The organism is Candidatus Babeliales bacterium (assembly GCA_016929235.1).
GTDB lineage: Bacteria > Babelota > Babeliae > Babelales > JABCYS01 > JAFGJD01.
Window position 1 is genome coordinate 115,344 of sequence record JAFGJD010000005.1, and the last position, 101,509, is coordinate 216,852.

The following is a 101,509-nucleotide window of genomic DNA, read 5'->3' on the forward strand; positions in this document are numbered from 1 at the left end:
TTACATCGAGTGTGTTATTCTCGAATCTATATGCGTATCTTCTCAAAAAGTATTCTGCAACATTACTTTCATTTGCAGGATTTACCGCACCATTATTTGCAGCATTACTTGGCGGGATATTTCTTGGTGAGACTGTGTCTTGGGATTTCTTTGTTACTACAGGGTTTGTAGTTTTTGGTATCTACTTATTTTATCAGGAAGAACTTAAACAAGGGTATGTTCTCGATTAGAGTTATAGATCTTCTGTATATTTTCCTGATCGTCCCCTCCATTTTTTTACAGGATACTTTTCACAGATCTCTTGCAGTTTTCGTTCGAAATTAGAGCTTACATCAATATTATAGTGTACCGCAAAGGTGAGTAGAGCGATAAGGACGTCAGATAACTCATCGCGAATGCATTTTCCCTTGATTGGATCATCTAATAAATCTTCAGATTCTTTTTCAGTTGTCCATCGAAAGATATCTAAAAGCTCCGCGGCTTCTGAAGCAATAGCCATACTAAGATTTTTTGGCGAATGATATTGGCGCCAGTTGCGATCACTGACAAATGTTTGAATTTGATCTTTTAATGCTTGTACTGTTCTATCTTGGTCATTCATATAAGCCTCCTCATCCTAGATAAACTAGGAACCAAGTATACGGCTCTGGCAGCTATTGGCAATGCATTTTATATAGTGATTTAAGCTTTTCGGCCGCAGTTTCTAATTTTTTTTGTTCTTCGTTGTTGAGAGGTGTTTTAATGATCTGCTGTATGCCTCTACGGCCCAAGACTGCCGGCATGTTAAGAGCAACATCTAGATCTTCTAGGTAACAGGAAACCGGAAGCACGCGCTTTTGATCAAATAGAATAGTTTCACATAATACGGCAACACAAGTGCCAACACCAAAAAAGGTTGCACCTTTACATTCAATGATACGATACACTTCTTGCCGTACTGTATCTTCAAGTTTTGCACATTGTGTTCTAGATAATCCTGCAAATTTAACCAGTGGAACTCCAGCAACGCTTGCTGATGACCAAGCAACAAATTGTGCATCTCCATGCTCTCCAAGAATATTTACGTGTAATGATTGTTCTGCAATATGAAGTTGCTTGGTTAGCAGACTACGAAGCCTTTGTGTATCAAGCAATGTTCCAGATCCGAACACTTGTGTTATGGGAAGACCAGACGATGCCTGAACAACGCGTGTCATAATATCAACCGGATTAGTTACCACAATAATAATAGTATCCGTCTTAAGTGGTTTAAGGTCCTGCATAATAGAGCATACAATGGTGCGATTTGTTTTTACTAAGTCAGCACGGTCTTGTCCTGGCTCCTGACGAGCTCCTGCTGCGATGATAATAATATCAGCCTCCCTGGCCTCCTTAATTGTTACGGCATGGATACGGGATGCAACGCTGAAGGGAAGGGCATCAGTAAGATCGAGAACCTCTCCAATACATTTTTTATTGTTCTTATCGACTAGCATAATATGCGGAACTAAGTTACGCATTATTAAAGCGTATGCTGTCGTAGTTCCTACAGAACCTGCCCCGATGATAGCTACTGCGGAATGCCTCATAGTATGTTTCCTTTTTCTTATGAAACGACACTAAGACTGTAGTCTACCTACCACAAGACCGAAAAAGAAAGTATCTTTTTGTTGTGCATATTTAATTATAGTTACTAGGTGAGAGATAAACCCTGGCAATCTAAAGGCTTAATCCTTTTTCTAGGAATTTCTATAAGAATTTTTGTGCTGTGATCAAATAGCGCCTCTCGTGTAAGGTTTGGCCAATAGAAGATAATTGTTATTTTTTTATAACTTTTCATACTGTCCTCTTTTTAAGGGTGCTTGATCTTTTTCTTTTTATTATGGTCTATTTATGGTAATTCTATTGACATAAGTAGCTATTTCTTGAAAGTCGGCATGATGAAAAAATTACCTGATCTTGTGACATCGTTTCCAGAATGGTACCAAGAGGTTATCTACCAGGCTGAACTGGCTGATCAATCTCCTGTCAGAGGTTCTATGGTTATTCGGCCCTATGGAACGGCGTTATGGGAAAATATCAAAAATATCCTAGATAAGAAAATCAAGGATACCGGACATCAAAATGCGATTTTCCCACTTTTGATTCCAATGTCATTTCTCAAAAAAGAAGCAGAACATGTAGAAGGATTTGCTCCCGAACTTGCTGTGGTAACACATGCTGGGGGCAAGGAGCTTGATGAGCCATATGTTATTCGCCCAACATCAGAAACGATAATTCACTATATGTTTGCCCAATGGATCAAATCATGGCGCGATCTTCCCATGAAAATTAATCAATGGGCTAACGTAATGCGTTGGGAACTCCGTCCACGAGCCTTTTTAAGGACCAGTGAATTTTTCTGGCAAGAGGGGCATACTGCCCATGAAACAGCAGAAGAGGCTCATGAGGAAGCACTACTTATGTTAAATCAGTATATTGACTTGTGTGAAAAGGAATTAGCTATTCCAATAATTGCGGGAGCAAAATCAGAGAGTGAAAAATTTGCTGGAGCCGATAAGACCTATACTCTCGAAGGGATTATGCAAGATGGTAAGGCTCTCCAAATGTGTACCTCACATCTAATTTCACAAAGTTTTGCCAAGGCATTTGGCATGCAATTTCAAGACAAGACCGGTGCACTTGCCTACCCTTATTTGACTAGCTGGGGTGCAACAACACGTTTGATTGGGGCAATGGTTATGACGCATGGCGATAATAAGGGACTTATTATGCCGCCACGAGTTGCACCAATACAGGTTGTGATCATTCCAATTATGAAGAAGGGAGCCGATGAGCAGACGCTTCTAAAAGCTGCTGGTTATCTTAAGGAAGGCCTTGAGAAGGAAGGTATTCGTGTCAGGGTAGATGCAGATACGCATGAAACACCCGGATCAAAATTCTACAAATGGGAAATGAAGGGCGTTCCTATTCGTATAGAAATAGGCCCTCGTGATCTTTTAGCCGGTACCGTTTTGTGCAAAGATCGACTTGGTATGAGTAAAGAATCTATTGCGCTGAATGAATGCGTTGTACATGTTACTAGGCTTCTTGATACAATCCAAAATGAACTATTCAAACGAGCGTGTGCACGCCGTGATGCATTACTGAAGCATGGGGAGCTTTTGGAAGAGTTTGGAAATATCTTAGCAAAAGAACCTGGTGCGTATATTACTGGATGGTGTCAAGATCCTCTCTGTGAAGAGAAATTTAAGCCTTATAAGGCAACCATTCGGTGTCTATTAAAATCAAAAGATCATAAAGTGTGCTGCGTATGTCATGAGCAAAGCTTAGGCGATATTATTCTTGCACGGGCATATTAAAGCATGAAAAGGAGAGAGGTATGAATGGTCTGATTACAAAGTTCGAAGCATATCTACTTACTGAAAAGCGCGTCTCGCATAATACATTTGATGCCTATAAGCGTGATATGGCACAGTTTCAAAGGTTTTTGGATGAAAAGAAGCTTATTCTACAAACAGTGCACCTTGATGAATTGAAAAAATTTCTTGAATGGTTACATGTACGAAAAATTGGAGCACGAAGCTTGTCTCGTAAGATTTCATGTTTAAAAGCATTTTATAGATGGGCGGCCGAATATCACGGGCTTCATAATCCTGCTGCTGAACTTGCATTTCCCCGTATAGAAAAACGACTTCCTCAATACCTATCTGAAAAAGATATTGAAGCTTTACTCGAGGCAGCAAATAGCAACATAACACCGCTTGGAGTTCGCAACAAGGTGATTGTGTATTTGCTCTATGTGTCCGGAATGAGAATTAGTGAGCTTGTATCGCTCAAAAAATCGCATATGCATTTTGATACAGGCCTAATCGTTGTCCAAGGTAAGGGCGGTAAAGAGCGTCAGATTCCATTGCCAGCGGAAGTTCTTGAACTTATGCGTCATTACTTTAGTACTACGCATCGAAAGCTTACGCAGCAGGGCAACTTGTATGTTGAAACCGACTATGCATTTCCTGTGCTGTATGGCAAACGCGTCAAGCCAATATCACGACAAGCGTTCTGGCTGATTCTCAAAAAACTGGCTCGTTCGGTTGGTATAAAAGATATGGTTTCACCACATAAATTACGACACTCGCTTGCAACACATTTACTACACAAGGGAGCAGATCTCCGTTCATTGCAGCTTCTACTCGGCCACGAAAATCTATCAACAGTGCAGATCTATACGCATCTAGAGACAGGTCATTTGAGATCTATTTATGATAAGAAGCATCCTCGATCATAAGAATTTTTTATTTTTTATATGATCTGAGTATACTGCTACCAACCTTGCTGATATCTGTACACTTTTGTTGAGGACGATGCGTTATGGAAAACAAGTTTGTGATTGAACAGAAGTCGATTTTGTCTGTTTTATCATCCATGCAACCTATATGCACAAAGCGAACAACACTGGATACGACAAACTATATTTTGTTTCATGTTGGTCATCGTGAACTTGTTCTCAAGAGCACAGATCTTGAAATTAGTTTGCAAGCAAATTGCACCCTCAAAGAAAGTGATGTAACGGAAACACGTTCATTTCTTGTGTCAGGACGTCGGCTTTTTGATTTAGTAAAAGAGCTTGCTGATGATATTACCGTAACGATTGATGATACAAGTCTCGGCCTTACCTCAGGGACAGCGCAGCTTACGCTTAATATTAAGGATGCACAGGAATTTCCACCATTCCCAGAACGCATTGAAAATTTGATGCATTTGGATGCAAAATTTGTACTTGAGCTACTCAATAAAGTTGCATTTCTAATTCCACAAAATAACGCAAATCCTGCACTTAACGGTTTATTTTTGGAACTTTCGTCGGCAGGCCTCAAGATGACTACAACAGATGGGCACTGTCTTGCACAGATTGCTACGAATAAATATAAGCTTGATGGCGAAAAGAAATGGCTTTTGCCGCGACGAGCAATTTTTGAAATTAAAAAAATTCTTGAAAGTTCAGACGATGCAACACTGTTCCTAGGAACTTGCGGCAACCAGCTGGTATTTTCAGGAACATCATTCAACTTCTTTACCAAATTACTTGTAGATCCATTTCCTAATTATTCGACCATTCTTGATCGCAATGGATTTATACCTGCACGTCTGGATAGAACCAACTTTGTAAAAACTTTGCGCAGGTCGTCCGTCCTTCTATCAGGTCAGTTTATTGCTACAAAGTTTGCCTTTGAAAAGGAACGGCTCAGTGTTTCTCTGCATAATAAAGAGGTTGGAAAGCTAGACGAAGCACTTGCGTTGGAAGATTTTGACTCTGATAAAATGGAAATCAGATTTTACTCACCATATCTTTTGAGTGGGCTTCAAGCATTCCAAGACGAAAAAAGTACATTCTATCTAAAGAATCCCGCTCGCCCAATCATTTTCGAGTCAAACGAAAAAGAAAAAGGATACATGTTAACGTATCTTGTCATGCCAGTATCCCCATCAACGCAATAACTTTTTCAAAGACGTGCAGATAACAAGCCTTCACATAAAAAATTTTCGCTGCTTTTCGTCGCTTTCGGTGAATCTTGATGATCGTATCATTGTAATAGAAGGCGATAATGGTTCGGGTAAAACATCCTTGCTCGAGGCAATCCACTATCTTTGTTATATGCGTTCATTCAGGACGCATATTCCACGAGACTTGGTAAATTTTGAAAAGGATTCATTTTTTGTTAAGGCACAGCTCTCTGTTGATGATGCTCCCGCTGAAATTCAAGTTGGTTTTTCCGGAGCACGGAGACTTGTAAAATTTAATCAACGGCCGATACAATCATTTAAGGATCTTGTTCCACATTATCGAGTCGTTACTCTGATCGAAGATGATCTTATGTTGATCAAAGGTGGCCCTGAGATTCGACGTGCATTTATTGATCAGGCATTGATACTTTCTAATCCAGATTACCTGCTATCACTCAAATCATACCGCGCGGCAGTTGATCATCGAAATACCGTTTTAACTCAAAGTCATGTTGCGGATGATACGTACCGTTTTTGGACAAAGCATCTGTGGGAGCAGGGTATCACCTTGCAAAAACAACGTAGGGACCTACTTGCCAACTTAGAACAGCGAGTGAATATTTTATTTAAAGAGCATTTTTCCGAGCAATCACCATTAGATATTACACTTGAATATCGTTCACGTAAGCACGCCGATGATGAGTCATTTGATACATTCTTGCAAGTGTACGGTGATTTGCTTAAGCAGGAAGAATTGCGGCTTGGTCGCTCCATGTTCGGCGCGCATCTGGATGATTTTGCCATTCATTTTCGTTCTAAAAAATCCAAGCTTTATGCTTCCCGTGGGCAACAAAAGCTTATTATGCTTCTACTCAAAATTGCACACGTACAGGAGATCATTGAGCAACATGGTCCCATCATTTTTTTACTCGATGATCTTATGGCTGACTTTGATACTGCAACGCTTGAGCGGCTTGTCGCTATGTTGATCAATCTTAACTGTCAGCTCATTTTTACAATCCCCACGCAACCGTCTCAATTAAAGGACCTCCTGACCATCCAGGGCGCTGTCATTATGAAATTGACAGATGGAAACATTTGCTCCGCTGCTGGCGATTTCTGATTTTATTTCATTTGACAGACTTATAAAAACATCGTATTGTTTTTCGACAAATTTAAACCTATGAAGGGGCTACTGATCGCAGTTTTCGCGCCCTTTGACATTATTAAATTTTTGCCCATACTAGGTTTCTGTGATGACGCGTTCCTACTGTTGTTTTGGAACGCTTTAACTTTAGGCTTCATTACTACTCTCCTTTTTTCCACCGTATTGATCTACGATCAGTGCGGTGGTTTTTTTGGATCAAATCTATTTCTTTTACTCCTCTAAATTTCCTATCCTAAACCTATAATTAGATAATGTAGGGGAAGGAATAATATGAGGTATCTATGGCTCATTACCTGTATCTCCATAATGTATGGAGCTATGGGCATAGAATTAGTTGATATAGGTCTAGAGGGGACGGTACTCACGGCTCAAGAGCTAGAACAGGCCAAGCGCGGCAACACCACCATAAGGCGCGATGTGCGGGATGCTGTCCTATGGCATCAAGCTATCCCTACTACGGGACTTCTGGAGACAACACCTTACTTTCCCCCGCACTATCCCTATCTGCCGCATCAGTTTACCCTGTGGGAGCTTGCTCCTAATAAGGGTAGGGGGGTTTCTATCGGGATTATCGATACAGCAATAGGACCTAATCCTGATCTCATGTTTGCCTACCAGACGATTAATCTCGTTCCTAAAATAGAGGGCTCTGTAACAACTGCTGGAGAACCAAAGCTCAGCCATGGGAGCCATACCATGGGCATTATTTCAGGAATAGATGATGGAGGGGAGAACCGTTCGCCTTCTCAGGATACAGGAATTAGCGGCCTTGCCCCTAATGCTACTATTACGTTGCTTAATGCGTTTGAGAATGGTAAAAGCTCCAAGAATATGCTTACCAGGGCCCTTGAGGAAGCCCATCGGCAGAATATTGATATTGTTAATATGGGCCTTAAAATTGCTGAATCCATTAATCTAGACGATCAATCTACCAAGGAGCTTGAACGCGCGATTGGTCATATTCCTTATACTGTAACGGCTGCGGGAAACTCAGGAACATCCCATCTTTCTTATCCCGCAAAATTTCCATGTGTAACCTTCGATGTTGGAGCCTTTAAGTATAAAGATAACGCGTATCCTATATTTGAGGTATCGCAACATGAAGAGGGGATAGGGCCACTTTTTGTAGCACCTGGCTACAATATTTTGAGCTCAGGCTATCCGGATAATGATCAAGCGACCTATGTCTTTATGGGTGGGACATCCACAGCAGCGCCAATAATGACAGGTTTTGTTGCACTTATGCTAGGTGAGTTCAAAGACACCTTTACGAAACCCCAGCTGCTTGCGGTTGTGTATACATCGGGGTTCTTTATGCATGACACACAAAGCTGGAAATCGCACTCATTGCTAGGAACTCTTGATATGAGAACAGCTTTATTTGTATTACATTGCTTGAATTATATACGAGATCACTATCCAGATGTGGATTTTGCCGATAAGGCACAATTTGAGACAGCTGTAGCGATACTACACGATATGCTGCTACAGCCAATTGGCGGGCAAGCAGCAAAGCAAAATTTTGCAGTATTTTTAAACCAGAATGCTCACCAATCTCCACATCCAACTAATCTTAATCTTTCTCAGGTAGTTGCTTCTGTTGCTCATAAGGCATACCAAAAGTTGGGTGGTGTAAAAAATCAAAAAAACAGTACACTATTCTCACACTTACCACAGTACACACAGCAACGAATTGAAAAAAAGCTGAAATGTAGTTCTGAATCTTAGGTTTGGGGATCTGGTCATATGAATAAAATCATTATAGCGCTGGTATTCTTGGGGAATGCGTTGTGTGCGCAGGAGTATCTCTATCCTGTGGGAAAGATACAAGATGAAGGGCGCACCATGGTGTATCTTATACATCAGCGCTCGCCATCTCATATAAATCTTCTTATATGGAATCCTGTTACCTATGAAACATCGCCTGGTCTACTCTCTACATATACCCCGGCAAGCTTTACGTTACTTCCAGATCAAAGTGGATTTAGTTTCATTGATCATGGGAGAGTTCGCATAAAAAATTTTAATAAACGATCTCCAAAAGCAATTAGTTTTAGATATCCCATAGATGACATTACTAAGATTTGTTGGCTTTCCAATGAAACGTTTTATTTCTCGGGAAGGCCTGGACATCGCTTTGGTATTTTTGCAGCAAATCTCCAGGGCGATGTTATACCGCTGATTCATGACACGATTAATGATTATCTTTATCCGCAAAGGATTGGATCTGAACTATTCTGTATTAAGAGAACACCTCAGGGAACCTATTCGATTATAACCACCCATGTTTCTGATATTAATCTGACAAATAGAAGCTCTTCATTAAATGAAGAAGAATTTCATGCTGCAGTACTCCAAATGATGTATGAAGACGCGGAACCGGTATTTGCAGCCCCAGACTTAGAAGATGTTTTTTCTGATGACACAACGGCATTAATTTTTCTTACAATGGTCTCTGAGGCCGAGGGTTTTGTTATTCAACATCCTCGGACAATCGAATCAGATACACATATGATTAAATTTTCGTATTGCCACATCATCAAAAATAATAACACCTGGAAGAATGAACAGTTGTTTGCGTTTACTCTTCCAGCAAAATTCATTCGTCGTGGCTCAGACGATCTTTTGTATGAAAACATTCTACCATTGCTTCCTCGCGTTTTTGGTAATGATATTTTTTATGCTCATTGTGATGATTCAGATCATTGTAAAACCAACTTATTCAGTTTTGATATGACCAATCATCATTCGGAACGGCGTTCGCTGCCTATATCACACGAGCTTTTAGATTCTGCAAGTTTTTCACCTCTCACCGTAGATCCATTTGTCTTTTATGGCGGGAAAATTTCATATGCCTATGATCAACCAAGCGGCTATGGAACAACACCAACATTGTGGATCAATGAGCGAGGCATTTTATGTGCTGCTTTGCCTATGATAAATAATGCGTTACTCTAAACGGTGATTACAAGCGCATTCGCATCACGTTCGTGAAGGAATATCCATGATTTTTTCGTTAAAAAAATTAACATTGCTTATTATATTTATCATAGGAAGTATGGTGACAAAAACAATGCCAGACCCCACAAAATCATCGGATGCTTATCGACGGGCCGTGGAAGGCTTGGTTATGCAATGGAGAATTTCAGGAAAAAATATGCATGGTGATTGGGGCTTGCGGAACTTTCACGAGAGATCATTTGTATATGCAATGCAAGCACCTGGCTTCCCAGAAGGTTCCGATTATGGGGTTGTTGCAGCTTATTTATCACAACGCTATCCAGATGCAAGGCCAAGCTGATTTTACATAAGATCCATTATCAGGAGGTAAAAGTTTTGGTCTCTATGGATATGTCACCAACATGATCGGCATAGATTCATGGAACTTGAGATCCTTGAGTTGTTTTCTAAAAACCTTATACCAAGGCATGGTAACAAGATCATTCGTAACCTCAATCCAGAGAAAATCACTATAAAAATGGTCACAGAGAAATTCAGAGAGATCATTATATGGATAACTCAACCATCCCCCAGCCTCTAACTCTTTTAGGACAGAGACAATGGAATTGCCAAGTGGAATTGAACTGACTGAGAGACATGCAACTTCATTATAATAATTAAATGACCCAAGGAAGGTTTTCATGAGCTCTCGGCCATGAAAAACATCCCTAACCATGATTGAATGGAATCCGTTGGTTAAAAATTTATCGCTTAATGTTAGGATTTCTTGTTCTGCGGCTGAAAGATCTATCGTTGTTGTTGGTACCGCTGCGCCGAATCTAAGTATCGCGTTAGTATTCATTGTTGCGTCTCGTTTCATGGCTTACCCCTCCCGGTTTATCCCCCCATTGAGTAATCCCCTGCATTCCTATCATGAGTTGCGCCATTTGTGTCATAGTTTGTTGTAAACTTTTAATGCTTCTAAAACATACAAAAAAAATGATATAAAAATCAAGTTTTTATATCAATATGAAAAGTAACAACAAAAAAATGAATCAAAAATAAAGATACATAAGGAATAAAATCAATAAGATACGAACTGTAACAAAAAAATGAATTTGATTGTTAAATAGTGCAACAGTCACTTTTGGGCGCTGATAATCTTTTTTGTGTTCCATAAACCACAAACTGAAACTGCAAGCGCGTCTGTGACATCGAATTTTTTTGGCATCAGTAATCCGGGAAATAGCCGTAGGAGCATGCGAGCAACCTGTTCTTTACTAGCGCCACCATATCCTGTTAACGACTGCTTAACCTCACGTGGCGAAAACTCGTGGAGTGTAATTGAGTTGCTATATGCAAGATGATAAATGATGCCTCGCAAATATCCAAGTTTCAAAAAGTTTTGAGCATTTTTGCCAAGAAATGGAGTTTCGATTGCAATATCGGTTACGTGCCATGTTTGAATAAGATGCAGCATATTGTCATGAAATTTTGAGACACGCTCTGGTAATCCCTTTGTTCCTAAGCGCAAGAATCCATAATCAAGTAAGACCGAACGTTGCTTGTCTTTTTTTAACACTCCATAGCCACTGATGATGGTTCCGGGATCGACGCCGAGAATGATCATTCTCTCTCCTTTTCATACGAACATCTTTACTGTTCGTATTCCGCATCCTCAAACTTCGTAAGTTCTTTAAGGAAGTTCAAATAGGCAGTACCAGTTGGTCCATTCCGCTGCTTACCTATAATCAGCTCGGCAAGCGCAGGGTTATCGGTCTCAGGATGATACACGACATCACGATATAAAAACATTATCAAATCGGCATCCTGTTCGATTGCTCCGGATTCACGCAAATCAGAGAGCATCGGTCGCTTATCCATGCGACTATCAACTGCACGTGATAACTGTGACAATGCAATAACTGGAATAGCAAGCTCTTTGGCAAGAGCCTTAAGCGCGCGCGATATTTCTGAAACCTCCTGATGTCGGTTTTCATGGCGACCAGGTGCACGTAGCAATTGGAGATAATCAACAATTAATAATTGAAGCCCATGCTCAGCTTTGAGCTTGCGAGCCTTGGCACGCAGTTCCATTACATTGAGCATTGCAGTATCATCAATAAAAATTTTTCGTGAAGCTAATGAACTAGCAACATTAGTAAGTGTTAGCCATTCATCAGAGGTTATAGTTGCATTGCGAATATTGTGATGTGGTATGCCAGACTCTGATGATAGCAAGCGTAACGTGAGTTGTTCTGCTGACATTTCGAGCGAAAAGAAGCCAACGGTAAAATCATGGCGCGCCGCATTGATCGCAGCGTTGAGTGCAATACCAGTCTTACCCATCGAGGGGCGCCCTGCTACAACGATTAAGTCGCTTTTTTGAAAACCCGACGTAAGATGATCTAGTTTTGCAAAACCACTCGGCACTCCGGTAATACCATGCGCGTGTGTCTTGATTTCGTTAATGTGTTGGAATGTTCGCTTCAACCAAATATTCAGTTGTGTAAAACTTTGGTTTGCACGTTTGTGCGATATATTGAAAATCGTTTTTTCAGCGTTATCAAGAACCGCTTCTATTGCTTTATCCTGTTGATCATAGCATGTCGTGATAATGTCAACGGCAGAACCAATGAGATCACGAAGCACTGATTTTTCTTTGATAATACGTGCATGGGATTCAATCATACCTGCTGACGGAATCTCATCTTGCAACGATAGGAGGTACGATGATCCACCGATTGCTTCCAATTGATCTTTCTTTTTCAGCTCATCTTGTAAGGTAACTAAATCAACGCGATTAAATTTCTCGGCCAGTTCCAAAATGGTTTCATATACAATGCGATGTGGTGCACTGTAAAAATCTTGTGCTAATAAAAAATCAGACACTGATGAAAGTGTCTGATCATCTAATAAGATTGCACCAAGAACAGCTTTTTCTGCTTCCGTATTAAACGGCAGTTCTTTTCCAAGAATGGTTTCAGGTGCTATAGAAAGATTCCGTTGTTCTTGTTTTCGCTTTTGCATGCGTTAGCTGCTTAATCTTGTTCTGGAACAATTTTCAAGAGGACTGTCGGTTGAAGTCGTGATGATAATTTAATGGTGATGTGGTGTACACCTTTTTCTTTAATGTTTTTATCAAAGATGACTTGATTTTTCGCAACCTTTACACCTTCATCCGCCAGTAACTCCATAACTTCCATAGGGCTGACTGAACCATAAAGTTTACCGTCGTCGTGAACCTTACGTTTGAGGATTAGTTTTAGTGACCGAATTTTTTCTGCAAGCATTGAGGTTTCAGTTGCGATCGCAGTTTTACGGTCTTGTATTACTTTTACACGCTTTGCAAAGCTTGATTCGTTGTGGGGTGTTACCTGTTCGGCCAATTTTTTAGGGAATAGATAGTTCGCTGCAAATCCATCTGAGACTTTGACCATTTCCCCGGCAATGCCTACTTTGGCCACGTCTTTCAGTAAAAACACCTTCATAATTATCCTTGTATGCTAGCAATAGAATTGACGTTGTTCGATAGTGCACTCGGCACAAGACAGAGTTGAGTATAGAAAAAAACAAAGCGGTTGAGAACTAGAGATATCTATCAATCATACGTTGATGTGATCCGTCTGGCTTCAGTACCCATCCACCAGTATGGGACACATAAACCACTCCCCTCCCCCAGGTCATGGCCTGCATCCTTGCATATAACCACAATACTCTCTGAAAGTACGGGGTATGCATAAACCAACTATCATTAACTAGAACCACAATCGGCTCGTTCCCACAAGGCGCAGCAGACGCGAAGAAGAAATCAGAGCAGATCATGGGAATAAAGGGAAGTGATCCAAACATCATTATAGGCCGCTCGGAGCAAGGCGCGGAGAAAGGTCTACACTTGCTGAGGAAAAGTCCTTTGAAAAATGGAATTTGGTTCCATATGGTCGGTAGGTATTCAACGAAGGGAAACCTATGTTGTTTTTCATAAGCTTGTATTATCGGACCATTTTTAAAATAATAAAACTTATTGTATAAATTACCGTTTGTTTCGCCATGTGCGCCAATGATACAAGGTACTCGTGTCATTGCCAATGTTTGCATGCATCGCTCATAGTTGTTGATTGGAAATCGCAGTGTCGACTCTGGTGCTATACAACAGACTACATCTTGATGAAGATCATGAACCGCCTCGATTGAAGATACAATCTCCTGTACGCCATCCCAGAGCGACAGATGTTTATCTGGTGGAGCTACATAACCCAACTTCGGAATCTCACACCCACTATGAGTAAAGAAAGAACCAAAAACAATCAGAATAAGCGCCCCGCTCGCTAGCAAGAGCGAGTGTCGTGTATGCTTTCCGCATACAGCATTAACAAACAACAAAGGAACAACCAAAAAGAGAAGTAATGCAGCATGGTGCCCATATGCAAGAAGGCCCCTACTCATCCATGGCCACTCACACAATGGAAGATATGGACATACCATAGAAATACCTTCGTTGTGACCAATAATAAAAAAGATGCGTGAGGTAACGAGATACCAATAGATATACGTTGTTGCCAGCCATGACCAGATTGTATTACTAAGTCGTGTCGCTGCCCAGAACCACAGACCTGAATATATCGCACAATAACAAATAAGGAGTACGTATCCAAGCTCACGCCCAACGCCATCCGCCTGTGTATGAAGCAAGACTGCGCTGAACCAGAACGTACCACCAAACGAAACCAATCCCCATACATATCCGTGCTTGAAAGAATACACTCGTCTGTTCAAAACTGAATACCACAAGGGAACGAAGGCTGCCCACGAAAGACATCCTAGCCATGGCGAACAAAGAAACGCCAGCACATACAACAGCGCAGAGTAAAGAACCATTATCATGATGCACTCCATGATGTTATGACCCACTTATCATCATTGCGGGCCAACACGCACGAAACTCGACCACAGTGTACACCCTGCTCGAGCAATTGTGCACAAACCGTAACCTGATCGCCATGATAGTCACACATAATCTTCCCCGAATAGTGTGCATCGCCGGGAGGCCATGAACGAAACACCACCGGTTCGTCAATATTTTTATGGGCGCGTATCATCGCACAGCCCGCCCTCGCTAATCCTTCAGAAAGAAGGATCCGTTGTTCATGCTGCAGACGGTATCGCCATTGCTGTGCAAGCGCACCGTATGATCGCCACATGGCAAGAGTCAACGTTGTACACACACCGATAAATAACACCACCAGGAGCATTGCCGATCCTCGTCCTACCATACCGCCCCCACTCTTCGTACAACATCCCACGAAAGCTCATATCGTTGTCCTCGTCGCTCAAGAACAAGTACCACATGAAGTAGATCATCCTGTCGCTTGAAACAACACTTTGCAACGTCATGGGCCATCGCAATCGAACGCTTCGTTAACCACTGATATGCATGCACATCATACGTACCAACAATGCGACACAGTGTTCCACTATGCAGCTCCCACCCATAGGCACCATTATCGTTACTACAGATCATGCAGTCATCAAAGCAATATACTTCTCGTGCACGATGATAGTCCGCACAGATAACATCGTGAAGACGCAGGCAAACAGACTGCAGCTGAGAACGTGTGCATAAATCTTGGTATGCAGGCACCATCTGCACAATACGCGTCAGGACCAGAACACAGACCATGCTGACCAATGCAAGATACACAATAACTTCAACAAGCGTTATACCAATACGATTGTTGTTAATATCATGTCCTGCTCGCCATGTTTTAGAACGACCCATCGACATCCTGGAATAACCTCTCCGGCATCGGTTACTACTGTTCTTTCATCCCACACATACCTCGAAGCCACCCCTCGAGAAAGAATCGTTTTCCCTTGCAGGCGCTGCTCCAATAATGAACGCATCTGAATAAGAGAAAGCACGAGCCTCTCGTGTTCGTATTGGCGCATCATCAGACTCGCATACTGCTGTTGAATCAAAAGCCCGATCATGGTGAAAACACCAATAGCAATCATAACCTCTATAAGGAGAAAACCCTGAGTTTTACATTGACTTTGTAGCCTGCCACAGGTACGTTTACGTATGATCATAATGTCCCCTCATAAAGCACTGGGGACATACTACTATGAGAGGAACTCCATTATGAATATCTCATCAAAGATCAAACAGATTTTCTTTGTCGCACTCAGCCTTCTATACCTCAATTCAACAATCGAGGCACAACAAGGACCAAATCCAAACCTACAACAGTTTGCGGCCAATATGCCAATGCCTACCGAAGAGGAAATACAGGCAGCATCAGCCTTTCTTGAAGACTTCTTCAATAATATGAGTGATGAAGAGATGGCTGATTTTATGCAGTTTTATGAAGGATTTGTGCAGGATATCGAAAGCGGCAAAATCAAAGTAGAAGATATCTTTGGCCCATTACCCGAACAACCACCGGTTACGCCACAAGAGCCGAAAAAGCCCGAACCTCAAAACCTTCCTGAACAAAAACCGGCTCCGGTTACCCAGGATAATCTAAGAGATAAAAAAGCAACTGCAGAAATAATCAAAAAACTAATCGCATCTATCACGTCACTCAAGACAAAAGCGGCAAGTTCTCACAAAGTGCTTACCACGATTGAGCCGTTATCAAAAGAAATTGATACTCTCGTGTACTATCTATATGCACTGGAAAAGCCAGAACATATCCAGCAACTTGTTACAGATAAAGAACTCATACCATTACACGACCAGCTCAAGTCATTGCAACAAGTAATGGAACAATACGAACCACGACTTGCTATTCCTGAGTTTGGCATCGGCCCTCAAAATCCTCAAGAAAAAGAAGCCTCTAAAAAGGCTCTCAGCGAAATAATCAATGCATTCAAGAAAGCATTCTCTGCCGAAAATATATTGGAGAAGTTGGAGAAATTATTTGAAAAATATGAGCCAGAAATTTTAAAACAAAAAAAAGCAGCTGAAGATGCAGAGGAACGGGCAAAACAAGAACTTGCTGCTATGAAAGGATGGCGCCAAGACCCTTCTCGCGTTGCACCAGAACCTAGAGAACGTAACTATCCAACGCGCTACTCAGATCGCGGGTCATACGGAGGAGGATACCAGGACTACAGTGTACCTTCTGTAGGTAGCGGTTCTATACAACCGCCACGCCAGTTCAGTGGTGCTCCATCATCGCTGCCACCGGCACCAAAAACATCTACTCCAACGGTCGTAGGTTCACAAACGCATCAACTTCCCGCTCCACCAGAAACAAAGCCATCGGCAAAGAAATCCGAACCTGAAAAAACAAAGATTGAGACACCAGCGGAAGATCATCTGATTACAAATAAGCTGACAGATCTTAAAGAGGCTCTAGGTGATGCAAGTAAGGCTGCTACTGAAGTCAACAAAACAACAAAAAACGATCTACCTATGTACCTCATAACAAACAGCACAACAGCAGACGAAAAACAGGCAAAAGAAATAAATAAGAAACTCGAAACGTGTATTGAATCACTTACCGATGCAAAGAAATACAAAAAGAGCGTAGAATCTCGCATCGAATCAGCTAAACGTTCGGACTATACCAGCAAAGTAAATGAAACAATGATGAGGGTTCAACCATCACTCAAGCACCTCTATGACTCATTGTACAATGCACTAGATAACTATACCCCCACCGTTCAAGCTCGACACATGGGATATGAGATCAAGGGGGTAAAGAAGCTTACCGACAGAAATCTGATTGAGTCGTTCCAAGAATTGTATGAGGATCTCTATAATCCTCCACAAAAAGCACAACGAAAAGAAAAGAGTAAGAAAGTAGCTGCGCCGGAACCTGTTAAAACTATGGAGGAAATGAGCTGATTAGCGCCACCCGATGTAATGCCAGATTCCGCCAGTCTCGGAAGGTTCTCCTTGAAGTTGCCGAGTGAGGGCTTCGTTGTCACGTTGAAGCTGTTCGTTCATTGCTCGTAGCTCTTGTTCCTCAACTGCAACTCTTTCTCGTGCTTCCCGCTCTGCATCGCGTCCCCGTCTGTCAGCTGCACCAATTTGCGCCAACGCTCTTTCAGTTAGTTGCCTAATCTCTTCACGAGTAGCACGTCGAACATCCTCAAGCTCTTCTTGTCTTTGTACCAATTGTTGTGAGAGGGAAACACACTGTCTCCCAAGGGCCTCTCGACTTCGATGAGCTCTTTCTCGTTCGTCAACGGCTCTTACGGCCACGTCTTGAGCCCCATCGCGTTCTCTGCGAGCTTGCTCAGCTTCCTGCATATGCGCCTCCGCCCGAGTGAATAATGCATCCTGTACTTGCTGAAACGCGCCGATATTAAGATCTCTATCTACTACATCAGATCTTAGCTGCCTTTTTTCCTCACGTAAGCCGCGTATCTCCCGAACTTGATCAGCGATTGTTCTACGGTAGGATCTTTTATCGTAGGAATTTTTTGCTAACCACCCCATGGCGATTATACATGCACCAGATAAAACATAATGCTCCTGTATATCTTCCGTGGCCTGCAGGAAAAACTTATTGAGAGCAACGCTTGCCGTTTGAGGAAAGGATACCACCCCGTTCCAGAGCGATGCAGCTTTATCGGCAAGTGATTGAGTGTGTGCTGCAAGGGCATGTCCACCTTGACCATCACTCTGGATGGACAAACCAAGAACAGACTTGTCGTGATTAGAGTCCTCACCGTATCCATATACAGGGAGAACCGCTAAACTTAGGAGAACCAATCGTTTCATGTAGCATCCTAGAATCATTATTATAACTTCCATTTAGTACTCTAGAGGCTACCTGAAAGGCTATTCCTGGTCAAAAGCCAGCAACAACCCATCTATCATGGCTGCTAAGGCAGCGCGTCTACTACTTCTAACATCGCTCTAAGGGACTCATCCACCGCATTACCGCCTGGAATAACCTCTGCACCGCCGGCATTTTTCGTATGTTCTGCCTCAACTGCATCAAGTCTGCGGCGAAACTCTCGATTTTCTTTCACAAGTTTATCGTAATTTACTAATAAAGCTGTCACTGCACCTTCAATAGACGCATCTGAACCCCTAATACCACCTTGAGAAACAGACCTTACAAGTGTCCCGCCTGGGGGATAGTGCGCCCCTTCACGACGTTCTTCTCTGCGTAACTCAACGTGTTCATCGCGGTTAGATCGCCACCGAGCAACCAAGATCCCTGCCAAGATGCCAATCCCGCCAACAAGACCAGCGACTTTACGACTAATGGTCGGCAGCATAGCCTGAACTTGGGCAAGATGAAATCGCCAACGCGCAGCCATAGACGCATTATCGGGAAGATAGCCTATCCCGCTAGCACTGGACATTGAAGTGACCGCCGTATCTTGGGATGCTGTTGTGACATCGAATAAGTTTGCATAGGGTGATATTGCCTCCACTGCCATTCCACTCATATCACGAGAAGGAATATCCTCTACTGCCTCCGCTTGGATCTCTTTTAGTGCATCTTCAAGCGCAGCCTCACATTGCTCGGACACCTCAGATTCTAGGCTCACGGCTGTTTGTTCGTTTGTAACCGTTTTTTTACGTGGAATCAGCACGGCTTGTTCATGTCCTATATGACAACTGCAGCGCGCCTCAACCTGCCCACACATCAAACTCATCATAACTAGCAATATTACAAACATTGCGCCCTCCTGGTTACTCGCTCTTGACCGTTCGCATATTGTAAAAAAGGCGAACTAGTTTGAAACCACTTCCTCACACCTCTGGCATAATCCATGCTCGTGCAACGATATGTCCCACTGCCAGCATCGTGGGCATTTTACTCCATCTGCATGCTCAACTGCAACCGCTACCCCAGAAAGAACCGTTGCTTTAAGGCCCTGGGCACGGTCCACAAACATAAGTTGCGATACAATACACCACTCCTTTATAGACCGCATATATGCATCACCAAACGAATCAAATAATTGCTTGAGCGGCGCGAGCTCTTTTCTACTCCAATCACAATGCACTGTGACTTTGGCATCAAGCGAATGTTTAACAACACCCTCTTCACGCTTCAACTCAATCGCCTTGAGTACAACAGCGCGAAACTCATGGAACAACTCCCATTGCTTTTGTCGCTTACTATCAAAACGATACATAGCCGGAACTTCTGTAAAATTCTGTTCATGAATCGAACACAACTTATTGCTTTGATAATGGTCAGAAATTAATTCAGACGTAAATGACAGTACCGGAGCAATGACATGCGTCAATGTATCAAGAATATGCCATACAACTGTCTGCGCCGAGCGACGTTTGTGACCGCCCGCTTGCTCGACATACAAACGATCCTTGATAATGTCTAAATAAAACGAACTCAACGACCGGGCACTGTATTCCCCAAGAATATGAAACACCGCCGTAAAATCATACGCATCATATGCTTCTCGCAATGATGCATTCACACGCGCAAGTTCATCGAGGGCATACTGATCTAATGGCAGCATCTTATCATATGGAACCGCGTCATGGTCATGCGAAAAGTCATACACATTCGAAAGTAAGAATCGACACGTGTTACGCACCTTGCGATACACCTCTTGTACATTCTTGAGCAATGTTGGTGATACAATCGCATCACCTTCAAACGAGATGCTGGATACCCATAAACGTAGGCCATCTGTTCCCAACTGCTTGATAATGTCATCCGGAGCAACAACGTTACCGAGCGACTTGGACATCTTTTTGCCATGCTCATCCACCGTGAACCCGTGCGTTACCACGGAGCGATAACACGGTTCATTCGAGAGCACTAAACTCGTTAACAAGGAACTTTGGAACCATCCACGGTGTTGATCAACCCCTTCAAGGTACATGTCTGCTGGATACCCAAGCTCAGGATTATCCTGTAGCACTGCATAGTGACTCACACCGGAATCAAACCACACATCAAGAATATCCTGTTCTTTGATGTACTCATCAGGTGTATTCCCTTGTTCACGTAATGCATCGGGGAAAATATCTTTGATCAAAACCGTATCCCAATACTCGATACCATGTCGATACACCCCGGCCGCAACGCGCTCAACAAGTTGCGCATCAATATACGCCTTGCCCGTCTGCGTGTGCACAAGCGCTGGGATCGGAACACCCCATACGCGTTGACGCGAGAGACACCATTCAAGTCTGTTTTGCACTGAAGCCTTTAAGAAATTTTTAGAACGTTCCGGAATAAATGTCACCGTATCAATTGCTTTAAGCGCACGTTCACGAAGATCACCCTGCGACAGGTCACAGAACCACTGACTCGTTGCACGGAATATCAATCCGTTACGGCAACGCCAACAATGTGGATACGAGTGACGAATACTCCCCTTGTACATAAGCATGCCATTACCAGCAAGAGCCTTGATCACCCATCCTTGCGCATCGTTGATCGACATGCCTTCGAGCTCTTTTGGCATAATGCCACTCGTGTACTTACCGTCTGGAGATAATGGTGAAAAAATCTCAAGGCCATAGCGAACACCCATCTCATAATCTTCAGGACCACATCCGGGAGCGCTATGCACACATGCTGTTCCATCATCAAGTGATACAAATCCATCAGCAAGCACGGGTACTGTTCGAGTGGTATCAAATGGATGGACAAGCGTTGCATTCACTAATTGTTCTGCAGGAACCTCAGCAACAACTTTTTTCTCAATGCCCATCGTATCACAGACTGCATCAGCACACGGAGCACCAACAATGAAGTACACGCCATCATGTTCAAGAATCTGATACGTTGTTTTAGGACGAATGAATACTGCGCGATTGAGCGGCAAAGTCCATGGCGTTGTTGTCCAGATCAGCATACTGACTGGTTTTCCCGCTAGTTCTGGGAGATGGTTCTTGATTGCGTCATCGGTTAATGCAAAACGCACATAGATAGATGGATCTTTGCGATCAGAATATTCGATCTCTGCGGTTGCGAGCACTGTCTCACATGATGCACACCACGGCACTGTTTTATTTTTCTTTTCAATGTATCCCTGCTTCACAAACGAACCGAATGCGCGCAAGATAGCCGCTTCGTATCGTGGGTCCATTGTTTCATATGGATGAACCCAGTCCATTAGTACACCAAGTTGCTTAAACTCATGACGCTGGATATCAATCCATTTTTTTGCATAGGCACGACATGCTTTCTTGAGGTCTTGTGAATCCAAATTTGGATGCTCTTGTGTCACTTTCAGCTCAATTGGCAGACCATGGCAATCCCAACCTGGCGTAACCGGAACGTGTTTTCCGCTCATGCGCTGTGACTTGGCAACCATGTCCTTAAGGATCTTATTGTACGCATGCCCGAGATGAATGTGACCGTTCGCGTAGGGAGGCCCGTCATGAAGAAGGAACTTTTTCTTTCCTTTATTAAGGTCAAATGTCTTGCGTGACAGATCTTCCTTGTCCCAGCGCTGCAGAAGTTGCGCATCGGATTCTTTATGGTTTGATCGGATTGGGAAATCAGTGCGGGGAAGATTGAGGGTGTCCTTGTAACTCACCTTGGTCTGCGCCATGGAGTAATTCCTTTTATCTATACAGGCAAATGTTAGTTCAGTATAAGAACTTTTGGCAGTTTATACAAAACTGATATAGTGTTGTCCATCTTATAAAAAAACAGTCTAAAGGCATCCATGAATAACCAATACCATACCTACGGAATCTTGGGTTTTGGCGTCGTCGGAAAATCAGTGCTCAGACATCTCTCAAATCAATCTCCTGATCGCATTGCCGTGTATGATTCCCGCAAGCTCTCTCAGGACGAGAACACAATAATCAGGGCAAACAATGGTGTTGTGTATCAACCTAGTGCACTGGAATCTTTTTTGATTGCCTGTGAACACATTATCCCAAGCCCTGGCATTGCACTACATAGGTATGACAAGTATAGCCACAAATGGCTGAGCGAACTTGATCTGTTTGCACATGCATGGCACAAACATGTCATTGCCATTACAGGAACAGTCGGCAAAACAACAACAGCAGCACTTCTCGCACACACACTTGAACATATAGGGGAACATGTCGGCTTAGGCGGGAATATTGGAACCCCAATGCTTGATCTGGTTTCTTGCCAGGAGACGTATGCCCTTGCTGTTCTAGAACTCTCAAGTTTTCAGCTTATGCACATGAAAGAGTTTGCACCCGACATTGCAGTACTCCTCAATCTGTACCCCAATCACTTGGATTATCATACATCCTACGATGAATACAAAGCAGCAAAACTTAGACTATTTACCAACCAAAGCGAAAAACAAAATGCAATCATCCCGCTATTCCTAAAGGATGCATTGAAGGGCAAAAAAGCACACACAATTATAGTCACCCCCAACGATCAGCTTTGTGAAGAAGAGCAACAAATTACTTTTGCCGAGCATAATGGCAATGTCACAAAGAAGAATAAGGGACATAAGGAAAGCATTATCAGACTTGGATCTATACCCCCGTTCACTGTTACTGAAAACCTCGTCTTTATCACCGCAATACTTGATACTCTAAAGATTGATCCAATGCATCTAATTAATGCAGCATCAACCTTTCCACCACAGGAACATCGTATGGAATACGTGTTAGAGCGCGATGGTGTCACCATCTACAATGACTCTAAGGCAACATTACCTGAGGCAACGCTTGCTGCACTCAATCGTCTGGGCAATCGCCCTACTATTCTTATCATTGGAGGATTATCTAAGGGAGTTGATCGCACGCCATTTTTTACGAACCTACCACCATCAGTACGTCACATTATTTGTTTTGGCAAAGAAGCAGAGAAGCTCGGCCATATTGGATCACAGTTTCATACGCCATGCACAATCAGCGCCTCGTTAGAGACGGCTATACGTGTGGCCTGGGAGACTAAACAACCAGGAGATATAATTCTTTTTTCACCGGGCGGCTCAAGTTTTGATCTTTTTAAAAACTATCAAGAACGAGGCAATTGTTTTAAGGCACACGTTATGAGACAATGGAGCCCTCAGGAGGTTGTAGGGTTATAATATAAACGTACCAACATTATTGGGGGCCTCCGATGAAACAGGTTATTTTTTACCTTTCTTTGTTAAGTGTTTTACAGGTATGTGCTGAACATGATCACGACTCTACGAAGCGCTCACTTCCTACAACCCTCTCTTCCCAGGTCTCTTCATGCCCACTCTATGCAACGAGTATTGTCATGCTGACATGCGTCGGAATACTTGTGAACGGGCGAACAAAATATGCAACCAAAGAAGAACTCCAAGAACTATCCAAGCCCTGTGACCATTCCAACCTACTCACTGCCAATGCCCTCCAGGAACAGTTAGCCGCAGATGGTTTTATAAAAAAAGTAGCTGATGAAGTTAGACAAGAGATAGCCACAAGAATTACTGGCGACCTCATAAGCACGTCTATAATGGCAGCGAAAGATAGTGTTCGTGTGATTGCCCAATCTAATATGGCCGCATTAAATGAAGTTGCTATGGAACATCTTGCAGAACTAGAGGCACGTCTCAAAGCGCTTGAACAACCAAACAAACCAAAGCAACGCCGAATGAGCTGGCATGGAGACGGCACGCCACACCAATGAATCTGAACAATACTCTTAATTTAGAATATCCTCAGCCGACTTGCCTTAACACTCGTTAGACCTTAGACTCATATGAACAGTGTATTTTCAACTTATTCTATCGAAGAAGGAAATCGGATGAGATCATCAAAACTACTCTTGTTTACACTTGCAACAGTGCTTCTAACGCCGCAAGTTCTTTTCACCAATGATATTGAAAATGATCTAGATTATACGCAGCCGGCCTCCTCGAGTAGTGGCTCTTGGATGCCTTACATTATGTGCGCTGGCCTAAGTATTGTAGTATATCGACAACACAACAGGATTAATGCAATTGGCCAAAGGCGCTTCGAGACCGTGGCTAAAATACATGATGCTCATGCGCAGATCGATACATTAGCGCACGCCATAGACGGAGAAGACGACCCTGAAGGGGGACATTTGCCTGGATTACGAGAGCAAGCACAACATATGCAACGGGGCTTAAACCACCTCTGGACCGTCGTCATACAAGGAGAAGCTAATCGAGCAGGAAGAATTATTAGGAAGCCATTAGCAACTTACGTGGCTGAAAATGATCAAGCTCTGCAAGAACACGGGGTGCAACTTGGTCGACTTGGTCGTAACATAGAGGCAATACATGCCCAACAACAAGCTCTCTCGCAAAGGCTAGAAGAATTAGCTGAACAACGTGAACGAAGCGCTGAACCCGTCACAGATGCGCTACGTCAATTGAACGGAGAAGAAGATTCTGAAGAGGATGCTTCTTAATAAGCTTTAAAAACATCAAGCTCATAGGCACGGGAAGCATTGTGCTTCCCGTGTATTCTTTTTAATACACCACACCCTAGATAAAACTGATCAGTTATGTAATAGTACACACAAGAAAGTATCACCTCTATGTCTATGTGTGTATGTTTAGAGAACGAAGACTATTACAAGCAGATCTTAATATTTTTTTGAGCCTTGTCACAACACTGATTGTGATCGGCTTCCTTTTCATTTACTCATCGAGTTCTGTCTATGCATTAGAAAAACTCGGAAGCGCACATTACTTTGTTAAAAAACATTCTTTTGGACTACTTCTGGGTATTATCGCGGGATGCGTTACACGGTATTTACCACTTGACCTCATCAAAGTAACGAGCCCCCTACTTTTTTTTACGTCACTGATCCTAACTACCATGACCATGCTCACACCATTTGCACAACGCATTCACGGCTCCAGCAGATGGCTCAACTTAGGTGGCCTTGTGTTCCAACCAAGTGAACTTTTGAAAATGTCACTCTTGATTTATATCGCCTATTTTTTAACGAAGAAAGAGCGCTATAAAAAATCATTCATGTATGGATACCTACCTTTTCTCATCATTTTAGGAATCAGTTGCGGGCTACTCCTGAAGCAACCTGACTTTGGACTCGCCGCCACCTTGGGCGCAACAACGTTTATTCTTTTGTTCATCGCACAGTTTAATACATCGTACCTCGTCATAACCGTTGCCGCCGCTCTTCCAGGCCTGATTGGGCTTGTGTACTTCTTCCCCTACCGTTGGAAACGAATCATGACATTCCTTAATCCTTGGCAGGATCCTCAAGGTGCTGGGTTCCAGATCATCCAGTCACTGATTGCGATTGGCTCAGGGAGCATGTGGGGAGCAGGGATCTCACACTCCAAACAAAAGTTCTTTTATTTACCCATGCAGCATACTGACTTCATCTTCTCTATTATTGCCGAAGAGACCGGTTTTGTTGGATCAACTTTAATCGTCATCCTGTATGTACTTTTTACCTACTATGGAATGCGCATCGCATGGCGCATGAAGGATACATTCTCTGTCTTTGTGACTCTTGGATTTGTAATCCTAACTAGCATGCAAGCTGTTATCAACCTCCTAGTTACCACTGGTTTGGTGCCAACCAAGGGCGTCGGGTTACCCTTCATCAGCTATGGGAACTCAGCCCTGATCTGTTCCCTTGCCATGATTGGATTGATCATAAATTGCACCAATGAGCAACGGCTCTAGATAGCCCCTAAAAGGCCAAAACCATTTGATCGAAAGCATCTTTACGGCTATCTTGGAAAGTAGAAAATGAGATCTACAACAAGAATAAGGCATCATGAAACTAAAATACTATGCTGTGGCATTCCTAGTCCTCATGGCGAATCACACCGCGCCAACAATGGACGAGCAAAAGGATATTCCTCAGGAAAAAATTATCCAAAAAAGCTCTCAGTCGACACAGTTCAACCACGTGGCCAGGTTTATAATGATTTCGGAAATTTTATGTGTTGCACTTTTGTCTGTTGCCATTGCAAAAGGCCGCAATAAACTTTCAAGAATTCTCCATGAGAAGGACGGGCTCAAGATGCAAATCAATCAACAAAGGGGCGAGCTCTCCGCATTAAGAGACGACAACACATAAAGACTTCTCCGTGTAGGATAAAAAATCAGATAAAGGAATTTCTTATGAAGTGCTCATGGCTCATCCTAATCATCGCAGTGGCATTCGCACCGACAATATACACAATGCCTGAACAATCACCCATACGCGATCTCCTTTATGACTCTCCTATGAGCATATCTATAGCTCCCCAGATTACCTTACAGCCTGACCTCTCACCTCAACCTCGTCGAGGATGGATGCCTGAGATTTTGTGCATCAGTACCGTAGCAGCAACACTTGTGGGAGCTCTACGAGCTCTTAATGCCGACCAAAAGCAATGGGATCTACATTTTGGTCAAGCCAGAGAATACTATCACTTGGCTCAGGACGGCATTGCATTAATCATCGGAAAAACAAAAACAGCCAAGACAAATCAAAGTCGACTTCATAAACAAGCAAGCGATCTGCAAAAAGCAACCGAATCTTTGTAAATTATTTCCAGTTCATCACTAGATCAATAAGTAATCGAACGCCCGCTCCGGTAGCACCAGTTCGATAGTAACTCATACCCGGCACATCAAACGCTGTTCCTGCAATATCCAAATGTACCCAAGGTGTTGTACCAACAAATGCGTGCAAAAAGAAAGCAGCTGTTGTTGCACCCGCTTTGTATGCAGGCTTTCCAATGTTACAGATATCTGCAACTGGCGTCTGTATCGCAGGAAGATAATCGTCATCCATAGGAAACCGCCATACACGATCACCAGAGCTATGGGCTGCTACCTCAACACGACGGGCAGCACTATCATGCTTGCTGAACATACCGGTAAAAAATGGCCCGAGTGCATATTGGCATGCACCTGTGAGGGTTGCTAAATCAATCATGAAATCAGGTTCGTAATGCTTAACAGCATACGAAAGGGCATCCGCGAGAATCAACCGACCTTCCGCATCAGTATTACGGACTTCAGCAGTCTTGCCGTTGTAGAACGTTATAATATCACCTGGTTTTGCTGCAGCACCACTTGGAAGATTTTCTGCTGCAGGAGCAACCATAACGACATTGACCTTCGGTTGTAGTTGTGCAATTGCTTGCATAGCACTGATTACAGCTGCCGCGCCTGACATATCTTCTTTCATGGTCTCCATAGCATTTGCAGGCTTCAAACTCAAACCACCAGAATCGAATGTGATTCCCTTACCAATCAATGCAACTGTTGGCGCTTTCGCAGAGACCTTATATTCCATGATGATGAGCTTACAGTCCTGTTCGGAACCGGCTGATACTGCAGCAAGTCCTCCCATACCCATCTTCTTAATCTGTTCTTCACTCAACACCTTACATGAGATGTTGTGCTGACGCGCAATCGATTCTGCGTGTTTTGCAAGCACAGCAGGCGTCAAATCACTTGGTGGCGTATCAATTAACATACGCGCATTGTTAACCGCCTCGCCAATCACTTCTCCAACTGAAAGCGCCTTCTTGACTTGTGTTACATATGATCCAACACACAAAGTTATGGAACGCTTAATTTTTGAGGGCTTGTCTTTGGTAAATCGATCAAAACGATAATCTGCCATATGTAATGTGGTTGCGGTATGTTGGATAACGTCATCATAGGATTCCTTGAAACACGATGCCTCAGGAATCTGGAGCGCAATAGACGTAAGCTTATAACATTCGGCAGTGCGTATCAGCTTCCCAAGTGCACGTCGATATGATTCAAGTGTACAATGTAACCCCCTTTTTTTCCCCATACCAACAAGAATTATGTGTATCAGCTTTTTGTTATGCAATGCCGACACAACACAATGTGTTTGCGCACTACCTTTGAATGCTTTCTGTTTCACCGCCTGAGCAAGTATTGGGAATTTTGCATGAACTGTTGCGGAAATATCTTTTGTTACTGAGAACCCTTCATATACACACAGCGCATACGCGTGTGCATTGGCACTTGTTACTGTTTTACTGGAAAGAGTTAAGCAAATCATACTGTCATTCCCTTTTGCTTCTTAGCACGTCGCGATTGTTTTTTATTTGCCCATGTTGGCTTTGTTTTTTTTGAACCACGCGTGTCTGACACGCGAATATTAGCAGATTGTGAGTGTACACGACTCTTTTTTCTTTTCACAGAGGATTGTTTAACTGATTGTGGAATCACCGTTTCACTCAACTGACCACCAGGGATAAACTTCAATGCGCCATCAACAACACCCACATTAAGCTTGTTAAGTATTTGTCGGAGTGAATCAAGCGGCAATGATGTACCAGATGGAATACCATCCTGATCATAGACCAATCCATTCTCGAGATTTATATAATTACGGTCGTAGACATCTCTGTAATACTGCTGACTGCCATCGGCAAGCGCATCCATTTGATAATAATATGATGCACCACTCTTGTAGATTACAGGCATTGCCCATAGACCTGCTGCCTGCGCGTTAGTCTTGAGTTGTTGATTTCCTTCATCCACAACCAATGATGATTCAGTTACTTGCTGCAATAACATTGGTTGTATTTCTGGAACTAAACGATTATTACCAAGAACATCTACCGCTGGTCCTATCTTCCATACATCTCTTTGCAATTGTGTGATTTCAGCCTGATCAAACTGATCATACAAAGTGATATATTCGCGCGATAGTTCTTCACCACCAATAGCTTGATAGATCATATAACCGGTATCACCCTCCACAACACGAATATCGCCTGAATCACCATATGAAGTATCGCCCGCGTCAACACGTTTTTGAAGGGCATCACTATGCATCATGTATTCATGATCCGCGTTTTTCGACACTCGTTCAAACAGAAAGTCATTATAGAGAAACTCTTGAACACCCATGTCGTCTTTAATAACAACACCAGCATCACCAAGCAAACTATCGTTCACCGCAATGCCCTTAGTTGGTGTAAATGTATCTTGTATGAGAATTTGATAGGAACTATCGCTCAAAAACGACGGTTCTTGGCCAGCAGGAGGATTATCTGCAGATGAGCGCACATAGTATGCAACATCGTAATCCTGATAGTCATAATCATTAGACTCAGGTTGCCGAGCATAGACGAACAAGCTATCACCCGCGTCATTTGTAAATTCATTGCCACTCTTGAACGTATACGTATCAGTTCCAAGCGTAAGCGATTCAAGACCACCGTCATCACTCAGTGTGACTGGAACATCATAGCTTTCGAAGAACCATGTCACATCGTACTGAATTTGACCACCAGCAGTTCGTACGACAATATCCATATCATTAAAGCTGTCATCTGAGAGGGTATACCGCTTGTATCCGTCTGTAGTAGTGTCATTCCACCATTCATCATACATCTTTTGGTTCACTGTTGCTGCCTGAATTCCATACTGATCAGATACGATACTCATTGATTGCCCGTCTGCCGTTTTATAGATTTCCGTCATCACAACATTCTGTGAATCAACATCAGGCGTACCATCTGGACGGTAAAGTTTACCCGTCACAAAATCAATGTAACGATCCATACCAGCAGCCGCGTCGACTTGCCGCACAAGATACGTATTCATGGACTCTCCATCCTTGTCTTGGGTCACATAGTAGAAGTAATAGGTACTACCCTTATCAATAATCGCTGCAATACCAGCCGTTGGGAATCGTGAATCAGTACTTACAATGAGATTAGTACCACTTTGTCCGGCAGATACATTTTTGTCACTATCCGCAAACGGCAATGCAATCGTATCTGATGTAGGGATCAATGATTGCGTTCCGTCTGAGTTATTCTGCACGCCAGCAGATGCCATTACACCACGCAAGATCCATCCAGTCATGTGCGAAATATACTTACCATCCGCATCATACGATATACCAATCTTACGACGATACTGATCTATTTTATCAGGATAGAGTAATGCAATATCACTATCTGATGGATTAAAGTCAAAATATCCTTTTGGGTCCGAAAATGCTTGATAATATTTACCTGTCGCAGGATCCTGTTTCACAAAAGGATGCCCAATAACTGTTTCTTGTGCATCAAGTTGTGCTCGTAGCGTATCGCTAAAAACTGGCGTCCTCTTCAATTCTTGCTCTGGAACTGTTGCTGATAATCGAGCAAAATCTGCAGTCTCTGCTTGAATGGTTTGCTTTAATTCATTGCCAATGCCTTGATACTTCCATGAGACCAATTCATACAAAGCCTGATTATCATACTGAGCAATCTTACCAGTCCTATCATACTGCACACCGGTTACCAAACTGATAAGTGATGATACTGATGCAGTGAACTCTACTCCATATTGTGTCCCAGATGCCTGATCGCTTTTCACACACACAACATAATCTGTGAATGTCGGATAGGCACGTGCTGTTGACTTGTAAATATAGTGGCCCTTATTCATCTCTTGGCTAAGCGCAGCATCATCTTCAGGAATAGAGAGCTGGAATTGGTAGAAAGAGAACGGCCCACGAGCACTCGCTTGTTGCTGCAGTCGACGTTCCTGTGCTTGCTGAATATCATCCCATGTCTTGTTACCACTGATGCCTTTAAATTCTTTACCGCCTTGGCGAACTTGATTTTCCTGAACTTTGGCAAGCAACAGGTCAACATTGAATGTTTTTGCAACGCCACTTTCATCAGTTACTTTTCGCCCGCTTTGATCATAGATCACACCTGTCGATACACTCACGGCATAAGGTCGTTCATCTAGTGAGAAAAATAATCCGGTATTGTCTGTAAGTTGATCTGGTGAATCGGTCATGACAAATAAATCAGTAGGCTCAAAGACCATCGTATTTCCAGCATTTTGATAGTCAGTATTCACCGACTGATAGAAGTAATTGCCATTGATCGCAAGGTCTATGCTTGGAATTTGGAAGTAAATATTAAACAACCGGTTAGTGGTAAACTGAAACGGTCCAACAAAAAGTGTTGCATCGACATCTCTACCTCCCCACGCTTTACGCGACTTATCCAAGGTCGCATTCAACTGATCGACACCATAAATAAACGTAAAATAGAAGAATGGTTGGCTCCCGTCGGATGTTCCGATTTTTGTAGGAAGTGGAATGCCATCGGGATTCACAATACCAGCAGTATATTTGGTTCCCAATGCAACCATTGTATCGGGAGTAAGATTGGGATTCTGTTCGATACGATCCTTAATCAAATTCCACACGCTTGGGTTCATATTTTCTTTAACTGTTACCGGTCGAACAGAAAGCGATCCATCAGTTTCATATACACGCGACGTAACCAGGGAAATTAGAAGATCCGCATCATCAACCGATGTAGTCCGACCAAAAACATATTTTCCTGGATTATTTGAGTCTTCCTCATATTTCACACAAATGAAGTAATCCAAAATACGATTACCCTGATCATCTGTGCCAACATCACCTAACGATGTAGGAGATGTATAGACCAGCGTATTATTCACCGCACCATAGACGGTAAGATTCAAGTTGGTTACCGGAGCCTTACTCCACTGTTCAGCCATCCAGGTTACTTGTGCTTGAATTTGAGACGCCCAATCATAAAGCTCATCCTTGAACTCATCGAAACTATGTTGGCGACCAGTTTCTATCTTAGTGCCATCCAAGCCGTATTTGGTACTGTTCACTAAACTAAAGAGAGTTACAACCTGGTCATTTTTAACAAAACCATCCCTTGCTTGATTTACCACATGAAGAGGCACAATATTCCCCTGACCATCAAGACACACAACATAATCCTTAAGCGCTACTTTCACATCAGCGCCCTGTAATGCCTGAACAAACGGAGTATCCACCGTTTCATACACATAGATACCTTCAGCCGGTAAACATACTGGGGCCGTGATTGTACCATATTCGTGCTGCGTTACACTCTGTTGTTCATAAGGATCATTATAAAGTTTCATGGCCTCAAGCTTTACCTTTGCTGTAGCGTCTGCTGTGGTAAGCTCATCACCATTCCGCAAAAGAATAACGCTGGCAGCCATGCTATCACGAATGTCGTCGTAATATTTCTGACCATCCACGTCAACACTCGTTGCCTTATCTAGTGGCGAATCAAAATATGTAGGCACCTTACCTTCAACCAAGTGACTTTGGAATCTCGCTACGAAATCATCAACTGGCTTGTCGCCATACTCGTTATCTATTGCTCCATACAATGGCAATAATTTTCTGCCATGTGCACCACCATCACGCGTAAATTGATATCCTCTTCCAAGATCAACCATAACACCAGAAAAGTCGGCGCTTTGCATATACGTACGAGCCCAATCACCAGAATCTTTTGAAACATAGAAATTAGTTTCACCCCCATCTGCATATAGAAATGGAGATAATGCAGGATGTTCCTTATCGATGATATCGCTTGGAATATGCATCGTAATACCGCCAAACTCTGTGTCCTTCCCAATCACATCAACAAGGGCATCTGCACGGCTCTTGGCAGTGTAAGCTTGCCAAAACTCACCCGGAAGCATAAAGGCAACACCCACTGCTAGCGTTCCAAAAAACCATTTTGCGCCCGAACTCATGAGCCTCCAAATACCGGCCTTTTGTAACGATTTAGCAGTACTTTGTAGTGTCACACCAAAACTTCTCTCTAGTCGTTCTGCCTCTGTACTGAGCGCACCTATCTCCCCATCAAGTTTATTAATACGGCCTGTAAGCTCAGTAATCTCTTCAGTACTCTTAGCTATCGCCCTTTCGCCAACTAAAGCTTCTCGCGCAACCGCTTTATCTCTAAGTTCTCCTGAAATCTGGCCCAATCTTGCCAACTTTGATGTTTGGACTGCTTCTCGACCGACTACCGCTTCAGTCCGCCGAGCCGCTGCTGTTGATCCAATATCTACCCCCTCTAAGCCTAAGTGACCCACTGCCGCTTCATCTAATTCCCCGATATATTTTCCTAGTTTTCCACCAGAAGCAAGCGACTTTATACCTGCTCTAACATCAGCCGTAACCGCCGTACCAAACATCTCACTTGATATTTCCTGAACGCCTTTACTAAAAGCACGGTTAAAGACCTCGACTTCTGCTGCAGTTGCCTCTCTACCAAAAAGCCTTGCTATCGCTCCTTCCTCCCTAGTGACCCCAACTAATGTCTCTTTAAATGCTTCCGATGCCATATGCCCTTCCGTTTTTCCTGCTGCTTCTAGGCCTTCACGTAGAGCCACCCTTGCAGCACCTTCAGCAGCGCCTCGTCCCGCTGCACTTTCTACTCTTCCAAATAGTTGCATGCCATGCAAAGATGAAGCACAAGATAATAGAATCGCGGTGATTAAAAGAGTCTTTTTTTGATATGATATGGTCTTCATGTACCACACCCTTTTTCTTGGATAAAACAAACACTTAAAACTGCAACAAACATAAAACAGCTCTGGTTTGAAATGCAAGAAAAGAAAAAGTTATCCCGCATGTACCAGTAGCACACACGGGACGACCAAAATAGGGTGGGTAAGAAAACTTTTTATAATGCGGCTACCAGCCAACTCCCCAGTAGAACCCAGGACGACCGTAATATCCATAGTAACCATATGGATACCAATAATATGGCGTGCCCCAACTTACACCCAAATACGGGCCATAATATGCGCTGCGAGCACGCCGCTCTGCAGCTTCTTCACGTTTCTGCTGTTTAATTTCATCGATGTATTCATTGAAGGAATCTCGAATGAACTCAACAATTTCAGATCGATTACGGAATCCTGTTAATACAACTGGACTTTTGACATCACCACGCTTCATGCCCCAGAATGTTGACTCTTCTTCTTGTCCACCTTTCTCTTCGTACGGCAACCCTCTTCTGAACAACATCACAATAGGTGTTGTTCCAATACGATATTCCTGACGCAGGTCATCAAGCTTGTCTTTTGCAAGGTTCACACGAATGAATCGTACATACTTTTCACTACGAGCAGCAGATTCAAACGACTTTTCCATCGCTTCAATCTGATCATTAGTAGCTTTATCTTTTCGTATTTCACGATCTTGCTCATAAAACAACACAACAGCTAACTCGTTTTTATCAAGTACCGCTTCTAAAGAGCGCTTATTTGTCACAGATAGTACATCTGCACAGATCGCCCGCGAGAATATTAAACCCACGAAAACAATAAAAATTTTTACTACGCCCTTCATGAGGCTTCTCCTCTACGGTCTTCATCAGGATCAGCAAAAATCTTTGCCGAATGATCATGCTTCAATGACCCTTTTATTGCCTTTTGAACAAAGGTGTTCACTTCATACATATACTTTTCTGGATTGTAGAAGAATGAGTCAAAATGTCGTCGTCCGTTAGTAATCCATAACCGTTTATATCCAGTTGTCTTGGAGAACACTGAAGTCACCGCTTCTACAGAAACTTTTTCGTCATTTTTACACGTAATGAAATAACACGGGACACTGATCTTAGATGCCGATGTTACCGGAGTCACTGGCATGATATTGGTATTGATATCCCGTGCATCAAACTTAGCAACCGCCTTAAGCATCGCCTTCAATAGTGATTGTACATATGGGCTGTATGCATATTTTTGAAGCATACGTTGTCCTGGGAGCTTAAACTCGTACCCTAAGATATTGAGCTTGAGGTTAGAGAGCCCTTTCTTGATAAGGTTATCACTTGAATCGAATGGACAGTCCAATATCATAGCATCAAACATAGGCTCACGCGCCTGCGCCTCAATCGAGGAAACTGAACCCATAGAGAATGCATATGAAATAATAGGCTTACCCGCCACTTCTGGACGGGTTTTAAGATATTCTACAGCACCAATCACATCAAAGGCTTCTTCTTTGCCAAAAGTACATTGTTGGTTTTCAATACCTTCGCCATGGGCCCTAAAATCAAACGTCATGCAGTTGTATTTAGAAAAGATCGTTCTAATAAAAGCGATGTCGAACTTGTCACACATATAACCGTGGCATACAAGAATAGTCGCTGGCGCATTCTTGCGCTTTACAAAGTACCCATTTCTAGTAATCATCTCGTCACTGGCTTCATGAGCCTTCGCCTGAAATGTTATACGCTCAATAGCTGCATCCTGATGATTGACCATCTCTTCAGTAACAGGAATATCTGGAATAGTTGCGGTTGGAATAGCCGGAGCCGATTCAAGCCCCTTGCGAACAAATTGTCCCTGAGATGACACGACAAACAAAAGCAGGAGCACTTTTGTCAGGTTTTTGAGCTTAGTCATTGTTGTCGTGCGCTTCATGTCTTCCTCTACTCTCATGGAAAGCTTCACGTTTATAGCCTAGCACTTCCATTTCTACTACCAGAGTAGCAATTTACATTTTCTAATTGCAACAGTTTTCATAGAGAAATAATGAAAAGCTAAAATGCTGACAAAGCCCATCTGATCCTAGAGAGAAAAAACATTGATTCAGCAAGAAATTACTCATTCCAATATGGTTGGGGTTCTTCAAAAAGACCGCCACTAACTGGCACATATCTTGTTCCCGCTGGAGACGGAAGATGATAACTTTCAGTAGTACGATCGTAGATTGCCCCTCTGGGCAAAGTGATCCTATGTCCCATCTCATTCAGAATGTACCGCCCATCTTCCATAGCTGGCATATGGCGACTATACATATCAACATCAAAATTCCTATTCGGTTTAATACCTCGATGTTGCCCGGTCACTTTGTAAAGAAATGCAGCAGCCATCAAAAGATATGATCCCCAGAGCGCAGCTTTGAACCACGAGATACCACCGTCCTCAGCTATACCAATATCCGGCAAATTTGACATGACAGTCTTTTGAATAGGCTCAGGAATAGTGATACCGCCATCAGTAATGGAACCAATGGTATGGGTAGTTGGATCAAAATTTTGATACTTCTCTAAAATTCTCGCTGTTTCTGGATGAACGGTATGCGATTGCGTGTAGTATGATCCCTTGTAAAGTACATTCGATGAACCAGAACTTTGTTCAAGCAATTGCTGATATGAAGCTGATACTCCCATAACAGACGCTACCATGCATATTAATCTTAGCTGCTTCATACTTCTCTATACTACATAAGACTATCGCGGCAAGGTTGCCTCATCACTCACAGGAACACCACGGATTTCCCTAGGTTCCGCAACTTGAACTTCATCTAAACCTGACCAGAAGTCTGACCATCGCCCTGGCATAGGTATTTTTTCGAATGGGGGCCTATATTCAACACCGGCACCTGTATCCCGAGGATCCACATACTCCTCGCCACTTGAATATACTGCTTCAACGTCAGACTCTTCTCCAGCTGCAAACTCAAAATCCTCATGGTACGGACTACGACGCTGTGCACGTTGTGCTAGCTTTGACTGAAGAAGACCCAAAACTACAATCGCACCAGCACTAATTAGCTTAGACAACCAATATGAGTCAACTGCTCCATACCCTTTATCTTGAGACGAAACTACACTTGTGTCACCCTGCAGCCTCTCTCTTCCGGAAGCAACACCCTGCTGGTATTTCTCTAAAATTCTTTCTGTTTCTGGATGTAACTCATGGTGCTGAGTATAGTAGGGGCCTTCCTTGATTGTGACGGCCCTTTCCCCATGGCTTTCGAACAGATCTTGATACCCTGCATGGGTCAATGTAGAAACGCAAACACACGCCCAGAGAAGGGCATAGAATTTTGTGATGTGTCTTTTTCTAGTTCGCTTCATTGTTTCGCCTATACCGCAGGTAGCGGTTTAACTTAGATCGCAATACCTACCGCTTATAACTACAGAATACCCTATTGCAGTTACATATTGCAACAAAAACCCCTACCTCATATATAGAAAAACTGCATTAAACACCATAGCGTCTTTCTAACACACTCAATCTTTTAAGAAAGTAAATTATCCCGCGACCTCATGCCAGCATGGAGACATCACGATGCCAGGTATGAGTTGATCCACTGTGAAAGCTCCTGCCGGCTCATAGTCTTCATCTCTTTCGCAACAAGCTTACCGTCCTTATAGAGCAGGAGCGCTGGTACTTTTGGCACGTTGAGATAGCGGACAATATCCTTGGCTTGATCCGCATCAACCTTAAAGAAATGTACATCGTCAGAATAGCGCTTAGATACAGACGAGAAGATCGGCAACATCATCATACACGATGGACAGTACTCCGCATAAAAATCAACCACAGCAATGCCTTTAGACATACCTTCAACATGCTTTGCGAATTCGCTCATTGAGGATAGTAACGTCAGTGCATCAGGCTCAGATTCAAAAGCGTCGAAATACACGCCCCGATTATCAAGCTCATCTGCAAACTGCTGGTTGAGTCCGATCTCGTTTAGAAAATTCACGGCATCCAGCCCGGCCTTAATGCCATCACCTGCTGCAACACCTGCTTGGCGATAGACATCATCCTCCACCTCGCCTGCTGCAAACACTCCAGGAACCAACGTCGCTTGGCTGCGACCTTGAACATGAATATGACCCTGAGGCGTCATAGGAAGCTGCCCTTTAAAAAGATCTGTGTTTGGCTTATGCCCGATAGCAAGAAATACCCCATCTGTCTCAAGAGTTTTGACCTCGCCTGTTTTGTTATTACGTACCTCAACTCCGGTTACCTGATCACCGTCACCAATAATCCTCTGTACGTCATAGTTGTACAGCACATCAATTTTTCCCGAGATCTTATCGAGACGCTCCTGCATGACGGGAGCGGCACGCATAGACGTTTTTCGAACTAAGATCGTTACATGGCGTGCAAACGCAGCAAGTTGCAATGCCTTCTCGATGGCTGAATCACCACCACCAATCACAATCGCATCTTTCTTTTTATAAAATGGCGCATCACAGATGGCACATACCGCAACCCCACGGCCCCAGTATTCCTTCTCTCCTGGTATACCAAGGGTCACCGAGTGAGCTCCTGTTGTAATAATGACACTCAAGGCATTGATCGTATGGCCATCTTCAGTCTGTACCGTATAAGGCCACTTAGAAAAATCAGCCCCCACAACAGAATCCTGCAAAATCTCAGCACCGAAGCGGCGGGCTTGGTTCTCCAGGCTGGACATGATAGATCTACCTAATTGCTTTTCACTGCCCGGCCAATTTTCCACATAGGTCGTTTCCGTAAGCTGACCACCTGGTTTATCACCTGCGATAATAAGCGTATGCATACGCGAGCGAGCCGTATACAAAGCGGCACTAAGACCAGCTGGCCCCGAACCAATGATCAATACATCTACAACCTGTTTATGACTTTTAATACTAGATAACGAGAATGAGGATCTCCTAGGCGCGCCACATTGAGAACGAAATCCAAAGCCAACAATGAGAGCAAATAAGACCGCTGCTCCCCCACTAATCATAACCGCACTTTTCCGCATACTATCCCTTTTGATAGGTGGAAACCGCTTTGACAGAAGCATAACCGAACCTTAAACTGATTTACACTAGTGTACTTAAGGATACGCAAAAACTCAAAACCCGCACCGCTTCGAATAGGGGATCATGAATACACAGTTCCGCACGCTCTTCCTATGTTGCATGGGGATCACGTTATTCCCTGCCAATGATACCGATATAACCCTACCAGAAACTCAAGAAATAACTGCGCAAAAACGCGCAACCCAGCCCATAACTGAGCAAGACTGTGCCGCAACGATCTTGTTCTATGATGACCTCTTTCGGGACGCGACCCCTGAAGCAATCTTGACCATTCTCGCGCAGCTCCAAGATCCTTCTGAAGCTGTGAATATTGGCATCTCACAAGATGATATCAATCAATTGATTAGGTTTTTGCCGCACGTTGCACTGAAAAAACATGGTGCCCGACAATTGCACGCACTCTCATCATATCTTGATGAACTGGCCATGGTGATTACCCATAAGTCTATTGGCCTCTCGCAAGCACAACTTAAAACGATTACTAAACACATTGGTGATCTACGCGAGCATATTAATGCGCAGCAAAAACTCATTGTACAATGCACACCGGAAAATATTATCGAGCTCTTCTCATTCACTGAACAAGTCACATTATTCTTGGCCAAAGAATGTCAAACAGGGTTCAAAAAGAAGGCAACATTTACACTTAAGAAAATCGCCACCCGTTCACGTGATTCTGTCTTTGATAACGTAGAAGGCGTTATCAAAAAGAGCCGCATACGCTTCCAAGAATTCGAAGACGCAATGCGTGACCTAGGAATGACACACACACAAAAATTTGTAAGAAAATTTCAAAAATGGAATGGCAATTGGAATCTATTGAGCAAACTAGAAATTGGCGGGCTGTTAACATTGGCAGCATCCCTTGGCCGATACTTCCTCAAAGCTCCCACCGCAGTTAATCACCAAAACCATGCAATTATAGATCAATACCCTAATCAACCGGATAGCTTGTATAAACTACTTCCTCGTGGGGTCCAGTGGTATGACAAAACAATAATAGGCCGACAACCAAGTCGAATTAATCCAGAGCGCGGAGGAACTGAGTCATGGGCGCATGAAGGCCTCTTCGGTGCAATCCATGCAAAATCACCATCACTCATTACATTCGTCGCTTTTGCGGCAATGCTTAAAAATGAATTTGTAAACCGTTTGGTTGATGGTCTGAATATGTGGAAGGGCCTCTATCGTAACCCTAGAAACTATTTCAGAACGAGCGAAATATTTAATGATGAACGCAAATCTGTTGATGCCGTCGAAGAAGTATTTATTTCACGCATCATCGAAATTGCGCAGCCACGAATCACGTTTGATGATGTAGTCGGACTTGAAGAACAAAAACGAGAGCTACAAGGTATCATCCAATACCTTCTTAACCCAACCGCATATGACCGTAAAGGAACCTCTGTTGAAAAAGGCTGTATTCTCTACGGGCCAACCAGAACAGGTAAAACATATCTTGCCGAAGCTCTTGCAGGTGAAATCCTCTATAAATACAACGGCTCCGTATCGTTCCTCAAAATCAACAGCGCAGAACTGCGCATCTGGGGTATTGATAAAGCTCTAGAAGTGATCAAGCGTCATGCGCCATGTATCGTTTTTATTGATGAGATCGACCTGCTCAACTTACAACGAGGTAACAACTCAAATCTCCTTGAACAGTTCTTGACGCAACTCCGTAGTTATGAACATGATCGCATTGTGTTTCTCGCGGCAACCAACCGTATAGATCATATTGATAATGCACTCTTGCAACCAGGACGATTTGGAAAGATTATTCCATTCGAAAATCCATCGTTTGTAGAACGCCAAGAATTTTTCATACAACAGTTACGCAAACGAGGTATTGAAGTTACCAATATTAATTTTGAACGCGTTGCTTATGAAACTGAAGGCTGCTCCTTTGGCCAGCTCGCAAGTATCATCAATGATGCCCTGACGACAGCAACACAAGAACGCGAAATGTTACATCAAGACCACTTCACCAAAAGTATCGATGCCTTCAAGCATAAGATCGTGGTACCAACAACCTATGATGTGCCCATAGAAGAACAGCGCGTTATGTCAGCACACCTTGCAGGGCACGCGCTCACGCACATTCTTCTTGATACTGGCAACATTATCCACAAGGTAACAATGCTTCCTATCCAAAAAGATATTAAAGAGCGACAAGTATGGATGGATAATGCAGGTTCAGTTGGCAAAAAGATTACTACATTCGGAGACATCTTCTTATTGCATAAAACAAACTCATCGGGCATAGATACTATGGAAGAAAAAGAGAACCAGGTAAAAGCCCTTCTTGCAGGACATGCTGCAGAAAAAGTACTGCTTGGCGCAAGTTCCTATGACTACCACAGAGAAGATGTCGAACAGGCACAAAAAGTTCTCGAGCCACTGATTTATCGGGGTATGCACAAAGAAAATCTTTCTAAGTCAGTACTTGATCAAAAATGCACAGAGTTACTACAGCTTATTGATCGGTATGCTGAAGAAGTAACGCATCTCCTTGAAGAGCATAAGGAAGACTTAGAACGGTTGGCAAATGCGCTACAAAAACAAAAGACGTTGACGCTTGGCGATACGGTACAACTGTTACCGCATCTGTTCCAAGAGCTGCAATCTGCGAGCATGACGCCCCCCAGCAAAGCGTGAAGTAATCCACGCCTCAAGAATTTCCTGAGCCCGTGAAGCTGATATATAATCAGCTGGCAGAACAATGACATTTGTATTGTCACGTTCTTTACTTGCGGCGGCCACTGAAGGCTCCCATACAAGACCTGCATATATTCCCGAAAGCCTATTCGCAGCAATACACATACCAATACCACTCCCACACAACAGCACCCCGCCATCTGACTCTCTTTTGAGGATTGAATCACATACTGCTTTTGCATATATAGGATAATCAGATGGATCCGGCTCGTGAGCACCTTTGTCGTACCATTCAAGTGTCACATCACTTAACTGTGAAATCTGCTTAAGCAATTCCTTTAACTCGAACCCACGATGATCGGTACCGATTGCCAATTTCATGCTTCATCATCCTCTAGGGGAATGATTAATTTCCCCTGCTCATCTAATACCCATTCTGCTTCATCAAATCGATCAATTGTTTGCAGATGAAGAATGATATGTTTTGTATCTTCGGTAATGATCTCATTACCTTCAAGATCTTTACGCGGGAATTTCACGTGATACACGGTTCTAAACCGCGTCCAATGGTCTTTGAGAAGATATTCGTACTCAGGGTTTAACTCAACGTCTTTAATATCTCGCGGTGCATACAATTGACCGTTGACGCGCAAGCGAATATTCCACGGAGACTGTTTATCTCCAAGCGGCGCAACGTTTTGCTGGACAACTGCAAGTACATAGAATGAAATAAAATTATCATTTTCAGCAAGTTGTCGACGCAAAAATGATTTATGAGCTTCTGTTGTTTTTCCATGAAATGATGCATTAAGATCTGCATAGACAGTTCGTACTTCATTGGAAAGCCATAGAATGTCAAACAATCCTGCAGTTCCAAATTCATTGTAGACATTGACTGTTCTGAAATGGTCATTGATAACAGTTCGCGACATTTCTCGTTTTTCGCCTTGGTTAAAGGTCTCAGTTCCCCAATCTATTAACCGACCACATCCAGGTAGCAACAAAAGGATCAATGCAACATGCCAAATTCCGTATGGCAAAGACTTCATAAATGCGCCCCTTTTTTCTACGCTTACTATCCGTAAGACAATGATTCTACAACTTGACTCGTAGCCTAGAAAATTTTTTGAGGAAAATCTATGAACTACCTATTCCGCTTACTTGCATGGCGTTACCTTGGAGGAACTCGTTACGACAAGAACATCAGCACCATGGCGCACATTGCATTCTGGGGAATTGTCATTGGAACATTTTCGCTTGCACTCGTTGTTGCGATCATGAATGGATTTGAGAAGGAAACACATGCAAAGCTGCAAAGCATTAACCCTCAGATCAGCATACGCGCGTTTGGCAATGAACTTGACGTTAAATCATTAACCGATGTTCTCAACAGAGAATATCCAGAAGTAATTGCAATCGCACCACATGATACAGAGCATGTCATGATTCAAGATCCCCATTCTGATTCCATCCAAACTATCATAGGGCTTCAGGGCATTATACCCGAACAAGAGCGTCTGGTAACATCGCTAGAAGCATCGCTACAACATTCAAAATCTCTTGAAGATATCATCCACGATAATGGCGTAGTCATTGGAACAAAACTTGCACAAGGATTGGGAGTACGCAACGGGGACACGGTAACACTCCTCTATGCACCAAGCCGTTCACAAGGATCAACAATCAAACTCAAACAACGTGAAGCAGTAATAACAGGTATGTTTAGTACCGGCATCGATGACCTGGATACTAGTATAGCATTCTGCCATCTTGATTTTCTTATGAACGTTTTTCCCGATGCAGGTCCTACACAACTTGACCTCAAACTAAGACAGGGAATTACAGAAGAACCCATCATCAAATCATTACAGCACCGTCTTGGCATAGATGTGTATTCGTGGAAGGATTTGTATCCTGCACTTGTTGCAGCACTCAAACTAGAAAAATATGCAATGTTCTTCATCCTTGCACTTATTACTTTAGTCGCAAGCATGAATATTATTTCTCTCTTATTCATGCAGATCACACAAAAACGCGGCGACATCGCAATCCTACAAAGCATGGGCGCCACCGCATATGACATTCGCATGATTTTCATAATGATGGGAATGCTTCTTTCGCTCATGGCAACTATCATCGGACTTATATTCGCATGTGGCGCAAGTTGGATTCTCAATCACTATCCATTTATCGCCTTGCCTGATGTGTACTACGTAACCCATTTACCGTCACATATGGAATGGCCTATCATTGTTGCAGTATTTATTGCGGTAGCATTGTTAAGTCTCATTTCCATTGTTCTGCCAACACGGCGCATCGCAAGCATTTCTGTTTCAAACGTTTTACGCTTTGAAGCGTAAAAAGGAGCAATTATGGATTCGTTCCGTTCACGGTTAACTGAACTTCCTCTTGATCATAAAAAAGTTTTGTTACGTTTTGATGGCAATGTTCCCATAGAATACGGAAAAATTGTTGACGACTACCGCCTTGAAGCCCTGAGGCCAACGCTCGATTATCTGAAAAGTAAGCATTGCACAATTATTCTTGCAACACATATTGGACGACCTGAGCATCCATCACCGCAATTTTCCACACAACATCTTATGCCATGGTTCACCAAACATGGTTACCCAGTAACTCTTCATCCTAGTCTAGATATCGTTCCAGGTACTGGTGGAATGTTCTTGCTTGAAAATCTTAGATTTTTCCCAGGTGAGCTCACACAAGATCCAACATTTACAAAACAGCTTGCAAGACTTGCAGACTTTTATGTCACTGAAGCATTTGGCTCCCTGCACCGAAAGAATGCATCTGTCGTTAACGTTCCAATGTTATTTCCAAAATCACAACGCACCTTCGGATTCCTGGTTGAAAAGGAACTGAACGAGCTCTCAAAATTAATCACTGGTCCAAAAAAACCATTCATCATCCTATGCGGCGGAGGAAAAGCACACGATAAAATACCACTCCTTCTGAACCTGATGCCATTTGCAGATACCATGCTCATCCTGCCAGCCATCGCCCATACATTTGCTCAAGAGCTCGGCAAGCAAATGGGAAAATCTATTAAGGAACCTACAGCCACCGTCCGCCCTATACTCGAGAAGGCTCGTGAAACAGGCACGCGTATCCTTCTCCCACGGGACTACCAAATCGCCAACGACTCGTTCGAGGGGCCGCTGTCTTATACAACCTCTGATGAAATACCCAAAAATGGCGTTGGAATCAGCATTGGCCCCAAAACAATACAGGCCTTCGATAAGAAGATTGCCGAAGGCCAGACAATTTTTTTTAACGGAATCCCTGGTTTACTTAAACGCCCTGAGACACTCGAAGGCGCCCGTGAGCTTCTAACGAGCATGGCACATGCTAGGGGATACACAGTAATTGGAGGAGGAGATACAGTTGCAGTCGCTCGACTATTTAACCTTGATCATCAGATTGATTTTTGCTCGACAGGAGGGGGTGCAACCCTGGCGTATTTAAGCGGGACACAACTGCCAGGCTTGGCACCCTTTATTGCTTCTTCCACTTAGCAAGTCCACTACCAGAAGACTGGGTTCTTAAAGCCTTACATGGACGAGCCTTGGGCTGGTTAAGAGCTCTTTTGACCGCTTTCTTACATTTTTTATGTTTGGTTGCTTTTCCAGCCATAATTCTTCCTAACGGTTACGCATACCTTTTTTATCTACGAGTGTTTGCACTTGAGCAGCCCGACAACTTCGGGCATAGTGATCCGCCTTAACCACCACCCAGTCGAATAACATATACACGCCAATCAACACCAACAACCTCATTTTCATCGCCCCTCTCCCACACTGTCATCAAATTGAGCACCCTCTTTATTATTAAGCATACCAGGGCCAAATTTCGAATTGCAATAATCTGTCAACGTCAAGCATTGACCACATAAAATAACGCATATCAGCCGCCACATTGCCATAAACAATGTCGGCCGCTCAAACTCATTTCATATAGAATCTGTTAGAAATGAAAAATACCCCTGCCTCGGCGGAAAAGAGAATTGCTCCGACAGAAATAAGAGAATGTGGCTAGAAAGTTTTAAAAGAGAGGACAGAAGCTCAGGAGATAGAGGCTGCTTTGTAGCTGTTCGTTAAGTTCATCAAGGCGATGTTCATGCTCATAGACAAGGTATCCGTAATTGCCATGACGCATGACCCATACGTGGAATGCTGGAGCATGAAAATCAAATTGTTGCGCAATTTCTGTTAACGAACGTTTTGTTTCGTCAATTTCTTCCGCAGCAATTGTATTATGTGCAAAGTCTTTCACTAACTGATTAAATGTCGATTGCTCCATATGCTGTGTAAATGCCGCATGGTCTTCCCAGATTGGTTCGAGATATGATTCGGCTTTGGAAAAGCCAACAACACCTTTAAGCATATTAAAATCGGGGCTATCTACAAAGAAAGCTGCCTTGGTAAGATTAAAACAGCTATCTTGACACAACTCATGAAGTACAAATTCGGAAACATTATTATTATTCTGCAACGACATCATTCGCCGAGGCAAATCTGCCAAGCACTTTAATATATTGGCATGTTGATCGAATGTTTCACCGCTCGTTGTCGAGGTTATTTCAGACTTCTTCATAGCTCTACCCCTCAGTCACTCACCCTCATCTCCAGTATCTAGCAACAACCATACTCCACATATAAAACAACATCAACCCTCCCTTAATATTGAGTATATTTATAGCCATGGAACGCTTTTTTTTCTATACTCGCAACAATGATACATGAAGAAGAAAGAAGGGAATATCGTTTGAAAGGACCTTTTTTTAAGTTTCTTGGCGTTGCGCTTGCGACGTTGTCTTTAGAATCTCGATCTCTTTTGCGACCGGCAGAGATACTACCAGAAATTACAACCCGATGGAGTGAGGATTCTGTATCATTTACACTCAAAGATTCTCATCTTGAAGAGGGGCCGGTATTCCACACGTTTGATAAAAAATTTTTTTACAAACATCTTCTACCATCTGGACCCATTAAGTATCGCCACCATCCAGAACAAATGGTCACTGGTAAAAAACTTAGCGAACTTATTGAACATCTTATCGTAGAAATTAAACAACACAAACGGTTCTTTAGAGATTTCATTCCCATCAAAACACGAGAGTTTCAACAAAAAGATTTTTGTGGACTTCTTGTTCTAAAGTTTAAAAACTATCCCTTCGTTCTGAAGCTCTTTGCAGAAAATCCCAAAAGTTTTGTTTCGCCTTACTCCAAAGGGTTTGAGTCCAGTCTCTTTTTTGTAATGGGACGAGGCATCATGCGCCACTTAACTGGATTTACACGCATTCAAAACCTAGAAGAGGTCAAAGTCATGATAGCCCAAGACCCTTACTGGTCCTCCATTATTGATATGCCACGCAAATGGTATTGGATGCCAAAAAAAAATGACTGGATAGAAGTCACGGGAAAACATATCAACGGCAAAGATGATCTTAAAATAGACATTCCAGCATTATATGGACTTGTGTGTGATGAAATACAGATTGATCATTCACCCAATCTGTTTCAGCGACATCACGCCCGACGCTGTATGCGGCTATGTCAATACGTTAATTTTCAACTCGATCCTCACATCAAGAACTTTTATATTGAAAAAGAAACAGGAAAGCTCGCACTTATCGATACAGAACATTTCCATATGCTTTGCGGAGTGGACGAAACATGGAAGGCTGACAATTACACTTCATGGTATCTAAAACTCACAGGAAAATATCTCAAAGACAAATTTTTTAGAACTAAAAGCGAACGCATTCGCGCGCAACAACCACGAACTTAACCCAAGATCTTTTCTTCAAGTTTTTGAATCTGATCTTGAAAATCAGGATTACGTTTCATATATTTTTGCACTTTACCTACTGCGTGAATCACCGTTGAGTGATCCTTGCGTCCAAGGAAAGAACCAATCTCACTCAAAGACTTATTCGTCATCTTTTTCATAAGAAACATTGCAACCTGACGCGCAAGAGATATCTCTTTTGCTCGATTATTTGAGCGAAGATCTTGGACACTATACGCATAATAATCTGACACGTTACGCAAAACATGATCAAGATCTATAACAGCTGTATTGCGATTATGAGATGCTCGTGGACGCCATAATACTTTTTGTGCAAGTTCAACCGTAATTGGTTGTTGAGTAAGAGATGAGAAAGCAATAACACGAATCAATGATCCTTCAAGCTCTCGTACATTTGATCGTATTCTCTTGGCAAGAAACTCGGCTACATCTTCACGAAGTGTCATCCCATTCGAATGTGCTTTTCGTTTCAATATTGCCATCTTCGTTTCAAGACTTGGCGCTTGAACATCAACAACAAGTCCCCATGCCAACCGCGAACGCAAACGATCGGCAAGTCCTTTGATTTCTTGTGGATATGTATCACTCGAAAGCACAATCTGTTTATGCGAGTCGTGAAGAACATTAAAGATATGAAAGAATGCTTCTTGTGTCTGTTCTTTGTTAGCAATGAACTGAATATCATCAACTAACAATGCATCAACGTTTTTATATTTTGCATGGAAGCGATGAATTTTATCAAACCGAATTGCGTTGATAAACTCATTCACAAAGCGATCTGCAGGCTGATATAACACGGTAGCATGATGATTACGCTCTTTAATGCCATTACCTATCGCATGCAAAAGATGTGTTTTCCCAAGACCAGAATCACCATATATAAATAATGGATTATAAACATATCCAACATTCTCTTTAATCGCATGGGCAGCTGCATATGCAAGTTGATTACTTGGACCAACAACAAATGTATCAAAGGTATAACTACTACTAAGATGACTTACAGAACAGAATTCAGTGCGTCTTGCCGGAATAGTAAGAATTCCCTCTTTGCGTTGTTCTGAGAGAATCAAATGTGCCCCCTTGACTTGAGTCGGAGCGGAAGCTTTTTGTTCATCGGTAAAAACAAGCTTAAGAGAAGTAACATTAAGTAAACGACCAAGATGAAGTTCAAACAAATCTTCGTGATGCATACGCAAATAATCTTTCACAAACGAATTTGGTGCGCGAAGATACACAATCTTTTCTCGCGCATCCCAACGCTCCAACGCAACGGCCTTGAGCCAGGTCTCGACCACCTGCGTACCAACTTCCTTTTGAACTATAGAAAGAAAATCTTGCCAGATTTGTTGTATCACGCCATCGCTCTATCAGTTTTAGTAAATTTGTGAGAAACTTGTGACCAGTTTACGGAAGAAACAGATGTTAGTGTATAACGCTCGAGAAAAAAATCTATGAAAATCCGTACCCTCTTATTAGCCCTTTCATGCACAGCCTTTATCCCATCATGCGGCAAAAAAAAGAAAAGAAACACAGCCCAAGAACATTATCATAATAGCATACGCGCGGCATCAACAGGTAACATCGAGCTTGCCATAACATGCATCGATAAAGCACTTGTACGCGACAAGCGGCCACAGCATCTGGCACTTAAAGCAACGCTGTGTTATCAAAACCACGACTTTGACACTAGCAAAAAATTGTTTGAACAATGCCTTAAGGATAAAACTATCACCGTAGAATATGCTGCGGACGTTAGTAATAATTACGCATGCGTCCTAAATCAGATAGGAGATCGCACGTCAGCAGAACGTATCTGGAAATCATTAACCATGAATTCACACTATAGCTCACCAGAGGTTGCATGGTTTAATCTGGGATTACGCGCTTGGAACGATTACATCATACTCAAGCCGACTCAACATAAACAACACGCGCAAGCAGCATTAAAGATTGCACAACAACGATTTGAGAAAGCTCTTCTACTTGAGCCAAACTATATAGATGCATTATATTGCAAAGCACAGGCACAAATTGAGATGAAACAAAAAGCACAGGCAAAAAAAAGCCTGTCAAATTTACTTGCTCTTACCCCTAATCATTCAGGAGCACGCAATCTTATTGCCGCCCTAAAGTAGCACCCACTTTAAAAAATCCTATCTAACCGTTTGATATAGGATTCAATCCCGGCACAAATTCCTCGTGCTAGATGATTTTGGTAAGTTTGTGACGCAAGACGCTTGGCCTCTTGTTCGTTGGACAAAAATCCCATCTCAATAAGCGCAGAAGGCATATCCGTCCCAAGCAATACTTGAGACATAGCACGCTTCACCTGTCTATCTTTCACCTGCAAAGTATGTAATCGCGCTGATTGGATGACATGCTCATGCACAGACTGCGCAAGAAGCGCACTTTGTTTGTACCAGCAATTTCTTGCTTCAATACTTGGAGTAAAATCATCTATTTGCTCGACATGGGGCAAGCAAGAGTCTTGCACACAAAATGTTTCAATTCCCGAGGCTGTCTCTGGACCACTGTTTGAATGTAAAGAAATAAACAAATCTGCTTGCGCCTTTGTATTAGCAAATGTTGTACGATCATCAAGCGAGACGAATTGATCATCACTACGCGTCATAGAAACAGAAAAGCCTTTTTTAGATAAGAGCTTTGCAACCTTAAAGCCAACGGCAAGATTAATGTCTTTTTCTTGGATATCGAACCATCCGACTTTTCCTCTATCAGCCCCACCGTGACCAATGTCCAAAACTATATGAATTTTTTTTTTATCATTCCATGCAATATGATGAATTGCCGCAGTCTTTTTATTCAGCTCATATATGAATTGCCGTTTATTTAATGCAATCAATAGCGCGCCCTTTTGTCCGATTGAAGTAAACGGCGCATATTCAACAGCAATCTCCTGAGGATTATATCGAATAGAGACCATAACCCCTTTTTTTGGCGCCTGGCACTCATAGCATGATACTTCGTAAAAACTATTTTTACCCCTATTCATTTGATATAGAGATTTTCTTACGTCATTCTTAGCAATACTTGCCATAGGAAGATGCAAACGGACCTCTTTCCATCCATCCTTCTTTTTTCCAACCTCGTACGATGCAAGCGGAAGACATACACATTCAGGGGTCCCTGAAAAATAAAATGATAATTTATCGGACAGCCGACCTTTATGGCAATAGGCTTCATTCAAATAGACAGGATCGCCTCCATAAACCCGCACCCCTACGCTTACACAAAAAAGAACTGCTGCAAACAATCTAATACAAACAATCTTCATACTAATTCCCCACTGAAGCATTTATATTTTGCTCATGCTTATCCTTCTTAAATCGTACCGATGTCAGTTTCTATTTGTCAACGAAATGGTCGCTTTTTGCAGAGAAACGCTATCTCTCGCACGCTCTTATGATGCTCGTAGTTCGGCGATGTAGGCAAGATGGCGAGATCGATTCCATGCAGTTAGAAAGTTCTGGATTTGGTATCGCACACAGGTTTGATCATTGGATGCAAATGCAGGATCATGACAAATAACTTCCTGGCGTTGATTATCCCATCCAATAACTGTTAATAGATGTCCGTTATTATATTCCTTAGCTGCTCCCTCGAGTGTACCACGCACACTTACCACAACAGGAACTCCCCTTTTGAGTACAGCATAGAGCGCCTGAAAGGAAGATAGACGTGTCACGTAGACATGAGCGTTGCCTCTACAATGCTCATACGCGTGTGCGGTGTTAAATGGCCAGCTTCCATAGGCATCAAGTCCAGAATCATACGATTGTTCGGCAAATGGAACCGGATCAATATGCTGCCTAGTTAAATATCCGACGAGCATACTCATAGAGGTAGGAGAACATAGGCTATCTGCTCGTGGATGATCAAGGATCATCTGGGAGAGCTGCGGGACCTGGGTCAACTTTAATGATGGCAGCTGTGGTACTTCCTGTGATGAAGGAAAATGTGATAAATCTGATATACAAACATGAAGTCTGTGGAGTAATGCAAGATCAGCACCATTTTTACTCTCTACTTTAATACGGAATGCATCCGCATACGTCCCCCTGGGTATCTCGAGACGTACGTGATGAAAGTTCGTTTCACGATCCGTTGTACTGTTGTATGATTTTTGTATGCTTTTACCCCAGTCACTCATATGATGCCACGGATACCATTTCTTGGTGGCTTGGTCTCGAGCTTGTACCATAAAACTAAAATGCCCCTGTGGCCTCATTGCATTCCATGAAAAAACAAGTTGGGTAAAGGGATGCGTACTTGATCGGCTAAAAACCACCACGCCACGCTTGCTACATGTAATCGCTTCGTGTGTTGTTATTGTTTTCTTATAGGTCCATGTCCATTCAGCATCGTGTGACTCTACACATATGGCAATACTCCCCACCATAACTGCTGCGATTATTGCTCTCCAAATACTCATGTTGCCTCTCTAGTACGCACCATATGTCGATACATCTATAAGATCCCCCGTATCTATAATGGTACTAAAAACTATCCTTCTTGCTCAAGGGTCGCAATCAAGATAAGACTGGTACTATAGCGCAAAAACAGACATCATCACACATATTTTTTTGAAATTATACCGTCACGGCATGCACTTAGGCTACGATGGGAAAAAGGGGAAAACTATGATACAAAGAATTTTCATCTGCATACTCTTGTGCACTCCACAAATAGGGTTAGGTTACAAAGCAGTTTGCAAGGTACCTGTCGCAGATCTACTTGGTGAATCAATGATGGTGATCAAAAGCAAACCGGATGGCGTTCACCACTATTCCTCAATACCGTATGCAGAAAATGGATGTAGTTTTGGATGTCCGCGACTTCATCAATTATTGTTTAACGAGATCGTAGAAGTACACCAAGTCGCTGACAACGAAGCCCTTATTGAAATCCCTAACGTATATTATCATACTGCCACTAACATGACCCCGCAAACCACATACTGGACAAGCGTCCGTAATCTTATCGCGCTTTCTGAGCTAGAAAAAAAAGGAATCAATCTTACACACGCATTTCCACAGCCGATTTCATATCAAGCAACAAAAAATAGTGAGCCAATTATTGTACTTACACGACCACATTATGATCCAACAACACATACGGTGTATTCTGCAGGAACGCGATTCAAGCTCGCCCAAACACCAGAAAACAATAAGCCTTATACCGCATATGTCTTTAATCCACACACCGAAACCATTGTTACCGTTCCCATTACACGATTACACGGCGCTATTCAACACGCATCTTCACCAGAACATGCACAAAATAATTTTGTACAACTAGTACGTTCATGGGCGCATGTAAAGGATGGCGTTGTTCCTTATGTATGGGGTGGCTGCAGTATCGGATTGCCTTGTAAAAATACTTTCGAAAAAAAGGAAAATAACGGAAAAACATATTTTACATGGCGAGGAACACACGCACCAAAACAAGGGGTTGACTGCGCCGGCCTTGTTGCTCGTGCCGCACAAATTGCAGGCCTTCCCTATTTCTTTAAAAATACTACAACTCTCGCACATGGACTTCAGGAGCTACCATCAGAGGAATCTCCTGTAAATGGCGATCTGATATGGATACCGGGACATGTCATGGTCATCAGTGACGTCACCAAAAGTCTCCTTGTTGAAGCTCGTCATTACAATCATGGATACGGCATTGTGCACGAGATCACACTCAAAGAGCAGTTTCAGAATATAGAAACGTACAAAGATCTTGTGTATGCACACACACAGAAACGAGGATTACGTCGCTTAAATAAAGATGGTCGGGTTGTTCAAACAATACCAGAGTTTAAGATTTTGCGCCTTGCAAGCGTTTGGCGCTCCTAGAAGCTTGCTCTTTATTTGGGCGAGGCTTTGTTGGTCGCTTGTGCTCTAGCTCAGAATCAGTATAGTCATGCCACGCCTCATTTATGAGCATACCGAGGGCGGCTCCCAAAATGGCGCAAAGACTAATTGAATAGGCATCCGGTTCACGAATAATCCGCGGGCGTTGATACCCTGTGATCGCATCCTGCAGAAGTCTTCCTTCAGGACGCAGAACAGGAAAGTTTCGGTCCAATGTAGACTGTAATTCATCATCGTCAGGCATAGGATCTTTCCCCTTGCCCGTATAGGGAAGTGAACCTTCAAATCGATGCCGATACCAGTCAGGCAAGGCAGCTCGGTCAGGACCACACAATATCTCAACCGCACGGCGCCACGGCTCAATACCCCTAAATGCGTCTTGTTCCTTCCGCTGCATAGCAGCAATGCGACCTTCCGCAGGACCAGGATCACTAGGGCTAGAGACCCTGTGAGAACGCATGCGGCTATCCCACAAACTATGATAGGTTGCGATTGCCCGATCTAAACCGCGCACAGCAGCGTCTTGCAGCTCTTGTGGCGGCCCATCCATTCCGGAAAGACCCATAGTCACCACGAACAACATTATGAAATATATTTTCATTGTAATAACCCTAAACAACCAATAAACCAGCCTTTAACACTACAGGCTCTTGCGTGCGATTGCAACGACAAGAGCCTGTAGTTTGTCTCTGGTTAGCTTATAGCTAGGACTTGATGATTACTCAAGTGCCTTTACAGATCCATTATTGTTTTTGTTAACCGAGAGTAAGATGTTGCGCTTGGTCCATGGATCACAACCCAATTCAGCGTCATCACATCCAATCTCAACACGAAGTTCCGTAAGGACGGCCTTAAGAGCATCCAGCCTACGCATCATCTGGACCAAGTCGGCACTCGTTTCTATAGCCGAGTTCCAAGTAGGCCACAATAGAAAGCGTAACCAACTCGTGCTCTTCTTCACATCCTTACAATGCAAGACATCACGTTCAAGCTGTAGTGACTTAAGACTTCTTTGATCTTCATAGATCAGAACCAACTCACGATCAATGGCTTGAATCAACTGTTTTGGAGTAGGCTCCTTAATAACAAGACCTGTTTCAGGATCTTTTAAGGAAAGTCGTCCATGATATTTGTCAGACTTAAGAACTGACATAACGGTTTCTTTGTTGAGGATAACCGCTTTATCGTCATTCCAGTGGAAACCATCCTTATAGTCGTCCCCCTGACGCCAACGAGCAAAAAGCGTATCATCTTGATTAATAAGTCCACGGCGAGAGAAGTCACCCTTCTTGTCATAAACTTTGTACCTGTTGTTGATCATACGAATAGAAAGCCCATCGATAGCTGCAGTAGCTAAACCAGCAACAGCTGCCATTCCTACACCAACACCTAAAGCAGGAGCAAGCGACATTCCACCAAGGCCAAGTGCCGTAGCAGAAGCAAAAAGACCCAACCGCGGAATGGCATAGTACGGCATAAAATAGAGCGCGCGATACTTGAGACCCTTCCAAGTCTTAGCAGCTTTTCCCGTAAGCCCCTTCCAGTCGGTTACTGTTTTTACAATGCCTTTTGCAGCAAAGAACGCTGGTATAGCTGACAAAACTGCAATGCCTGCAGCACCGGGATTACGTCGAATTCCATGAATTGCTGGAGCAGCAACAACATGCCCCAAAGCCCTAAGACCAGCTACTTCAACACCGTTGGCTGCTTGAATAGCCCCAACTGCAGCGGCGGTCGCAGCAACACCAAAACGTGCTCTTAAATCTGCAAGGCGCTGTTGGCCAGGAAAGCTGAAGGCGGTTCCAGCCATCAGTACAGATAAAATCATAGTAGTTAAACGTCTCTTCATAATTCCTCCATTTTTGGCAGAGACTGCATAAGAAAAATGCCTAAAGACACGCTTTAGACATAATCAAGTATACCTTATCGACAAAAACCACTCAAATGGCCTTCAATAAAGCATATTTATAAACAAACAAACTAGACAATTATCAACCATATAAGAACGGGGTCAGCTGGTGCGCCCGACAGGGATCGAACCTGTGGCCTGCAGATTAGGAATCTGCCGCTCTATCCTACTGAGCTACGGGCGCAATGCCCTAAAAAAATTGGTGCGCCTGGAAGGATTTGAACCCTCAACCTACGGATCCGAAGTCCGTTGCTCTATCCAATTGAGCTACAGGCGCAGCCACTCTATGTTGTAACAGAAATCAGTATCCTTGCCTAGGCTTCCTCTGGGATACGATGAAAGTATGCCAAAAACTCTTTGTTGCCGCTGGAACCTTCAATTGGAGACTCAGTAACTCCAATAGCACTGAATCCTTCTCGTTGAATACCATTAACCACTGTTTTGACCACATTCTGGTGAACGGCAGGATCCCTGATGATGCCTCCACGCTCAATCTGCTCACGACGCGCCTCAAATTGCGGCTTAATCAATACTACCAACTGAGCATCTGATTTCATAATGGCCTTAATCGCCTCAATCACCTTAAGCACCGAAATGAAGGATAAATCAAGGGTTACTAAATCAACCAGCTCAGGGATCATATCAGGGGCTAGGTGCCTGAGATTAATCCGTTCCATGACCACAACTCTGTCATCATTCCGAATCTTTTCATGAACCTGTCCATAGCCAACGTCTATGCCATATACCTTCCTAGCACCATGCTGAAGAAGACAATCAGTAAAGCCTCCCGTAGAAAGACCCGCATCCAAAACCACCTTATCGGCAACGGCAATGTCGAAGTAGTCTAAGGCTCGCTCCAACTTAAGACCTGCACGGGATACGTATTTTGGTTCATCAACCACAAGTGAGACCTCTGCCCCTTCCGGAACCAATGCTCCGACTTTGGTCATCACTTGATCGTTGACGGTTACATGCCCCTGCATGATCCAACTTTGAATCTGCGTCCTGCTGTATGACGGATATAAGAGCTTAAGCAACTGATCAAGTCGTTGTTTTTTTGTCATTGTTAAGAATCCTTACTAAATCCTGAACAAATGGTGAAATCGTATAATGATAATCACGCGCAAACTGATGCTCCTTAGTCAACAATTCACGGCAAGGGAATACTGCAATCCTATTTTCATGTGTCTTGATAATCAGATACTCATTCTTAATACCCTGACGCACTGCCGCACGGAATTCATCGAGAGTTGTAACATGTTGTTCGTTCACTTCTGTAATGATCGATCCAAGCGGCAACGCACGAGAACGATGCACTAAAGAATTTGGGAAAATATGTGTCAAAATCAATGCCGGCTCATCCTGCTCTTTCGCTTCAGCATATTTACGCAAATACGGAACAACACCCGAAAGAATCTGTACATGATTCAACGCCAACGGCATCACAACCATGCCACCCAAGACCTCATATTCCAATGGCTCATACAGCGGATGAACTATACGAATTGGTGTAGGCTGCGCTTGATCAAATGTCAGTGAAATCTGTTTGCGCCGCCCCTTGCGATAGACAACTAATGAGATCTTTTGACCAATCGTCAACTGCTCAACATAGTCTGCAATGGAAATTTTATCTTCACTCCAATCAACACTCATATCCCCATACATATCAATTTTATAATCATTGATCTCATAGATCATATCACCAGGTTGAACCCCTGCTCTTTCTAACAAACTATTGTTATAGACATCGATAACGTAGGTCCCACTTGGCACGGGGTTTCCTAGATATCTAGCCAATGCTTCACTTCCACTGAGGTGTAAGACTCCAAGAAATGGCTTACGCAAGAATTTCACACGACGCAGATCATGCGCAATCAATTTAAATTCATTAATCGGAATCACATATCCAACATTTTGTGCGCTTGGAATACCGCCTGCATTAATACCAATAACTTCGCCCATACGATTCACTGACGGCCCGCCAGAACTTCCCGGATTAATCGGCGCGCTCATTTGAATATATTTTTGGATACCGATACGCTCTCGACCACTAACAACACCCGTTGTACTTTTCAATGACTGCTGCGCCAGCGGATATCCCAAAGCTAGAATCTCATCAGCTCGATACACTTTATCAGAATTGCCTAAAGGCAAGCACGGCATTTTACCCAATATCTGTACAATATATTTACGATCTTCTTCTTGAATTTTGAGTAATGCAATATCTCGCTCAGGGCACAGTCCCACAACATCAACATCAATTATTCGCTTGCCAAGCGATGGCATCTGAATCCACACCGAAACTGCATTCAACACCACGTGTGCATTGGTAATAATCTCACCCTGCTCACTTATAATGAAGCCAGAACCAAATCCCTGGCCCTGTGTTGGTGTTTTATACGGCTCCAACAAATCATACTCTACAATTTGTGCATTAATTTGTACCACTGTATCTTTTGCACCAGCCTGCGCTGCTGCCCACGGCTGCAGCACTTGTATTGGCTCAGGTTGATAGCTTTCAGGCCGCGCGAACAAAGGCATTTGCGTATCGGCAGCAAAACCCTCAACCCGGCTCGCAAGATATCGTTGATTGCTGTAAATGATAATCATAAAACCAGCTAAAACACATAAAAATATAAAGGTTAAAAGCCGATACCAGAACCCATCAGATCGGTGATAAGAGTACATATAAACCCCTGTCTTACCATGATTCATGTTTGATAGAAATGCAGTATAGTGTATTGTATTAGAATTAAAACTCTAGGAAAGGTAGGGCATCGTTATGGCAGCATCTGATAAGCGCTCCAGCGCGACATTAGACAAAATCACTGCTCTGTGCAAACGCAGGGGATTCGTATATCAGTCGGCTGACATTTACGGGGGTCTGAACGGTGTCTACGATTTTGGGCCTCTCGGCACCTTACTTAAACAAAATATAAAACAAGCATGGACAGCATCACTATTCAAAATAAGTGATGCAATCGTGTTACTCGATGGCGCAATTCTTGCGCCACATGCTGTGTGGGAAGCATCCGGCCATACAGAAAGTTTTCACGATCCTATGGTAGACTGCCTCAATTGCAAAAAAAGATTTCGCGCTGATGATATCGATCTTGATAAAGCATGCCCTTCATGCGGCATTAAAAAATGGACCGATATTCGCCAGTTCCACATGATGTTCAAAACCAACTTGGGTGCACTTGCAGATCAAGCATCTGTCGCATACCTACGCCCAGAAACAGCACAAGCTATTTTCATTAATTTTAAGAATGTTCTTTCGACATCACGTGTAAAAGTTCCGTTTGGCATTGCACAAATTGGCAAAGCATTCCGTAACGAAATCACACCAAAACAGTTTTTATTCCGTATGCGTGAATTTGAACAAATGGAACTTGAATGGTTCTGCAAACCAAGTGACGCACAGAAGTTCTTCGACTTTTGGATCTCTGCGCGTGAAGCATTTTATCAAACAATTGGTATAAAAAAACAAAATCTACGTGTGCGTAGTCACGAAAAAGAAGAACTATCTCACTACTCAACTAATACATCTGACATCGAATATCATTTTCCATTTGGCTGGAAAGAACTTGAAGGCATCGCCTATCGAGGCAACTATGATCTCTCACAACACATGAAACACTCAGGAAAAGACCTTTCAATCTATGATGATGCAACCAAAGAATCATATGTACCACATGTCGTCGAATGTTCTGTTGGTGTCGATCGACTCTTTCTCACTGCACTCTTTGACGCGTACAATGAAGAAACAATCGACGGAGAACAGCGCATTGTTTTGCGTCTGCATCCATCGCTTGCACCGTACAAGGCAGCATTTTTTCCCCTCACAAAAAAACAATCAGAACCTATGTATACACTGTATAAAAATATTAAAGATGCAGAAATCCCTGTGCAGTTTGATGACTCTGGCTCAATCGGCAAACGCTATAGACGCCAGGACGAAATTGGAACACCAGTATGCTTCACGTATGATTTTGATTCTGAAATAGATCAATCAGTCACCGTACGTCATCGCGATAGCATGAAACAAGAACGCATCCCTCTGGACAAAGTGCTTGAGTATATGAAAAATCTTGAAAACATATTCACACAACAATAGGTCAATACGACATGTTGAAACGAATCTATGATTGGATGGGAAGCAAGGTTCACTCAAAACATGCGGATGCTTTTTTGGCGACAATGTTTTTTATCGAAGCGATCTTCATGCTACCCGTCGATCCACTCTTGATCTTGTACTGTCTTGAAAATAAGCGAAAAGTATTTTATTACGCAGCACTAGCCACTATATCATCTGTTCTTGGCGGCATTGCTGCGTACACCATTGGCTTCGCTGTTTGGGAAGCAATTGGCCAACGAATTGTTGACGCATTTATTTCGCAAGACACGTTCAACTATCTGTGCACACAATACAAAACCTATGAATCAGCAGCAGTCCTACTAGCATCGTTTACACCCATTCCCTACAAGGCAGTAACACTTACGGCTGGTTTTTGCAAACTTTCATTAATGCCATTTATTTTCTTTTCATGCATTGGACGCGGCGCGCGGTTTTTCCTTGTGGCAACCGTTCTTCATTTCTGGGGGCCGCAGGTCAAGGCGTATATTGACCGTTGGTTTAATATCCTTGTACTCTTATTTTTGGTCATACTTATATTCGGCATCTTGGCCTTTCGGTAATACCGTAAAAAAGGGGATCTGTTGTGAGTAGATCTTTATCTCTTATGGAACCGTTGAGTAGAATTATCAAAGCAATCGGTATTGTATTTGGTGATATTGGAACCAGTCCCATTTATACATTGAGCATTGTATTCGCCCTGATCGCACCAACCCGCGCAAACATCATGGGCGTTCTGTCGTTAATTATTTGGACATTGATTCTTTTGGTTACCGTGCAATATATATGGCTCGCTATGAGCCTCAGTCAAAAAGGCGAAGGTGGAACTATTGTTCTACGCAAGGTTCTCAAACCGCTACTTAACACCGCCAGCGCAAAATCATTTGTAACCATTCTTTCATTCATCGGCATTTCATTCTTGATAGGTGATGGCGTAATTACACCCGCCATCAGCATCTTGAGTGCCGTAGAAGGCGTTAAATTAATTCCCGGCATGTTCGCTGTACAGCAAAACCTTCTCGTTTTGCTTGCCTGCCTTATTGCAATCGGACTGTTCTCATTTCAAAAACAAGGGGCTGAAATAGTCTCAGGAGCATTCGGACCCATTATGGTGCTGTGGTTTCTTATCCTGGGAGGCTCAGGTCTGTATTGGCTTGCACATGATCCTTCATTTTTAAGCGCATTCAATCCACTACATATCCCACAGTTCATGTACCATAATGGATTCGTAGGATTTCTTGTACTTGCACGCGTTATCTTATGCGCAACTGGCGGTGAAGCCTTGTATGCCGGTATCGGCAACTTGGGCCGCAGGCCAATTATTAATGGATGGTATTTTGCATTCGTTATGCTGCTTCTACACTATTTGGGACAAGGCGTATTCATCATGAACTATCCTGGAAGCGTAGGCAGTATTTTTTACCAAATGATGTTTACCCAAATGCCACGGCTCTATATTCCATTCGTACTGCTTAGCGTTATCGCAACCGTAATTGCATCACAAGCCATGATCAGCGGTATTTCCGCTACAGTATATCAAGGAATAATGACAAATATTCTTCCTAGATTACGCGTTGAATACACATCACGTCGTCTCAGCAAACAAATCTACATTCCGGCTATTAACTGGTCGCTTATGATCATGGTTCTCATTGTGATTCTGCAATTTAAAAGCGCCTACCATATAGCTAATGCCTACGGCCTTGCCGCATTATGTACTATGACTATAACCAGCGTCATGATGACCATGATCTTTTATCTTAGGAAAGAATATGTCATGGCCATTATCGCCAATATCATTGTTGGTATCGACATCACATACTTGGCAGCAAGCACATCAAAGGTCCCCTATGGGGGATACTTACCTATTTTCATTGCAAGTATTCCACTTTCTCTGATCCTGATTTATACAGGAGGCAAACGTCGCTTATTGAGAGCCGCACGGCCACGTGCATTGCCACAGTTTATTGAAGAATATGAGCAAGCCCGTAAGACCACAAATTGTATCGATGGAACTGCCCTCTTTTTCTCGCGCCGGGTTAAAATGATCCCTGACTATATTTCATATACCATGTTCAATAATGACATCATGTATGAAGAAAACATCATTCTCTCTGTTATCACACAAAACAAACCATTTGGAGTCGCCGCTGAGTTCGGAGAAAAGCTTGCTGAAGGCCTCTTTTTATTTGAAATCCGTGTCGGATACATGGAAGCCTTGAATATAAAAAAAGTCATCAAAAATGCTAAGATTGATCCTAAAGTAATTTTCTACGGTATGGAAGAAATTGAATCCAAAAATCTGATTTGGAAGATCTTTGCATTCATAAAATCAATCACCCCATCATTTGTCCAATTCTATAAACTACCGACTGATCAACTCCACGGGGTTGTTCGCCGCGTTGAGATATAACAAAAACGGCTCCGGATTTCCGGAGCCGCCTCTTGCTTGTTCAGATTCTTATATGGATTCAATCCTTACAACCGTACCAGGCTGACGATGGCCTTGTTTGACCCGTGACTTTTTACGGCGTTTGAACTTATATGCGATGACCTTAGGGCCCTTGATATGTTTGACAATAGAGGCCTTTACAGGGGTTCCGACGTATGGTTGGCCAATTTCTACTTGGCCTTCACCAGTCTTACGAAGGAGAACTTCCGTAAATTCAACTGGGGTTCCCGCTTCACCTTCGAGCAACTCAACAGCAATGGTTTTGCCTGGAATCGCTTGGTACTGCTTCCCACCAGTTTGAATAATGGCATATGTCTGAGCTACTGCTTGTGCATCCATGCGAGCAATCCTTTATGGGAGACTTTTCGATTAGAACTACTGAATAATAAGGAGTATACCAGAACCAAGCGTTTGCTCAAGAATACCCCAATGAGTAATCCTTGACTTTCCCAAAACCCCCTGCATAGACTCCTCATGGAATCTAACCCCCATTTAGGAGAAGATCTATGAAACGAGTTATCTTTGTCCTGCTGGCATCTATGTCCGTAGCTATGGCAAAAAATGTAGTAAATGTGCCACTCATGATAGAACCTCAACAACATGTTAATGATGCAGTTAAGGACATCATGGATGAAGTTACCAAGGAAAGAGAAAAACTCGGGACACAAGGATCACTATCACTATCAAACAACCTTGCCGCACTCTTCAAGGGCATCTCACAGGATGTTATTCCAGAAATTAAAGCACTCCAGAACGACATGTCTCCGACTGAAGCCCGTAACATAGATGTCACCACACAAAGTAAGATCGAGAAGGCTATCCAGTCAATCTGCAAGAAAAATACCGTCCTTGAACAACAAGAATCTCGTATCGAGATGATGGCCAATAGATACCATCAAATCCGACTCGATGAGATACTTGGTGAAACACGGGAAGTCGAAACCTCATATGATACTATTTTTTATGGGGATAAACTTAAAAACCCTATCAATGATGAAAGCGCCTCAATAGCAGACATTCTTAACGAAGTACTTTCTGAGATGTGGCGATTATCAGCACAGGAAAATGAACATTTTTTTGCGCAAATAACCACGAACGTGCAAGCTGGATACTGTCCAGGAGGAAAACGGGTAAAACGCCAAGCCAGAAATTACTGTCCCGGCGAAGCACAACCACCTAAGGATGAACAAAAACGTATTAACAAATGGATCGATAAAATGAATTTCAATCAATGGGGTGACTGCAAGGGGACCATGTACACCGGAGGCTCTGCATCATTTGATGAAAGAACTGGGTGCTACCATACCCAATATTCGATCCTCATCAAGAAATATCCCGACAAGCCGTGGAACCAACCAGAAAATACATGGACAGCATGGAAAACCACTTGGGGAACAAATCATAGAACGTGCAATTAAAAACACGTTATATGCTCTTTAGATAGACGTAGAGTCCATATGTGACTCTGCGTCTATTTTTATACTCAATGAAGCTGATAAACCTTACAGCGACGGCTCACCGACGAACGATTAACACCTATAAATTCAGCAATTTTATTTTGATTTTTGAACGTATCCCACAACAACTGCATCACGTGTTGATTCTTGAGGGCTTGCTTTCCAAGACGCGCAGCTGCTTGTAATTGTTCTTTATCAGGCATACTTGCATTGTCGAAAGCTACCTCAAACAAACCCGTCCTTTTTCTTGATTTAGCATGTATATATTCTTGAACCGTCTTTCGCAACTGCACAAACCCTATTGGTTTTTCAGCTATGAACCTAATTTTTTCAGCTTCATTGAGAACTACCGATCGCTTATATGGCAACGCATGGGCTTCTTGCTGAATATATGCATCCATAATACTACTAAGCACCGCGTGCTCTAACGAAAGAGGATCAGGGATATAAACTTGAGCACCCTTCAGTTCCTCATAGAGTGTCTTCGAGAAGTAGCCACTCAACACAAGTTTTTCGATATCTTTATCGGAAGCCACAACAATCTGTGCAAGGCCAATTCGCTTCTGCTCACTTTTATATAAACGATACCAACCATATTTGAGGTACTCAGCAAGCTGATTTTGCAAAGTCATACTCAATTTATGGACATCATGAATAATGATCGTGCCATCAGATCCCGCTCGCTCTAGAAGTGCCATTCTCGGCTTGCCTACCGTCACCACAGGATCGAGACCAAAAAGCTCTTCGGCAATCGAAGCCTCATCGCGATCTCCTGGATTTAGATAATACGCACAACCAGCAGAAGAAGCTGTATGCACAAGATCAGCAAGGACCTTACAATCATCTTGCGCTCCCAAAAGAAACAATGCCCTATGCTCAATCATTTTCCGCATAAAACTAACCTTGAATTTCAGGAGGGGTAACGAAAACAACGGAATAATCTCATTAAGTCGTTGCCCTGTCTTAGTACCATGAAGATGCAGAAGAGAAAGCCAATCATGACGATCCTGAAACTGCTCTGATTGAATGAGAACTTTCTGTCCAATTCCCTGCTCACGTAAGGTCAAAACTACTTCTTTGCGACTACTGTCAGGAAATCCAGTGATTTTAATTGATTTTCCCTCTCCATTCTCCGCTTCTGCAAATGACATAGTCTTGTAAAGCTCAACAAATTGGACCACCTTTTTGCAGGCCACCGCAAGAGGATGAGCATCCTGGGTATTCAAGTTAATCGAAACTAACTGCTGTGCATCTGTATTTCCTAAAATGAATTTACCTTCACTATAAAATACTAGCCCTTCTTTTCTTCGCTTCGTCTCATGAAGCTTTGCCCTGAGGCTTTCATGACAAAACTCGAACCCACGCTCTTGAGCATAAAGAACTTCTTGAAGTTTGCGCTCTTGTACTTCGACTGCTTCTATACTTCTTGTTTGTAATAGATGTAAAATATTGCCTAAGTAACTTGCAAGGATCAACATCTCATCACGTTCAACATTATTGTAAAATGCCTGGCGAGGTCGTGCGCCACGCTCAATCACGATATAGGCCATAAGCGTATCATTGTAATAAATAGGTAGAAACACAGCTGCATTCAACGAATCAAGAAACTTTAAAAATACTTGGTACAGATCTTCATCGGCATAGATTTGATCAAAGGCTAGCTCATCAGTAATCAAGATCTTTTTCGAAGAGAGATAATTAGATATAGCCTCTTTTGATTGCACTGCACGCAAAAAATGTTCAACAGTATACTTCATCTGCGATGATGGCTTGAGACGACCCTCCGCTTCATTCAGCGCACCATAAGGTCGCTCAATAAAATGAACATATTGCGTGTCGATATCAAAGGCCTCATTCACAAACGTCCGAACAAGAGCCGATAAATCATGTAATGAGGTTATCTTTCCTAGCTGATGCAAAAAAACTTTAAACTGATCAACAAAGATTACTTGTACAGGAGCTTCTACATGCTCACGCATATTTAAAAAGCGTAGACCTCGCATACGGCTAATAACTACATAAAGAGCGATAACGACAGATAATGAAAGAAGATTATGGAGGGCTGGCATAGTAAAGCCCAATGTTTGCTGCAACATGATAAGCGGAAAAAACATCGTAGGATACGCACACGCAAATTCAAAAATTCCTGCCGGCAAAATAATGTATTTCAACAAAATACCAAGCTGCTGTTGCAACAAATATGGGATCTTGAGTTTTTTAAGCTGTGCAAGAAAGGGAAACACTATTAAGAACGTTGTGAAAAGGAAATACCAAATGGATATAACTCGCCAGTAATACACCCAATGTTGGCTCGGCCCAAAGTGATAAAAATTAAGAAATAAGTCATATACAAAAGGCAAACAAATTAGTGAAGTAACAACAACAATTCCTCTGTGAAGCCTTCGAACCTCAAACCTCTTTCCCAGTAAATTTCCAACAAAAAACATCAAAAATACGTTAAGCAAGGAATTAAGGATCCATGCACATTTAACAATAATATCTGAGAACAAATTCAAGCTATCGGGAAATGGAGAGGACGCAAGATTTCGATATAAAGGCAATATCCATGAAATATCGATAAACATGGAACTTGCTAGGTATAGCATAGCATAGCGAATAGCCGTTCTAATATGGGTATTTGGCTCTCTGAAAAAAACAATCACTGCAAGTAGAAAAAGTTTCAAGGCCGCGGATGTAACCGCAAGTGCCAGCGCCATGTTTTGACTAAAAATAAATGCTTCTAAATAAGAAAAAACAATATTCATAATCACCACTCTTGTTTCGGCTGAAGTTGTGGTAAACTACCTATGGAAGTATTGTTGAACCCTATAGCGATGAGGTGTGTCATGAAGTTCCTACAATTCGCAGCTAGTTTGTGTTTTTACGCACTGACCTTCTTTGAGGTCATGCCTCCAGGCGGCGGGTAACAGTCGCAGTTACGATTACCGACTGTTACATTCGGTAATCATAGCAAGATAAAACCACCTCTGCAAAACCCTTTAATAGGTTTGAGAGGTGGTTTTCTTTATAAAAAATAACAAGGCCTCATCTTCGGTTTGTGATTATAGCTATTCTTGATCTCTGCGCCTGCGGCTTTTGACTTTACCAATTCATGCCATCTGTAAAACAATGTTACGTTTTCTGAACCCTGCTCAGCCGCTTGTTCTGCTAGAAACAGCTTCTGCAAAAAACATTCTCGGCGGCTGGTCACACACCCAGACAATCTTCCCTACATCTTATTAAAAAAGTTCGTGATAAGCCCGCAAACATCTAATTCCTTCTCATAATAGGAATCAGGAGCACCTGCTTCGTCGCATTTTGAATACCACCCATGAGGTATTTCGCCGCACTCGCTTCTGTAACGCTCACGAATACGACGCCCCGCTCCGGCTGATCGTGTTCATGAAGCAGTTCCTACTATGATAGATTGTTAGGAAGCCACGCCCCTGAGAGCAACAACAAAAAGATATGAACCTTCCCAACGTCTACCTAAGGAATCCAGCTTATAATGGCAACGGTATAAACATATAAGCTGACACTAAAAAAATACATACGGACTTTCACAATAAACCATTTGCCAAAAGCCCCAATTGCATTATCCTGCATTTCATCACAAAACTATACAAACTTAGACCTCATCCTCTCTATCCGATCCTTGTGCTGCAACCCTCTTTCTCCAATAGGCAATCTCATATGGCATCAGCCCATCGTCATCTCGATGCCGCATTATGAGTTTTGCATACAGAGCCTCCCGACTTTCATCTAATGGCAAACCGTCTATTGCACGCCGAAGAGCTTCGTCTAGCCGAGCAATTCTTTTTCCAACAGGAAAAGCTGTCTTCGTCTCTTCATCAACATGAAACATGCCAAATTGCTCTAAAATCGGAATATCATCATGACCAATCCCGCTATAGTCCCATGTAGGGCTACGGTATCCGGTTAATACCTGCATCATGATAAGAGCCGTTCTTTCTTCCCCAATTGTTCGTATCAGATTTATGGTTCTACCGGCCCGATTGAGCCACCGGCCATATGCCTGCGCATTTGCTTCCGGAACACCATCAGCAAACCGTTCTTGTCCACGAGAAATCTGACCTAATTCCGCGTGGAATGCATTGCAAGGATCTAGCTCAGAAGCAGTATCCGTATCAGACACACATGCTCGCTCATACCAGGCTGCAGCGGCACGCCCTTGCTCCTCATCTTGCAAATCAAGCCCAACTAAGAATTGACTTCTCCCATAAGGCAACGCTGAATTCTCTTTCTCCGGATACAGCATCGCATAGTCTCCCCCAAGCGGAAAATAATGATTATCCTCTTCCCCTTTCTGTGAAATTGAACCAGCTGGTGATAGCAAAAGGAGAGAGACAAGCAGTTTACTCAGCCATCCCGCCTCTAAAGGAATTTTCCACAAAAGTAACACCAATATTACATATGCTTTAAAGTAGTTCTGAATCTTCATAAGATACCTTTCATGAAACACCCTCCAAATCATTTACACCACGGAGTTAAGTATGGAGAGATTTTAAAAAATTCCTAACCCCCATTTCATACCGTTCAGAAAACATTACCACTGGAGTTTTAAAAATCAGTATAAAGCCGAGAAATCACGTAGTGTAATTTGTTCTAGTAGCCTTGATACGCCAGAATACATGCGGAGACACGCTAGACTATCCCGCGTTTTGCATTGCGATTCAGCCAAAAATATTATAGATTGTGTTCGCATTTAACACCGGTGATCGCAGAAACAAGAAGCTATAGACAAATACTAGGGAATAATAGTGGAACTGAAAGTTTTAATCGCTGGAATATCAGGGGCTTCCTTAGGTACAGAAATTTTGAAATGTCTAAAACTCGCACGGGACTACACCATCTATGGAGCAGACATATCACCATATGCGTACGGTCTTTATCAGAATGAATTCGAAAAAACATTTACCGTTTCTTCAGGATCCTATATTTCCGATATTCTTTCTATTGTTCAGTCTTATAATATTGCAGTGATTATACCGGGAGGAGAAGAGCCCCTGTCGCTCCTAATGGCAAACAAGCACATTTTTGATGAATACAACATTAGACTAGCCATAAATGATCCAGCCACCATTAGCGTCTGTCAAAACAAACTTAAGACATTTGAATTTCTCCAGAAACACCATATAGCAATTCCCCGGACCGAAAGGCTTGTTGGCACGGCGCAACTCGCATCATTTGATTATCCCTGCATTATAAAACCTTCCACTGATTCAGGTGGTAGTGTTTTTGTTTCCTTTGCCGAGACAGAAGAAGAAGCAATATCACACTACAAACACCTAAAAAAAATAGGAATTTCAGAAATTATCATCCAGGAATATATCTCTCACCAAGATGGCGAATTTACCGTCGGAGTTCTATCATCACCAGAGGGAGAGATTATCGATACCGTCGGACTCAAGAAAGTATTTGGTTGTAAAATGTCCTATAAAGAGAAATCCGAAAAAAGTATCATCTCTTCGGGATACAGCCAGGGACTCATCGATAATTTCCCAGAAATACACAAACAGGCTGAAAAAATTTCCCAAACGTTACAAAGCAAGGGTCCTCTCAATATCCAGGGTCGAATTAAAAACTCCGTCTTTCATCCTTTTGAAATCAACTGCCGATTTTCAGCAAGTAGCTATTTGCGAGCAATGGCAGGAGTAAATGACATTGATATTTTCATCAAATCAATGCTCAATCTCCCCTATGAACCAAGTCCAAAAAAATATGGCTACTACTTCAGAACTCTGCATGAACAATTCGTACCAAAAAATAGGATCAAAGAATGGTCAAATGGATAACACCGTTCCTTGGAACAACAAATTACCAATCCATTCCTCAGGGAGATTATTTCCTTGTTGATGCTCGGGAACTTCTTGACGGTCCCAATAACGGTGTGGAACTGGTCCGGTCAAAAGTAGAGGCAGGAACAATGGCCCTAAAAGAAGGGCGGTCTGTCATTGTGTTTTGTCATTATGGCATCTCGCGTAGCAACGCTATCGCTACTGGTATACTTGCACAATATAAACAATGGAACTTTAACCAAGCATTGGAAGTCGTTTTTAAGGAAATAGACGAATCCAATATCGATTTCAATATGCTTCAAACAGTTAGAGACTGCCTACAGCACAAACCATATAATCACAAAAACATTCTCATCACCGGAGCCCATGGATTTTTGGGAAAACGACTACACGCAAAGCTGCAAAAGGAAATGCTTGGTGCAGTAGAAGTTCATGGTATTGATGTTGATACAATAGACTTGTGTTCTGATCGCATGCGACTAAATCAGTTTGTTCATGAAAAAGAAATTGAAAAGATTATACACCTAGCACACCCATTTCCACACAATGCACAATCTACGGGTAATGCCCTCTGTATGCTTCAGAACCTTCTTGAGGTTGTTCACACCAATGGTCTTAAAATGATATTTACTAGTAGTTGGGTTGTCTACGAAAATAGCTCCGAGAAAAATATCTGCGAAAAGACGGCACTCGCCCCGAAAACAATATATGGTATGTCCAAAGCGCTTTGTGAACACTTGATTTCATATTATAGAAAACTTTATAACGCCAATATAACGATCGCCAGGCTCTCACCAATTTACAGCACCACAAAAATGCCAGGATTTATGAGCACTTTTTTTGAATATGCAGCCCAAAATAAAACCATAAGAACACATTTGTACGAAAATGGCTCGCCTGCAATGCAGCTTCTTCACGTCGATGATGCCATCAATGCACTATTTCAAGCATCGCAGCACACTAATCTCCCGAATTCACTTAATGTATCAACTCATGAAAGGTATTCTGTTCATGAAATTGCGCACATGATCAAAGAGATCGGTTGTTCCAAGTCTGCCATACAAAGATGTTCCATGATGGGAAAAACCTTTACCGGAAAAATAGACCCATCAAATACAATGGGAATTCTAGACTGGAAACCCAACGTAAGGCTGCAAGATGGGCTCACATTGATAAATAAACAATTTCAAAAGGAAACGACGTGGAGAAAAAGGCCTCCAACTACACAACAGAGCGCAAGCTTGTAGCGAATTACGAGTGGAATAGAACTCACTATAAAACCTATAGCGGTATTCTCAGCTGCTTTTGCGCTCAATCCGTAATAGAAAATTCTTCTGGGGGAACGCTTCTCGATCTTGCATGTGGTGATGGAACCATTACAAGATTACTAAGCCCACACTTTGACAAAATTGTTGGTGTTGACGGATCTCAAAAACATTTAAAACTTGCACAAGAAAAGCTTCCTCATGCCGAATTCCACGCAAGTTTAATAGAAGAATTTGAATACAACGAACAATTCGATGTTACAACCCTCCTTCTTATTCTAGAACATGTTATAGATCCAGTTACATTGTTACAACACGTAACCAAATTTCTTAAACCAAATGGAAAGATGATTATTCAGGTTCCCAATGCTTTGGCCTGCAATAGAAGGATAGCAAAAATAATGGGGACAATCACAAGCGAATACGAGCTGTCGCCATTTGATATCAACATTGCTGGCCACAGAAGGTCCTACGACAAGGCTCTCCTGGTAAAAGACATCACAGCGGCTGGCCTTACCGTACAATCCACCGGTGGAATCTTTTACAAAATGCTTTCACAATCGCAAATGGACTGGTTTTTAGAAAACGGCCGATGGAATAACGAGTTTGGATGGGGCCGAGTTGGAGGTGAACAAAAAGATTGGAAATTTGAATTCTGCCGGGCATGTTATGAGTATGGCAAAACGCAGCCAGATCAATGCAATCTCATATACGCATGCGTAACAAAATAAGCTCGGAGGCTTAAAAACGAGGATTAAGTGTGACTAATTGCCGCTTTTGCAATACCCCTCTCACCGTTACTTTTACTGATCTAGGAACATCACCTCTTTCCAACGCTTACGTCGCAAAAGAGAGCATCTCCTCAGAAAAGTACTACCCTCTTCATGCGTACGTATGCACCAACTGCCTCCTCGTCCAGGTTGCTTCATTTGAAGATCCCGATGTCATTTTCTCAAGTGATTATGCATATTATTCTTCATATTCAAGCTCCTGGCTCAAGCATTCTGAAGACTATGCAAAGATGATCGTCAAAAAGTTCAGTCTAGATAACAAAAGCTTTGTCGTAGAAGTAGCAAGCAACGACGGATACCTCCTCCAGTTTTTTCAAGCACAGCATATTCCGCACCTTGGAATAGAACCGACAAAAAACACAGCTGATGCCGCACTCAAAAAGGGCATCCCAACTCTACGCGAGTTTTTTGGAAAAGAATTAGCAAACAAACTACAAACCACAGATAAATCTGCTGATTTGATCGTTGCAAACAATGTCCTTGCACATGTTCCCGATCTAAATGATTTTATCGCCGGTATGAAGATTCTCTTGAAGGCATCAGGTATTATCACTATAGAGTTCCCACATCTTCTCAATCTGATACAACATAACCAATTTGATACGATATACCATGAACACTTTTCTTATTTCTCATTAGCTACAGCGCAAAAAATCTTTGCTCATCATAATCTGACCATCTTTGACGTAGACCAAATTCCGACTCATGGCGGATCACTGAGAATCTATGTAAGACATACAGATGATATCTGTAAAAAAGTTACTACGAACATAGATGCTATTCTTGCTGAAGAAGAAAAAGCTGGTCTTACAAAACTAGAAACGTATCAGCAGTTCCAACTCAAAGTTGAGCAGCTGAGGGCGGAGTTTTTATCTTTTCTTAGTGACATTCAAAAGAAGAAAGGCACAATCGCTGGATACGGTGCTCCCGCAAAGGGGAACACATTCTTAAATTATTGCCAGATTACTCCCAGTATGCTCCCTTTCACAGTTGACAAAAATCCCGCCAAACAAAACAAGTATTTACCCGGAACCCATATTCCCATTTTCCATCCCGGAGAAATAAAAAAGCAAAAACCTAACTATGTGCTCATTTTACCCTGGAACCTTCAAGAAGAAATCACCAAAGAGCTTGCATATATTAAGAGCTGGGGTGGTAGATTTATTGTTACTTCTCCGAAACCAAAGATTTTGTCATGAAATTTATCACCCTCCCACTAAGTGGAGCATTCTTAATTGAGCTGGAGCCACATCGTGATCATCGTGGATATTTTGAAAGAACCTGGTGCAAAAAAGAATTTGAAACACAAGGTATTGTCAAACCGTTTGTCCAAACAGCTCTTTCTTATAATGAGCAAAGGGGGACTCTCCGAGGAATTCACTTTCAAAAAAAGCCTCACCAGGAGGCAAAACTCATTTCATGTATTCAAGGATCTGCCTACGATGTCATTGTAGATCTGCGACCAACGTCTGTAACATTCCTCCAAACGTTTACAGCTATCCTTTCAGAGGAAAAACATAACGCTATTTATATTCCTGAAGGATTCGCTCACGGCTTTCAAACCCTCGAGGACAAGACAAAACTATCCTATGCTCTTACGGCCTATCATCATCCAGACAGTGCATCTGGGATCAGGTGGGATGACCCTACGCTTTCAATTTCGTGGCCTATTGATACGATGATAATCTCTAAAAAAGACCAAGACTGGGATCATGTACCAAGGACAACGCAGTCCTCATGAAAGATCTTATGGACACGATAAAAACAATACCAATCACTGGCCCTTCGATTACGCAAAAAGAAATCGACGCTGTATGTGAAGCCGTCACACATGGATGGTACGAAAATGCCACACTCAACCATAGAGCATTCGAACAAGCATTTAAGGAGTATATAGGTGTAAAGCACGCCCTGTTTCTTTCATCATGCACTGCAGCTACCCACTTAGCTTTAATTGCCTTGGGAGTGCAACCCGGAGACGAAATAATTCTTCCCGACAGTACTTGGACCGCATGTGCTGAACCGATCGTTTGGCTAGGCGCAACACCTGTCTTTGTTGATATAGATCCCCACACATGGTGCATATCCCCACAAGCAATTGAAGCCGCCATTACTTCAAAAACACGCGTTATCATGCCCGTTGACTTGTATGGTAATATCCCAGACATGGAAGCAATCAGGTCTATCGCCACACGGCACAATCTTCCTATTCTAGAAGACGCTGCCGAGGCTATCGGCTCAGAATTTAATGGGCAAAAAGCAGGATCGTTTGGAGACATAAGTGTTTTCAGCTTTCATCCAACAAAAACCATTACCACTGGCGAAGGTGGTATGCTCGTAACCAATAGTGATCTCTATTATAATACCGCGGTAGAACTCCATGATCATGGAAGAGCTCCCACCGATAAATCGTTTCAGGCAAATCGTATCGGCTATAAATATAAAGCAACCGGGATGCAAGCAGCACTCGGACTAGCACAGCTCAAACGGATTGATGAACTCGTTAATAAAAAAAGACAAATTTTTTCTTGGTATGAAACTGCATTACAGAACGTTCCAGGCATTCATCTTAATCCCTCATCTCCCGGGCTAAAAAACTCATATTGGCTAACAACTTTTATCTTGGATCCATCGCTTAACACATCAAAAGAAACTTTTATTCAAAAGATGAAGGATAAAAAAATCACGTGTCGCCCATTTTTTAATCCACTCAGCTCTATGCCTGCATATCAACGGTTTTTACCCTTCGGTGTTAATTTCAAGAAAAAAAATAAATATGCATATGCAATTGGAAGCTTAGGTATCAACCTTCCATCAGGAACAACCCTTACAAAGAGCGATGTAAACTATGTATGCAATGCAATACAAGAATACTTGGGAGAACTTACTTGACTTGTTCCGATGCAAACTGCTCATGTGCATGTATATCAGAAGCTATTCCCAAAAAATCTTGATACCATGCAATGGTCTCAGCTAATCCCCTCTTGATTCCATACCGAGGCTTCCAACCAAGCATGCGATATGCCTTGCTTGAGTCCAAATTTTGCGCGAGAATTTCATTATTATGCTGATTTTGAACAATAGGCTCCAGATATATACCGGCCTCTTGTCTAATCATATCGACAATCTCAAGAACACTGAGCGACTTATCTGTACTAAAATTAAACGAATGGCCAAGGATAGCAGAATCATCCATTTTGAGCGCTAGGGCTATATAGGCGTCTACAACATCTTTGACATAGATATAATCCCTTATCAATGCGCCATTACTTCTAATCACTGGCCGCTGATTCAGTAATAACGCCCTGATCGTTCCCGGCACAATGCGATTAAAATGTAAGTCGCCTCCACCAAAAAAATTTCCACATCGGGTTATACATACAGGTAGCTTATAAGTGTGAAAATAAGACTGCGCCAACAAATCAGCACAGCTTTTTGAAACATCATAGGGATATCGACCCCGCAAGGCATAGTCTTCTGAATATGGAAGATTAGTATGCTCTCCATATGCCTTGTCACTTGATGCAACAATGATTTTCTTCACCCATGGAGACAGGCGACATGCCTCCAAAAGATTCCAGGTCCCCTCTATATTCGACTTAAACGTACTAATCGGAGATCTATTTGCTCTACCAACAATTGCCTGAGCTCCGAGGTGAAAGACAACATCAATATCAAACTCATTCAGAATTCTCACCAAGTCGTCAAGGTTAGACAAGTCACCATAAACAACTGAAACCCGACGATCCAGTCCTCGTTTGTATAAAAAAGAATCACATTTAATATCACGTTCAAATGCGATTACATTAGCTTTATTCTTCAATAATTCAGTTATAAGCTGCGGCCCTAGTAACCCCGCCGCTCCCGTAACAAGAATATTCTGTAGTTCAAAAGACACTGATCTCCTCTCTAGATGGGTATCTGCTCAGAATTTTTATCAAGTTTCTCTCGCACGGCAGGCTTAATCGCTGGAGGAGTCTCCCACTTTTTCCATGGGGCTCCCGTTAACCACAGTTGTTCTAATTTTTCATGGTCGCGTATCGTATCCATACACTGCCAAAAACCATGGTGTTTATAAATTTTCAGTTGCCTATCTCGAACGACCTCGGGGAGAGCATGTTGTTCCAAAATACATGACGATTCCGTAGATAGATATTTAAGAAATCCTCTGTTGAATACGAAAAATCCACCATTGATCCAGTCTTCAGCGGTGCCAGCTTTTTCCGAAAATTTTGCAACAACATCTTTTGATATTTTTAAGTTCCCAAAACGAAACGGATTCCTTACACCAGTCAATGTAGCTAATTGCCCATGTTGCAAGTGAAAATCAACAAGTTTATTAATATCCACATCTGCAACGCCATCTCCGTATGTGCACATAAAATAATCTGTATTCACATATCGTGCAGCGCGCGCAATTCTGCCACCCGTCAAGCATTCAGAACCAGTATCAACCAACGTAATCTCCCATCGATCATCATCCATTTGATGCTCGATGATACTTCCGGTTTGGGTATTGATTGTAAAATCAACGTTATGATAACGATAATTTAAAAAATAATTGCGGATCACATCGCCTTTATAACCAAGGCAAACAATAAATCTACGAAAGCCATACGAAGAATAAATTTTCATAATGTGCCAGATAATGGGTTTACCACCTACCAACACCATTGGCTTAGGTTTAAACTCAGTTTCTTCTCTAAGCCTGGTCCCATAACCCCCTGCTAAAATCATAACCGGTACATTATTTTTCATAGTAACATCAGCCCCATGTCAAATTTTGTGAGAGCATACCATACTCCCCCCACTCTGTCTCTATTTTTGGACAAGCATCGCCACGATATAATGCACAAACACAAGCGATCAAAATGCAAGAAATTCTGTGGACATTTACTGAGCAGGATGGTAGCTTCCTTTCGGCTATAGATATTGAATGAAAGATAGAAAAAAATGAAACAACAGACAGATCTTAAAAAACTCTCCACTGATTGGTTGATAGCGAGCAATAGCGTCAGATACTCCTACAACTTCCAATGGATGGGTATCCCCATTATACAGCTCCCCCAAGACATTGTTGCTATGCAAGAACTCATTTGGGAAGTTAAACCAGATTACATTGTAGAAACAGGCATCGCACACGGCGGCTCTGTTATCTTTTATGCATCTATGCTGAAACTAGTTGCTAATAATGGCAAAGTCATCGCTGTTGACATCGATATCAGGGAAACCAATAAAAAAGCCATTGAAAGTCACCCTCTCTTTAATAATGTCACCTTGCTCGAAGGTTCATCAACCGACCAAAGCATTGTTGAGAAGATTGCTTCATATATAAACCCAGAGAAAAAGGTACTTGTATGCCTAGACTCAAATCATACGCACGCTCACGTCCTTGAAGAGCTACAGCTCTACTCTCCACTTGTAACCAAAGATAGCTATCTCGTTGTTTTCGATACAACCATAGAGGATGTTCCGAGTGAACTATTCTCAAATAGACCATGGGACAGGAAAAATAATCCAAAAACAGCAATCGTTGAGTTTCTTAAAACTAATAACCGATTTGTAGTTGATCGGACAATCGATGAAAAACTATTAATCACGGCGAATCGTGACGGTTTTTTGAAATGTATTGCAAATTAACTTGCCACCAGCAAAAAAACAAGAGGAATCGCGATGTTCATAATTCTTTCCAACGATCTGTATTGATTGGCACCACTATATCAGATTTTATAACCAATTCCCGAATTTTCATAAATTGAATCGGGTACATGCCTAGCAATTTAGAATATTGCTTCACTAACAACTTGCGCTGTATTTTTTTTTCATATCGTTCTCGAATCCATGACCGTCTCTGATTGATCCAAGCAATACTTTTCGCAGGAAGCAAGTGTTTTATATAGCTTTTAAAACGCGATATCGGCACTGCAACCGGCGGAACAACCGCCCAGTCAGGCTTCCAATTAACAAAGCGATTGGTGTAGAAATGGGCCAAAGTTTCTGCACGTTCTCGCTCGACCCCCCCATATTCACACAACCATCGCCCAATGACTTCGTGGACTAAACACATTTTTTGAAACAAATTTTTGTAGAGCAACTGAGAATGATCGAATCCCATACTATTAGAATCACTCGCACTCTGTCGTATGAAATATAGAACATCCAAAACCTTGGTTTTTCCTAAAATACCCGCTAACGCCCTATGTAACGCCTCAACAAAGATCACATCTAGAGGGCACCTCTGTATTTCTCCAAATATACGACGAAACGCATTTGTTCTATAAACAGCATAATATGCATCTTTATAGCGCTCCAGCATGTAGTGTAGGCGTTCAACTGGATCGTCCGATCTGGCCTCAGGTAATCTGAATGGCAGAAGCGGTTTCCATATAAAATCATTATTAGCCAATCTCCGTTTTAAAAAAAACTCAATCTGCCTTCCCTGACAGCATACATAATCGACATTTTCATCCAAAAACTGGATTGATTTCTCTATAGCATCCAAAATAAAAAAATCATCGTCCGGGGCAAGAAGAGTGTACGGTGTAGTCACAAGGTTCGCAGCATCAACAACCTTGATGGCGCAACTCAAAAAATGTGCAAGGGCATCAACCTCTTTATTAGCATCCTCTAAATGTCTGTACTCAATATCAAGGCCGCAAGAGTTGAATTTTTCTACAAGAACTTTATTTTCCGCTGCATGCTTAGAACCACTGGAATCAGCAATAATAATCTTACATGCTGCGTTCATCTCGCTATAGTATGCAAGCGATCTTGCTAAAAAATGAGATCTATCGTGAGTGATCAAAATCATGGTCACATCTTTGAGGCGGCTATTGTTCATACATAATCTCCCCCACTAAACCATGATGTTGCCTCATTTTTTTCAACACACCATCTTTCCCAAACTCGTATACATAGTCACATCTTTGAATTGTAGATAAACGGTGCGCAACAATAATTAGCGTCCTCCCAACACTTTCTTGATAAACCTCCTCCATAATTGCACTCTCAGTCTCATAGTCCAAGGACGATGTTGCTTCATCCAATATTAAGATTTCGGGGTCATTATATAAAGCTCTGGCAATTGCGATCCTTTGTCTTTGCCCGCCACTTAACATCGTACCAGCCTCACCAACTTCTGTATGAATTCCCCGACGCTGAGTAAGAAAATCAAATATGTGAGCCTTTTTGAGAGATTCACATATTCTTTGTTCATCATATTTTCGACCAAAGACAATATTCTCGGCCACTGTGCCATCAAACAAATATACCGATTGTGGAACATACCCAATCTTACTTCTCCAAGAACGCATGGTATTCTTATCTAAGACTTGTCCATCGACAATAATATTTCCTAATAAAGGAGCACAAATCCCCGTAATCAAATCTATGAGAGTACTCTTACCAGAGCCACTCTCACCAACAAATGCCACTTTATCGCCTTTACGAATACTAAATGAAAGGCCTTCAAATATTGCGTTCTCGGGTTTGTAGTGAAATGATACATTCTGGAACTTAAGGGTCGATTGAAAGGGAATCTTACCATCTCCAAGATTATCCTCATCCCTCAAAAACGATACGTTAACAATATCTAGAGAACTAACGGCAAAAATCATCTGGTTGTATAATGTCATTACGCGGTTTAGTGATGTTAAAAATCGATAGAACGCTAAAGCATATGCAGATAAAATTGGAACAATATATACAGCCGTATCTGCTCGGTATACAACATATACCAAGACCGCAATTATAGTTCCCAATCCTAAAACTTCAAAAAGCGGCCTGGGGACGCTTTGTAATGTCATATTAACGACATGCGCTCGAGCAACTCTTGCACCCGCATGATCAAAGAGTTCTTGTAAAAACTTTTCATTCCCAGCCAGTTTAGCGATTTTAAAATTCGCAAATGTCTCGTAAAAGGCCCTCGAAAGATCCGTTAGACCCCGAGAAACTCTAACCCCAGACAATGCAACTTCTCGAGAAAAAAACCGCAAAAGTATGGCCCCAACCAACGAAAAAAATACAGTCAAAACAAGCGTCAACTTTAAATTAACCCATAGCAACGCCACATAAATGAAAACAAAAAGCATCATTTCTGAAAGAAGCTGTATTGCTGAATTCACTATAACCGCCAGGTGTGTCGAATCAGCCAGCACCATTTTGTTAATTTTTGCCGAATGATAACGCATTACTGACAAATAGTCTGCCCGTAAAAATTTTGCAAAAAATCGACTAGAAAACCTATAAAAACAATCTTGAGAAAATAAAGTTACACCATATATAAACCAAAGACTCATGATATTCTTCACAGTGTAAAAGACGACCAATACACATCCTAATATCGTGATAAAAGACGCCGGTCCACTACATCCAAAATAGTGATACCAATACGATAAATAATAATTACTATGAATAACATCAAAATTGGTTGCCAGCGAAATAAACGGAAGCATAAGAGTAATACCGGTAGTTTCAGTTAACGAAACGAGAACTGAAAATCCAAGCAATCCCAGAAGCCGCAACCTATCTTTCGGCATTAACAAAGAATTGATTCGAAATAAGACATCTTTAAGGTACACAAGCCCTCCATACTTCCCTTTTGCGGCATGAGCGTACTGTATTTATAAAATAAATCCAACCACAATTTTATCTCATATTCAAAGGGACTAGAATCGCCAATAGTGCGTCTTGCGTATTCTGCCCTGTGCGCATAGCCCAAGAGCTATTTTCAAAAGATTCAGCCTGCTTGATTATATGATGGTCAAAATTGCATTTATACATTTACCATATTATTAAATAGCTTCATTAAGACATCATTTTGAACTTCTAGATTATGAAATGTATGAATACATTCTTTATTAGAAGTTGCAATACTTCTTGCCGTAGAAGAATCCTGTAGAAACCCCGATATCTTCTCCGCCAATGCATCAGAGTTCCTTTGCGGCACCAGGCACTCCGTATTTTCACGAACTAGCTCAGGAATCCCGCCCACCTGCGTACTCACAAGAGGTATTTCCATTGCCATCGCTTCCATAAGTGAAAGAGGTGTTCCCTCCTCATCCCCATTTGGAACAATGACACTAGGCAATAGAAAAAGATCAGCTTTACTTAAAAATTCAAAAACTTCCTGTTGTATTTTTGGCCCAACAAATGTTACATCATTCGAAAGATTTAACTCTCGCACACGCTGTTCCAATTTTTTTCTAAGTGGCCCATCGCCAACAAGATAATAATGTATGTGATGAAACTTCTTCAGCTTTTGCACCGCCTCAATCGCATATACATGGCCCTTTTCTTCAGATAATCTCCCAACCGAAACAAGCACTTTATGCTTCCCCCTGCTATCGTCCTGCTTGACTCGTTTTTGAAATACAGAAAGATCAATACCGAGATAGTGCACTATGATTTTTTGCTCATCGCAACCGATTGAGATTAATTTATTTTTAAAGTGCTCACTCAGCGGTAGAAAAATATCACCATGCTCAAACAATGTATTGTAAAAAGTGTCTCCATATACCTTCAAACATTTTGTCATATCATATCCGAAGAACGTGGTTGCAATCTTACCTTTTAGAAGCCCCATACTTCTAAAAAGAACCGCCTTTTGCCCATTTGTCCCATACATACTATATAAAATGTCATACTCACGCCTTCCATAAAATGCAGCAATCTCACTAAGCATCCATCCTACGGAATAATCTTGTATAGACAAAAATTTCACACCCAACTTCTTCGCATGAAGTGCGCGCAACGCGAGAACGGGATGCCGCAGAGAAACACGAATATAAAATGCAATCCGTTGCACAAATGAAGAAGGGATACTACAGCGAAAGAATGTTTTTTCAAGAAGCTTATACCGACCAACTGCTTCATGAATTACTACATCACTATTCCGCTGAAGCGCATAAATTTCCACATCATTGCCACGATCAATCATGCCTGTAATTTGGTCAAGAATAAAAGTTTCGCTCAATGATGGAAACTGGTTAACTATAAACAATATTTTCATATCTTAAGGTTGAATTACTTTTAAGTCTCCGAATAAATCTGCGAAAATGGGCTCTTGTTTGATTCTACCCATGAGGTCCTGAAGCTGCTGTATTGAGAGCCATTCCATATTCTTGCTGCTTGTATATTCAAAATCACCGTCTACTTGCCGTCCTCCAATGTACACATAGGAAGCTAGATCAAGCTCGGCTGATGGCTTAATAAGAAAATAATCTTCAAATTCAAGAATCTGTTGTACCTCTTCTCCAACAATCATTGCTTCATCTATCCGCTCTCCTGGCCGCATACCTATTTCATAAAGTGATGCGTCCTCGCATATGGCATGTGCAAGATCAATAATTCTCATAGATGGAGCTTTTTTCACAAAAAGCTCTCCTCCATGCATAATATCTATTGTCTTTAAAATCATCTTGATCGCCTCCGCCTCTTCCAAACAAAAGCGAGTCATTCGAACATCGGTGATTGGAAGTTTTTTTATTCCTTGATCGATAAGACCCCTAAAATAGGGAATCACTGAGCCTCGGCTACCTGCAATATTCCCAAAGCGCACAACAGAAAACGCCGTACCATACGCACACGAGTAACTATTTGCATTTATGAAAAGCTTATCTGAGCATAGTTTTGTAGCTCCGTATAAATTAATCGGCGCACAAGCTTTGTCAGTACTCAAGACAACAACTTTTTTCACATTCTGCTCGATTGAAGCTTGAATAAGATTTTGCGCTCCAAGAACATTTGTTTTGATTGCTTCATATGGATTTAATTCGCATGTAGAAACATGTTTTAACGCCGCAGTATGAACAACAATATCCACACCACGAAGTGCATTCATAAGAGTCGCCTGATCACGAACATCTCCGATCATAAATAAAAGCCGTTTATCTCCTTTGAAAGGCATTTGTTGCGACATAATAAACTGCTTATATTCATCTCGTGAAAATACGATTACCCGTTTAGGTTCATATCTCTTAAGAATTTCAGATGTTACAGCTTTTCCAAGCGTTCCAGTTCCACCTGTAATCAAAATCGTTTTATCTTTAATCACATTCTTCCTCTCTTTTTACATCTCGCGGTAGAGAATTTTCAGCTCTGATTGATCCGAGCGCTAATGCATAAACTATGTCACAACAAGAAAACACCGATAGCCACTGAACCCTAGAAGGGCACCCCACTTAACCGAACCAAAATACCGTTCTACAACGACACCTGCTAGCAACCATACGTATATCCATGGACACGACCACTATTGCAAAGTATCATCTGGACAGAGGTAGTGTAATTCTTAAAATTTATAACTCAAATAAACGATCAATCTTTTATGCAACCAAATCTCTTCCCAACGCCCCTTCTCAAACAGTTTTATGCCAACAAAATGATCCTTATCACCGGTGGGAAAGGACATATCGCCACTCATTTACACAATGCGTTAACTGCTCTTAATGCATACGTCACATTACTTGATATCGCAGAAGAGCCGTCACCAACTTCGGATAGGTATATTTCTGGTTCTATAACAGAATTACCCGTATGCCTAGACGCAACACAAGACATTGATATTGTATTTCATACAGCCGCAATTACTCGAGGGCCTTATAGTCATATTTACAAAACAAACGTAACGGGAACCATCAATTTACTCGAGGCATGCAAAATAAATAAAGTAGGCACTCTTGTTTTCTCGTCATCGGCTGCTGTGTATGGAGAACAAAAAACCGCTTGCCGCGAAAATTTCGCATGCGAGCCTATTTCTTTATATGGAGCAAGCAAACTCGCAGCTGAAAATTATTGTCAATTGTATAGTACGATCTGCCAATTAAGGATCATATGTCTTCGCTACTTTAATGTATATCATGAAACGTTCGGGCTTTTACACACCCTTTCATCATATATGAAACAAAACCGTCCTATAGATATTTTCGGAAATGGAACTCAAGTTCGTGACTTTGTACATGTTGATCAGGTGGTACTTACTAGCCTTCTTCTCCTACTCGCAAATACGCCTAAGTGCGCCACATATAATGTTGGAAGTGGGCAAGCAACGCCCTTGCTTCAAATAGTCGATAAATTGAAATCAACGTTCCCCAATTCCAAATCCATAATACGCTTTCACCCAAAGCGAGAGTGCGACATTTATCACTCAGTTGCTGATTGTTCCAAACTAGATCATACCTTGGATAGCTTACTTAATTCCGTTGTACAAAATCAATAATCCGGCCTACATGACCTATCCACGTATAGCCATTCACAACCCGATTTCGTGCACTTTTCCCCATTTGAACGTAGTCTGAAAATGCTACATCACTCAAGGCTCTAGCCGCTTTAACAAATTCATCAGCCATATCATATCGCACAACAAATCCACAAGGCTGCGGCCCATCCACTACCTGTGCTATTTGCTCAAGATTGGAAACAATAACAGGCTTTTCCATACTCATGTATTCAAAAAGTTTTATAGGTGAACAATAATACTTTTTGCGCACATCTGACTGCGCAGGCAAAAGACACACATCACTGGCCGCAATATATGCTCTCACATTAGGATATGTAACATTTCCGGTAAAAGTTACTGAACCACAAAGGCCACGGTCCGCCATCGTCCGTTCAAGATTTTGACGAAATTCCCCATCCCCTATAAACAAAAAATGCGCTCGTTTATTTTCACGAACCACTTCAGGCACCATACGTTCCAGTATATTAATCCCATGCCATCGAGAAAATGATCCGACAAAACAAAAGACAAATTTCCCCTCAATATTAAGATTTCGTCGCATTTTATTGCGCATATCCTCACAATTTTTTGGATCAAATTCATCAGTATCAACGCCGTTTGGGTTCATAAGAATTTTGCATCCATCAATACCAACCTGAAGCAACTCATCCTTTAATACATCAGATACAACAATAATATGATCCGCAGATTTTAAGTTTATACGCTCAACAAAACTTGCCAGCCATCCAAATTTGATCTCCCCTTTAGGTCGCAATTCTTTATCAATCCAAGCTTCTGAGCCGTTATACTCCATGATGATGGGGATATTAAATATCCACTTCAATACCACCGCCGTTAGATCCATAAATGCATACCGATAATAGATATAATCGAAGGCTTCTTTTTGAATCACTTTTCGTAATTGCCATGGGTACCAAAGACTTCCCAAAAAACACGTAATTCTCCAGAGAAATCTGGGGAAAATCGGCGGACGCTTCAATCGTATCAGTTTAACCGAGGCATCAAACGATAAATGCTTAAATGGGAATGGTAACGCTGCAGTAACAATAACGTCTCTCCGAGCTAATGCATTGATAACACCAGTCATATGCACCATTGATCCGCCGTAAAGTGGAACATCGGAATAATCTGATCTCAAATACAGGATTCTTTTCATCTCAAAGTCTACTATTTTCTCAGCGACATTTTGTCCTGGAATCCTTCATGATATCTGGCTAACCATGCCTGAAATCGAGCAGAATTGCCATCATTGTGTTCCACATTATTAACAACAAATTTTACGAATGGATCAAAAAAAGAATCCCTTAATATCTCGCCTTGCCCCACGTGCATGTACAATGATAGGGCAAGCCCAGCAAGCCGCTCACTGTTAGATGCTATTATTCGTTCTTCCCTGTTAATTCGCACAAAATCTAACCGCTCCAGTAATTCCATTTCGCGCATATTTAAGGGCCGCGACTGCCAACCTTCATCTTCTATCCCATGCAACAAGAGCTCCACAAGGCTATCCTTATCATGAACAGAAGCCAATGTCCTTATTGCTTTATCCATTATGTGCCTGTGCCGTCTAAAATTAGTTGCACCCTGCCTCATGGCTCTTGGAACACGCGACAAACTTGCCGATGAATCTGCCGCAACGTGCAGTGCTTCACAATAGGAAACATCACGCGCCGAACGAGGCAACTCATGTAATGCTAAAATGTATCTTATCTCATCTTGTCTCAATCTTCCCGGTTCAATATCAAGACACTCTGCACGATATACCTGTTCGAGCATATCACCCCATGCATCCAGCCTATTATCATCTATCATTTGTTGGGCTACTGGATGATCTTGTTCTATCGCACCGGTTAGATTACGTTGCTCTGCGTGTACGCCGGATAATAACAACAACCAACCGAAACAACACGCCGTCAACCACTTAGGGAGAGCATAGCTAGAACTAGAATAAACAATTGCCAACAAACCTATAGCCCACCTTTTCTTCATACAACGATCCTATGAATTACAGTATTGTCACTTTCATAACTCCGCAAGCTGCCGCCCATACCCTTCATCCCATACTGCGCGCTCACGCATCATATCGACCAGCGCACCAATGAGCGTTGGATTTGATTGTTTACCTCGTAAGCATCGTACAAGATGCTCTCTCAAACCACCGAACCGACCATCATCGAATCGATCATTTCTTTCACTGATGAAGCCAGTTGCACGCAGTATACTGACATCTTCATCAGCTAGCTCCTTTGGATCTAATTTTCCCTGCATTCCCCGTAACAACAATAAAGCCACACGATCCTGAGGCAACCGTTCTAAAGCCTCACGGTACGCTATTTTTTTAACACAAGTCTCATGATGTTTAACCATCTGCACGACTCTTTCGATGTTTTCACTCCCCTCATACCATCCTGGCATGCCTTCATATGCAACATGAAGCGCTTCACAGACATCCATCTCAGCCCCTATTTCAGCAAGATCAAGCGCACGTATTGATGCTTGTACTAATGCCGGAGAAACAGAGACATTTTCGGTCACAGGAAAACAATATCCGTGATACAGCGTCACGGCATGCTTTTCTAGCATAGCCTGCTGTGCCTGTGGACTACCTATTGCTAATAATCCACATAATAATGCCGAAGCATATGCCCATAGGCCCGCTGAGGCGCTATGAGGACAACATGCCGCTATCACCACTACTATCCCATACAGTCGCTTCGTCATGGTTCAGTCCTCCAGTGTTATGAATGCGTTTTTTCCTCGCTCATTACATAATTCCTTAGAGCATCAAGCCTGTCACTATTTGCTCCAGATCGAGATTGTGTTAGTACCATCTCAATCAGCGGCGCCATACAACCCGTCTGCTCAGTTCGCTTACCACACAACACCTCTTTGAAGTTTTTCTTTAAAACTTCAAAACGTTCTGTAAATACAGGAACCCCATGCTCAGGAGTTCGCACAACTAAACCAAGACGCTCCAACGTTTGCTCATCTCTATCCGACCAGTCAGAAAATTTTCCTTCAACGTCATCCAAAAACAGGCGCAGAAGTACTCCAGAAATATGCTGAGAATCTCTATATGAAACCTCACTTCCGAACCCCTGATAATCCGCTCTCTTAAGCAGCCATCTACGCAAAGTCCACGCATCAGTTGCAACCTTACCACTAAACTGCCTTTCTCGCATTACTGTAGATTTCGCCGTATCAAGCCGCATCGCCTCACTAAGCTGCTGACAATACCATGCTCGCTCACCATAAGGGTTTTCGGGTTCTACAAGTGATACATCATACGCAGGGATCTCATTACCTCTGCATAAGCGCATATACTCATCGTATGTTCTCTCGCCAATCTCAAGCGATGCCCTATCCATTTCCATCTCCCTTGCCATTATTCCTGAAATTTCGACAGGAAATTTAGAAGGAAACATGGGGCGAGTTTTTGATAAACCCGCTCCACTACCAAGACTTAATAAGAGTACATGGAAACATGCCATGACCTTCGTCAAAAAATGGCCAGCTGATGCTGAGCGCACGACGAAAAGACCGGTCATCATAACGAGATATTTAATTTTCATTGAGACACCCTTTTTCATAACTTCAACGTAGATTTAAAATTCCATAACACATCGAACGCCTGCTTTGGCGACAGCTGATCATAATCTAATTGCTCCAATCGCGCGAGCAATTCTTTTTTATGCGAAAGCTCCTGCTGCAGAGAATGGACCAATATCTCTAAATGGCGAATCGTATCACTATGCACCTGCGCACCAGAACCAACATTCCCTTGCTTCATCGCATCAACTAAAACCGTTGCACGTATGATAACTTCGTCAGGCAACTGTGCAAGCTTGGCAACTTCAATACCAAAACTTCTATCAGCTACGCCCTGCAGCATCTTATAGAGAAACACAATACCAGAGTCTGAACGCTTACTTGCAGCATAATAACTGACAATACCAGGCAATTCATACTGCAACGAGGTAAGCTCATGATAATGGGTCGCAAACAAACATCGCGCCTTAACCCGCTGTACGAGATACTCAACAATTGCATGCGCTAATGCCAGCCCATCAAACGTGCTTGTACCACGACCAACTTCATCTAAAATTACCAAACTGCGTTCTGTTGCCTGTGAACAAATAAGCGCCGTTTCTTCCATCTCAATTAAAAAGGTACTTTTACCTTCGGCTAAATTGTCTCCAGCACCAATGCGCGTAAAAATGCGATCAAGCAACGGTAACGAAGCCTTACGTGCCGGTACAAACGCCCCACACTGTGCCATTAAACAAATCAATGCAACCTGACGTAAATACGTAGACTTTCCACCCATGTTTGGACCGGTTATGATCCAAAATGATGACGTGTCAGTAAGTTGTGTATCATTCGTAATAAACTGATGGCCAAGCGACGAAGCAATAACCGGATGCTTACCATGCTCAATCTCTATATCATTGCCATCATGCATCTGGGGACGGGTATACCCATGCTCCTGAGCAACGCGCGCAAAACTCAAAATCGCATCACCGTGAGCTAAAGCATATGCCGCCTGACGCAACATAGTAATATGGCGACTCACTTCTTGTTTGACTGTCAAAAATACTTCTTGCTCTACTGATGAAAGCTCGTTATTGGCCGTCACAATCTCACCCTGTAATACACGAAGTTCTGGCGTCATGAACCGCTCCTTACCAACCAGCGTTTGCTGGCGAACATACCGCTCAGGAACTAAGTGTAGGTTTGGCTTGGTCACTTCGATATAATAACCATGCACCTGATTGTAACGAACCTTAAGCGATGCAATTCCGGTTAATGCTTGTTCACGTTTTTCTAGTTCAAGAATCTTAGTAGTACTGGACTGGGCAATCTCGCGCAATTGGTCTAAGCGCCCATTGAATCCTTGTTTGATAACACAATCGAGTGATGTGTCATCATTAATTGCTGCATGCAAAAGATCATATAATGTTGTAGATGTATCGACCTGCGGCATGCGAATTTGTGATGAAAGCATCTGTAATAACACACTCTCCATACCAGATAATGATTGTTGAATCTCGGGGAAAAACTCCAGTGATTGCTTAAGCGCTAGATAATCATGTACAGTAGCGCGATTAAGAGCAATGCGACCAATCACCCGCTCTAGATCGCCAACAGACCGCAATGCCTTGGTCAATTGCGTTGATATGCCATAGTTGTGTATCAACGAGCTAACCGCATCATGCCGCTGCTCCAGTGACTGCTTGTGCAATAAAGGACGCACAAGCCATTTTTTTATCATACGCGAACCCATCGCCGTAATCGCACGATCAAGGTGCGCGCACAATGTATGAGCACGACCACCGTCTTGGTTATTTTGAAGCACTTCTAAATTGCGTAATGTAGCTGGATCTAGCAAAAGAAAATCTTCTGGTTTGTAGATATGTAATGCCTTGAGCTGTTCAAGCGTTTGATGATGGTGCTTTTTCAGGTACGCGTAGAGCAAGGACAATGAAGAACGAAGTGCTGCATGTTCGTATAGTGTAGAGACTTTTTCTCGCGCAAACTGTCGCGATATCCATCCGCGAACCGTCTCGAACGGTTCACACTCAGCAGCAACGACAGCCGTTACAAAGTACCCTGATTTTTGAAACCAGGTACGAAGTTCACGAGCATTCGTATCCTCCGAAACAATCACCTCATCAGGAAAGAACCGCGCAACTTCTGATTCTAATGTTTTACTATCACCATAAGACACGGTTGTCGCATACACTTGTGCCGTCAGTATCTCAACACAGATCAGCCCCCAGGTACCACCTTCAACTGTACATACCATGAGATATGATGCGGATTTTTCATCAAGCATGCGGGTATCAGTCAACGTACCCGGCGTTAGGACGCGCGTAACACCACGTTTCACGACCTTGCCAGGAATGGCCTCTTCAAGCTGATCACATACCGCCACTTTGTATCCACCTTTAATAAGTTTCACAAGATAATGATCAAGCGCATGCACAGGAACACCGCATAGAGGAATAGGCTCCCCTTTATGCGTACCACGTTTTGTTAATGCAATTCCTAAAAAAGAAGATGCCTCTCTGGCATCTTCAAAAAAGAGTTCATAAAAATCACCAACTTGAAAAAAGAGCAAACACCCCTGGTATTGATCTCTAAGCGAAAAATATTGCTGCATCAACGGGGTGTGGTTTTTCATGGTCATCTACGCAGTAATGTCACCTTGATCCTCAGTTGATCTGTTATTGCGAACTGTTTGCACAATATCATGTCCCGTAACGATGACTGTGCGCGCGAGATCATAGACGCCGTATACAAACACCAGTAACATGCTATAAAATGCACGATTTTCTTTATCACCCAGGAAACGATAAACGAAACTACCCCATAATGTTCGATGATCTGCACTTTGACAGCCACCGTTTACGTATCCCACCGGAGCAATTAATTTTATAACGGCTAAAGAGGATCTGGTCGGACCACAAATTGCACATCTAGTCTTCTCATCAGACAAGCACACAGACTCGTAGTAACAATTTTTCCGCATATCTGTGTATAAGCGGGCAATGTCCTCAGTGACACCACCGCCCCATACCTTCACACTAGGAGCCACTAGCGCTAGGACACCCAAACTCACTAATCCCGGCAACCAGCGCTTGAAATCTTCTTGGACAATGCCTGGTTCAGTTACCATTTCAAGAGCAACTTCACCTTTTACCTGATCAACTGCATCTACCTGCACAATAGTGAAGAAGACCGCAAGACTTACATAAAAAGAAATACGACGCATGAATAACTCCTCATATTCTTATAATTTACGCAACATTATCAACAAGGTTTGGTTTGAGCATTGAATGCCGTGATTGGTGCATGTACGTATCATATGCCTCGCGCCATGCATCATATGTGTACTTCACAACAAATGGAAACCCAAAAAGAGCAAAAATAATACGAGCTGTGAGCGGGATTCGTCCCTCTAATGAAATTCCCTTGGCTAGTGTTATGCGTTTTACATCCTCTTGAATAATGCGCCAAGTTTGTGCAGAAAAGGTCTCATCATCGCTCGGTCCCGGTATCACAAATTGATCGCGTGCCCACCTACATTGAAATCGCGTGTACATGTGAAAATCGCGCCCAATCAAACCCATGATAACCGCCCAGAGTATCGCCTTGCTGTAAACATGACGTTTATTCTGCTGGATTTCTTGCTGGGTTGGCGCATGCTCAATCTCGTCAGCAGACACGCATGGCGTAACACCTAATAATACTATACCTAACCACAAAACTTTCATGGATTCTCCTTTGAAAAAGGATGAGAAGAACTTCTAGAAGATTGTAACTTATTTTATGATAAAGACAAAAAATAAGACCGATTTCTCGGCCTTATTTTTGAGTACTTTTTGTCTATGAAACACTCTCATAATCTCGTCGATCATACCACCGACTAATCACAAGCCACTCATACCAGAATGAGTAGTGAAAATGTCCCGCGTGCGGTCTGAGATCACCTTTTTTATAACATTTGCGCGGCAGCAAGGGACGCCACCAGACTCTTCCATCACATTTCTTATCATAACAATTTCTAGTCTTTGCTTCTCTAAATGCGTGAGCAATCGCCCATTTACGTGGTAGTAACAGCAAACCTATCAATGATCCTGCAACAGCTGCAACCAACCCTATTCTGCGTGTATTCTGTTTGGTATCTGCTACTTCATCGCTCACTAAATTGTTAGCAATCTTACTATCATGCGCACTGGTCATATCAATGCGATCATTCTCAATCTCATATGTAGCAGATGCAGCCACCACACCAAACCAAAATACAAGAATTATTCGCTTCATATCCATCCTTAGCGCTGCGCTTTACCATTATTGCTCAGTTAAACGAACACGAATCAATTCGCGGTTCAATACTTTAAAGAATTCATCAATCAACTCGTGGGCATCTCCATCACATCTGCCATTTAGTGTATCTTCGAGTGCCGTGATAAACGCAGGTACATGCTGCTTAACCAAAAACTTGTTGATGCGACACAACTCTAGGGCATTATCACCCTGACGTTTTAACTCACGTGAACGGAATGATAAAAATGCAGATATCTTTTCTACGTCATGGACCACAGTCTTGATAGTATTGGTGATCGCATCAACCAAATACTCACGATCTATAGGCGCAATAAAACTTTCTCCAAGATACCTTGAATAGTCGCCTAATAGACGTTCAGCCTCGTCAAGAGTGGTTTCGTGCTTAAGGAATAGCTCAATGCTTTCGTAAACGGCTTCACCATCAAACAACTGTTCCATCCAGCGGTGTAAACGTGCCGAATAGATCATGGCAGCAACACCAAGTCCACCATAGGTAACCACGGTTGCTGTATTTGTTGCATAAGCCATGCCAGCATTAACCAAACGTTGGCCAAAACTCCATGGCTCGACATGGGCAAGATGCTCATTCATTCTTTGCACGTCGCCCCGCAATTCCTGCACCTGCGTCGCCAATACGAGATCTTGCAAACCGACAACGCGAACTACTCCTTCAGGCCCTATAACTGACTCTTGCTGTTGTTCAGCCGGTCGCACCCAACCTTTGACTGTTCTGTATACTCCTGGAACGGTCATATAGATCAATGCACCTAGAACACCCGCATTGACGACACGACCAATCCAAAGTCCCTTGCTGTGTGCGCTCTCAATATGAGCACGTTCTTCTTTGATGCGTGCGACGCTTGGACGAGCAAAATGGAGTTCATTGCCGCACGCACCAAATGATTGGAGTACTATACATACAACCAATAGCTTTCTGAACAATTGCATATCGAATAACCTTTCCGTTTACTGTACACCAATAAGTCCTTGCTCCTTGAGAATATCGGGAGCAATGTTATGGCGCGTCCACCCTGGTTCAAGAACATAGTGTCGCTCTAGTGAACCATCTGCATGTTTGGTAATTTCCACCTTATAATTTCTATACGATCCTTGCCCTTCAGATTCCAATGCAATCATGCCAGAATAGTGCGTTGCATGAATACACATACTCGATGGTAATTTACCAAGCTGCTGTGCATACCAATGTGAAAGCTCTTCAGCTTGATCAGGAGCTGTACCCCTGAACATTTCATCGATAATACAGAAGGTAAATGCTTCGCGTGGCATCGACATAATTGCATGCAAAAGAATTTTTGCGCGATTTACTTCGGCAGCAAACAATGATAATCCACGTTGTACATCATCAGACACATCCATATACGTAATGATTGTGCTGAATGGAGTTAACACTGCACGACGTGCCGGTGCTATACCAAGCGACTGTGCCATGACTAATGCTAGCGCAGTTGCCTTGCTGATGGTTGATTTGCCACCTGTGTTAGGACCCGTAAGTATTACGTTGCGTGCTGCATCAGAGCCGCCCATGGTAATGGTATTGGGAACAACTGTCTGTGCATTTACCAATGGACTCCAGAATTCTTCCAAATGAAGGTATGGCGTTGATGCATCGACAAACTCAGGGAAACAATACGTTACACGTTCTGCTTCAAATTCTTTGACTAAACGAGCAGCAGACAAGTACGCGTCAAGCTTACCTAACGCCTGAAAGATCTTGACCCAGAAATAACGGGTTTCAAACATCAGACGGTTTGCAGCAAAGATACGTCCTGAGTTAGAGAAGAATGAACTTTCACCTTTAAATGTCCCGGTCTTAAGAAGCGAAACGAGTTCGCGGACATCTTCAGAAATTTTGTATTTTTTGTGATCGGCATTTGTATCTTTTTTGAGTGCAAATAAACGCATAATTAACTGTGTCTCAGGAACAGCACGAACAATACCAGGCTGATCTTCCAATAGATCTGCAACGACTTCCATCTCATCAAGCGTACGTGCAAGCGTCATAAGATCTTCTTGTAAGCCCTTTTGGGTTGCAACGGTAGCTCTCCAGTTTTTAAAGAAGTTACCAATCGTCTTTGGGGTATCTTTGATATATTCGGTACCCTTACGCAAGCCTTCTACTTTCCTATGCAACCAGATGGCACCAAAAAGGATACCTATGCCGCCTACGGCCGAAGTAGCCACAGCTCCAGGAAGATGAGCGCCCGCAAACTGAGCTATTGATCCAGGAACTAGGGCAGAAATATTACCAGGAGCCGCCCGTAGAGCTGCCAATCCAGAAACAAAACCTGCCGCTCCATAGCGCATCTGTTGTAGCGGCGAAGTCACAAGACGTCGAGCCGCAGATCTACCCGCTCCCAACCCCTGACCAAGAGCTTTCCATGCCGGCCACGCAAAGGTCAGCCACGCAATCGTACTAAAAGGACTATTTATATTGTCCCACACATTAATCGCAAACAACGCGCCAGGACTCTTGTCTAAACGATCCGTTGCAGGCTTTGCTGCATGATAGAGCACTTCACCAAGTCCGGGAATCTCACGATATGATTCTATTGTGGAACTTGTATAAAATTGACTTGCCATTTGTTGGCGTCCATAACGCGCATCTAAAAAGAATGGTAAGAAAGAATCTTCAGCAACTTTGACACTGTCCATAGTATGATCAAGCGCATCAAACAACGCCTGGTCATGGACAAGTTGCTTTACAACATTTTGACGTTTTTGAAGAACATCGATGGTATCACGAGATTCAACCAACATCCCTGCCAATGCGACCTCACCAAAGATAGACTTGGTTCTGTTAATTGCTTTAAAAAGATTACCTTTAACAAAGGTCTCAAGATCTGCACGGGTATCATCACCAACAATACGCCGCGTCCGACCGAGAGCTTGCTTCACATTTTTTTGCTCAGCTTCCCAGAAAAGCTGTAACACTGTTGCTGTTTTTTGAGCATGCCCCAACTTGGGTTTCATTAAGGCTTTATAGTTGCCGGTTTCTGCCAAAAATTCTTGTTCCTTGAAGTTAGGTTGAAACGCTTCAGCTGGAAGCATTTCATAGGCAAGAACCTCATATACAGAAGGCAATTTGGTTGGTGCTAATTCTTGAGCAAGAGCCTCATTTGATTCAAGCTCAAGATCACTGATACTCGCAATATCTGCAGCGGTTATAGCACTGTCCTGTGCAAGAGCAACCGGCATTTGCAATAGCATAATCCATACAAGAAACAAACTAGCTAGACGTTTGAACGTATTCATAATTGTCCGTCCTCATCAATTCTTACTAAACCATTTTTTTGAAGAATGCATCCGACTCCCGTGCAATCGTAGCAACGATTCTGTGGACTTCATTCATATCGATTGATCCATTATCAGCTTGAGCAAGAACCTTATTTAATTTCGGATACATACCATAGGCAATATAACGGTAAAAACAGTTATATTTTGGTTGTTTCACCATATCAGAATTTTTACCAATCGTATATTGGACAAAGCCTATAGAAGCCTCAAGCGCCTTGGTTGCCTTATTGATTTTGTCAATAAGCGTGTCAAATACCATAGGCGTAATTTCGCCAACTTCCATTAGGTCTTCAACATAGGCTTCAAGATCATCAAGAGCCTTTTTCGACTTCCTCAAGACAGACTCAGGATAAGCAATATCAGAGGCCCAGTTCTTAACATTTTTTGCAACCACATCTAAGCCAGATGCATATAAAGCAAATCCGGAAATTCCCGACCAAAATAATTTCTGGGATGCCTTCATAAGGTTATTGGTCCAGGCAGTAGATGCACCTAAATGGTTCAAAAACGATGCTGGTCCAATCCATTTAATCGGCCCATGCTGAGATAAAGCACCTATGGCCGCAGCACCCACTGGTTGCGCTTGCAGCTGATTCCCTAACCATGGTTCGTGTCCAAAGTATCCTGGAAGATGGTGCCCATATGCGGCATAGACAAGCGCCGCAGCGCCGACAACCGTTACGGTACTACCAGTATAATACAACCAGGTCTTGTTACGTGCAGACGTAACCCCAGCCTGTACACCAGAGTGCATTAAGGGATTAATAACCCGTTTATGATTTATATTTTCCTGGTAGTCAAACTGATAAGCGCAGCTATCAGATACCTTAACCTTCGATACCTGACCAGAACTACCCTGAACCTCAGCTACACCCTGTCCTGCTACAGATGCGATGACAGAGACTGGACTCCAAGCCATCAAGAATATGAGGAGAAGCATTGAATATCTGTGTTTCATTATCATTACCTCCATTTCATGCTCTATATCCATTCATTGATCAGTTTATCAAGCCCACATATGTCGTCAAAGGCATGCCTCAATTATGCCCTGTTGTAAGGCATTTCTCCCGAGTCATAAGTATTGACAATAGGTAGGCATAAGCTTACGTTACTTCAATCTCCTGTATTCAGAAGAAAGGACCGCTATGAATCTCCATATACGTCACCTACTCCTGATTTGCTCACTTCTTGTAGCATTCACAGGCACCACCTCTTGCGTACTTCATAGACGACAACCACAAGAGCTTCGCCATTTTCACACGGCTTTCCAGGCGGCTATCACTGTTACTGCCGTCATTCTCATTAGTGCCCCTGTCTGGTACCGGATAGGACGCTGGATCAGGTTCCAGCTTAAAAGTACTGATACCCTCTTGCAAGAAGCCAACGAGCTACTCTCGCACTATCATTATAGGTATGAAAAAATGTTCAATCTTCTGGGAACTACGCTCGATACTACCCAACAGTCAGCAGCATTCAAACAGGCCGTTCTGGACGCCCATGCCCGCTATGAAGAACAAGAACATGATACACTGATGGAATTTCTCAGATCATTCGATTGGTGCTCTGCATATGGCAGCGTAACCAAATACCCATTCTTGCACTACGAAAATAGGCTCAAAAATGCCATGGGCTGGCTTTTATGGTACCAGCATCGCCTAACATCAAAAACAGAAGCCCAGATTTGCAACCGACGTAATATTCATCAAGTGCAAGAGCTCCTCAGCGATACTATCGGCCGCATGAGAGCCTCGCTCTCCCAACTACGAACGTCATATGAATATCTACAAGAAAAGAACCAAAAAGAACAGGATGAGCGTATCAAGCAGATCCAAGCGAGCCAAGCTGCCCAGCTTGCCCAACAACAACAGATCATTAACCAACTCCAACAGCAGCAACAACAAGCTCAATACCAAGCCCAGCTACCACCACAACCAACAGCTCCACTTATGGAAGAAGACAATTCTCTGTACTATGTACCTGCATATGAGCCTCCGCCTGCCTACGATCGCGAAATCCCACCCCCGGCATATGATGGTCCTCCCGCATATAGCGTAGAAGATCCAAATAAGAGAAATTAACTAAGAACTGCCTTGAGATAAAGACCCGTGTGACTATGTGCAGAGAGAGCTACCTTAGTTGGTGAACCTTCCGCGACTACCATGCCGCCCTTGTCGCCACCTTCTGGGCCAAGATCGATTAGGTAATCAACAGTCTTGAGTACGTCGAGATTGTGCTCAATGATAATCATAGAATTGCCCTTGTCGACCAGGCGCTTAAGCACCATAAGCAACTTTTCGATGTCACTGTTATGGAGCCCGGTTGTTGGTTCATCGAGAATGTAGAGAGTTTCATTGCCACGTTTTGCAAGCTCGTCAACCAGCTTAATACGCTGCGCCTCGCCACCAGAGAGAGTCGTTGACGGTTGCCCTAGTTGGACATAGCCAAGACCAACATCACACATGAGCTGTAATCGTTTTGCGATATGTTTATGTGCCTCAAAGAACGGTAATGCCTCCGTAGCGGTCATGGCAAGGATATCGGCGATATTTTTACCCTTATATGTAATCGCCAGGGTCTCAGCATTGTACCGCTTACCCCTACAAATCTTACAGGTCATAACCACATCAGGCATAAACTGCATAGATACTTTTTTAACTCCGTCACCATCACACTCAAAGCAGCGACCCGCCTTAACGTTGAAACTAAACCGTCCTGGCTTAAACCCTCGAGCTTTACTTTCAGGAAGCTGCGAGAACAGTGTCCTAATCTGATCAAATACCCCAAGATACGTCGCTGGATTAGAGCGAGGCGTCCTCCCGATAGGGCTCTGATCTATCACCACCATCGCCCCCAGCATATCAGCGCCCTCAAGGTCATTGGCTGATGTATCCACTGGCGAATGATCTGCATCCCGTCGCGGCCTCATCAATTCTCTATGAAGTCTGGCTGCGAGCTCCTCCATAATTAGAGAACTTTTTCCTGAACCAGATACGCCGGATACCCCACAGATGACCCCGAGAGGAATCGAGACATCAATATTTTTAAGGTTATTTCGCGAACAATCTCTCATGACAAGCCATCCCTTTGGTCTACGGCGCAAACGTGGAACAGGAATCGATTTTACCCCCGCCACATAAGAACCGGTGAGAGACAATGGATGTAATGCAATCTCATCCGGAGTCCCTGCAGCAATTACCTGCCCACCATGAACTCCCGCCGCTGGTCCCATATCAATCACATAATCAGCCTGTCTAATCGTGTCCAGATCATGCTCCACCACAAGAACCGTATTTCCTTGATCACGCAGACGCTTAAGCATCTGAATCAGGCGGTCATTATCTCGCTGATGCAAGCCAATACTTGGTTCATCAAGGATATATAATACTCCGCTGAGAGCAGAGCCTATCTGTGTAGCAAGCCGAATTCGTTGGCCTTCGCCACCAGAAAGTGTACGTGCCGTACGATTGATACTGAGATAGCCTAGACCTACCTCCTCCAGGAAGGTAAGCCGACGAATGATCTCGCGAACTGCACCTTCGGCAATCGTTGTTTCAGTAGATGAGAGCGAAAGATCGTTGAAAAAGACAAGCGCTTGTTCAATCGACAGGTCACCAAGCTCCATGATGTCTTTACCGCCGACTGTCACTGAGAGGGCATGCTTGTTGAGACGTTTGCCCATACATCCAGGACACGTATGCTCGGTTGCATATTTATCAAGAAAATACTCTGGATACTCCATACGCCAGGCCTCGGGATCGTTCTTATCCCACGGCCATTCATGGGTCACACCAAGCCCGTTACATGTATCACAGGCCCCAACGGGCGAGTTAAATGAGAAAAATCGCGGCTCAAGCTCTGGAAACGATTGTGCACAGTTGAGACACATGCGACTTGATGAGTACAGATATTCCTGATCACCAACTGTGATTTTGCACATACCACGAGCAATCTCAAAAGACTTTTCTACAGCCTCGTTAATGCGCCCACGCTCTAGATCTTCAACAGCAACCGAATCAATCAAAAGATCAATGGTATGTTTATATGTTTTCTCGAGCTTTAATTTCTTAATCTCATCTACAACTTTAAATTTACAAAGCATGCCGTCTACACGGAAACGATAAAATCCTTTTTGAAAAAGGTCGACAAGCTGATGTACAAATTCGCCCTTTTTAGCGTGCACTATAGGAGCTGAGATCGTGATCACTAATCCCTTAAACTGGTCCATAATCATCGATGTGATCGCATCAGGAGATTCTGGCTGGATTGGCGTTTTACATTCTGGACAACGCGGTCTCCCTACTCGTGCAAAGAGAACACGTAAATAATCATAAATTTCTGTGATCGTACCAACGGTAGAACGAGGGTTAGAACCGACTGTTTTTTGCTCGATCGCAATCGACGGACAAAGCCCTTCGATAACGTCAACATCGGGACGTCGTGCAATGCCCAAAAACTGTCGAGCATAAGACGACAGTGATTCCATGTAGCGACGCTTACCTTCGGTAAACAGAATATCAAGCGTCAGAGAGCTTTTACCTGATCCTGATGGCCCCGTAACCACGGTCAACGTTCCTTTAGGAACTCGAACGGTAATGTTTTTGAGATTATGCTCGCGAGCACCAACAATCGTGATCCAGTCCCTGAACTGGCGTTTGGACGATACGGATGCTGAAGCTATCTCATGAGCTGCGATCTTTGTTCGTTTCATAGTAAGGCTAAAAATGAGAGATTAATGACTACGAATAGTCTATCAAACAGCCCTAAAAATGCTATAGTGGATAGGAAAATGAGAAGTTGATTTTTACCCTAAAGTACGTACACTTGTCCGCATTATATGGTGAATGTAGCTCAGTTGGTAGAGCACCAGATTGTGGCTCTGGTGGTCGTGGGTTCGATTCCCACCATTCACCCCAAATTCCTTTCGGGACCCACGCATGTACAAAACAAGTCAACAGATACTCGGCGTACTGCTTATCACATGCGGCCTGATCATTGCAGGCAGCATCCTCATCAGCTCATTACATCTTTGTTTTCTCATACTCTTGATTGGCCTCAAACTGATCCCCGCAGCGTTAGCGTTCTATGTCGGTCTGCATCTGCTCAATCAAGCATCACATACTGAATGGTATCACGATTAATCAAAGGAGATGTTGCATGAATCACGATAGCCTTGGTAAGTATTTCTTTGGATCGGCATTCATCCTTGTCGGCTTGGCCATGACCGCCAATGCGTTCTTGGGTACACAGATCGACATCTGGCCCCTGATCCGCACGTATATTGTACCCTTGTTTTTGATCTTCCTTGGCGTGCTCATGATCACAGGAAAATCGCATCATCATGGTAACCGTCATTGTGATCCTAAGTAACCAAATGTCGATATTGCATTCGTCCAGCAAAACCGTTACAGTATGCAGTATCAATCACAGATTTGTCGGGGCGTGGCGCAATTGGTAGCGCACTCGCTTTGGGAGCGAGGGGTTGCCAGTTCGAGTCTGGCCGCCCCGACCAGTAGATTCCTCCTCCCTCTTTCCATCAAACCCTACACTCACTCTCTCCTTTTGTGCTAGACAATTACTATTGTATGCATGTAACAAAGGAGACACATATGACACCTCGTAATATCTGGCGCCTTATCATTGCCTTGATACTCTGCCATGGCGCAGGCATCATGGGCGTACTGTTCACCAACCAACAAAGCACCTGGTATAACCTATTAAAAAAACCATCATTTACTCCGCCAAGCTGGATTTTTGGACCTGTCTGGTCCATTTTATATACCTGCATGGCCGTCGCACTATATATCATATGGAACGTCGGCTTTGACTCACCGGAGGGCAGATATGCTTTGATCGCATTTGGCATCCAACTTGCTGCAAACACTGTGTGGTCGTTTCTGTTTTTCAAATTTCATCTGATCTTTGTGGCACTACTTGATTGTATCGTTTTATTCGTAGCCATCATCATAACAATGAACGCATTCGCTCAAATTGAACCAGTTGCCGCATACTTTTTGATTCCCTATTTCGTATGGGTCGGATTCGCGTGTGTCTTAAATATGGGATTATGGTTACTCAATAAAAAGTAAGGTGGCTCTATGGCAAAGTACATTGTGAAAGCATCAGGCGACAAAGAACTATTTAGTGCGCAAAAATTTGAGCGATCATTGCGTCGTGCAGGCGCAGACAAAGCACTAATCAAGCAGCTAACCGCTAAGGTCCTGAAGCAACCAGACCTTAATACCACAAAAAAAATCTATTCATACGCATACAAAAAACTCAAACGAGACTACCCACCTATTGCGGCACGGTACAATCTTAAATCGGCAATCGTGGACCTGGGACCAACTGGATTTCCATTCGAGTATTTTGTCGCAGAAATATTTCGAGCGAAAGGCTATACAGCACATGTTGATCAGGTACTTACCGGCAAATGCGTTGATCATGAAGTTGATATTGTGCTCGAGAAGGATAACAAGCATTTCATGGTCGAATGCAAGTTCCACAAAGGTCGCATGAAATCTGACGTCAAAACTCCACTATACATCAAGGCACGATTCGATGACGTCACCCAAGCCCAAGGTTCCAAAAATAACAAGCATAAGCTAGATCAAGCAATTGTTGTTACCAACACAAAGTTCACAAGTGTTGCTGATCGTTATGGAACATGCGCCGGCATGCAGATGATCAGTTGGTCACGACCAAAAGGCGCAACGCTCGCGCGCATGATCGACGAGGAGGGTTTACACCCCATCACGGCGCTTACATCACTTACTAATAAACAAAAGAAAGAGCTCATCGATCGTGGACTGATCTTGTGCAAAGACATTAAAACCAACACAAAACTACTTCATGCAGCACGACTCAGCACCACGAAAATTGAGCAAGTTATGAATGAAGCAACGTCAATCTGTGAACTTGGAGCGATTGACTAGGAGCTTCCAATCTATCCATTTACTGAAATTACAAATATGTGCTATGTGATATGCGGGCACGCATTGGGTATCGTGCGATAGGAAAGACA

At 42.7% G+C, this 101,509-nt stretch carries 90 protein-coding genes and 4 tRNA genes (1 of these 94 running past the window's edge); 38 read left to right on the plus strand and 56 right to left on the minus strand.

What is annotated here, in order from left to right; genetic code table 11:
- On the plus strand, positions 1 to 230 hold the 3' end of the coding sequence (locus JW872_02640; GenBank protein MBN1549535.1) for a DMT family transporter. Its footprint begins 673 nt before the window's first position; the window shows 230 of its 903 coding nt (coding positions 674-903); the start codon falls outside the window, past its left edge; its stop codon occupies positions 228 to 230.
- Positions 231 to 232: 2 nt separating this feature from the next.
- On the opposite strand, the gene JW872_02645 is transcribed toward JW872_02640, so the two are convergent.
- Together JW872_02645 and JW872_02650 are read right to left on the minus strand one after the other, a co-directional pair.
- Positions 233 to 601 carry a nucleotide pyrophosphohydrolase gene (locus JW872_02645; GenBank protein ID MBN1549536.1) on the minus strand — a complete coding sequence of 123 codons (369 nt, stop codon included), beginning with the start codon at positions 599 to 601 and terminating at the stop codon, positions 233 to 235.
- Between the two features lie 52 nt (positions 602 to 653).
- Complete coding sequence (locus JW872_02650; GenBank protein ID MBN1549537.1) at positions 654 to 1,568, minus strand: L-lactate dehydrogenase; 915 nt, start codon at positions 1,566 to 1,568, stop codon at positions 654 to 656.
- 348 nt (positions 1,569 to 1,916) lie between these two features.
- Between JW872_02650 and JW872_02655 the strand changes: the two genes are divergently transcribed.
- From JW872_02655 to JW872_02685, 7 genes are all read left to right on the plus strand, one after another.
- A complete protein-coding gene (locus JW872_02655) occupies positions 1,917 to 3,341 on the plus strand; it encodes a proline--tRNA ligase (GenBank protein MBN1549538.1) in 1,425 nt (474 codons plus the stop codon).
- A 20-nt stretch (positions 3,342 to 3,361) separates the two neighbouring features.
- A complete protein-coding gene (locus JW872_02660) occupies positions 3,362 to 4,267 on the plus strand; it encodes a tyrosine recombinase (protein MBN1549539.1) in 906 nt (301 codons plus the stop codon).
- An 83-nt stretch (positions 4,268 to 4,350) separates the two neighbouring features.
- Positions 4,351 to 5,478, plus strand: coding sequence for a DNA polymerase III subunit beta (gene dnaN, locus JW872_02665; GenBank protein ID MBN1549540.1), 1,128 nt, complete (start codon positions 4,351 to 4,353; stop codon positions 5,476 to 5,478).
- A gap of 13 nt (positions 5,479 to 5,491) precedes the next feature.
- The gene (gene recF / locus JW872_02670) at positions 5,492 to 6,607 is read left to right on the plus strand and encodes a DNA replication and repair protein RecF (GenBank protein ID MBN1549541.1); all 1,116 of its coding nucleotides are present in this window, start codon (positions 5,492 to 5,494) and stop codon (positions 6,605 to 6,607) included.
- Positions 6,608 to 6,922: 315 nt separating this feature from the next.
- On the plus strand, positions 6,923 to 8,380 hold the full coding sequence (locus JW872_02675; protein MBN1549542.1) for a S8/S53 family peptidase: 1,458 nt from the start codon (positions 6,923 to 6,925) through the stop codon (positions 8,378 to 8,380).
- 18 nt (positions 8,381 to 8,398) lie between these two features.
- Positions 8,399 to 9,610 (plus strand): hypothetical protein, encoded by a 1,212-nt coding sequence (locus tag JW872_02680; protein ID MBN1549543.1) that lies wholly within the window; start codon positions 8,399 to 8,401, stop codon positions 9,608 to 9,610.
- 46 nt (positions 9,611 to 9,656) lie between these two features.
- Positions 9,657 to 9,953, plus strand: a complete 297-nt coding sequence (locus JW872_02685; protein ID MBN1549544.1) for a hypothetical protein — start codon at positions 9,657 to 9,659, stop codon at positions 9,951 to 9,953.
- Between the two features lie 42 nt (positions 9,954 to 9,995).
- Here the strand turns inward: JW872_02685 and JW872_02690 are convergent, their stop codons facing one another.
- From JW872_02690 to JW872_02725, 8 genes are all read right to left on the minus strand, one after another.
- Complete coding sequence (locus JW872_02690; GenBank protein MBN1549545.1) at positions 9,996 to 10,472, minus strand: hypothetical protein; 477 nt, start codon at positions 10,470 to 10,472, stop codon at positions 9,996 to 9,998.
- A 261-nt stretch (positions 10,473 to 10,733) separates the two neighbouring features.
- Complete coding sequence (gene ruvC, locus JW872_02695; GenBank protein ID MBN1549546.1) at positions 10,734 to 11,222, minus strand: crossover junction endodeoxyribonuclease RuvC; 489 nt, start codon at positions 11,220 to 11,222, stop codon at positions 10,734 to 10,736.
- A 26-nt stretch (positions 11,223 to 11,248) separates the two neighbouring features.
- On the minus strand, positions 11,249 to 12,622 hold the full coding sequence (dnaB, locus tag JW872_02700; GenBank protein MBN1549547.1) for a replicative DNA helicase: 1,374 nt from the start codon (positions 12,620 to 12,622) through the stop codon (positions 11,249 to 11,251).
- An 11-nt stretch (positions 12,623 to 12,633) separates the two neighbouring features.
- Entirely contained in the window at positions 12,634 to 13,083 is a 450-nt protein-coding gene (rplI, locus tag JW872_02705; protein ID MBN1549548.1) for a 50S ribosomal protein L9, read from the minus strand.
- A 97-nt stretch (positions 13,084 to 13,180) separates the two neighbouring features.
- On the minus strand, positions 13,181 to 14,476 hold the full coding sequence (locus tag JW872_02710; GenBank protein ID MBN1549549.1) for a hypothetical protein: 1,296 nt from the start codon (positions 14,474 to 14,476) through the stop codon (positions 13,181 to 13,183).
- Positions 14,473 to 14,844, minus strand: a complete 372-nt coding sequence (locus JW872_02715) for a hypothetical protein (protein MBN1549550.1) — start codon at positions 14,842 to 14,844, stop codon at positions 14,473 to 14,475. Before JW872_02715 ends, JW872_02710 begins: the two co-directional genes overlap by 4 nt.
- Positions 14,845 to 14,858: 14 nt before the next feature.
- Positions 14,859 to 15,371 (minus strand): type II secretion system protein, encoded by a 513-nt coding sequence (locus tag JW872_02720; GenBank protein MBN1549551.1) that lies wholly within the window; start codon positions 15,369 to 15,371, stop codon positions 14,859 to 14,861.
- Positions 15,311 to 15,682, minus strand: a complete 372-nt coding sequence (locus JW872_02725; protein MBN1549552.1) for a hypothetical protein — start codon at positions 15,680 to 15,682, stop codon at positions 15,311 to 15,313. The genes JW872_02720 and JW872_02725 overlap by 61 nt, the downstream gene beginning before the upstream one ends.
- Before the next feature lie 52 nt (positions 15,683 to 15,734).
- Between JW872_02725 and JW872_02730 the strand changes: the two genes are divergently transcribed.
- A complete protein-coding gene (locus tag JW872_02730; GenBank protein ID MBN1549553.1) occupies positions 15,735 to 17,447 on the plus strand; it encodes a hypothetical protein in 1,713 nt (570 codons plus the stop codon).
- On the opposite strand, the gene JW872_02735 is transcribed toward JW872_02730, so the two are convergent.
- The 3 genes from JW872_02735 to ileS form a co-directional block, all read right to left on the minus strand.
- Complete coding sequence (locus JW872_02735) at positions 17,448 to 18,329, minus strand: hypothetical protein (protein MBN1549554.1); 882 nt, start codon at positions 18,327 to 18,329, stop codon at positions 17,448 to 17,450.
- A 104-nt stretch (positions 18,330 to 18,433) separates the two neighbouring features.
- A complete protein-coding gene (locus tag JW872_02740) occupies positions 18,434 to 19,243 on the minus strand; it encodes a hypothetical protein (protein MBN1549555.1) in 810 nt (269 codons plus the stop codon).
- A 54-nt stretch (positions 19,244 to 19,297) separates the two neighbouring features.
- The gene (ileS, locus tag JW872_02745; protein MBN1549556.1) at positions 19,298 to 22,105 is read right to left on the minus strand and encodes an isoleucine--tRNA ligase; all 2,808 of its coding nucleotides are present in this window, start codon (positions 22,103 to 22,105) and stop codon (positions 19,298 to 19,300) included.
- Between the two features lie 117 nt (positions 22,106 to 22,222).
- Here ileS and murD point away from each other — a divergent pair, with 117 nt between their 5' ends.
- The 6 genes from murD (at position 22,223) to JW872_02775 (ending at position 27,008) form a co-directional block, all read left to right on the plus strand.
- The gene (gene murD, locus JW872_02750) at positions 22,223 to 23,584 is read left to right on the plus strand and encodes a UDP-N-acetylmuramoyl-L-alanine--D-glutamate ligase (protein MBN1549557.1); all 1,362 of its coding nucleotides are present in this window, start codon (positions 22,223 to 22,225) and stop codon (positions 23,582 to 23,584) included.
- Positions 23,585 to 23,616: 32 nt separating this feature from the next.
- Positions 23,617 to 24,153, plus strand: a complete 537-nt coding sequence (locus JW872_02755) for a hypothetical protein (protein MBN1549558.1) — start codon at positions 23,617 to 23,619, stop codon at positions 24,151 to 24,153.
- Between the two features lie 117 nt (positions 24,154 to 24,270).
- A complete protein-coding gene (locus JW872_02760) occupies positions 24,271 to 24,903 on the plus strand; it encodes a hypothetical protein (GenBank protein MBN1549559.1) in 633 nt (210 codons plus the stop codon).
- A gap of 143 nt (positions 24,904 to 25,046) precedes the next feature.
- Complete coding sequence (gene ftsW / locus JW872_02765) at positions 25,047 to 26,156, plus strand: putative lipid II flippase FtsW (GenBank protein ID MBN1549560.1); 1,110 nt, start codon at positions 25,047 to 25,049, stop codon at positions 26,154 to 26,156.
- Between the two features lie 94 nt (positions 26,157 to 26,250).
- Positions 26,251 to 26,556, plus strand: coding sequence for a hypothetical protein (locus tag JW872_02770; protein ID MBN1549561.1), 306 nt, complete (start codon positions 26,251 to 26,253; stop codon positions 26,554 to 26,556).
- 44 nt (positions 26,557 to 26,600) lie between these two features.
- Positions 26,601 to 27,008 carry a hypothetical protein gene (locus tag JW872_02775; GenBank protein ID MBN1549562.1) on the plus strand — a complete coding sequence of 136 codons (408 nt, stop codon included), beginning with the start codon at positions 26,601 to 26,603 and terminating at the stop codon, positions 27,006 to 27,008.
- A gap of 1 nt (position 27,009) precedes the next feature.
- Here the strand turns inward: JW872_02775 and JW872_02780 are convergent, their stop codons facing one another.
- From JW872_02780 to JW872_02810, 7 genes are all read right to left on the minus strand, one after another.
- Positions 27,010 to 28,509 carry a leucyl aminopeptidase gene (locus JW872_02780; protein ID MBN1549563.1) on the minus strand — a complete coding sequence of 500 codons (1,500 nt, stop codon included), beginning with the start codon at positions 28,507 to 28,509 and terminating at the stop codon, positions 27,010 to 27,012.
- Entirely contained in the window at positions 28,506 to 33,809 is a 5,304-nt protein-coding gene (locus JW872_02785; GenBank protein ID MBN1549564.1) for a hypothetical protein, read from the minus strand. Before JW872_02785 ends, JW872_02780 begins: the two co-directional genes overlap by 4 nt.
- A 163-nt stretch (positions 33,810 to 33,972) precedes the next feature.
- Positions 33,973 to 34,632 carry a hypothetical protein gene (locus JW872_02790; protein ID MBN1549565.1) on the minus strand — a complete coding sequence of 220 codons (660 nt, stop codon included), beginning with the start codon at positions 34,630 to 34,632 and terminating at the stop codon, positions 33,973 to 33,975.
- Positions 34,629 to 35,711, minus strand: a complete 1,083-nt coding sequence (locus JW872_02795; GenBank protein ID MBN1549566.1) for a hypothetical protein — start codon at positions 35,709 to 35,711, stop codon at positions 34,629 to 34,631. The genes JW872_02790 and JW872_02795 overlap by 4 nt, the downstream gene beginning before the upstream one ends.
- Before the next feature lie 179 nt (positions 35,712 to 35,890).
- Positions 35,891 to 36,502, minus strand: a complete 612-nt coding sequence (locus JW872_02800; protein MBN1549567.1) for a hypothetical protein — start codon at positions 36,500 to 36,502, stop codon at positions 35,891 to 35,893.
- A gap of 21 nt (positions 36,503 to 36,523) precedes the next feature.
- Positions 36,524 to 37,153 (minus strand): hypothetical protein, encoded by a 630-nt coding sequence (locus JW872_02805; protein MBN1549568.1) that lies wholly within the window; start codon positions 37,151 to 37,153, stop codon positions 36,524 to 36,526.
- 209 nt (positions 37,154 to 37,362) lie between these two features.
- Complete coding sequence (locus JW872_02810) at positions 37,363 to 38,823, minus strand: FAD-dependent oxidoreductase (GenBank protein MBN1549569.1); 1,461 nt, start codon at positions 38,821 to 38,823, stop codon at positions 37,363 to 37,365.
- 124 nt (positions 38,824 to 38,947) lie between these two features.
- Between JW872_02810 and JW872_02815 the strand changes: the two genes are divergently transcribed.
- A complete protein-coding gene (locus JW872_02815) occupies positions 38,948 to 41,539 on the plus strand; it encodes an AAA family ATPase (GenBank protein ID MBN1549570.1) in 2,592 nt (863 codons plus the stop codon).
- On the opposite strand, the gene JW872_02820 is transcribed toward JW872_02815, so the two are convergent.
- Positions 41,480 to 41,920 carry an RpiB/LacA/LacB family sugar-phosphate isomerase gene (locus JW872_02820; GenBank protein MBN1549571.1) on the minus strand — a complete coding sequence of 147 codons (441 nt, stop codon included), beginning with the start codon at positions 41,918 to 41,920 and terminating at the stop codon, positions 41,480 to 41,482. The genes JW872_02815 and JW872_02820 overlap by 60 nt on opposite strands.
- A complete protein-coding gene (locus JW872_02825) occupies positions 41,917 to 42,588 on the minus strand; it encodes a hypothetical protein (protein ID MBN1549572.1) in 672 nt (223 codons plus the stop codon). Before JW872_02825 ends, JW872_02820 begins: the two co-directional genes overlap by 4 nt.
- 90 nt (positions 42,589 to 42,678) lie before the next feature.
- Here JW872_02825 and JW872_02830 point away from each other — a divergent pair, with 90 nt between their 5' ends.
- Entirely contained in the window at positions 42,679 to 43,899 is a 1,221-nt protein-coding gene (locus tag JW872_02830) for an ABC transporter permease (protein MBN1549573.1), read from the plus strand.
- 12 nt (positions 43,900 to 43,911) lie between these two features.
- Positions 43,912 to 45,075, plus strand: coding sequence for a phosphoglycerate kinase (locus tag JW872_02835; protein ID MBN1549574.1), 1,164 nt, complete (start codon positions 43,912 to 43,914; stop codon positions 45,073 to 45,075).
- Positions 45,076 to 45,201: 126 nt separating this feature from the next.
- Here JW872_02835 and JW872_02840 read toward each other — a convergent pair whose 3' ends face one another.
- Positions 45,202 to 45,342, minus strand: coding sequence for a hypothetical protein (locus JW872_02840; protein ID MBN1549575.1), 141 nt, complete (start codon positions 45,340 to 45,342; stop codon positions 45,202 to 45,204).
- Between the two features lie 259 nt (positions 45,343 to 45,601).
- Positions 45,602 to 46,153: a hypothetical protein gene (locus tag JW872_02845; GenBank protein MBN1549576.1), complete on the minus strand. Its 552-nt coding sequence runs from the start codon at positions 46,151 to 46,153 to the stop codon at positions 45,602 to 45,604.
- Between the two features lie 171 nt (positions 46,154 to 46,324).
- Here JW872_02845 and JW872_02850 point away from each other — a divergent pair, with 171 nt between their 5' ends.
- A complete protein-coding gene (locus JW872_02850) occupies positions 46,325 to 47,350 on the plus strand; it encodes a hypothetical protein (protein ID MBN1549577.1) in 1,026 nt (341 codons plus the stop codon).
- Here the strand turns inward: JW872_02850 and dnaA are convergent.
- Positions 47,347 to 48,729 carry a chromosomal replication initiator protein DnaA gene (gene dnaA / locus JW872_02855; GenBank protein ID MBN1549578.1) on the minus strand — a complete coding sequence of 461 codons (1,383 nt, stop codon included), beginning with the start codon at positions 48,727 to 48,729 and terminating at the stop codon, positions 47,347 to 47,349. The two genes, JW872_02850 and dnaA, sit on opposite strands and share 4 nt — an antisense overlap.
- A 96-nt stretch (positions 48,730 to 48,825) precedes the next feature.
- On the opposite strand from dnaA, the gene JW872_02860 reads away from it, so the two are divergent.
- The gene (locus tag JW872_02860) at positions 48,826 to 49,509 is read left to right on the plus strand and encodes a tetratricopeptide repeat protein (GenBank protein MBN1549579.1); all 684 of its coding nucleotides are present in this window, start codon (positions 48,826 to 48,828) and stop codon (positions 49,507 to 49,509) included.
- 8 nt (positions 49,510 to 49,517) lie between these two features.
- On the opposite strand, the gene JW872_02865 is transcribed toward JW872_02860, so the two are convergent.
- Positions 49,518 to 50,669 (minus strand): N-acetylmuramoyl-L-alanine amidase, encoded by a 1,152-nt coding sequence (locus JW872_02865; GenBank protein ID MBN1549580.1) that lies wholly within the window; start codon positions 50,667 to 50,669, stop codon positions 49,518 to 49,520.
- Positions 50,670 to 50,795: 126 nt separating this feature from the next.
- Positions 50,796 to 51,827, minus strand: a complete 1,032-nt coding sequence (locus JW872_02870) for a C39 family peptidase (GenBank protein ID MBN1549581.1) — start codon at positions 51,825 to 51,827, stop codon at positions 50,796 to 50,798.
- Positions 51,828 to 52,035: 208 nt separating this feature from the next.
- On the opposite strand from JW872_02870, the gene JW872_02875 reads away from it, so the two are divergent.
- On the plus strand, positions 52,036 to 53,238 hold the full coding sequence (locus JW872_02875) for a hypothetical protein (protein MBN1549582.1): 1,203 nt from the start codon (positions 52,036 to 52,038) through the stop codon (positions 53,236 to 53,238).
- On the opposite strand, the gene JW872_02880 is transcribed toward JW872_02875, so the two are convergent.
- The 6 genes from JW872_02880 to JW872_02905 form a co-directional block, all read right to left on the minus strand.
- Positions 53,201 to 53,857 carry a hypothetical protein gene (locus JW872_02880; protein MBN1549583.1) on the minus strand — a complete coding sequence of 219 codons (657 nt, stop codon included), beginning with the start codon at positions 53,855 to 53,857 and terminating at the stop codon, positions 53,201 to 53,203. The genes JW872_02875 and JW872_02880 overlap by 38 nt on opposite strands.
- 117 nt (positions 53,858 to 53,974) lie before the next feature.
- The gene (locus JW872_02885) at positions 53,975 to 55,105 is read right to left on the minus strand and encodes a hypothetical protein (GenBank protein ID MBN1549584.1); all 1,131 of its coding nucleotides are present in this window, start codon (positions 55,103 to 55,105) and stop codon (positions 53,975 to 53,977) included.
- A gap of 167 nt (positions 55,106 to 55,272) precedes the next feature.
- Positions 55,273 to 55,349, minus strand: a tRNA-Arg gene (locus tag JW872_02890).
- A gap of 16 nt (positions 55,350 to 55,365) precedes the next feature.
- Positions 55,366 to 55,442 (minus strand) — tRNA-Arg (locus JW872_02895).
- A gap of 37 nt (positions 55,443 to 55,479) precedes the next feature.
- Positions 55,480 to 56,229 (minus strand): TlyA family RNA methyltransferase, encoded by a 750-nt coding sequence (locus tag JW872_02900; GenBank protein MBN1549585.1) that lies wholly within the window; start codon positions 56,227 to 56,229, stop codon positions 55,480 to 55,482.
- The gene (locus JW872_02905) at positions 56,207 to 57,853 is read right to left on the minus strand and encodes a trypsin-like peptidase domain-containing protein (protein ID MBN1549586.1); all 1,647 of its coding nucleotides are present in this window, start codon (positions 57,851 to 57,853) and stop codon (positions 56,207 to 56,209) included. Before JW872_02905 ends, JW872_02900 begins: the two co-directional genes overlap by 23 nt.
- A gap of 94 nt (positions 57,854 to 57,947) precedes the next feature.
- Between JW872_02905 and JW872_02910 the strand changes: the two genes are divergently transcribed.
- The 3 genes from JW872_02910 to JW872_02920 are packed head-to-tail and all read left to right on the plus strand — an operon-like array spanning position 57,948 to position 61,713.
- Complete coding sequence (locus tag JW872_02910) at positions 57,948 to 59,282, plus strand: glycine--tRNA ligase (protein ID MBN1549587.1); 1,335 nt, start codon at positions 57,948 to 57,950, stop codon at positions 59,280 to 59,282.
- A gap of 11 nt (positions 59,283 to 59,293) precedes the next feature.
- Positions 59,294 to 59,863: a DedA family protein gene (locus tag JW872_02915; GenBank protein MBN1549588.1), complete on the plus strand. Its 570-nt coding sequence runs from the start codon at positions 59,294 to 59,296 to the stop codon at positions 59,861 to 59,863.
- A 23-nt stretch (positions 59,864 to 59,886) separates the two neighbouring features.
- Positions 59,887 to 61,713, plus strand: a complete 1,827-nt coding sequence (locus JW872_02920) for a KUP/HAK/KT family potassium transporter (protein MBN1549589.1) — start codon at positions 59,887 to 59,889, stop codon at positions 61,711 to 61,713.
- A 48-nt stretch (positions 61,714 to 61,761) separates the two neighbouring features.
- Here JW872_02920 and rplU read toward each other — a convergent pair whose 3' ends face one another.
- Positions 61,762 to 62,091 carry a 50S ribosomal protein L21 gene (gene rplU, locus JW872_02925; GenBank protein ID MBN1549590.1) on the minus strand — a complete coding sequence of 110 codons (330 nt, stop codon included), beginning with the start codon at positions 62,089 to 62,091 and terminating at the stop codon, positions 61,762 to 61,764.
- 167 nt (positions 62,092 to 62,258) lie between these two features.
- Between rplU and JW872_02930 the strand changes: the two genes are divergently transcribed.
- On the plus strand, positions 62,259 to 63,170 hold the full coding sequence (locus JW872_02930; protein MBN1549591.1) for a hypothetical protein: 912 nt from the start codon (positions 62,259 to 62,261) through the stop codon (positions 63,168 to 63,170).
- A 65-nt stretch (positions 63,171 to 63,235) separates the two neighbouring features.
- Here JW872_02930 and JW872_02935 read toward each other — a convergent pair whose 3' ends face one another.
- The 3 genes from JW872_02935 to JW872_02945 form a co-directional block, all read right to left on the minus strand.
- Positions 63,236 to 65,974 (minus strand): sigma 54-interacting transcriptional regulator, encoded by a 2,739-nt coding sequence (locus tag JW872_02935; GenBank protein ID MBN1549592.1) that lies wholly within the window; start codon positions 65,972 to 65,974, stop codon positions 63,236 to 63,238.
- 260 nt (positions 65,975 to 66,234) lie between these two features.
- Positions 66,235 to 66,420: a hypothetical protein gene (locus tag JW872_02940; protein ID MBN1549593.1), complete on the minus strand. Its 186-nt coding sequence runs from the start codon at positions 66,418 to 66,420 to the stop codon at positions 66,235 to 66,237.
- Positions 66,421 to 66,837: 417 nt separating this feature from the next.
- Complete coding sequence (locus JW872_02945; GenBank protein MBN1549594.1) at positions 66,838 to 67,671, minus strand: hypothetical protein; 834 nt, start codon at positions 67,669 to 67,671, stop codon at positions 66,838 to 66,840.
- Between the two features lie 319 nt (positions 67,672 to 67,990).
- On the opposite strand from JW872_02945, the gene JW872_02950 reads away from it, so the two are divergent.
- Genes JW872_02950 through JW872_02975 form a run of 6 tightly spaced genes read left to right on the plus strand, consistent with a single transcriptional unit; the run spans position 67,991 to position 73,976 of the window.
- Positions 67,991 to 69,025 carry an ATP-grasp domain-containing protein gene (locus JW872_02950; GenBank protein ID MBN1549595.1) on the plus strand — a complete coding sequence of 345 codons (1,035 nt, stop codon included), beginning with the start codon at positions 67,991 to 67,993 and terminating at the stop codon, positions 69,023 to 69,025.
- Positions 69,010 to 70,275, plus strand: a complete 1,266-nt coding sequence (locus JW872_02955) for an NAD-dependent epimerase/dehydratase family protein (protein MBN1549596.1) — start codon at positions 69,010 to 69,012, stop codon at positions 70,273 to 70,275. The genes JW872_02950 and JW872_02955 overlap by 16 nt, the downstream gene beginning before the upstream one ends.
- Positions 70,230 to 71,024: a class I SAM-dependent methyltransferase gene (locus tag JW872_02960; GenBank protein ID MBN1549597.1), complete on the plus strand. Its 795-nt coding sequence runs from the start codon at positions 70,230 to 70,232 to the stop codon at positions 71,022 to 71,024. The genes JW872_02955 and JW872_02960 overlap by 46 nt, the downstream gene beginning before the upstream one ends.
- A 29-nt stretch (positions 71,025 to 71,053) precedes the next feature.
- Entirely contained in the window at positions 71,054 to 72,283 is a 1,230-nt protein-coding gene (locus tag JW872_02965; GenBank protein ID MBN1549598.1) for a methyltransferase domain-containing protein, read from the plus strand.
- Complete coding sequence (gene rfbC / locus JW872_02970; GenBank protein MBN1549599.1) at positions 72,280 to 72,825, plus strand: dTDP-4-dehydrorhamnose 3,5-epimerase; 546 nt, start codon at positions 72,280 to 72,282, stop codon at positions 72,823 to 72,825. Before JW872_02965 ends, rfbC begins: the two co-directional genes overlap by 4 nt.
- Entirely contained in the window at positions 72,822 to 73,976 is a 1,155-nt protein-coding gene (locus tag JW872_02975) for a DegT/DnrJ/EryC1/StrS family aminotransferase (protein ID MBN1549600.1), read from the plus strand. The genes rfbC and JW872_02975 overlap by 4 nt, the downstream gene beginning before the upstream one ends.
- On the opposite strand, the gene JW872_02980 is transcribed toward JW872_02975, so the two are convergent.
- Together JW872_02980 and rfbF are read right to left on the minus strand one after the other, a co-directional pair.
- Entirely contained in the window at positions 73,969 to 74,982 is a 1,014-nt protein-coding gene (locus tag JW872_02980) for a GDP-mannose 4,6-dehydratase (GenBank protein ID MBN1549601.1), read from the minus strand. The genes JW872_02975 and JW872_02980 overlap by 8 nt on opposite strands.
- 11 nt (positions 74,983 to 74,993) lie before the next feature.
- Positions 74,994 to 75,842: a glucose-1-phosphate cytidylyltransferase gene (gene rfbF / locus JW872_02985; GenBank protein MBN1549602.1), complete on the minus strand. Its 849-nt coding sequence runs from the start codon at positions 75,840 to 75,842 to the stop codon at positions 74,994 to 74,996.
- A gap of 195 nt (positions 75,843 to 76,037) precedes the next feature.
- On the opposite strand from rfbF, the gene JW872_02990 reads away from it, so the two are divergent.
- Positions 76,038 to 76,724, plus strand: coding sequence for a cephalosporin hydroxylase family protein (locus tag JW872_02990; GenBank protein MBN1549603.1), 687 nt, complete (start codon positions 76,038 to 76,040; stop codon positions 76,722 to 76,724).
- Between the two features lie 37 nt (positions 76,725 to 76,761).
- On the opposite strand, the gene JW872_02995 is transcribed toward JW872_02990, so the two are convergent.
- From JW872_02995 to pseB, 4 genes are all read right to left on the minus strand, one after another.
- Entirely contained in the window at positions 76,762 to 77,925 is a 1,164-nt protein-coding gene (locus JW872_02995) for a TIGR00180 family glycosyltransferase (GenBank protein ID MBN1549604.1), read from the minus strand.
- Positions 77,915 to 79,663 (minus strand): ABC transporter ATP-binding protein, encoded by a 1,749-nt coding sequence (locus JW872_03000; protein MBN1549605.1) that lies wholly within the window; start codon positions 79,661 to 79,663, stop codon positions 77,915 to 77,917. Before JW872_03000 ends, JW872_02995 begins: the two co-directional genes overlap by 11 nt.
- Before the next feature lie 194 nt (positions 79,664 to 79,857).
- On the minus strand, positions 79,858 to 81,093 hold the full coding sequence (locus tag JW872_03005) for a glycosyltransferase (GenBank protein ID MBN1549606.1): 1,236 nt from the start codon (positions 81,091 to 81,093) through the stop codon (positions 79,858 to 79,860).
- 3 nt (positions 81,094 to 81,096) lie between these two features.
- A complete protein-coding gene (pseB, locus tag JW872_03010) occupies positions 81,097 to 82,137 on the minus strand; it encodes a UDP-N-acetylglucosamine 4,6-dehydratase (inverting) (GenBank protein MBN1549607.1) in 1,041 nt (346 codons plus the stop codon).
- Between the two features lie 273 nt (positions 82,138 to 82,410).
- On the opposite strand from pseB, the gene JW872_03015 reads away from it, so the two are divergent.
- Positions 82,411 to 83,301, plus strand: a complete 891-nt coding sequence (locus tag JW872_03015; protein MBN1549608.1) for an NAD-dependent epimerase/dehydratase family protein — start codon at positions 82,411 to 82,413, stop codon at positions 83,299 to 83,301.
- On the opposite strand, the gene JW872_03020 is transcribed toward JW872_03015, so the two are convergent.
- The 11 genes from JW872_03020 to JW872_03070 all read right to left on the minus strand — a co-directional run bounded on the left by JW872_03020 (position 83,276) and on the right by JW872_03070 (position 95,446).
- A complete protein-coding gene (locus tag JW872_03020) occupies positions 83,276 to 84,478 on the minus strand; it encodes a glycosyltransferase family 4 protein (GenBank protein ID MBN1549609.1) in 1,203 nt (400 codons plus the stop codon). The genes JW872_03015 and JW872_03020 overlap by 26 nt on opposite strands.
- An 11-nt stretch (positions 84,479 to 84,489) precedes the next feature.
- Positions 84,490 to 85,311, minus strand: coding sequence for a hypothetical protein (locus tag JW872_03025; protein MBN1549610.1), 822 nt, complete (start codon positions 85,309 to 85,311; stop codon positions 84,490 to 84,492).
- A gap of 33 nt (positions 85,312 to 85,344) precedes the next feature.
- Positions 85,345 to 86,043: a hypothetical protein gene (locus tag JW872_03030; protein ID MBN1549611.1), complete on the minus strand. Its 699-nt coding sequence runs from the start codon at positions 86,041 to 86,043 to the stop codon at positions 85,345 to 85,347.
- A 17-nt stretch (positions 86,044 to 86,060) separates the two neighbouring features.
- On the minus strand, positions 86,061 to 86,894 hold the full coding sequence (locus JW872_03035) for a hypothetical protein (protein MBN1549612.1): 834 nt from the start codon (positions 86,892 to 86,894) through the stop codon (positions 86,061 to 86,063).
- A 14-nt stretch (positions 86,895 to 86,908) separates the two neighbouring features.
- Complete coding sequence (gene mutS, locus JW872_03040) at positions 86,909 to 89,506, minus strand: DNA mismatch repair protein MutS (GenBank protein MBN1549613.1); 2,598 nt, start codon at positions 89,504 to 89,506, stop codon at positions 86,909 to 86,911.
- Positions 89,507 to 89,512: 6 nt separating this feature from the next.
- Entirely contained in the window at positions 89,513 to 90,097 is a 585-nt protein-coding gene (locus tag JW872_03045; GenBank protein ID MBN1549614.1) for a hypothetical protein, read from the minus strand.
- Between the two features lie 25 nt (positions 90,098 to 90,122).
- Positions 90,123 to 90,599 carry a hypothetical protein gene (locus JW872_03050; protein MBN1549615.1) on the minus strand — a complete coding sequence of 159 codons (477 nt, stop codon included), beginning with the start codon at positions 90,597 to 90,599 and terminating at the stop codon, positions 90,123 to 90,125.
- 112 nt (positions 90,600 to 90,711) lie between these two features.
- Positions 90,712 to 91,149 (minus strand): hypothetical protein, encoded by a 438-nt coding sequence (locus JW872_03055; GenBank protein ID MBN1549616.1) that lies wholly within the window; start codon positions 91,147 to 91,149, stop codon positions 90,712 to 90,714.
- Positions 91,150 to 91,176: 27 nt separating this feature from the next.
- Entirely contained in the window at positions 91,177 to 92,121 is a 945-nt protein-coding gene (locus JW872_03060) for a hypothetical protein (GenBank protein MBN1549617.1), read from the minus strand.
- Positions 92,122 to 92,139: 18 nt separating this feature from the next.
- Complete coding sequence (locus JW872_03065; GenBank protein MBN1549618.1) at positions 92,140 to 94,446, minus strand: hypothetical protein; 2,307 nt, start codon at positions 94,444 to 94,446, stop codon at positions 92,140 to 92,142.
- 25 nt (positions 94,447 to 94,471) lie between these two features.
- Positions 94,472 to 95,446, minus strand: coding sequence for a hypothetical protein (locus tag JW872_03070; protein ID MBN1549619.1), 975 nt, complete (start codon positions 95,444 to 95,446; stop codon positions 94,472 to 94,474).
- A gap of 187 nt (positions 95,447 to 95,633) precedes the next feature.
- Here JW872_03070 and JW872_03075 point away from each other — a divergent pair, with 187 nt between their 5' ends.
- Positions 95,634 to 96,566, plus strand: a complete 933-nt coding sequence (locus JW872_03075; GenBank protein ID MBN1549620.1) for a hypothetical protein — start codon at positions 95,634 to 95,636, stop codon at positions 96,564 to 96,566.
- On the opposite strand, the gene uvrA is transcribed toward JW872_03075, so the two are convergent.
- The gene (gene uvrA / locus JW872_03080) at positions 96,563 to 99,196 is read right to left on the minus strand and encodes an excinuclease ABC subunit UvrA (protein ID MBN1549621.1); all 2,634 of its coding nucleotides are present in this window, start codon (positions 99,194 to 99,196) and stop codon (positions 96,563 to 96,565) included. The two genes, JW872_03075 and uvrA, sit on opposite strands and share 4 nt — an antisense overlap.
- A gap of 129 nt (positions 99,197 to 99,325) precedes the next feature.
- On the opposite strand from uvrA, the gene JW872_03085 reads away from it, so the two are divergent.
- Positions 99,326 to 99,401 (plus strand) — tRNA-His (locus JW872_03085).
- A gap of 187 nt (positions 99,402 to 99,588) precedes the next feature.
- On the opposite strand, the gene JW872_03090 is transcribed toward JW872_03085, so the two are convergent.
- Complete coding sequence (locus JW872_03090) at positions 99,589 to 99,840, minus strand: hypothetical protein (protein ID MBN1549622.1); 252 nt, start codon at positions 99,838 to 99,840, stop codon at positions 99,589 to 99,591.
- 81 nt (positions 99,841 to 99,921) lie between these two features.
- Between JW872_03090 and JW872_03095 the strand changes: the two genes are divergently transcribed.
- The 3 genes from JW872_03095 to JW872_03105 all read left to right on the plus strand — a co-directional run bounded on the left by JW872_03095 (position 99,922) and on the right by JW872_03105 (position 101,420).
- Positions 99,922 to 99,997: transfer RNA gene (locus tag JW872_03095), tRNA-Pro, on the plus strand.
- A 97-nt stretch (positions 99,998 to 100,094) separates the two neighbouring features.
- A complete protein-coding gene (locus tag JW872_03100; protein MBN1549623.1) occupies positions 100,095 to 100,574 on the plus strand; it encodes a tryptophan-rich sensory protein in 480 nt (159 codons plus the stop codon).
- Between the two features lie 9 nt (positions 100,575 to 100,583).
- Entirely contained in the window at positions 100,584 to 101,420 is an 837-nt protein-coding gene (locus JW872_03105; GenBank protein ID MBN1549624.1) for a restriction endonuclease, read from the plus strand.
- Positions 101,421 to 101,509: the final 89 nt, after the last annotated feature.

Bases quoted from the DNA above. Each gene is read 5' to 3' on its own strand.
- JW872_02645 (MBN1549536.1), bottom strand. From the start codon at position 601: ATGAATGACCAAGATAGAACAGTACAAGCATTAAAAGATCAAATTCAA.
- JW872_02650 (MBN1549537.1), bottom strand. From the start codon at position 1,568: ATGAGGCATTCCGCAGTAGCTATCATCGGGGCAGGTTCTGTAGGAACT.
- JW872_02655 (MBN1549538.1), top strand. From the start codon at position 1,917: ATGATGAAAAAATTACCTGATCTTGTGACATCGTTTCCAGAATGGTAC.
- JW872_02660 (MBN1549539.1), top strand. From the start codon at position 3,362: ATGAATGGTCTGATTACAAAGTTCGAAGCATATCTACTTACTGAAAAG.
- dnaN (MBN1549540.1), top strand. From the start codon at position 4,351: ATGGAAAACAAGTTTGTGATTGAACAGAAGTCGATTTTGTCTGTTTTA.
- JW872_02675 (MBN1549542.1), top strand. From the start codon at position 6,923: ATGAGGTATCTATGGCTCATTACCTGTATCTCCATAATGTATGGAGCT.
- JW872_02680 (MBN1549543.1), top strand. From the start codon at position 8,399: ATGAATAAAATCATTATAGCGCTGGTATTCTTGGGGAATGCGTTGTGT.
- JW872_02685 (MBN1549544.1), top strand. From the start codon at position 9,657: ATGATTTTTTCGTTAAAAAAATTAACATTGCTTATTATATTTATCATA.
- JW872_02690 (MBN1549545.1), bottom strand. From the start codon at position 10,472: ATGAAACGAGACGCAACAATGAATACTAACGCGATACTTAGATTCGGC.
- ruvC (MBN1549546.1), bottom strand. From the start codon at position 11,222: ATGATCATTCTCGGCGTCGATCCCGGAACCATCATCAGTGGCTATGGA.
- dnaB (MBN1549547.1), bottom strand. From the start codon at position 12,622: ATGCAAAAGCGAAAACAAGAACAACGGAATCTTTCTATAGCACCTGAA.
- rplI (MBN1549548.1), bottom strand. From the start codon at position 13,083: ATGAAGGTGTTTTTACTGAAAGACGTGGCCAAAGTAGGCATTGCCGGG.
- JW872_02710 (MBN1549549.1), bottom strand. From the start codon at position 14,476: ATGATAATGGTTCTTTACTCTGCGCTGTTGTATGTGCTGGCGTTTCTT.
- JW872_02715 (MBN1549550.1), bottom strand. From the start codon at position 14,844: ATGCTCCTGGTGGTGTTATTTATCGGTGTGTGTACAACGTTGACTCTT.
- JW872_02720 (MBN1549551.1), bottom strand. From the start codon at position 15,371: ATGGGTCGTTCTAAAACATGGCGAGCAGGACATGATATTAACAACAAT.
- JW872_02725 (MBN1549552.1), bottom strand. From the start codon at position 15,682: ATGATCATACGTAAACGTACCTGTGGCAGGCTACAAAGTCAATGTAAA.
- JW872_02730 (MBN1549553.1), top strand. From the start codon at position 15,735: ATGAATATCTCATCAAAGATCAAACAGATTTTCTTTGTCGCACTCAGC.
- JW872_02735 (MBN1549554.1), bottom strand. From the start codon at position 18,329: ATGAAACGATTGGTTCTCCTAAGTTTAGCGGTTCTCCCTGTATATGGA.
- JW872_02740 (MBN1549555.1), bottom strand. From the start codon at position 19,243: ATGTTTGTAATATTGCTAGTTATGATGAGTTTGATGTGTGGGCAGGTT.
- ileS (MBN1549556.1), bottom strand. From the start codon at position 22,105: ATGGCGCAGACCAAGGTGAGTTACAAGGACACCCTCAATCTTCCCCGC.
- murD (MBN1549557.1), top strand. From the start codon at position 22,223: ATGAATAACCAATACCATACCTACGGAATCTTGGGTTTTGGCGTCGTC.
- JW872_02755 (MBN1549558.1), top strand. From the start codon at position 23,617: ATGAAACAGGTTATTTTTTACCTTTCTTTGTTAAGTGTTTTACAGGTA.
- JW872_02760 (MBN1549559.1), top strand. From the start codon at position 24,271: ATGAGATCATCAAAACTACTCTTGTTTACACTTGCAACAGTGCTTCTA.
- ftsW (MBN1549560.1), top strand. From the start codon at position 25,047: ATGTTTAGAGAACGAAGACTATTACAAGCAGATCTTAATATTTTTTTG.
- JW872_02770 (MBN1549561.1), top strand. From the start codon at position 26,251: ATGAAACTAAAATACTATGCTGTGGCATTCCTAGTCCTCATGGCGAAT.
- JW872_02775 (MBN1549562.1), top strand. From the start codon at position 26,601: ATGAAGTGCTCATGGCTCATCCTAATCATCGCAGTGGCATTCGCACCG.
- JW872_02780 (MBN1549563.1), bottom strand. From the start codon at position 28,509: ATGATTTGCTTAACTCTTTCCAGTAAAACAGTAACAAGTGCCAATGCA.
- JW872_02785 (MBN1549564.1), bottom strand. From the start codon at position 33,809: ATGAAGACCATATCATATCAAAAAAAGACTCTTTTAATCACCGCGATT.
- JW872_02790 (MBN1549565.1), bottom strand. From the start codon at position 34,632: ATGAAGGGCGTAGTAAAAATTTTTATTGTTTTCGTGGGTTTAATATTC.
- JW872_02795 (MBN1549566.1), bottom strand. From the start codon at position 35,711: ATGAAGCGCACGACAACAATGACTAAGCTCAAAAACCTGACAAAAGTG.
- JW872_02800 (MBN1549567.1), bottom strand. From the start codon at position 36,502: ATGAAGCAGCTAAGATTAATATGCATGGTAGCGTCTGTTATGGGAGTA.
- JW872_02805 (MBN1549568.1), bottom strand. From the start codon at position 37,153: ATGAAGCGAACTAGAAAAAGACACATCACAAAATTCTATGCCCTTCTC.
- JW872_02810 (MBN1549569.1), bottom strand. From the start codon at position 38,823: ATGCGGAAAAGTGCGGTTATGATTAGTGGGGGAGCAGCGGTCTTATTT.
- JW872_02815 (MBN1549570.1), top strand. From the start codon at position 38,948: ATGAATACACAGTTCCGCACGCTCTTCCTATGTTGCATGGGGATCACG.
- JW872_02820 (MBN1549571.1), bottom strand. From the start codon at position 41,920: ATGAAATTGGCAATCGGTACCGATCATCGTGGGTTCGAGTTAAAGGAA.
- JW872_02825 (MBN1549572.1), bottom strand. From the start codon at position 42,588: ATGAAGTCTTTGCCATACGGAATTTGGCATGTTGCATTGATCCTTTTG.
- JW872_02830 (MBN1549573.1), top strand. From the start codon at position 42,679: ATGAACTACCTATTCCGCTTACTTGCATGGCGTTACCTTGGAGGAACT.
- JW872_02835 (MBN1549574.1), top strand. From the start codon at position 43,912: ATGGATTCGTTCCGTTCACGGTTAACTGAACTTCCTCTTGATCATAAA.
- JW872_02840 (MBN1549575.1), bottom strand. From the start codon at position 45,342: ATGAAAATGAGGTTGTTGGTGTTGATTGGCGTGTATATGTTATTCGAC.
- JW872_02845 (MBN1549576.1), bottom strand. From the start codon at position 46,153: ATGAAGAAGTCTGAAATAACCTCGACAACGAGCGGTGAAACATTCGAT.
- JW872_02860 (MBN1549579.1), top strand. From the start codon at position 48,826: ATGAAAATCCGTACCCTCTTATTAGCCCTTTCATGCACAGCCTTTATC.
- JW872_02865 (MBN1549580.1), bottom strand. From the start codon at position 50,669: ATGAAGATTGTTTGTATTAGATTGTTTGCAGCAGTTCTTTTTTGTGTA.
- JW872_02870 (MBN1549581.1), bottom strand. From the start codon at position 51,827: ATGAGTATTTGGAGAGCAATAATCGCAGCAGTTATGGTGGGGAGTATT.
- JW872_02875 (MBN1549582.1), top strand. From the start codon at position 52,036: ATGATACAAAGAATTTTCATCTGCATACTCTTGTGCACTCCACAAATA.
- JW872_02880 (MBN1549583.1), bottom strand. From the start codon at position 53,857: ATGAAAATATATTTCATAATGTTGTTCGTGGTGACTATGGGTCTTTCC.
- JW872_02885 (MBN1549584.1), bottom strand. From the start codon at position 55,105: ATGAAGAGACGTTTAACTACTATGATTTTATCTGTACTGATGGCTGGA.
- JW872_02900 (MBN1549585.1), bottom strand. From the start codon at position 56,229: ATGACAAAAAAACAACGACTTGATCAGTTGCTTAAGCTCTTATATCCG.
- JW872_02905 (MBN1549586.1), bottom strand. From the start codon at position 57,853: ATGTACTCTTATCACCGATCTGATGGGTTCTGGTATCGGCTTTTAACC.
- JW872_02910 (MBN1549587.1), top strand. From the start codon at position 57,948: ATGGCAGCATCTGATAAGCGCTCCAGCGCGACATTAGACAAAATCACT.
- JW872_02915 (MBN1549588.1), top strand. From the start codon at position 59,294: ATGTTGAAACGAATCTATGATTGGATGGGAAGCAAGGTTCACTCAAAA.
- rplU (MBN1549590.1), bottom strand. From the start codon at position 62,091: ATGGATGCACAAGCAGTAGCTCAGACATATGCCATTATTCAAACTGGT.
- JW872_02930 (MBN1549591.1), top strand. From the start codon at position 62,259: ATGAAACGAGTTATCTTTGTCCTGCTGGCATCTATGTCCGTAGCTATG.
- JW872_02935 (MBN1549592.1), bottom strand. From the start codon at position 65,974: ATGAATATTGTTTTTTCTTATTTAGAAGCATTTATTTTTAGTCAAAAC.
- JW872_02945 (MBN1549594.1), bottom strand. From the start codon at position 67,671: ATGAAGATTCAGAACTACTTTAAAGCATATGTAATATTGGTGTTACTT.
- JW872_02955 (MBN1549596.1), top strand. From the start codon at position 69,010: ATGGTCAAATGGATAACACCGTTCCTTGGAACAACAAATTACCAATCC.
- rfbC (MBN1549599.1), top strand. From the start codon at position 72,280: ATGAAATTTATCACCCTCCCACTAAGTGGAGCATTCTTAATTGAGCTG.
- JW872_02975 (MBN1549600.1), top strand. From the start codon at position 72,822: ATGAAAGATCTTATGGACACGATAAAAACAATACCAATCACTGGCCCT.
- rfbF (MBN1549602.1), bottom strand. From the start codon at position 75,842: ATGAAAAATAATGTACCGGTTATGATTTTAGCAGGGGGTTATGGGACC.
- JW872_02990 (MBN1549603.1), top strand. From the start codon at position 76,038: ATGAAACAACAGACAGATCTTAAAAAACTCTCCACTGATTGGTTGATA.
- JW872_02995 (MBN1549604.1), bottom strand. From the start codon at position 77,925: ATGAACAATAGCCGCCTCAAAGATGTGACCATGATTTTGATCACTCAC.
- JW872_03005 (MBN1549606.1), bottom strand. From the start codon at position 81,093: ATGAAAATATTGTTTATAGTTAACCAGTTTCCATCATTGAGCGAAACT.
- JW872_03015 (MBN1549608.1), top strand. From the start codon at position 82,411: ATGCAACCAAATCTCTTCCCAACGCCCCTTCTCAAACAGTTTTATGCC.
- JW872_03020 (MBN1549609.1), bottom strand. From the start codon at position 84,478: ATGAAAAGAATCCTGTATTTGAGATCAGATTATTCCGATGTTCCACTT.
- JW872_03025 (MBN1549610.1), bottom strand. From the start codon at position 85,311: ATGAAGAAAAGGTGGGCTATAGGTTTGTTGGCAATTGTTTATTCTAGT.
- JW872_03030 (MBN1549611.1), bottom strand. From the start codon at position 86,043: ATGACGAAGCGACTGTATGGGATAGTAGTGGTGATAGCGGCATGTTGT.
- JW872_03035 (MBN1549612.1), bottom strand. From the start codon at position 86,894: ATGAAAATTAAATATCTCGTTATGATGACCGGTCTTTTCGTCGTGCGC.
- mutS (MBN1549613.1), bottom strand. From the start codon at position 89,506: ATGAAAAACCACACCCCGTTGATGCAGCAATATTTTTCGCTTAGAGAT.
- JW872_03045 (MBN1549614.1), bottom strand. From the start codon at position 90,097: ATGCGTCGTATTTCTTTTTATGTAAGTCTTGCGGTCTTCTTCACTATT.
- JW872_03050 (MBN1549615.1), bottom strand. From the start codon at position 90,599: ATGAAAGTTTTGTGGTTAGGTATAGTATTATTAGGTGTTACGCCATGC.
- JW872_03055 (MBN1549616.1), bottom strand. From the start codon at position 91,149: ATGAAGCGAATAATTCTTGTATTTTGGTTTGGTGTGGTGGCTGCATCT.
- JW872_03060 (MBN1549617.1), bottom strand. From the start codon at position 92,121: ATGCAATTGTTCAGAAAGCTATTGGTTGTATGTATAGTACTCCAATCA.
- JW872_03065 (MBN1549618.1), bottom strand. From the start codon at position 94,446: ATGAATACGTTCAAACGTCTAGCTAGTTTGTTTCTTGTATGGATTATG.
- JW872_03070 (MBN1549619.1), bottom strand. From the start codon at position 95,446: ATGAAACACAGATATTCAATGCTTCTCCTCATATTCTTGATGGCTTGG.
- JW872_03075 (MBN1549620.1), top strand. From the start codon at position 95,634: ATGAATCTCCATATACGTCACCTACTCCTGATTTGCTCACTTCTTGTA.
- uvrA (MBN1549621.1), bottom strand. From the start codon at position 99,196: ATGAAACGAACAAAGATCGCAGCTCATGAGATAGCTTCAGCATCCGTA.
- JW872_03090 (MBN1549622.1), bottom strand. From the start codon at position 99,840: ATGACGGTTACCATGATGATGCGATTTTCCTGTGATCATGAGCACGCC.
- JW872_03100 (MBN1549623.1), top strand. From the start codon at position 100,095: ATGACACCTCGTAATATCTGGCGCCTTATCATTGCCTTGATACTCTGC.
- JW872_03105 (MBN1549624.1), top strand. From the start codon at position 100,584: ATGGCAAAGTACATTGTGAAAGCATCAGGCGACAAAGAACTATTTAGT.